The organism is Aeromonas sp. QDB39, from assembly GCF_027707585.1.
GTDB lineage: Bacteria > Pseudomonadota > Gammaproteobacteria > Enterobacterales > Aeromonadaceae > Aeromonas > Aeromonas hydrophila.
Map to the genome: position 1 here is coordinate 1 of NZ_JAPCIV010000020.1, position 100,151 is coordinate 100,151.

The 100,151-nt window shown below is 64.1% G+C and carries 93 protein-coding genes and 1 riboswitch; of the genes, 48 read left to right on the top strand and 45 right to left on the bottom strand.

Going from position 1 to position 100,151, the window contains the following annotated elements; all coding sequences use genetic code 11:
- Positions 1 to 150: 150 nt before the first annotated feature.
- On the bottom strand, positions 151 to 441 hold the full coding sequence (locus PG899_RS13020) for a YkgJ family cysteine cluster protein (protein WP_016349308.1): 291 nt from the start codon (positions 439 to 441) through the stop codon (positions 151 to 153).
- A gap of 72 nt (positions 442 to 513) precedes the next feature.
- A complete protein-coding gene (dbpA, locus tag PG899_RS13025) occupies positions 514 to 1,890 on the bottom strand; it encodes an ATP-dependent RNA helicase DbpA (protein WP_011704511.1) in 1,377 nt (458 codons plus the stop codon).
- Positions 1,891 to 2,454: 564 nt separating this feature from the next.
- Here dbpA and PG899_RS13030 point away from each other — a divergent pair.
- Positions 2,455 to 3,660 (top strand): NupC/NupG family nucleoside CNT transporter, encoded by a 1,206-nt coding sequence (locus PG899_RS13030; protein ID WP_016349310.1) that lies wholly within the window; start codon positions 2,455 to 2,457, stop codon positions 3,658 to 3,660.
- Positions 3,661 to 3,752: 92 nt separating this feature from the next.
- On the opposite strand, the gene PG899_RS13035 is transcribed toward PG899_RS13030, so the two are convergent.
- From PG899_RS13035 to PG899_RS13050, 4 genes are all read right to left on the bottom strand, one after another.
- A complete protein-coding gene (locus tag PG899_RS13035; protein ID WP_039215114.1) occupies positions 3,753 to 4,253 on the bottom strand; it encodes a metal-dependent hydrolase in 501 nt (166 codons plus the stop codon).
- 92 nt (positions 4,254 to 4,345) lie between these two features.
- Positions 4,346 to 4,903 carry a cytochrome b/b6 domain-containing protein gene (locus PG899_RS13040; protein WP_077096660.1) on the bottom strand — a complete coding sequence of 186 codons (558 nt, stop codon included), beginning with the start codon at positions 4,901 to 4,903 and terminating at the stop codon, positions 4,346 to 4,348.
- Positions 4,904 to 4,952: 49 nt separating this feature from the next.
- Positions 4,953 to 5,222 carry a PepSY domain-containing protein gene (locus PG899_RS13045; RefSeq protein ID WP_077096659.1) on the bottom strand — a complete coding sequence of 90 codons (270 nt, stop codon included), beginning with the start codon at positions 5,220 to 5,222 and terminating at the stop codon, positions 4,953 to 4,955.
- Between the two features lie 120 nt (positions 5,223 to 5,342).
- Positions 5,343 to 5,795: a YaiI/YqxD family protein gene (locus PG899_RS13050; protein WP_011704516.1), complete on the bottom strand. Its 453-nt coding sequence runs from the start codon at positions 5,793 to 5,795 to the stop codon at positions 5,343 to 5,345.
- Positions 5,796 to 5,900: 105 nt separating this feature from the next.
- Here PG899_RS13050 and zntB point away from each other — a divergent pair, with 105 nt between their 5' ends.
- Positions 5,901 to 6,893 carry a zinc transporter ZntB gene (gene zntB / locus PG899_RS13055; RefSeq protein WP_179101450.1) on the top strand — a complete coding sequence of 331 codons (993 nt, stop codon included), beginning with the start codon at positions 5,901 to 5,903 and terminating at the stop codon, positions 6,891 to 6,893.
- A gap of 9 nt (positions 6,894 to 6,902) precedes the next feature.
- The gene (locus tag PG899_RS13060; RefSeq protein WP_045790742.1) at positions 6,903 to 7,421 is read left to right on the top strand and encodes a mechanosensitive ion channel domain-containing protein; all 519 of its coding nucleotides are present in this window, start codon (positions 6,903 to 6,905) and stop codon (positions 7,419 to 7,421) included.
- Positions 7,422 to 7,463: 42 nt separating this feature from the next.
- On the opposite strand, the gene PG899_RS13065 is transcribed toward PG899_RS13060, so the two are convergent.
- The 11 genes from PG899_RS13065 to PG899_RS13115 all read right to left on the bottom strand — a co-directional run bounded on the left by PG899_RS13065 (position 7,464) and on the right by PG899_RS13115 (position 20,280).
- Complete coding sequence (locus PG899_RS13065) at positions 7,464 to 7,712, bottom strand: hypothetical protein (protein WP_011704519.1); 249 nt, start codon at positions 7,710 to 7,712, stop codon at positions 7,464 to 7,466.
- A 63-nt stretch (positions 7,713 to 7,775) separates the two neighbouring features.
- The gene (locus PG899_RS13070) at positions 7,776 to 8,351 is read right to left on the bottom strand and encodes a DNA-J related domain-containing protein (protein WP_077096658.1); all 576 of its coding nucleotides are present in this window, start codon (positions 8,349 to 8,351) and stop codon (positions 7,776 to 7,778) included.
- Positions 8,348 to 10,135 (bottom strand): cation:proton antiporter, encoded by a 1,788-nt coding sequence (locus tag PG899_RS13075; RefSeq protein ID WP_179101449.1) that lies wholly within the window; start codon positions 10,133 to 10,135, stop codon positions 8,348 to 8,350. Before PG899_RS13075 ends, PG899_RS13070 begins: the two co-directional genes overlap by 4 nt.
- A 182-nt stretch (positions 10,136 to 10,317) precedes the next feature.
- Positions 10,318 to 10,839 carry an MltR family transcriptional regulator gene (locus PG899_RS13080; protein ID WP_005308438.1) on the bottom strand — a complete coding sequence of 174 codons (522 nt, stop codon included), beginning with the start codon at positions 10,837 to 10,839 and terminating at the stop codon, positions 10,318 to 10,320.
- A gap of 114 nt (positions 10,840 to 10,953) precedes the next feature.
- On the bottom strand, positions 10,954 to 12,099 hold the full coding sequence (locus PG899_RS13085; RefSeq protein ID WP_016349320.1) for a mannitol-1-phosphate 5-dehydrogenase: 1,146 nt from the start codon (positions 12,097 to 12,099) through the stop codon (positions 10,954 to 10,956).
- Between the two features lie 37 nt (positions 12,100 to 12,136).
- Positions 12,137 to 14,059, bottom strand: a complete 1,923-nt coding sequence (locus PG899_RS13090; protein ID WP_016349321.1) for a PTS mannitol transporter subunit IICBA — start codon at positions 14,057 to 14,059, stop codon at positions 12,137 to 12,139.
- Between the two features lie 454 nt (positions 14,060 to 14,513).
- Positions 14,514 to 15,560 (bottom strand): DUF418 domain-containing protein, encoded by a 1,047-nt coding sequence (locus PG899_RS13095; RefSeq protein ID WP_077096656.1) that lies wholly within the window; start codon positions 15,558 to 15,560, stop codon positions 14,514 to 14,516.
- Positions 15,561 to 15,581: 21 nt separating this feature from the next.
- Positions 15,582 to 16,175 (bottom strand): TetR/AcrR family transcriptional regulator, encoded by a 594-nt coding sequence (locus tag PG899_RS13100; RefSeq protein WP_077096655.1) that lies wholly within the window; start codon positions 16,173 to 16,175, stop codon positions 15,582 to 15,584.
- Between the two features lie 192 nt (positions 16,176 to 16,367).
- Positions 16,368 to 18,389, bottom strand: a complete 2,022-nt coding sequence (locus tag PG899_RS13105) for an exoribonuclease II (RefSeq protein ID WP_077096654.1) — start codon at positions 18,387 to 18,389, stop codon at positions 16,368 to 16,370.
- Positions 18,390 to 18,489: 100 nt separating this feature from the next.
- The gene (locus tag PG899_RS13110; RefSeq protein WP_077096677.1) at positions 18,490 to 19,389 is read right to left on the bottom strand and encodes a LysR family transcriptional regulator ArgP; all 900 of its coding nucleotides are present in this window, start codon (positions 19,387 to 19,389) and stop codon (positions 18,490 to 18,492) included.
- 267 nt (positions 19,390 to 19,656) lie between these two features.
- On the bottom strand, positions 19,657 to 20,280 hold the full coding sequence (locus tag PG899_RS13115; RefSeq protein ID WP_043125540.1) for an acyl-homoserine-lactone synthase: 624 nt from the start codon (positions 20,278 to 20,280) through the stop codon (positions 19,657 to 19,659).
- A 62-nt stretch (positions 20,281 to 20,342) separates the two neighbouring features.
- On the opposite strand from PG899_RS13115, the gene PG899_RS13120 reads away from it, so the two are divergent.
- From PG899_RS13120 to PG899_RS13130, 3 genes are all read left to right on the top strand, one after another.
- Complete coding sequence (locus PG899_RS13120) at positions 20,343 to 21,125, top strand: LuxR family transcriptional regulator (protein ID WP_005315931.1); 783 nt, start codon at positions 20,343 to 20,345, stop codon at positions 21,123 to 21,125.
- Between the two features lie 213 nt (positions 21,126 to 21,338).
- Positions 21,339 to 21,959 (top strand): L-lysine exporter, encoded by a 621-nt coding sequence (gene lysE / locus PG899_RS13125; RefSeq protein WP_011704530.1) that lies wholly within the window; start codon positions 21,339 to 21,341, stop codon positions 21,957 to 21,959.
- 127 nt (positions 21,960 to 22,086) lie between these two features.
- Complete coding sequence (locus tag PG899_RS13130; RefSeq protein ID WP_179101452.1) at positions 22,087 to 24,066, top strand: bifunctional 2',3'-cyclic-nucleotide 2'-phosphodiesterase/3'-nucleotidase; 1,980 nt, start codon at positions 22,087 to 22,089, stop codon at positions 24,064 to 24,066.
- 65 nt (positions 24,067 to 24,131) lie between these two features.
- Here PG899_RS13130 and PG899_RS13135 read toward each other — a convergent pair whose 3' ends face one another.
- The 8 genes from PG899_RS13135 to hslR form a co-directional block, all read right to left on the bottom strand.
- On the bottom strand, positions 24,132 to 24,608 hold the full coding sequence (locus tag PG899_RS13135; RefSeq protein ID WP_005308463.1) for a glycine zipper 2TM domain-containing protein: 477 nt from the start codon (positions 24,606 to 24,608) through the stop codon (positions 24,132 to 24,134).
- A 137-nt stretch (positions 24,609 to 24,745) separates the two neighbouring features.
- Positions 24,746 to 25,198: a GNAT family N-acetyltransferase gene (locus tag PG899_RS13140; protein ID WP_039215349.1), complete on the bottom strand. Its 453-nt coding sequence runs from the start codon at positions 25,196 to 25,198 to the stop codon at positions 24,746 to 24,748.
- A gap of 120 nt (positions 25,199 to 25,318) precedes the next feature.
- Complete coding sequence (locus tag PG899_RS13145; RefSeq protein ID WP_026080215.1) at positions 25,319 to 25,714, bottom strand: nitrous oxide-stimulated promoter family protein; 396 nt, start codon at positions 25,712 to 25,714, stop codon at positions 25,319 to 25,321.
- Positions 25,715 to 25,826: 112 nt separating this feature from the next.
- Positions 25,827 to 27,629, bottom strand: coding sequence for an aminopeptidase P family protein (locus tag PG899_RS13150; RefSeq protein ID WP_077096420.1), 1,803 nt, complete (start codon positions 27,627 to 27,629; stop codon positions 25,827 to 25,829).
- Positions 27,630 to 27,662: 33 nt separating this feature from the next.
- Complete coding sequence (locus PG899_RS13155) at positions 27,663 to 28,328, bottom strand: GntR family transcriptional regulator (protein ID WP_011704535.1); 666 nt, start codon at positions 28,326 to 28,328, stop codon at positions 27,663 to 27,665.
- Positions 28,329 to 28,503: 175 nt separating this feature from the next.
- Positions 28,504 to 30,129 carry a phosphoenolpyruvate carboxykinase (ATP) gene (gene pckA, locus PG899_RS13160; protein ID WP_190283847.1) on the bottom strand — a complete coding sequence of 542 codons (1,626 nt, stop codon included), beginning with the start codon at positions 30,127 to 30,129 and terminating at the stop codon, positions 28,504 to 28,506.
- 149 nt (positions 30,130 to 30,278) lie between these two features.
- Complete coding sequence (hslO, locus tag PG899_RS13165; protein ID WP_024943636.1) at positions 30,279 to 31,163, bottom strand: Hsp33 family molecular chaperone HslO; 885 nt, start codon at positions 31,161 to 31,163, stop codon at positions 30,279 to 30,281.
- 108 nt (positions 31,164 to 31,271) lie between these two features.
- Positions 31,272 to 31,670, bottom strand: coding sequence for a ribosome-associated heat shock protein Hsp15 (hslR, locus tag PG899_RS13170; protein WP_016349333.1), 399 nt, complete (start codon positions 31,668 to 31,670; stop codon positions 31,272 to 31,274).
- Between the two features lie 214 nt (positions 31,671 to 31,884).
- Between hslR and exeC the strand changes: the two genes are divergently transcribed.
- The 13 genes from exeC (at position 31,885) to exeN (ending at position 43,544) form a co-directional block, all read left to right on the top strand.
- On the top strand, positions 31,885 to 32,733 hold the full coding sequence (gene exeC, locus PG899_RS13175; RefSeq protein WP_274460900.1) for a GspC family type II secretion system variant ExeC: 849 nt from the start codon (positions 31,885 to 31,887) through the stop codon (positions 32,731 to 32,733).
- A 21-nt stretch (positions 32,734 to 32,754) separates the two neighbouring features.
- The gene (gene exeD / locus PG899_RS13180; protein WP_024943634.1) at positions 32,755 to 34,788 is read left to right on the top strand and encodes a GspD family T2SS secretin variant ExeD; all 2,034 of its coding nucleotides are present in this window, start codon (positions 32,755 to 32,757) and stop codon (positions 34,786 to 34,788) included.
- The gene (gene exeE, locus PG899_RS13185; protein ID WP_016349336.1) at positions 34,788 to 36,293 is read left to right on the top strand and encodes a GspE family T2SS ATPase variant ExeE; all 1,506 of its coding nucleotides are present in this window, start codon (positions 34,788 to 34,790) and stop codon (positions 36,291 to 36,293) included. The genes exeD and exeE overlap by 1 nt, the downstream gene beginning before the upstream one ends.
- A 1-nt stretch (position 36,294) precedes the next feature.
- The gene (exeF, locus tag PG899_RS13190; RefSeq protein WP_077096415.1) at positions 36,295 to 37,515 is read left to right on the top strand and encodes a GspF family T2SS innner membrane protein variant ExeF; all 1,221 of its coding nucleotides are present in this window, start codon (positions 36,295 to 36,297) and stop codon (positions 37,513 to 37,515) included.
- Positions 37,516 to 37,631: 116 nt separating this feature from the next.
- A complete protein-coding gene (gene exeG, locus PG899_RS13195; protein ID WP_005308483.1) occupies positions 37,632 to 38,063 on the top strand; it encodes a GspG family T2SS major pseudopilin variant ExeG in 432 nt (143 codons plus the stop codon).
- Positions 38,064 to 38,110: 47 nt separating this feature from the next.
- A complete protein-coding gene (locus PG899_RS13200; RefSeq protein WP_017785800.1) occupies positions 38,111 to 38,230 on the top strand; it encodes a type II secretion system protein in 120 nt (39 codons plus the stop codon).
- A complete protein-coding gene (gene exeH / locus PG899_RS13205; RefSeq protein ID WP_029301893.1) occupies positions 38,227 to 38,778 on the top strand; it encodes a GspH family T2SS minor pseudopilin variant ExeH in 552 nt (183 codons plus the stop codon). Before PG899_RS13200 ends, exeH begins: the two co-directional genes overlap by 4 nt.
- Positions 38,775 to 39,134 (top strand): GspI family T2SS minor pseudopilin variant ExeI, encoded by a 360-nt coding sequence (exeI, locus tag PG899_RS13210; protein ID WP_005308487.1) that lies wholly within the window; start codon positions 38,775 to 38,777, stop codon positions 39,132 to 39,134. The genes exeH and exeI overlap by 4 nt, the downstream gene beginning before the upstream one ends.
- A 68-nt stretch (positions 39,135 to 39,202) precedes the next feature.
- Positions 39,203 to 39,832 carry a GspJ family T2SS minor pseudopilin variant ExeJ gene (gene exeJ, locus PG899_RS13215; RefSeq protein ID WP_077096414.1) on the top strand — a complete coding sequence of 210 codons (630 nt, stop codon included), beginning with the start codon at positions 39,203 to 39,205 and terminating at the stop codon, positions 39,830 to 39,832.
- A gap of 89 nt (positions 39,833 to 39,921) precedes the next feature.
- On the top strand, positions 39,922 to 40,935 hold the full coding sequence (exeK, locus tag PG899_RS13225; RefSeq protein WP_077096413.1) for a GspK family T2SS minor pseudopilin variant ExeK: 1,014 nt from the start codon (positions 39,922 to 39,924) through the stop codon (positions 40,933 to 40,935).
- A gap of 119 nt (positions 40,936 to 41,054) precedes the next feature.
- Complete coding sequence (gene exeL / locus PG899_RS13230) at positions 41,055 to 42,239, top strand: GspL family type II secretion system protein ExeL (RefSeq protein ID WP_029304526.1); 1,185 nt, start codon at positions 41,055 to 41,057, stop codon at positions 42,237 to 42,239.
- Positions 42,236 to 42,727: a GspM family type II secretion system protein ExeM gene (gene exeM / locus PG899_RS13235; RefSeq protein ID WP_016349344.1), complete on the top strand. Its 492-nt coding sequence runs from the start codon at positions 42,236 to 42,238 to the stop codon at positions 42,725 to 42,727. The genes exeL and exeM overlap by 4 nt, the downstream gene beginning before the upstream one ends.
- Before the next feature lie 61 nt (positions 42,728 to 42,788).
- Positions 42,789 to 43,544: a GspN family type II secretion system protein ExeN gene (gene exeN / locus PG899_RS13240; RefSeq protein ID WP_017408951.1), complete on the top strand. Its 756-nt coding sequence runs from the start codon at positions 42,789 to 42,791 to the stop codon at positions 43,542 to 43,544.
- Between the two features lie 60 nt (positions 43,545 to 43,604).
- Here exeN and PG899_RS13245 read toward each other — a convergent pair whose 3' ends face one another.
- Positions 43,605 to 44,420 (bottom strand): helix-turn-helix transcriptional regulator, encoded by an 816-nt coding sequence (locus PG899_RS13245; RefSeq protein WP_143238992.1) that lies wholly within the window; start codon positions 44,418 to 44,420, stop codon positions 43,605 to 43,607.
- A 180-nt stretch (positions 44,421 to 44,600) separates the two neighbouring features.
- Here PG899_RS13245 and tyrS point away from each other — a divergent pair, with 180 nt between their 5' ends.
- Positions 44,601 to 45,869 (top strand): tyrosine--tRNA ligase, encoded by a 1,269-nt coding sequence (gene tyrS, locus PG899_RS13250; protein ID WP_077096412.1) that lies wholly within the window; start codon positions 44,601 to 44,603, stop codon positions 45,867 to 45,869.
- 164 nt (positions 45,870 to 46,033) lie between these two features.
- On the opposite strand, the gene yrfG is transcribed toward tyrS, so the two are convergent.
- The gene (yrfG, locus tag PG899_RS13255; protein WP_077096411.1) at positions 46,034 to 46,702 is read right to left on the bottom strand and encodes a GMP/IMP nucleotidase; all 669 of its coding nucleotides are present in this window, start codon (positions 46,700 to 46,702) and stop codon (positions 46,034 to 46,036) included.
- A 138-nt stretch (positions 46,703 to 46,840) separates the two neighbouring features.
- Between yrfG and nudE the strand changes: the two genes are divergently transcribed.
- From nudE to PG899_RS13270, 3 genes are all read left to right on the top strand, one after another.
- Positions 46,841 to 47,449: an ADP compounds hydrolase NudE gene (gene nudE / locus PG899_RS13260; RefSeq protein WP_016349349.1), complete on the top strand. Its 609-nt coding sequence runs from the start codon at positions 46,841 to 46,843 to the stop codon at positions 47,447 to 47,449.
- A 35-nt stretch (positions 47,450 to 47,484) separates the two neighbouring features.
- Positions 47,485 to 48,297 (top strand): 3'(2'),5'-bisphosphate nucleotidase CysQ, encoded by an 813-nt coding sequence (cysQ, locus tag PG899_RS13265; RefSeq protein WP_011704554.1) that lies wholly within the window; start codon positions 47,485 to 47,487, stop codon positions 48,295 to 48,297.
- Between the two features lie 412 nt (positions 48,298 to 48,709).
- A complete protein-coding gene (locus tag PG899_RS13270; RefSeq protein ID WP_044799096.1) occupies positions 48,710 to 49,981 on the top strand; it encodes an aromatic amino acid transport family protein in 1,272 nt (423 codons plus the stop codon).
- Between the two features lie 72 nt (positions 49,982 to 50,053).
- Here the strand turns inward: PG899_RS13270 and PG899_RS13275 are convergent, their stop codons facing one another.
- From PG899_RS13275 to metJ, 3 genes are all read right to left on the bottom strand, one after another.
- Complete coding sequence (locus PG899_RS13275) at positions 50,054 to 50,392, bottom strand: tRNA-binding protein (protein ID WP_029301901.1); 339 nt, start codon at positions 50,390 to 50,392, stop codon at positions 50,054 to 50,056.
- Positions 50,393 to 50,476: 84 nt separating this feature from the next.
- A complete protein-coding gene (locus tag PG899_RS13280; protein WP_077096410.1) occupies positions 50,477 to 51,229 on the bottom strand; it encodes an AraC family transcriptional regulator in 753 nt (250 codons plus the stop codon).
- A gap of 35 nt (positions 51,230 to 51,264) precedes the next feature.
- Positions 51,265 to 51,588, bottom strand: coding sequence for a met regulon transcriptional regulator MetJ (gene metJ / locus PG899_RS13285; protein WP_005308521.1), 324 nt, complete (start codon positions 51,586 to 51,588; stop codon positions 51,265 to 51,267).
- A gap of 208 nt (positions 51,589 to 51,796) precedes the next feature.
- Between metJ and metB the strand changes: the two genes are divergently transcribed.
- Both metB and PG899_RS13295 read left to right on the top strand, forming a co-directional pair.
- Positions 51,797 to 52,960, top strand: a complete 1,164-nt coding sequence (gene metB / locus PG899_RS13290; RefSeq protein ID WP_077096409.1) for a cystathionine gamma-synthase — start codon at positions 51,797 to 51,799, stop codon at positions 52,958 to 52,960.
- Positions 52,960 to 55,428 carry a bifunctional aspartate kinase/homoserine dehydrogenase II gene (locus tag PG899_RS13295; protein WP_077096408.1) on the top strand — a complete coding sequence of 823 codons (2,469 nt, stop codon included), beginning with the start codon at positions 52,960 to 52,962 and terminating at the stop codon, positions 55,426 to 55,428. Before metB ends, PG899_RS13295 begins: the two co-directional genes overlap by 1 nt.
- 425 nt (positions 55,429 to 55,853) lie before the next feature.
- Here the strand turns inward: PG899_RS13295 and ppc are convergent, their stop codons facing one another.
- Together ppc and argE are read right to left on the bottom strand one after the other, a co-directional pair.
- Positions 55,854 to 58,487: a phosphoenolpyruvate carboxylase gene (gene ppc, locus PG899_RS13300; protein ID WP_077096407.1), complete on the bottom strand. Its 2,634-nt coding sequence runs from the start codon at positions 58,485 to 58,487 to the stop codon at positions 55,854 to 55,856.
- 215 nt (positions 58,488 to 58,702) lie between these two features.
- Positions 58,703 to 59,848, bottom strand: coding sequence for an acetylornithine deacetylase (gene argE, locus PG899_RS13305; protein WP_045529046.1), 1,146 nt, complete (start codon positions 59,846 to 59,848; stop codon positions 58,703 to 58,705).
- A gap of 268 nt (positions 59,849 to 60,116) precedes the next feature.
- Here argE and argC point away from each other — a divergent pair, with 268 nt between their 5' ends.
- From argC to PG899_RS13335, 6 genes are all read left to right on the top strand, one after another.
- On the top strand, positions 60,117 to 61,124 hold the full coding sequence (gene argC, locus PG899_RS13310) for an N-acetyl-gamma-glutamyl-phosphate reductase (RefSeq protein WP_077096406.1): 1,008 nt from the start codon (positions 60,117 to 60,119) through the stop codon (positions 61,122 to 61,124).
- Between the two features lie 23 nt (positions 61,125 to 61,147).
- The gene (argB, locus tag PG899_RS13315; RefSeq protein ID WP_077096405.1) at positions 61,148 to 61,951 is read left to right on the top strand and encodes an acetylglutamate kinase; all 804 of its coding nucleotides are present in this window, start codon (positions 61,148 to 61,150) and stop codon (positions 61,949 to 61,951) included.
- A 25-nt stretch (positions 61,952 to 61,976) separates the two neighbouring features.
- Positions 61,977 to 62,888 (top strand): ornithine carbamoyltransferase, encoded by a 912-nt coding sequence (locus PG899_RS13320; protein WP_179101431.1) that lies wholly within the window; start codon positions 61,977 to 61,979, stop codon positions 62,886 to 62,888.
- A gap of 54 nt (positions 62,889 to 62,942) precedes the next feature.
- Positions 62,943 to 64,178, top strand: coding sequence for an argininosuccinate synthase (locus PG899_RS13325; protein ID WP_016349361.1), 1,236 nt, complete (start codon positions 62,943 to 62,945; stop codon positions 64,176 to 64,178).
- A 423-nt stretch (positions 64,179 to 64,601) separates the two neighbouring features.
- The gene (argH, locus tag PG899_RS13330) at positions 64,602 to 65,984 is read left to right on the top strand and encodes an argininosuccinate lyase (RefSeq protein ID WP_077096403.1); all 1,383 of its coding nucleotides are present in this window, start codon (positions 64,602 to 64,604) and stop codon (positions 65,982 to 65,984) included.
- 127 nt (positions 65,985 to 66,111) lie between these two features.
- Positions 66,112 to 66,747, top strand: coding sequence for an FMN-binding negative transcriptional regulator (locus PG899_RS13335; protein ID WP_077096402.1), 636 nt, complete (start codon positions 66,112 to 66,114; stop codon positions 66,745 to 66,747).
- 73 nt (positions 66,748 to 66,820) lie between these two features.
- On the opposite strand, the gene PG899_RS13340 is transcribed toward PG899_RS13335, so the two are convergent.
- The 5 genes from PG899_RS13340 to PG899_RS13360 form a co-directional block, all read right to left on the bottom strand.
- Positions 66,821 to 67,282, bottom strand: a complete 462-nt coding sequence (locus PG899_RS13340) for a hypothetical protein (protein ID WP_077096401.1) — start codon at positions 67,280 to 67,282, stop codon at positions 66,821 to 66,823.
- A gap of 200 nt (positions 67,283 to 67,482) precedes the next feature.
- Complete coding sequence (locus PG899_RS13345) at positions 67,483 to 67,695, bottom strand: hypothetical protein (protein WP_016349365.1); 213 nt, start codon at positions 67,693 to 67,695, stop codon at positions 67,483 to 67,485.
- 108 nt (positions 67,696 to 67,803) lie between these two features.
- Entirely contained in the window at positions 67,804 to 68,145 is a 342-nt protein-coding gene (locus PG899_RS13350) for a DUF1294 domain-containing protein (protein WP_011704568.1), read from the bottom strand.
- A complete protein-coding gene (locus PG899_RS13355; protein WP_016349367.1) occupies positions 68,142 to 68,732 on the bottom strand; it encodes a sugar O-acetyltransferase in 591 nt (196 codons plus the stop codon). The genes PG899_RS13350 and PG899_RS13355 overlap by 4 nt, the downstream gene beginning before the upstream one ends.
- A gap of 80 nt (positions 68,733 to 68,812) precedes the next feature.
- Complete coding sequence (locus PG899_RS13360; RefSeq protein WP_016349368.1) at positions 68,813 to 70,075, bottom strand: MgtC/SapB family protein; 1,263 nt, start codon at positions 70,073 to 70,075, stop codon at positions 68,813 to 68,815.
- A gap of 209 nt (positions 70,076 to 70,284) precedes the next feature.
- Here PG899_RS13360 and PG899_RS13365 point away from each other — a divergent pair, with 209 nt between their 5' ends.
- From PG899_RS13365 to cbl, 6 genes are all read left to right on the top strand, one after another.
- Positions 70,285 to 71,286 carry a sulfate ABC transporter substrate-binding protein gene (locus PG899_RS13365; protein WP_077096400.1) on the top strand — a complete coding sequence of 334 codons (1,002 nt, stop codon included), beginning with the start codon at positions 70,285 to 70,287 and terminating at the stop codon, positions 71,284 to 71,286.
- Between the two features lie 56 nt (positions 71,287 to 71,342).
- Positions 71,343 to 71,918: an RBBP9/YdeN family alpha/beta hydrolase gene (locus tag PG899_RS13370; protein WP_077096399.1), complete on the top strand. Its 576-nt coding sequence runs from the start codon at positions 71,343 to 71,345 to the stop codon at positions 71,916 to 71,918.
- A gap of 279 nt (positions 71,919 to 72,197) precedes the next feature.
- Positions 72,198 to 73,037 (top strand): sulfate ABC transporter permease subunit CysT, encoded by an 840-nt coding sequence (gene cysT / locus PG899_RS13375; protein ID WP_005308571.1) that lies wholly within the window; start codon positions 72,198 to 72,200, stop codon positions 73,035 to 73,037.
- Complete coding sequence (cysW, locus tag PG899_RS13380) at positions 73,034 to 73,930, top strand: sulfate ABC transporter permease subunit CysW (RefSeq protein WP_077096398.1); 897 nt, start codon at positions 73,034 to 73,036, stop codon at positions 73,928 to 73,930. The genes cysT and cysW overlap by 4 nt, the downstream gene beginning before the upstream one ends.
- Positions 73,931 to 73,952: 22 nt before the next feature.
- On the top strand, positions 73,953 to 75,020 hold the full coding sequence (locus PG899_RS13385; protein ID WP_011704575.1) for a sulfate/molybdate ABC transporter ATP-binding protein: 1,068 nt from the start codon (positions 73,953 to 73,955) through the stop codon (positions 75,018 to 75,020).
- Between the two features lie 176 nt (positions 75,021 to 75,196).
- A complete protein-coding gene (cbl, locus tag PG899_RS13390) occupies positions 75,197 to 76,144 on the top strand; it encodes an HTH-type transcriptional regulator Cbl (protein ID WP_011704576.1) in 948 nt (315 codons plus the stop codon).
- A gap of 72 nt (positions 76,145 to 76,216) precedes the next feature.
- Here cbl and gbpA read toward each other — a convergent pair whose 3' ends face one another.
- Both gbpA and PG899_RS13400 read right to left on the bottom strand, forming a co-directional pair.
- The gene (gene gbpA / locus PG899_RS13395; protein WP_179101430.1) at positions 76,217 to 77,641 is read right to left on the bottom strand and encodes an N-acetylglucosamine-binding protein GbpA; all 1,425 of its coding nucleotides are present in this window, start codon (positions 77,639 to 77,641) and stop codon (positions 76,217 to 76,219) included.
- 62 nt (positions 77,642 to 77,703) lie between these two features.
- Positions 77,704 to 77,789: riboswitch (cyclic di-GMP riboswitch) on the bottom strand.
- 265 nt (positions 77,790 to 78,054) lie between these two features.
- Positions 78,055 to 79,752 carry a methyl-accepting chemotaxis protein gene (locus PG899_RS13400; RefSeq protein WP_077096396.1) on the bottom strand — a complete coding sequence of 566 codons (1,698 nt, stop codon included), beginning with the start codon at positions 79,750 to 79,752 and terminating at the stop codon, positions 78,055 to 78,057.
- A gap of 295 nt (positions 79,753 to 80,047) precedes the next feature.
- On the opposite strand from PG899_RS13400, the gene PG899_RS13405 reads away from it, so the two are divergent.
- A complete protein-coding gene (locus PG899_RS13405; protein WP_190283848.1) occupies positions 80,048 to 81,895 on the top strand; it encodes a M3 family metallopeptidase in 1,848 nt (615 codons plus the stop codon).
- A gap of 76 nt (positions 81,896 to 81,971) precedes the next feature.
- Positions 81,972 to 82,763 carry a substrate-binding periplasmic protein gene (locus PG899_RS13410; RefSeq protein WP_077096393.1) on the top strand — a complete coding sequence of 264 codons (792 nt, stop codon included), beginning with the start codon at positions 81,972 to 81,974 and terminating at the stop codon, positions 82,761 to 82,763.
- A 13-nt stretch (positions 82,764 to 82,776) separates the two neighbouring features.
- On the opposite strand, the gene PG899_RS13415 is transcribed toward PG899_RS13410, so the two are convergent.
- Positions 82,777 to 84,972 (bottom strand): glycoside hydrolase, encoded by a 2,196-nt coding sequence (locus PG899_RS13415; RefSeq protein WP_077096392.1) that lies wholly within the window; start codon positions 84,970 to 84,972, stop codon positions 82,777 to 82,779.
- A gap of 332 nt (positions 84,973 to 85,304) precedes the next feature.
- Here PG899_RS13415 and PG899_RS13420 point away from each other — a divergent pair, with 332 nt between their 5' ends.
- Both PG899_RS13420 and PG899_RS13425 read left to right on the top strand, forming a co-directional pair.
- Positions 85,305 to 85,967 (top strand): hypothetical protein, encoded by a 663-nt coding sequence (locus tag PG899_RS13420; RefSeq protein WP_179101429.1) that lies wholly within the window; start codon positions 85,305 to 85,307, stop codon positions 85,965 to 85,967.
- 20 nt (positions 85,968 to 85,987) lie between these two features.
- Positions 85,988 to 87,331 carry a zinc-dependent metalloprotease gene (locus PG899_RS13425; RefSeq protein WP_077096389.1) on the top strand — a complete coding sequence of 448 codons (1,344 nt, stop codon included), beginning with the start codon at positions 85,988 to 85,990 and terminating at the stop codon, positions 87,329 to 87,331.
- A 97-nt stretch (positions 87,332 to 87,428) separates the two neighbouring features.
- On the opposite strand, the gene PG899_RS13430 is transcribed toward PG899_RS13425, so the two are convergent.
- Positions 87,429 to 90,599: a S41 family peptidase gene (locus tag PG899_RS13430; protein ID WP_190283849.1), complete on the bottom strand. Its 3,171-nt coding sequence runs from the start codon at positions 90,597 to 90,599 to the stop codon at positions 87,429 to 87,431.
- Between the two features lie 260 nt (positions 90,600 to 90,859).
- On the opposite strand from PG899_RS13430, the gene PG899_RS13435 reads away from it, so the two are divergent.
- The 6 genes from PG899_RS13435 (at position 90,860) to PG899_RS13460 (ending at position 95,598) form a co-directional block, all read left to right on the top strand.
- Complete coding sequence (locus PG899_RS13435) at positions 90,860 to 91,336, top strand: L,D-transpeptidase family protein (RefSeq protein ID WP_024944607.1); 477 nt, start codon at positions 90,860 to 90,862, stop codon at positions 91,334 to 91,336.
- A 150-nt stretch (positions 91,337 to 91,486) separates the two neighbouring features.
- Positions 91,487 to 92,206 carry an AzlC family ABC transporter permease gene (locus tag PG899_RS13440; protein WP_011704586.1) on the top strand — a complete coding sequence of 240 codons (720 nt, stop codon included), beginning with the start codon at positions 91,487 to 91,489 and terminating at the stop codon, positions 92,204 to 92,206.
- 2 nt (positions 92,207 to 92,208) lie between these two features.
- Positions 92,209 to 92,550: an AzlD domain-containing protein gene (locus tag PG899_RS13445; RefSeq protein ID WP_010635181.1), complete on the top strand. Its 342-nt coding sequence runs from the start codon at positions 92,209 to 92,211 to the stop codon at positions 92,548 to 92,550.
- 116 nt (positions 92,551 to 92,666) lie between these two features.
- Positions 92,667 to 94,193: a YjjI family glycine radical enzyme gene (locus tag PG899_RS13450; protein ID WP_077098185.1), complete on the top strand. Its 1,527-nt coding sequence runs from the start codon at positions 92,667 to 92,669 to the stop codon at positions 94,191 to 94,193.
- Between the two features lie 37 nt (positions 94,194 to 94,230).
- The gene (locus tag PG899_RS13455) at positions 94,231 to 95,082 is read left to right on the top strand and encodes a YjjW family glycine radical enzyme activase (protein WP_077098187.1); all 852 of its coding nucleotides are present in this window, start codon (positions 94,231 to 94,233) and stop codon (positions 95,080 to 95,082) included.
- A gap of 192 nt (positions 95,083 to 95,274) precedes the next feature.
- Complete coding sequence (locus tag PG899_RS13460) at positions 95,275 to 95,598, top strand: DUF1820 family protein (RefSeq protein WP_011704589.1); 324 nt, start codon at positions 95,275 to 95,277, stop codon at positions 95,596 to 95,598.
- Between the two features lie 42 nt (positions 95,599 to 95,640).
- On the opposite strand, the gene PG899_RS13465 is transcribed toward PG899_RS13460, so the two are convergent.
- From PG899_RS13465 to PG899_RS13475, 3 genes are all read right to left on the bottom strand, one after another.
- Positions 95,641 to 96,564, bottom strand: a complete 924-nt coding sequence (locus PG899_RS13465; protein WP_077098189.1) for a LysR family transcriptional regulator — start codon at positions 96,562 to 96,564, stop codon at positions 95,641 to 95,643.
- A gap of 60 nt (positions 96,565 to 96,624) precedes the next feature.
- Positions 96,625 to 97,821 (bottom strand): amino acid aminotransferase, encoded by a 1,197-nt coding sequence (locus tag PG899_RS13470; RefSeq protein ID WP_077098191.1) that lies wholly within the window; start codon positions 97,819 to 97,821, stop codon positions 96,625 to 96,627.
- A gap of 168 nt (positions 97,822 to 97,989) precedes the next feature.
- A complete protein-coding gene (locus PG899_RS13475; RefSeq protein ID WP_005308614.1) occupies positions 97,990 to 98,265 on the bottom strand; it encodes a metal/formaldehyde-sensitive transcriptional repressor in 276 nt (91 codons plus the stop codon).
- 71 nt (positions 98,266 to 98,336) lie between these two features.
- Here PG899_RS13475 and dmeF point away from each other — a divergent pair, with 71 nt between their 5' ends.
- Entirely contained in the window at positions 98,337 to 99,296 is a 960-nt protein-coding gene (dmeF, locus tag PG899_RS13480; protein WP_190283850.1) for a CDF family Co(II)/Ni(II) efflux transporter DmeF, read from the top strand.
- Positions 99,297 to 99,359: 63 nt separating this feature from the next.
- Here dmeF and PG899_RS13485 read toward each other — a convergent pair whose 3' ends face one another.
- Positions 99,360 to 99,770, bottom strand: coding sequence for a hypothetical protein (locus PG899_RS13485; RefSeq protein ID WP_270697443.1), 411 nt, complete (start codon positions 99,768 to 99,770; stop codon positions 99,360 to 99,362).
- Positions 99,771 to 100,151: the final 381 nt, after the last annotated feature.

The following is a 100,151-nucleotide window of genomic DNA, read 5'->3' on the forward strand; positions in this document are numbered from 1 at the left end:
AACCAGATAATCCGATGAGATGCCGGTTTGCCTCACTCTCATGCAAAGGTAAGATCAACCATTTAATCCGCTTACCCTTCAAATTCACGGCATATCAGGGGACGGGCTTCATGGATGGGGCACATCATCGCGGGAGTGCTCGCCCATCGGTCAGTTGAGCTTGATAAACCACTTGTCCCGCTCGTCGACGCAGTCGGGCTCGCCCATTTCAAATTCACGGCATATCAAGGGGCGGACTTCGTAGATGCGGCACATCATGGTGTTGCGGTCGAGCGCCGCGCACCAGCCATCTTCCAGTCGGTGCATCACCGGCACTTCACCTTCCCGCTCTTCCACATAGCGATCCGGTACGCCGGTATCGGTAAACAGCATCACCTCGAGGCGGCAGCAGCAGGCTTCGCAGTTCTGGCAGCTCACTTCGGGTCGGGTTGTCTGGGTCATGGCATCTGCCTTGTTCTCATGGGCACGGATAAATATGAAACAGGCGCCGAACCGGCGCCTGTGTCGTGAACCTTAGCCCAGCTTGCGAGCGCGGTAGCTGCGCCCCTTGATCTTGCCTTCCTGCAGCCGCTTGAGGGCGGCGCTCGCCACCTGGCGCTTCACCGCCACGTAGGAGTACTGCTCGGAAATCTGGATCTTGCCCACATCGGCCCCGGCAATGCCGCCTTCGCCAGTCAGGGCGCCGAGGATGTCACCGGCGCGCACCTTGCTCTTGCGGCCCGCATCGATGGAGAGGGTCACCATCTGCGGTGCAATCGGCTTGATGTCGCGGCCGATCCCGGCCAGATCCCCTTGCGGAATGGGGGCCTGCTGGTACTCCTCGATGAAGTTGACGCGCTGGGCCTCGTTCGGCTGGTAGAGGCTCAGGGCCAGGCCTTGCTGGCCGGCGCGGCCGGTACGACCGATCCGGTGCACGTGCACCTCGGGGTCGTAGGTCAGCTCGTAGTTGATGACGGCGCCCAGCTCCTTGATGTCGAGGCCGCGGGCAGCCACGTCGGTGGCCACCAGGATGGTGGCGCTGCCGTTGGCGAAACGCACCAGTACCTGATCCCGCTCGCGCTGTTCCAGGTCGCCGTTCAGCGCCAGCGCCGAGAAGCCCTTGGCGGCCAGGTGGTCGGCCACGTCGTTGCAGGCGCGCTTGGTGTTGCAGAACACCACGCAGGAGCTCGGCTGATAGTGGCTGAGCAACCAGCCGAGGGCGTCGAGGCGCTGGCCGGCCGGCACTTCATACAGCTTCTGCTCGATGGCGCTGTCTTCGTGCAGGGACTCCACGCTCACCTCGACCGGGTTGCGCTGCACACCGCGGCTCATCTGGGCGATCCCCTCCGGATAGGTGGCGGAGAACAGCAGGGTCTGGCGGTCGCGCGGGGCGTGGCTGATGACCCGGTTGATGTCTTCGCCAAAGCCCATGTCCAGCATGCGATCCGCTTCGTCCAGCACCAGCGTCTTGAGGCCGTCCAGCTCGAGGGTGCCCTGCTCCAGGTGCTTGAGGATCCGGCCCGGGGTGCCGACGGCGATGTGGGCGCCAAAGCTCAGGGTGGCGGATTGCGGTGCGGTCGGGGTGCCGCCGCACAGGGTGACCAGCTTGACGTTGGGCAGGGTACGGGCAAGACGGCGGATCTCGGTGGCAACCTGATCGGCCAGCTCGCGGGTCGGACAGAGCACCAGCGCCTGCACCTCGAGCCGGTTGACATCGAGGTTGGCAAGCAGGCCGAGGCCGAAGGCGGCGGTCTTGCCGCTGCCGGTTTTTGCCTTGGCGATCAGGTCTTTGCCATCGAGTACCAGGGGCAGGCTCTGGGCCTGGATCGGGGTCATCTGCAGATAACCCAGGCTGGCGAGGTTGTCCTGCAGGGCGGGGGAGAGGTTCAGGCTGCTAAATTCGTTGTTCACAAAAAGACTCTATATCGGAGAAAACGGGCTGCGCCGTGCGCAAGGGCGCGCATTGTATCAGAAAGCGCTGCCGGGTGTGGCGGATTTTTGAACGACTGGACGGCGACGGTGGCGGGGCTGCGGCAGGGGAAAAACGGTGGCGGCATGTTGTCCGGCTCGTCTGAAAATACCCCACTGCCTTTCGGGAATTAGCTGAAAGAAGCCGGGCCATTCATCGCAAATAAGATAAACGTTTGTCATTTTGATTTGATTAAATAAATTCGCCGTAAATTTAACCTCACCGCTGTGACGCCATTCGCCAGGTTTTAAATAAATGTGAGAAAGCTGTGAAAATAGCCCTTTCAGACTGAGTGGTTTATTTTCAACTCTCTGTTTATTAATGATTTTTATGTTTATTGAACAATGATTAGATGCTTGCGTGAGCGTTTAATTAATTTAAAAACGTTTGTATTATCCAACATGCATATTTTTACCGCAGATTGTGATGGCTATCTGATTTTTAAATATGCAAATGTCTATGATGGCGCCGGTCAAAAAATTACAAATTACTCAGGTGCTACTGGTATGGAATACGTTCACTTTGTGCTCGGACTCGTGATGGTCCTCGCTCTTGCTTTGCTGGCCAACCGCCACAACTGGAAACAGATCAAACTGCGTTATATCGGTCAACTGCTGGTGGTCGAACTGGCGCTGGCCTGGTTCATGCTGAACTCCGAAGTGGGTCTGGCGGTGGTGGGTGGCTTCGCGGCCGGCTTCACCAAGTTGATGGAGTTTGCCAAACAGGGTACCGACTTCGTGTTCGGCGGCCTGGTCAATGAAGGGGCCTTCTCCTTCTTCCTGATGGTACTGATGCCCATCGTCTTCATCTCCGTGCTGATCGGTATCCTGCAGTACATTCGTCTGCTGCCGCTGGTGATCCGCGGCATCGGTACCGTGCTGGCCAAGATCAACGGCATGGGCAAGCTGGAGTCCTTCAACGCCATCAGCTCCATGATCGTCGGCCAGTCCGAGAACTTCATCGCGCTCAAGAACATCCTGCCGCACCTGAACGAGAAGCAGATGTACACCCTGGCCGCCACTGCCATGTCCACCGTCTCCATGTCCATCGTCGGTGCCTACATGCAGCTGATCGAGCCGCGCTACGTGGTGGCCGCGCTGGTGCTCAACATGTTCAGCACCTTCATCGTGCTGTCGCTGATCAACCCCTACGAGCCGGACAATACCGTGACCGACGCCAAGGCGCTGGCCGAAGGTGACGAGCACCACAGCCCGAAGAAAGAGAACTTCTTCGAGATGCTGGGCGAGTACATCATGGCCGGTTTCACCGTGGCGGTCATCGTGGGTGCCATGCTGGTCGGCTTCATCGCCCTGATTGCTCTCATCAACTACCTGTTCGAGATGGCATTCGGTGTCAACTTCCAGTTCGTCATGGGCTACCTCTTCTACCCGATCGCCTGGATCCTGGGCATCCCGAGTGGTGAAGCGCTGCAAGCCGGCTCCATCATGGCGACCAAGCTGGTGACCAACGAGTTCGTGGCCATGATGGACTTGGGCAAGATCGCGGCCCAGCTCTCTCCGCGCACCATCGGCATCCTCTCCATCTTCATGGTGTCGTTCGCCAACTTCAGCTCCATCGGCATCATCGCCGGTGCGGTGAAGGCGCTGAACGAAGAGAAGGGCAACATGGTCTCCCGCTTCGGTCTGAAGCTGGTGTACGGCTCCACCCTGGTGAGCCTGCTCTCCGCCGTGATTGCCGGTGTGATGCTGTAATACCGCCACCCGCTCTCACCATGACAAACCCCTGCCTCGGCAGGGGTTTGTTTTTTTGGGCAACAGCAGGCGCTAGCTGGCCTGACGGAGCGCTAGCCTGGCCAGTGGGCCCAGTAACCGGCGGCCAGCAGGGTGAGAGTGCAAAAGCCGGTCTCGACGGCGCCGCCGCTTTTGAGCGGCCAGCCCGGCAGCCGGTAGCGGCGCTTGCTGGGCCACAGCAGCGGAATGCCGGCCGGGGTGAGCCAGTCTCCCAGCAGGTGGCTGAGGTAGCCGATGATAAGGGCATCCTTGACGCCGGTGGGCAGCAGGGCGGGAGCCAGGCTCTGATCCAGTCCCCAGATGGCGGCGGCCACCGCCAGCAGGCTGTGGGTGAAGCCGCGATGGCCGAACAGCCGCGACAAGGGTTTGGAAATCCAGGGCAGGCGTTGCCCCAGCACCGACTTGGGGTGGTCGAGGTCCGGCAGCAGGGCGCTGGCCAGTGCGGCAGGAATGGTGTGCCACAGGCTGGCGTCGGCCAGGGCCGGCGTCAGCTGGAGTTTGTGGGCGAGCAGGGTGCAGGTAACGGAGAAGAGCAGGTGCCCTTGGGCGGTCATGATGGCTACGACATGGGGAAAATGGCGGCGCATCTTACCAGTGTCGCGGGCCATTGCAGCAAAAAACCGGGGCCCGAGGGGCAGCCCGGTCATTAACTGCGCGGATCTTCCACCTTGGCGTCGGCAGGCACCCGTTTTTTGCCCAGCACCATGGCGCGCACCAGGTCGCTGCGGGTGAGGCGATCGGTCAGGATCACCACGGCCGCATGGACGCCGACGGCGGCCATCAGGGTGTTGGCAATGATGCCGTGCAGCTCCTCCATCCAGTCCTCGCCCCAGAAGGCATCCCAGGTGGTGAGCCAGCCGGTGACGACGGTGCCGACCAGCGACAGCAGCAGCAGCCAGATCATCAGGGCGCCGACTGGGTTGTGGCCGAGGTAGTAGGGGTGACGCCTCTGGGCCAGTTGACGCAGGTAGTAGCGAACCCGGGCCGGGGTCGGCCACCACTGGCCGAAGCGGGCGTAATGGGGACCGACCAGCCCCCACAGCAGGCGGATGATCAGCAGGATGCCCACTGTGTAGCCGGCATATTTGTGGGGCCTGCTGCCCTCTTCCAGCACGAAGAAGTTGAGCAGGCAGAGGGTGACGGTGGCCCAGTGAAACACCCGGATGAGGGGATCCCAGACTTTCACTTCAGACGAGGTTGTCATGGCGTGGCTCCATTAGAAGGGGCCGGCAGGAGACCGGCCCATGGCCGGATTATTCGTCGATCTCTTCTTTGACTTTCTTCAGGTCGGTCGGGTTGAAGTAGATCTCGACCTTGCGCTTCTCCTTGTCCCAACCGTAAATCTCGTAGCAGTTGGTCTTGGTGACCTTGAACTTCTTGATGTCGTAGCCCATCGCCTTGATCTGCTGCTGGGCGTCGGCTTCGCTCATCCACTTGCTCTTGTCGGCCTGGGTACATTGGGGATCGGCCAGGGCTGCGCCGCTCAACAGGGGGATCAGTAACAACAGGGGGGTCAGTTTCATTGCTTGCTCCTTGCGGGTGGTTGGGTCAACAGCCACAAGGTTAGTTCACCTGCCTTAAGAAAGAATTAAGCGCAAAGGGAAATGAATGGGTCTCCCCGGCGGCCGGCCGGGGAGGGAGCATCAACTCAGCTTGCCCCGGATGAGCCACTTGTCGAGGGCGTTGGCGAAGCGCTGCTTGTCGGCCGCGTTGAGGGGGGCCGGGCCGCCGGTCTGCACCCCGGCCGAGCGCAGCTCCTCCATGAAGTTGCGCATGCCGAGCCGCGCCTTGATGGTCTCGCGGGTGTAGATCTCGCCGCGGGGATTGAGCGCCTCGCCGCCGGCATCGATCACCCAGGAGGCGAGCGGAATGTCGCCGGTGATCACCAGATCGCCGGGTTTGACCTGCTGGGCGATGACATGATCTGCCACATCGAAGCCCTTCTCCACCTGCTGGGTCTTGATGAAGGGGGAAGGGGGCACCCGCAGCCCCTGATTGGCCACTAGCGTGGTCACCACCTGGGCACGGTGGGCGGCGCGGTAAAGGATCTCCTTGACCGGAATGGGGCAGGCATCGGCATCGACCCAGATGGGCATGGCAGGGCTTCCTGTGTCTGAAACGAGTGGCGCATCTTAACACGGCCGGCGTGGGGCGGCTGCCCCGGGGCTGAGTCGGGCCCGGCTTTGGTGTAAGCTGGGCCGATGAACATGAGCGAAAAGGACGAGCAGATGGATCGGGTGCCCAGTGACGTAATTTATGGCCTGACCCTGGATGGCAGGGGTGGCATGCAGCCACTGGTGGCGGGCAGCGAGATACCGGCGCAGCAGCCGGGCTGGCTGCATCTGGACTACGGCAATCCGGAGGCAGCGCGCTGGCTGTTGCAGACCCCGCTGCTCAATGATGCGGCGCGCGAGTCGCTGCTCGGCCAGAGCAATCGCCCCAAGCTGGTCCGGATGGGCGAGACGGTGCTGCTGATCCTGCGCGGCATCAACCACAACAAGGACCACAGACCGGAAGAGATGGTGGCGCTGCGCATCTTCATCACCCCGGATCTCATCATCAGCAGCCGGCGCCGGCCGTTGCTGTCGGAGCAGGACGTGTTCAACCAGCTCAAGCTGGGGGGCGGCGCCGATACCCCGGCCGACTGGCTGGTGGAGATCTGCGACGCCCTGACCGACCGGGCCGGGGAGTTCGTCGAGGAGCTGCACGATCAGATCCTGGATCTGGAGGAGATGGTGCTGATGCGCGACCTGCCCGCCAACGGCCGGCTGGCGCTGATCCGCAAGCAGCTCATCATGATCCGCCGCTACCTCTCGCCGCAGCGGGATCTGGTGGCGCGCCTCGCCAACGAGAAGATCAGCTGGCTGGATGAAGATGACCGGCGGCGTCTGCTGGACATCGCCGACCGGCTGCGGCGCTGGCTGGACGATCTGGATGCCGGGGTGGCGCGTACCGCCGTGCTGGCGGACGAGATCAACAACCTGATGGCGGAGGCGACCAACCGCCGTGCCTACCAGATGTCGGTGATGGCGCTGCTGTTCCTGCCCGCCAGCTTCCTGACCGGCCTGTTCGGCATCAACCTGGGGGGCATTCCCGGGGCCGAGAGCCCGACCGCCTTCTGGATCTTCTGCGGCTCCCTGGTGGCGCTGGCGACCGGGCTGGCGGTCTGGCTCAAACATCGGCGCTGGTGGTAAGGAGCAGACATGACGACATGGGAATCTTTTGGCGTGACCCTGCTGTTGCTGCTGGGTCACACCCTCATTCGCGGGCTTATTCACAAGAGCCTGCTGGCGCTGGCCCAGACCCGGCAGGTGAGCGAGAACCGGGTGCTCTACGTGGAGCACGTGTTCCACTTCCTGCTCGGCTGCGCCACCCTGCTGATCCTGGCCGGGGTGTGGGGGCTCGACTTCTCGCGGCTGGTGGTGCTGGCCTCCTCCTTCTTCGCGGTGCTGGGCGTCGCCATGGTGGCGCAGTGGTCGATCCTCTCCAACATCACCGCCAGCATCACCATCTTCTTCGCCTTCCCCTACAAGATTGGCGACCGGATCCGGATCCTCGACAAGGATGACTCGGTCACCGGGGTCATCACCGAGATCGGCCTCTTCTACGTGCGGGTGCGCGATGACAACGGCGATCTGGTCACCTATCCGGCCAACCTGATCTTGCAAAAGCCGGTCAGGCGGCTGGAGGGCAAGGGGACTGAACCCCTGCAACCGGAATGAGAAAAGGCTCCCTTGGGAGCCTTTTTTGAGCCTGCCGATCCCTCAGCGTTCGAAGAAGCGATAGAGGTGCTCGACCTGGATCGGGCAATCCGCCACCAGGTGCACGTGCTGGCGGGCCTCCTCGACCGAGCCGAAGTAGCGGGGGCAGCCCAGGGTGTCGGTCATCTCGTACAGCTTGCCGTCCTGACCCCTGAACTCCACGATCCAGCCGGGCAGGATGGCGTCCTGCAGGATTTCGGCTTCCTTGAAGGCTTGCTGCTGATAGAGCTGGCGAAGTTCGCTGACTGTCATGACATCCTCCCGTGACGCTTGATGCCACTTCAAGTCTAGTGGTTGCAGTCGGGGTCGGCCGGCTCATTTGGCCGATTTGAGGTGCTCCCAGGCCCAGCGCAGGCGGATGAAGGTGTCGGCATCGCCCCCGCGATCCGGGTGGTGTTGCAGCGCCAGCTGCCGCCAGCGGCGGCGGATGACATCGGGCTGTGCCCCGGCCGGCAGGGCGAACAGGGTCAGCGCCTCTGCCCTGTGTTCATCCCGCTCACAGGCCCGCCAGAAACTGCCGAGCAGCGCCTCCACCTCCTCCCGGTCGGTCTGCCAGAACACCTGCCAGTCGAGGTAGTAACTGCGCAGCGCCTCGCCCTGGGCGAGGGCGCTTGCTGCCTCGCGGGTGGCGAGCGGTTCGAGCCGGATATCCAGGGTGCTGATCACCAGCCACCACCCCTCGCCATGAAGCTCGGCCTGCAGCTGGTAGAGGGCGTTCATGATGAGGAAGTTGAGCCGAAACAGCTGCAGCTGCTCATCCCCCGGCAGAGGCGGGATGACCTCCTGGCGGCGCAGCTCGGCCAGCAGTTCGTGCACCTTGTAGCTGCCGCTTGCCTGCCGCAGCAGTGTCAGCAGTGGGGCCAGCAGCGGGTTGGGCCGGGTCTCGCTCATGGGGCGGCCGTCTCCTTCGGTGGCTGCAGGGCGATCAGCAGCTCCCCGGCCTGCGGCTCGACGGGGCCGGTGACGATGCGGGTCCGCCCCTTGCCGTCCAGCACAAACAGCGGGATGGCGCCCGGGTTGGCCTCCTGGTACTGAGCCCAGTCGAACGCCTCGCTCAGCCGGGTCGCCTTGATCTGGCCGCCCCGGCTCAGCAGGCCGCTCAACCGGGCGTAGTTGATGTCGGGACCGAACAGGTTCTGGCGGGCGCGGAAGGTGGCGCTCTCCCGATTGGCCTTGCCGTGCTGCTCGCTGGAGCGCAGGGAGTAGACCTGCTCCTCGCCGTAGAGGTGGGCGAAGTGCAGCACGCCGAGGGCGTTGTTGTGGCGGTTGGGGGAGAGCGCCAGCACTGTGCTGATGCTGGTGAGCGGCAGGTGCAGCTCGGCGTGTTCGGATTGCGGATTGCCGAAGTAGCAGGGCAGGTTGCTCATCCGTGCCTGACGGCAGAACTCCCAGGCCGGATCGCAGAGCTGGACCGGCACCCCCTGATCCGCCAGTGCCCGGCCGATGGCCCGCGCCACCGAGTTGGCCCCGATGATGAGCCAGGTATTGGGTGCACTCTGGCGCATCTTGAGCAGACCGGCCAGCGGCGCCGAGGTGAGGCTCTGCAGCACCACGGTGGAGATGATCACCGCAAACACCAGCGGCACCAGCTTGTCGGCATCGGGAATGCCGGCCTGGTGCAGGCTGATGGCGAAGGAGGCGCTGACCGCCGCCGCCACTATGCCGCGCGGTGCAATCCAGCCGAGCAGGGCGCGGGCCTGCCAGGAGAGATCCGATCCCCAGGTGGAGACCAGGATGCAGAGCGGGCGCGCCACGAACTGCACCACGCACAGCAGCGCCAGCACCATGGGGCCGAGCTGCCAGAGCTGGGCCAGATCGAGGCGGGCCGCCAGCAGGATGAACAGGGAGGAGATGAGGATGACGGCGAGATCCTCCTTGAAGGCCAGCACCTCCTCCAGATCCAGCCCCTCCTGATTGGCGAGCCAGATGCCGAACACGGTGACCGCCAGCAGGCCGGATTCGTGGCTGAGCCAGTTGGAGAGGCTGAAGGTGACCAGCACCAGCGCCAGCACGCCGAACTTGTGCAGGCTGACCGGCAGCCAGTCCTTGCGGATCAGCAGAGTGGTGAGCCAGCCGGCACCGACCCCGATGAGCGAGCCCACCCCCACCGTCTTGGCCAGCGCCAGCAGGGTGTGGCCGATGAGATCACCCTGGCTGCCGAGGCGCACCGCCTCGAACACCAGCACCGCAAACAGGGCGCCGATGGGATCGATGACGATCCCTTCCCAGCGCAGGATGCGGTCTACCTCCCGGGTCGGGCGGATCACGTTGAGCATGGGAGCGACCACGGTGGGGCCCGTCACCACCAGCACGGCGCCGAGCACCATGGCGACCCGCCAGTCCAGTCCCAGCAGGAAGTAACCGGCGCTGCCGATGACGGCGAAACTGGCTAGCATGCCCACCGAGCAGAGGTTGCGCACCACCTTGCCGATCCCCTTGAGCTCGGCCAGGTGCAGGGTGAGCGCCCCCTCGAACAGGATGATGGCGACCGACAGGGAGACCAGCGGAAACAGCAGGTCGCCGAGCAGGGCGTCGGGGTCGAGCAGGCCGCTGACCGGGCCCAGCAGCAGGCCGGTGAGCAGCAGAAACAGGATGGCGGGCACCCGCAGCGACCAGGCCAGCCACTGGGCCAGCACTGAGACCAGGGCGATCCCGGCCAGGGAGAGAGCAATCATGCAGACCTCGATTAAGGCGATGAACCTGGAGGAAGTGTAGTGGGGAAGATGGTCAGATTGACACCAGCCGGCGGCGGGAACAAGGGGGGGAGCGGATCGCGCGACAGCGGTCGTCACGGGGGCATGGCCGCGGGAGAGGGGCAGGGGCAGGGTGTGGCCGCTGGCTGCGGCCACCAGCCGGATTAGATGGGACTCTCTTTGTGGAGTTCGGTGACGCAGTCGGCCACCGCCAGCACCAGCGCCGAGCGCACCACCTGATCGAGCCGGTTCAGCTGCATCTGGTAGAAGGGCCAGTCCTCCTCGTTGGCGGGGGCCTCCTGCGGCATCATGCCGCCCTGGCTGACGCCGTGCAGGCGTGCCAGCAGATCGCGGATGGGCTTGTCGCTGAAACGGTAATCCTTGGGGTCGCGCACCAGAAAATCGCGGATCTTCAAGTAAGCCTCGAGATCCTGATAGCGTTCGAGAGAGATGAGGCCGAGGGCGAAGATGAGCTTGAGGCGCACCTCCAGCTGGCCGAGAGGGCCGCTCTGGTTGAGCAGGGGTTCGATGGCGTATTTGACGGCATACTCCTCCTGACGAAACGCGCGTCGCATCAGAGAGTCGACCGCCTCTTCCAGGATGGTCACGACCTCGAGAAAGAAGCCGCGAGGGCCATCCTGCTCGTTCAATCGCTCCAGTACTTCATCTTCCTGGTGTGTGGTCATAAGTGCATTGGGTCCAGCTGACAGGGAGAGAGTGGGCCTCTCTCCCGGTTTTTATCGTGTGAGGCGCTTTGGTGGCCGGCCCGGGTGGGCCGGCGGCGACGGCGCCTCATCAGGTCACTTCAAATTGCCATAACGGGTGACGATGGCGCTGACGATGTCGCTGTCGGCAGCCAGGCCGGTGATGCGAGCCAGAGCCTGGGCCGGGCCCAGCTCCGCCAGCAGCTGTTGCAGCTCCACCGCCTGCGGGTCATCGGCGTTGCGATAGTGCAGCGCCGCGGCGATCCCCTCCTGCAGGTGATCGCTGGGCAGGCCGTACTCCAGGGTGCCGAGCAGCGGCTTCACCAGCCGATCCCCCGCCGCCAGCTTGCGCAGCGGCTGACGGCCGACCCGGTCAATTTCATCCACCAGATAAGGGTTGGCGAAGCGGGCCAGGATCTTCTCGATATAGGCGGCGTGCAGACGCGGGTCGAAACCGTAGCGTTGTACCAGCACGGCGCCGCTCTCCTCCATGGCGCGGCGCACCTTGCTGCGGATCAGCGGATCCTCGATCGCCTCGCGGATGGTGCGATAGCCCCTCAGCTTGCCGAGGTAGGCGGTGACGATATGGCCGGTGTTGAGGGTGAACAGCTTGCGCTCGACGAAGGCCATCAGGTTGTCGGTGGGCTCCATGCCCGCCACCTGCGGCAGCTCGCCCTTGAACTGGGTCTGGTCGACGATCCACTCGCTGAAGCTCTCCACCGTCACTTCCAGCGGATCATCGTTGGCCGCCGCCGGCGGAACGATGCGATCCACCGCCGAGTCGACGAAGCCGATGCAGGCGTCGAGGGTGGCATGATACGCGACCGGCAGGTACTTGAGTACCTCCTGCTTGAGATGGCTGGTGCCGCGCACCATGTTCTCGCAGGCGATGACGTTGAGCGGTGTCAGGTTGCCGGCATCGAAGCGGGCCTGCAGCCCCTTGGCCAGGGTGCTGGCAATCTTGTCCAGGATGTTGGGGCCGACCGCGGTGGTGACCAGATCGGCGGTGATGATGCGGGCGATCACCTCGTGACCGGCGGAGCTCACCGCCGCCACGTTGCGCACCACGTCCAGCTTCTGATCCGCTCCCACCACGTGCACCTTGTACTCCTGGCGGTGGTTGAGCTGGTCGATCAGGGTCTCGTTGACGTCGGCGAAAGTGACCTGGTGGCTGGCGTCAGCCAGCAGTTTTCCAATGAAGCCGCGACCGATGTTGCCAGCACCAAAATGCAATGTTTTCATGATATTAACCTCTTGAACCAAAGACGATGAAGGACGATCAGGCAGCCTGTTCGGCACCCAGCAAATCCAGGAACTCCTGGGGATCCTGGGTGCTGGCCAGCCGGTCGATGAGGCCGGGTTCGTCCAGTGCATTGGTCAGGCGGGTTATCACCTGCATGTGTTCGTCGTTGCGGGCGGCGATGCCGATCACCAGCCGCGCCACTTCATCGGCCGCCTCGCCGAAGGCGACCCCGGCCGGGTATTGGCAGATGACGATGCCGGTGCGCTTCACAAACTCCTTGGCGGCGATGGTGCCGTGCGGCACGGCGATGGATTCGCCGAGGTAGGTGGAGACCAGCTGTTCGCGCTCCAGCATGGCGTTGACGTAGTCGGGCGCCACGTAACCCCGCTCTGCCAGCAGCTTGCCGGCAGCCCGGATGGCGGCCTCCTTGTTGTCGGCCTTGAGCCCCAGATGCACGTCATGACGGCTCAGGGTGAACACTTCGGCGGCCTGCGGCTCGTAGCTGTCGTCGTTGGCGGCCACCAGCAGCTGCGGGTTGGCTACGTCATCGTTGGCGGCCTGGGTCAGGCTCTGTACCAGCTCCTGATAGAGACCGTTGTCGAGGAAGTTGGTGAGCGAGATGTGGTGGGCGTGCGGCGCGTGGCGACGGGCCCGCTCGGTCAGATCCTTGTGGGTGATGACCCAGTCCACCTGATCGTCGAGCTGATCGATGGCGCGGTTGGTGACGCTGATGTCGAGGCCGGCGGCCTGCACCCGCTTGCGCAGCAGGCCAGCGCCCATGGCGCTGGAGCCCATGCCCGCATCGCAGGCGACCACGATGTTGCGCACTGCCATCAGTTCACCGCCCGGCTTCTTGGCCGCAGCGGTCTCGGGCTTGGCACCCTTCATGGCTTTCATCTTGCGGGTGGCTTCACCGAGGGCATCGGCCTCGTCGGCTTCCGGCTGCTGGGCACGCACGAACACGGCGGCGACCAGGAAGGAGACGGTGGTGGAAGCGACGATGGAGAGCAGCACCCCGATGAGGGAGGCTTTCGGCGTCATCAACAGCACGGCGAAGATGGAACCCGGTGAGGCGGGGGAGACCAGACCTGCGTTGAACAGGGTCAGGGTGAACACCCCGGTCATGCCGCCGGCGATCACCGCCAGGATGAGGCGCGGGTTCATCAGCACGTACGGGAAGTAGATCTCGTGGATGCCGCCGAAGAAGTGAATGATGGAGGCACCGGCAGCGGACTGCTTGGCGGCGCCGCGACCGAACACCATGTAGGCCAGCAGCACGCCCATGCCCGGGCCCGGGTTCGCTTCGATCAGGAAGAAGATGGAGCGGCCGTGCTCGGTGGCCTGCTGGATCCCCAGCGGCGAGAAGATGCCGTGGTTGATGGCGTTGTTGAGGAACAGGATCTTGGCCGGCTCGACGAAGATGGAGGTGAGCGGCAGCAGGTTATTGTCCACCAGGAAGCCGACGCCACCGGCCAGTACGCCGGAGAGCACCTTGACGAAGGGGCCGATCACGAAGAAGGCGAGGATCGCCAGCAGCATGCCGATGAGGCCCGCGGAGAAGTTGTTGACCAGCATCTCGAAGCCGCTCTTGACGCGACCTTCCATCGCCTTGTCGAAACGCTTGATGGCCCAGCCACCGAGCGGGCCGACCATCATGGCGCCCATGAACATGGGAATGTCGGTGCCCACGATGACGCCCATGGTGGTGATGGCACCGACCACGCCGCCGCGCTCACCGCCCATCAGCTTGCCGCCGGTGTAGCCAATCAGCAGCGGCAGCAGGTAGGTGATCATGGGACCGACCAGCTTGGCCAAGGTTTCGCTCGGCAGCCAGCCGGTGGGGATGAAGAGGGCGGTAATAAAGCCCCAGGCGATGAAGGCGCCTATGTTGGGCATGACCATATTGGACAGGAAGCGTCCAAAATTCTGTATCTTGACTTTGGTATCCGGTGATAACATGTCGGGACCCCGTTTTAAGCCTGTTTGATTAAAAGTGGTAGTCGGGCTGGCCGGTTTTGCCGAACCGCCATCCCTGTCGTCTAAGCAACTTCAATCTACCAGCTTGTGATCAAATTAGGCTGAAAACGGGGTGTCTTGTGACGCAGCTCTCAAATACCCCGACCTCCCCCCTCCCTTCATAGTGATATTGATCACATTCACTCTCTGTATTTCGGCTACATTTCGATCTTTGCTGCCGCCAGCATCGTTTTTATGTGACACAAATCACCATTTGCTGTTTGCGCAAACCTGATGTCAATGTGATCCATTTCTCATTTCTATTATTTGTATTCAATTGGAGCAATTTTCCTGACCTGAAAACTGAGGGTATTGACGATGGATTGCTTGAATCCACATTCAAATAACCAATGAATCAATTATTTTGTAACCCACTTTCAGTTTTTCATGATCTCCTTCAGCCGCAGAGCCGACGCATCAGCCACTCCAGCGGGCCTCGCTCGAAGCGCTGACTCCAGAGATTGGCAAACAGCAGCGCCGCCAGGGCGAAGAGGCTGGCGGCCAGCACCACCTCGGGCAGATCCTGCCCCTGCAGCCAGCCGATGGCCTCCAGTACCCCCATGCCGAGCATGATGTGGGCCAGATAGAGGGTCAGGGTCTGCCGGCCGACCGGCAGCCACACTCGCCACCAGCTGGCCTCGGGCAGGGCGCGTCCCAGCCAGAGGCAGAGGGCGATCAGGGTGCTGGCCGCGCCCATGCCGAACAGCAGGTAGAGCGGCGCCGGGGGAATGGGCTGGGTCGCCAGCAGTGGCGCCAGCTCGGGGTTCGGCAAGAGGGTCGGCAACCAGAGCGACAGCCCCTTGGCCAGCGCCATGGCACTCACCCCGCCGGCCAGCAGCCAGCGCTGGGTGACCGGATTGGCCAGAGACTGACGGCTCAGCCAGAGGCCGTAGAGCAGAAAGCCCAGCCAGGGCACCACCGGGTGCCAGCCGTTGAACAGCAGATTGCGGATGAAGCCGGCCAGGGTCCAGAACTCGGGATAGCTGAAGCTGTGCCACTGCCAACCCCGATCGTAATCGAGCAGGAACAGCAGGCCGACGAAGCTTGCCGCCAGCAGCGGGATCAGGGCCAGCAGCCAGGGGGAGGGAAGCCGGAGACAGCAGGCTCCCAGCAGGAAGTAGACGGCGTAGTAGTGGATGATGTCGGCCGGAAACACCAGGTAGTTGAGCAGCCCCACGATCAGCAGGAACAGGGCCCGCCTGGCGGTGTGGCTCATGGCCGCCGACCACGCCAGCTTGCGGGTCGACAGCCCCAGCCCGATGCCGGCCAGCACCACGAAGCTGGCGGCGGAGCGCCCTTCCAGTGCGTCCAGCAGGGGCTTGAGCCAGGTCGGCCCGCCTGCCAACACCCCCATGGCGATGCGAAAATTCACCAGCACCATGCCGAGCAGGGCCATGGCACGGGCCAGATCCAGTCCTTCCAGTCGATTGTGCGGGGTCGTCATGGTGGTGACTCCTTGGAGTGATCAGCAGGCCGGACCCAACAACTGGTCCAGCAGGGACGGCAACCTTTGTTCCACCGGTGCCTGCTCTGGATGCAGGGCCAGGGCGTGGCGCACCGCCTGTCCCTCCAGTGCGTCCAGCAACAGCTGGGCCGTGAGATCCGGTTGCAGGTGTGCAGCCAGCTCCCCCGCCTGCTGGCCACGGCGCACCGTCGCCGCCAGGGCATCGCACAGCTGGCGCTGGTTGCTGGCGAAGGTGGCGGCCATCTCGGGGTGGCGGGTCAGCTCGGCCAGGATCTCGGTGCCGAGCAGCAGGTTCTCCGGGGTCAGCGACCAGGCGAGGTAGCCGGCGGCGAAGCGGGCCAGCGCCGCCCGGGCCGGCCCCTGGACCAGCTCATCCAGCAGGGGTTGCAGCTCGGCCGCCTCCAGCGAGGCGATCAGGGCGATCAGCTCCTCCTTGCGGGCGAAGTGGTTGTAGAGGTTGCCGAGGCTCACCCCGGCGGCGGCGGCGATGTCGCGCATGCCGGTCTGGTGGAAGCCTTGCTCGATGAAGCAGCCGAGCGCCGCCTGGATGATCTGTTCGCGTCGCTGCTCCAGCCGCAGGTTGTTGGTGGTCATGGGGATGCCTCTTGCCTGAAAATTTACCATGAGCGAACGTTCGTTCATTAATTTGTGGGTTCACTCTATGCCCGTAACGAGCAACTGGCAAGCTCGGCGCGTACAAAAAATGATCGGCGGACTCAGCGGGTGGCATGGTCCAATAAAAAAGCCCGCAGAGTGCGGGCTTTTTACAAGGTGGGTAGGCCTGGCTTATTCGGCCTTGGGGGCCTCGTCGGCAGGCGCGGCATCGGCCTCGCTGGTGGGGGCGACCGGCGCCGGGCCGGGCACCAGCTCCACCGCCGGCTTGGCGATGAGGGAGCGGGTCTCTTCCACCGCTTCGGTCAGCTTGACCTCGATGATCTGGCCGAGCTCGTAGACCACCTCGGTCTTGTCCAGATAGACGCGGCCGTTGTCCCAGTTGCACTCCAGCCGATCCTTGTTGTCGAGGATATGGCGGGCGGGCATGAACACCACGGCACCGTTCTCGCGCAGACGCAGCTTGAGGCCGGCGCGCATCACGTCGATGATCTCGGCGTTGAACACCTTGTCGGTGCCGGCATCGGCCTTGAGGTAACGGACATAGAGCCAGTCGCCGATGTCGCGCTCCACCATGCGGTGCAGACGACGGCAGGCGGTCAGGTGCTCGGTGAGCTCTAGGTTCGGGCGCTCACCCGGGGTCTTGCCGGCGATGACGGCTTTGAGCAGGCGATGGTTGACCATGTCGCCGTACTTCCGAATAGGTGACGTCCAGGTGGCGTAAGCATCCAGCCCCAGGCCGTAGTGGGCGCCCGGCTCGGCGGACATCAGCGCATAGCTCTGGAAGCGGCGGATCTTGCCGTCCAGCCAGCGGGTGTCCAGGTTGTCGATCCAGCGGCGCAGGGCGCAGAAGCCGGACAGGCTGGCAATCTCTTCCTTCTCGAACGGGGCCTCAGCGCTTTTCAGCAGATCGATGGCGCCGTCGAGGGACTCTTCGTCAAAGCCGGTGTGGACGTTGAAGATGCCGTAGCCGACTTGCTTGCCCAGCACGCGGCCGGCACAGATGTTGGCGGCGATCATCGACTCTTCCACCATGCGGTTGGCGATGCGGCGCGGCTCGACGTGAATGGCCAGCACTTCGCCGTTCTCGCCCAGCTCGAAGTCGTAGTCGGGACGATCCGGGAACACCAGGGCATGCTCGGTACGCCAGGCAATGCGTGCCTCGGTCATCGCCTTCATCAGCGGCAGCTGGGCCAGCACGCCGGCATCGATATCCAGCTGTTTGCCGTGTTCGGCCCAGTCGGAGACGTCGTCATAGGTGAGACGGGCGTGGGAGCTGATGCGGGCGGCGAAGAACTCGGTCTCCTCCAGCAGCAGGCCATCCTCGGCGATGAGCAGACGGGCGCACAGGGTGTTGCGCTCCTCGCCCTCTTTCAGGGAGCAGAGCTCGTCGGAGAGGGTGCGCGGGATCATCGGCACGTTGCGGCCCGGCATGTAGACGGTGAAGGCGCGCTGGGCAGCTTCCTTGTCCAGCTCGCTGCCTTCGGCCACGTAGGCAGTCGGGTCGGCGATGGCCACCAGCAGCTCCCAGCCGTTGTCCAGCTTGCGGATGGCCAGGGCATCGTCCATGTCCTTGGTCTTGGCACCGTCGATGGTGAAGAAGGGGGTCGCGGTCAGATCGGTGCGCGGCAGCTCTTCCTCTTCGATCACCTTCCACTCCGGCAGATCCGCCGGCTCGACCTGGGCCAGGTTGTGGCGCGCCAGCACCACCCACCAGGGCACGTTGTGATCTTCCTGCGAGGCGATCTTCTGAGTGATCTCGGCAGAGAAGTTGCCGTCCACCAGGGCGTGACGCTTGAGGGTGGCAACCACCCAGTCCCCTTCCTTGAACTCTTTCTCGTCCAGCCCCTTCTTGACGCGGGCCTTGATGGCGTCCTTGATCAGCGGGTGATCGGCGACCACGTTGAGGCGGTCGCGGAACATCTTGACGCGGGCCACGAAGCGAGTCACCGCCTGCTCCAGCAGGGCATCCGGCTCGGCCACTTCCTTCTCTTTTTCGGTACGGATCAGGGCGCTCACCCGGTCACCGTGCATCACCTTCTTCATGTAGGGAGGCGGCACGAAATAGCTGGTCTTCTCATCGACCTCCAGGAAGCCGAAGCCCCGATCGGAGGCGCGGATAACACCCTCTTTCTTGGGGATGTTTTCGCGGATTTGTTGCTTGAGCTGGGCCAGCAGCGGATTGTCTTGGAACATAAGTGAGGAACCTGAAGTGGAAAACCTGGGTGGAGACCTGATGACGGATCGCCCAGCACTATACGTTTTTACCCCTCCAAAGCCAAGGTGAATGGCCGGTTCAGCCGGCTTGCAGTACCCGGCGACCCTGCTCGATCAGGCGCTGGGATATCTGTTTGTGCAGCCCCCGTTCCAGCACCCAGCGGTGCCAGTAGAGCCGCTCGACCAGGTGCTGGTCCGGGCTGAGATCGAGCAGGCTGCCCTCCGCCAGCTGGCGGCGGATCTGCAATTCCGGGATCAGGCAGCAGGCCAGCCCCTGTTCGGCCATGGCGACGAAGGCCTCGGACGAGCGCACCGTGTGGCAGGGGTAGCCGCCGGGTTCCAGCCCGAAGTGGCGGGCCATGTAGCTGACGTGCATGTCGTCGCGCTGATCGAAGGCCACCGCCGGTGCCTTGGCCAGCGCCGCCAGAGTCAGCCCCTGCGGGAAGTGGCGGGTGACGAAGGCGGGGCTGGCGGTGAGCAGATAGCGCATCTCGCCGAGCTCGTCGACGCAGCAGCCGGCCAGCGGCTGGCCGTGCAGGCTGACGGCGCCGAACGCCTGCCCCTCGCGCACCCGATCCAGGGTGCGGCTCTCATCATCCACCAGCAAATTCAGCTCGATGGGGTGCTGCTCCAGCAGCGGGGCCAGGGCCGGCAGAAACCAGGTAGCCAGGCTGTCGGCGTTGACGGCGATGCTGACCCGGATCGGCGCCTGCGGCTCGGCGGGGGAGAGTTCGCCGGCCAGCTCCAGCTCCAGCTGGCGCACCTGACGGTAGTGGGCCAGCAGCTTCTGCCCGAGCGCGGTGGCCTGCAGCGGCTGGCCGCGGATCAGCAGCGGCTCGGCAAACTGCTGCTCCAGCTGCTTGATGCGCTGGGAGATGGCGGACTGGGTAATGTGCAGACGCTGGGCGGCCCGCTCGAAGTTCTGCTCCTGCATCACCGCATCCAGCGCCAGCAGCAGCTTGTAATCCAACGCCTTCATCAGCATGCCTTATCAACAGAGGGAATTGAGAAGGGATGCTACTCAAGTGGTGGCGCGAGAACAACCGGGGATCGCTGAAAATGTCGGCAGACCAGGCGTGACAAGGGCTGTGGGGTCAAAGCGGATTTGTCACTGTGAGATGTGACAGTGGTGGTCAAAAGGTATTCAAGAGATACTCTTTTGCGTCCGTTTTTGCATGGGGTGGAAACGGGCCATAGCGAGAACTTTTAATCCCGGGTCTTACCCCGGGATTTTTTTGCGTTGTCTCTATTCGGTGACCAGTTCGCGCGCTTCGTCATAGGCGCCCTGCAGGGGCTGGCCGACGGCACGGGCGAAACGCTCATCCAGATGGAAGCGGATCCCGACCCCGCGCACGGCGCCCAGATCCACCGCCTGGCGGTGACCGAGCCGTTCGATGGGCAGGCCGAGACGGCGGAAGATCCGCTCCACCGGCAGGCTGACCACGGCAACCAGCTCGCGGATCCCCTGCGCCTTGGCGAAGGCATAGACCTCGCGGAAGATGATGCAGGTCAGTTCGCTGATGCCGTTGCCGAGCCGGGGAGCCCGTTCGGCATCTATGGCGAGGCGGGTCAGCTCCCACACGTCGTTGCTGCGTGGCGGGGCTTCACCGGCGAGGGCGGTGGGGAAGATGCTGGGCAGCATGTAATCCTTGGCACAGCTGAGCAGACGGATGCAGCCGCACAGGCCTTCCTCGTCTTCGATCAGCACCCAGTGGGTATCAGGGGTATCGAAACTGTCCTGCTCCAGACCACGGTGGGATTCCACATCCCAGCCGAGGCGATCGGAGAAGACGCGATTGCGAAAGCGATAAAGCTCGTTTTCTACCTCCCATCTGGGGTGTTCTTTTAATTTTCCTTTGAAAACAAGCATTCAGATGTCTCCATTTCAGTGTTCGGCGCTATAATCGAGGCCCTGGCCAGGGGGGCTAGCATATGAAACAAGACCAACTGCTTGAGTACCTCGAACATTTCACTTCGGTAACGGACGGGGATCGTTTGGCCGAGTTGATCGGTCGGTTCACGCTCGGTATGGGTTACGACTACTACCGGTTTGCGCTGATCATTCCCATGTCGATGCAAAGACCCAAGGTGGTGCTGTTCAACCAGTGCCCAGACTCCTGGGTGCAGGCCTACACGGCCAACCATATGCTGGCCTGTGATCCCATCATTCAATTGGCCCGCAAGCAGACCTTGCCCATTTACTGGAACCGGCTGGATGAGCGGGCGCGTTTTCTGCAAGAGGGCAGTCTTGACGTGATGGGGTTGGCGGCGGAGTTCGGGCTGCGCAACGGAATTTCGTTCCCGTTGCACGGTGCGGCAGGGGAGAACGGCATACTGTCGTTCATCACCGCCGAGCGGGCATCGAGCGATCTGCTGCTGGAGTCCTCGCCCATCCTCTCCTGGATGTCCAACTACATCTTCGAGGCGGCGATCCGGATTGTGCGGGTCAGTCTGCGGGAAGATGACCCTCAGGAGGCCCTGACTGACCGGGAGACCGAATGCCTGTTCTGGGCCAGTGAAGGGAAAACGTCGGGTGAAATCGCCTGCATCCTGGGGATCACGGAGCGAACCGTGAACTACCACCTCAATCAGGTCACCCGTAAAACGGGGTCGATGAATCGCTACCAGGCCATCGCCAAGGGGGTGAGCAGTGGCATTTTGCTGCCCAATCTCGAGCAGGTCGTGGTCACCAACTTCCCCAAGCTGATGCAATAAAACCCGATGATTCTCGGGGCAGAGTGATTGGCTAACAATTGTCAGATCCTGCAATTGACAGTCATGGCCGAATGGCGGCCCTTCTGCCCCGAAGGGGTTATGCCTGCTGCACGGCCATTAGCAAAACCAATGGCTCAGCAGATCAATGAATTTCTCTAAATAGAACTGCCCCCCTTATAGTGCCGTCCAATCACTCTGCTGGACGGTTCATCCATGTTTGCTACCACCCTGCAAGGCTTCACCCTCGGCCTTGCCATGATCATTCCCATCGGTGCCCAGAATGCCTTCGTGCTGAGCCGGGGCATCCACCGCAACCACCATCTGCTGACGGCGACCCTCTGCTGCCTGTGCGATCTCGTGCTGATCGGCATCGGGGTGTTTGGCGGGGCCAACCTGCTGGCGGCCAGCCCGATCGGCCTGGCCCTGCTGACCTGGGGCGGCGTGCTGTTTCTCGGCTGGTTCGGCATCCGTTCCCTGCGCAGTGCCTGGCGCGGGCAGGGAGCCAAGCTGGCGGACTCGCCCCAGTTGATGGGGGTCAAGAGCGTGCTGGCCATGACCCTCGGGGTGACCCTGCTCAACCCCCACGTCTACCTGGACACCCTGATGCTGCTCGGCTCTTTCGGCAGCCAGTTTGCCGAAGAGTTGCGGCCGGCCTTTGCGGCGGGGGCCATGCTGGCCTCGCTGGTCTGGTTCTACAGCCTGGCGTTCGGGGCGGCCGCCCTCTCGCCCTGGCTCGCTCGCGGCAGGGTTCAGCAAGCTATTGATACTATTGTTGGTTTCATCATGCTGGGGCTGGCGTTGCAGCTGGCGAGCGGGGCTCTGCTGGCGTCATAAGGCTATTTTTGTGCCGCACCTCATAAAAATTAATCCCGGCTTCATGCGCTGACATATTCGTCTGTTAAATTCCCGTCGCTGGTAAAGCGACACTCATAATAAAAGGGACAAGACAGTGAATAAAACCATGAAGCTGGGGGCTATTGCAGCCATCGTGCTGTTATCTGCCTGTAGCAATGAAAACGACAGCAAGGCGCAACCGGGTGAGGTTGCCCTGCGTCTGATCCAGACCTCCGATATCCACTCCAACGTGCTGGGCTACGACTACTACCAGAACAAGGAAGATCGCAAGTTTGGCCTCTCCCGCACCGCGCTGCTGATCCGCGCGGCCCGCGCCGAAAACCCCAACAACCTGCTGCTCGACAACGGCGACCTGATCCAGGGCACGCCGCTGGCTGACTACATCTTCGAGCAGTCCGGTGCCGGTTACCTCGACAAGCAGGCCCACCCGGTGTTCAAGGCGATGAACGAGCTCGGCTACGATGCCGGCAACCTGGGCAACCACGAATTCAACTACGGGCTGGATTACCTCACCAAGACCCTGCAGGGAGCCAAGTTCCCCTATGTGAACGCCAACGTGTTCGAGGCGGGCGCCTTCAAGCGTGATGCCAAGGGGCAAATAGACTGGAGCGGCAACAAGTTCACCCCCTACCTGCTGCTGGAGCGCAAGGTGAAGGATGACAAGGGCCAGCTGCAGACCGTCAAGGTCGGTATCCTGGGGCTGACCCCGCCGCAGGTGCTGCAGTGGGACAAGCGTCATCTGGAAGGCAAGGTGGTGGTGGCCGACATGGTCGAGACCGCCAACCACTATGTGCCCGAGCTGCGCGCCAAGGGCGCCGATATCGTGGTGGTGGTGGCCCATACCGGCATCAACGCCAGCAGCTACGAGGCCATGATGGAGAACTCCGCCTGGCACCTGGCCAAGGTGAAGGGGGTGGACGCCCTGATGCTGGGCCACGCCCACAAGAACTTCCCGGGTGACTTCCCGGATCTGCCGGAGGTGGACAACAAGGCCGGCACCCTGAGCGGCATTCCGACCGTGATGCCGGGTTACTGGGGCAACCACCTCGGCATCATCGACCTCAAGCTGGAGCAGGTGGACGGCAAGTGGCAGGTGAAACAGAGCCAGGCCAGCCTGCGCAAGATCGACTCCAGCGAGGGCAGCGCGGTGGATCAACGGGTGGTAGACCTGGTGCAGGCCGACCACGACGCCACCAACCAGTGGCTGGACGAGCCGCTCGGCAAGATCACCTCCTCCATCCACAGCTTCTTCGCCCTGGTGCAGGACGACCCTTCGGTGCAACTGGTGAGCGATGCCCAGCGCAAGCATGCCGAACAGCTGCAAAAAGACGGTCTGCTCAAGGAGTCCTACCCCATCCTGTCGGTGGCGGCGCCGTTCCGTGGCGGCCGCAACGGCATCAATGACTTCACCTACGTGGCCCAGGGCGACATCTCCCTGCGCAACGTCTCCGACCTCTACATCTATCCGAACACCCTGCAGGTGGTCGAGGTGAACGGGGCCACCGTCAAGGAGTGGCTGGAGATGAGTGCCGGCCAGTTCAACCAGATAGACACCGGCAAGACCGAGGTGCAGTGGCTGGTGAACGAGAAGTTCCCCACCTACAACTTCGACGTGATCGACGGGGTCAACTACGAGGTGGATATCACCCAGCCGGCCCGTTACAACAAGGAAGGGGCCAAGGTCAGCGACGGCCAGCGCATCAGCGGCCTCACCTTCAACGGCCAGCCCATCGATCCGGCCCAGAAGTTCTACGTGGTGACCAACAACTACCGCGCCAGCGGCGGCGGCCACTTCCCGGGCATCGACGGCAGCAACATAGTGCATGAAGACCCCTTCGAGACGCGCGAGATCATCGCCCAGTACCTGAAGGCCCAGTCTGCCGACAACCCGGCTGGCTTCAGCCCGGCGGCCAACAACAACTGGCACATGAAGGCCCTGCCGGCCAACGTGGACGTGCGGCTCTACTCCTCGCCCCGCGAGGAGGCCAAGCAGCTGGCCGGTGCGGATCTGGAGTACAAGTCCACCCTGCCGATGGATGACGCCCAGCACCCTGGCTACGCCATCTTCCGGCTGATCCGTCAGTAATTCCCGGCCGACATGGCAATAAAAAAAGCCCTCGCACTGCGAGGGCTTTTTCATGGGCGGAGGGCTTAGTTGACCACGGCCACGTTGATGGTGCCGTTGCCCTGGGTCATGCGGACCCGGGCGCCCGGCACGAAGGTGGGGCTGGCCTTTTGCACCACCACGATGGATTCGCCGTTCTCTTTCTTGATCTCGAGTTCGACGCCGTCCACCTGGTTGAGCTTGTCACCGGCCGCCTTGCCGGCTGCCGCACCCGCGATGGCGCCACCGGCTGCGGCGATGTCGCTGCCGCGCCCGCCGCCAATGGTGCTGCCGAGCAGGCCGCCGACCACGGCGCCGCCGATGGTGCCGATCAGCGAGTTCTCATCGGCCTGGATCTTGACCGGGCGAGTGGAGAGGATGGTGCCGTAGCTGACGGTCTGCACCTGCTTGGCGCGATCCTTGGTGTAGACGTCGCCGGAGTAGACGTCGCTGTTGGCACAGCCGCTGAGGGTGGTGGCGGTGGTGGTGGCCAACAGGGCGATGAGGGTAATGCGTTTCAACATGATGGGCCTCCTGGGCTGGCATCTAATCTGGTTTGTTCGGTCAGTGATTCAACTCTACGCCAACCGGATTGAGCATGAAACCAGCAAAGTGTAACCAATTATAAGGCCCGGGCCCGGCAAACCCCGTCACCGCCGGCTCAGTCGAGCCGTTTTTCCAGCAGCAGGCGATCCTCGCCCGGGCCGAAATAGTCGCGCTCCTCGGCCAGTTGCTGATAACCGAGTCGAAAGTAGAGGCGCTGGGCCGGATTGGCCGGATCCACCGTCAGTCTGACCCGCTCGATCCCCAGTGTCAGCAGTGACTGCTCCACCTGCAGCATCATGCGTTCGGCCAGGCCGAAGCCGCGCGCCTCCGGCAGCACCGCCAAGGAGAGCAGCCAGCCCTGCGACCGATCCTGTCCCAGTCCGCCCAGGGCATAGCCCAGCAGCTTGCCGTCCAGCTCGGCCACCAGCAGCAGCTCGGGCCACAGATCCATGGCCTGGCGGAAGAAGAAGCCGGGATAGACATCCTCCCCGAATACATTGACGTCGATCTGCCAGATGGCGTGCATGTCGGTGTGGCGCGCCACTCTCAAAACGGGGGGCTGGTGCATCCGGGCTCCTGTGGTGTCGTACGTGCTGCCGGGCGGCAGTCAAAAAGGAGCCACAGGGTAGTGGGCCCGCCGGACTGATGCAAGCGGGTCTGGGGCAGTGGGCAGCAGGGCAGCCCCGGCTCAGGGCGGTAGAGGACGGCTGCCCGGTCGTTTGGGGGCCTTGCGGCGGCTGTCCAGCAGGTGGCGCAGGGCCAGCCAGGGGTGATGCCACAGCATGCGCGGGCCGCTCCACTTCATCACCAGCTGGATCTGCTTGCGCATGGCCGGGGCATAGCAGTGGATGTGGCAGTTGGCACAGGTGGGCTTGTGGCCGTGACCATAGCGGCAGCGGCGCAGCCGCTGGTGGGCGAACTCCTGCAACTGCTGGCAGTGCCGGCAGGCGGGATCCTGATGATGGTGGTCGCAGTAGAGGCGGATCATGGCGCTGACCGTCTGCTGCTCCCGCTTGAGCCTGGGATGCACGGGCGCCTTGTCGGCACGGGCCGGGCGTGCGGGGTGGGAGTGATGGGTCGTCATGCAGGGCATTGTCCGGACCTGGGGCGGTGGGGTCTTGATACAGGTCAAACCAGCGGGCAAAAAAACAGGGCCCGTGGGCCCTGTTTCATCAGACAAGCAGCGTTGTCTGCGCTTAGATGAGGCTGGTTGCCTGCTCCAGCCAGGCGAGATCCTCGCCTTCCAGCAGCGGGCTCAGGCGGCGGTAGACCTCGGCGTGGTACTCGTTGATCCAGCGGAACTCGGCCGGGCTCAGCAGGCTGCGATCGATGAGGCGGGTATCGAACGGTACATAGGTCAGCCGCTCGAAGCCCAGCATCGGCAGCTCGCCGATCTGCTCCTTCTCGGTGACCACCACCAGGTTCTCGCAACGGATGCCGAAGGCATCTTCCCGGTAGTAGCCAGGTTCGTTGGAGAGCACCATGCCCGGCTGCAGGGCCACCAGGCTGCCCTTGGGGGCGATGCGCTGCGGGCCTTCGTGCACGCTGAGGAAGTGGCCGACACCGTGGCCGGTGCCGTGGTCGTAGTTGTAACCGGCTTGCCACAGCGGCTGGCGGGCCAGCACGTCGAGCTGGATGCCGGCGGTGCCGCGCGGGAAGCGGGCCTGATCCAGCGCGATGTGACCCTGCAGTACCCGGGTGAACATTGCCTTGTGCTCGTCGGTCAGCTCACCCACCTTGAGGGTGCGGGTGATGTCGGTGGTGCCGTCCAGATACTGGGCGCCGGAGTCCACCAGATAGATGCTGTCCTGGCCAAAGGTGCGCGGGGTGCCGTTGGTGTGGCGGTAGTGGCACATGGCGGCGTTGGGGCCGAGCGCCGAGATGGTGTCGAAGCTCGGCTCGACATAGTGCTCCTGCTCGCGGCGGAAGGCTTCCAGCTGGTCAGCCAGGGTGCCTTCATCCACCCCGTCGAACTCGCCGCTGGCGATCAGCCGATCCAGCCAGGCCAGGAAGCGGGTGACGGCGACGCCGTCGCGCAGATGGGCGGCGCGCATGCCGGCCAGCTCCACCTCGTTCTTGCACGCTTTGGGCAGCATGGTCGGGTCCTGACCGGCCACCAGGATGGCGCCCGCCTCTTCCATGACCAGTTGAGTCCAGGCGTTGGCGGTGTTGGGATCGGCCAGCACCTTCTGCTGGTCTTCACCGATGCGCTGCAGCACGTCACCCAGCTTGTCGATGGGGTAGACGGAGACATCCTGCCCCACGTGCTGGCTGAAGGCGAAGCAGTCGATCTTGTCGGTGTCGACGAAGAAATCCATGGTGGCGTTGGCGTAGAGCACCGCAAAGCCGAGCACCACCGGCAGCCGCTCCACGTCGCGACCGCGCAGGTTGAGCAGCCAGTTGATGGGCTCGGCCTGGGTCAGCAGCACCGCATCCAGCCCGCGCTTGCGCAGATCGCTGGCCAGCACCTCGCGCTTGGCCTGGCTGGACTGGCCCGCCAGCGCTTCGCTGTAGAGGATGGCCGGATTCTTGGTGGGGGCGGGGCGATCGCTCCAGTGCAGATCGATGGGGTTCTGCTCGACCCGCACCAGCTCGATGCCACGCTCGGTCAGCACCGCCTTGGCATTGTGATACCAGGCCAGGCTGTGCAGGCGGGCGTCGAAGCCGACCCGGGAGCCGGACGGCAGCTGATCCGCCAGCCACTGCACATGGGGATCTTCCACCAGATGGAGAAACTCGAAGAGCTCGGCCGGTGCCTGCATGCGGGCCTGCACCGTGTAACGACCGTCGATGAACAGGGCCGCCCGCTGCGCCAGTATGATGGCGAGGCCGGCGGAGCCGTTGAAACCCGTGATCCAGTCCAGTCGCTCGGCGTAGGCGGGAATGTACTCCCCCAGATGCTCGTCGTCGTGGGGGACGATGAAGGCGTCCAGCTCCATCATGGCCAGTTCGGCCCTGACCTGGGCGACGCGGGTTTCAATAATCTCGAAATGATTCATGTCGTTAATGCCAGATTGTTGTGATGTGAGTGTTCAGTGGTTGTGGCCGCTGTCCAGGATCCGCTTGATGGACTGGCCGGCCGCCTCGATATGTTGCTTGAGCAGTACCACCGCCTCGTGCTTGCGGCGGGCGCGGCACAGCTCCAGCAGCTGGGCGTGCTCGCGCTCTGCCTTGTCGACGCCATCGCTGGCGAACAGCAGCTCGAAGCGCACATAGCGGTCACAGCTCAGATTGATCTGGGCGATCAGCTCCAGTGCCTGGGGGCGGCCGGCGGCCTGATAGAGGGTGGCGTGAAAACTGTGGTTCAGTTCGGCCCAGCGTTCGATCTGGGTGCCCGACTCGAGGGCCTGGTCGAACTGGGCGAGGATCGCCTGCGCCCGAGCGAAGGTCTCCTCCGTCATCAGGTCGACGGCGTGGAACAGGGTATCGGCTTCCAGCAGGGCTCGCAAATAAAAGAGCTCTTCGATGGCCGCGGCGTCCAGCATGGTGACCACGGCGCCGCGGTGGGCCTCGAACTTCACCAGCCCCTGCGCTTCCAGCTGCATCAGGGCCTCCCGCACCGGAATGCGGCTCACCGCCAGCTCCTTGGCGATGGCGTCCTGGCGCAGGGGGGCGCCGGCGGGAAACTCACCGCGCAGGATCCGGCCACGGAGGTTTTCCATCACCATTTGGGTACGGGTCTTGTAGGGTGGGGTCATGATCGGGTCACAGGGGAATCGTTACAAAATTGTATATTGTATAAAGTTGGGCTGAATCTAACGCGCAAGGGCCCACAAGGCAAGGTTTGGCGGGAGTCAAACGCCGCGCTCTGCTCAAAAAAATACCGGCCAGCTGGGCTGACCGGTATGAGATTGGTTGTGAACGGGGTCGCTGTTACAGCTGCGGACCCGCCGCGACCAGACGCTTGCCTTCGTCGTTGTCGGTGAAGCGCTCGAAGTTCTTGATAAAGCGTCCTGCCAGGTCAACCGCCTTGGCATCCCACTCGGCCTTGTTGGCGTAAGTGTCGCGCGGGTCGAGGATCGCCGGGTTCACATCGTGCAGGGCGGTCGGTACTTCCAGATTGAAGATCGGCAGCACCTTGGTCTCGGCCTTCTCGATGGACCCATCCAGGATGGCGTCGATGATGGCGCGGGTGTCCTTGATGGAGATGCGCTTGCCGGTACCGTTCCAGCCGGTGTTGACCAGGTAGGCTTCCGCGCCGGCGGCTTCCATCCGTTTCACCAGCTCCTGACCGTACTTGGTCGGGTGCAGGGAGAGGAAGGCTGCGCCGAAGCAGGAGGAGAAGGTCGGGGTCGGCTCTGTGATGCCGCGCTCGGTACCGGCCAGCTTGGCGGTGAAGCCAGACAGGAAGTGGTACTTGGTCTGCTCCTTGGTCAGCTTGGAAACCGGGGGCAGCACGCCGAAGGCGTCGGCAGTCAGGAAGATCACCTTGTTGGCGTGACCCGCCTTGGAGACCGGCTTGACGATGTTCTCGATGTGATAGATGGGGTAGGAGACCCGGGTGTTCTCGGTCTTGGAGCCATCGTCGAAGTCGATGGTGCCGTCGGCCGCCACGGTCACGTTCTCCAGCAGCGCATCGCGACGGATGGCGTTGTAGATGTCCGGCTCGGCTTCCTTGGAGAGCTTGATGGTCTTGGCGTAGCAGCCGCCTTCGAAGTTGAACACGCCGTCGTCGTCCCAGCCGTGCTCGTCATCGCCGATCAGCTGACGCTTGGGATCGGTGGAGAGGGTGGTCTTGCCGGTACCGGACAGGCCGAAGAAGATGGCCACGTCACCGTCCTGACCCACGTTGGCGGAGCAGTGCATGGAGGCAATGCCGCGCAGGGGCAGGAAGTAGTTCATCATGGAGAACATCCCCTTCTTCATCTCGCCACCGTACCAGGTGCCGCCGATGAGCTGGATCTTCTCGGTCAGGTTGAAGGCGACGAAGTTCTCGGAGTTGAGACCCTGCTCCTTCCAGTTCGGGTTGGTGCACTTGGCACCGTTCATTACCACGAAGTCCGGTTTGAAGGTTTTCAGCTCTTCATCGCTCGGGCGAATGAACATGTTTTTCACGAAGTGAGCCTGCCAGGCCACCTCGGTGATGATGCGCACGGCCAGGCGGGTATCCGGGTTGGCACCGCAGAAGCCGTCGACTACGAACAGGCGCTTGCCGGAGAGCTGTTTGGTCACCAGGGATTTCAGATGTGACCACACTTCCGGGCTGATGGCTTTGTTATCGTTTTTGCCCTGGTCAGACCACCACACAGTATTCTGGGTAGTTGCGTCTTTGACGATATATTTATCTTTAGGGGAGCGGCCGGTGAAGATGCCGGTATTGACATTGACGGCGCCCAGTTCGGTCACCACGCCGCGCTCGAACCCTTCCAGGTCGGCACGTGTCTCTTCCGCGAACAGCTGGTCGTAGGAAGGGTTGCGCAGGATTTCAGTGGAGTTCTTGATACCGTACTGGTCCAGTCCTAATTGCTTGGCCAGGGTGGGTTCTGCCACGATTGTCATTGTATTCTCCTGGGTTCAGAGGTTGGTAGGGTTCTATCTGGCGTTCATCCTATCACTTAGGTGGTAGAGTTTAGCGATCGCCATCAAACTTTATAAAATAGGGTATTTTTTTGTTATTTAAGTTAAAGGCGGGTTTTGCCCGCCTTCAATTAGTGTAACTTGTTTGCATCATTACCGGGAGCCCTGCTGAACAGGGTTTCGACGTCGATCCCATCAAATTGGTACTGGGCGCCGCAATAATCACAGTGCATGTCGATCTTGCCGAGCTCCTGCACCATCTCCATCACCTCTTCTTTCTCTATCTGCAGCAGAGCCCCCTCACAACGGGCGCGGGAGCAGGTGCAGCGGAACTCGACCGCCTGCGGATCGAACACCCGTACCTTGTCCTGGTGGTAGAGGCGGTAGAGGATCTCTTCCGCTTCCAGACCGAACAGCTCTTCATCCTTGATGGTGCTGGTGAGCTGGGTCAGATGCTCGAAATCGTCGCTGTGATCCTCGCTCTGGGCGGGCAGCTCCTGCAGCAGGATGCCGGCGGCGCGCGGCTCACCCTGGTGGTAGCCGGTGCGGATCCACAGCTTGGTCGCCAGCTGTTCGGACTGGGCGAAGTAGTGCTCCAGGCAGCCGGCCAGGGTGTCGGCGTCCAGCGCTATGATGCCCTGATAGCGTTCACCCTGCTCCGGGGTGATGGTGATGACCAGCTGGCCTTCTCCGATCAGGCTCTGCAGCTTGTCGTCGCTCGGCAGTTCCCCTTCATAGCGGGCCACGCCACGCAGCTGCTGGTTGTTGTCGCCGTTGATGACGGCCAGCCGTACCGGGCCGTTGCCCTGCAGCTGCACCGTGATGGAGCCTTCGAACTTGAGGGTGGCGGTCAGCAGGCTGGTGGCGACCAGCAGTTCACCCAGCAGTTTTTGCACCTGTACCGGGTAGTTCTGGGCCTCAACCACGTGGCGGTAGGTGTGGTCCAGCTGGACCAGCTCGCCCCGGACTTCGTACTCTTCGAACAGATAGCGATACAGGAGATCTTGGTTACTCATCATGCATTCCTGGGTTCTTCGGTGGGGTAAATAGATAAAAACATTAATAAACAGCTGGTTAGGAACTTATTCCGGCAACTGTCGTCATAAAAGGGCCATCTTGGCGGGTCAATATTGCTTGACCTTGATCAGCTGGCGCCGCTCCTGCTTGTCGGGGCGACGCTCGGGGCTTGGCGCAAATTGGCTGTTGAAGCGGCGTGCCTCGCTGTTTTCGGCCCGCTTTTTCAGGCTGGCCTCGGTCTCTTCATAGAGCTGCTGGGCCAGCGGGGCGGATTTGCGCTGCTCGCTCACCTCGAGCACCCGCACTTCCCGTTCGTCCTGGCCCTGCCAGCAGCGAATGAGGGCGCCGACCTCGACATGCTTGCCCGGTTTGCTGCGCTGGCCGTTGTAATGCACCTTGCCCCCTTCAATCTGGTCGCGTGCCAGGCTGCGGGTCTTGTAAAAACGTGCCGCCCACAACCACTTGTCGAGACGGACCAGGGCTGGGGTTTCTGCGGGGTTCGGCATGAATCGACTCCGGAATGGCTGAAAGGGGTGCCTGATTATACCAGAGGCGGGCCCCGGGATAGAAACAGGGGGGCTGATGGTGTGACGGAATGTCAATTTTCGCAGCTTCATCCCATCCGGTCGGTTGTCTCTGGGTCCATTGCCGTACACAATAGCCAACCGATTTGGATGCCAGAAAATATTGATAAACATGACGCTACCGTTCAGGGATGACTTGTTGAGCTCCCTTCTGGCCCGTTGTAAAACCGTGCCACTCTCCCGATTCAGCCAGCCTCTGTTCTGGCTTCTGCTGCTGTTGCTGGCCCACCAGTGTGCCGGTCTCACCTGGCGTCTGCTGGATCTCGGCAGCCGGCCCGTCAGCCAGTCCTGGCAACCGTCGGTGGTCGCCAATCAGAGCCAGGGTGCAAACCGGCTCGACCTGAGCAGCGTCAGCCGGCTGGCGCTGTTCGGCAAGGCCAAACAGCAGGCCCAGGCGGCCGATGTTGTCGCAGCCGATGCTCCCAAGACCCAGCTCAACGCCCAGCTCAACGGCGTGCTGGCCAGTTCCGATCCCGCCAAATCCATTGCCATCATCGCCCACAACGGGCTGCAGAACTCCTACGGTATCGGTGATCTCATCGATGGTACCCAGGCCAAGATCCGCCAGGTGTTCCCGGATCGGGTCATCATCGAGCGGGACGGCCGCGACGAGACCCTGATGCTGGACGGGGAAGAGTACGGCAAGCCGCTGCCCAAGCCGGGCAACCAGGACGGCAAGCTCTCCTCGGTGCGCAACGAACTGATGGGCAACCCCGGCAAGATCACCGATTACCTCAATATTTCCCCGGTCCGGGTCGATGGCCGTATGGTCGGCTATCGCCTCAATCCGGGCAGCAATCCGGAACTGTTCAATCAACTGGGGCTGGTCGCCAACGACATGGCGGTCAGCATCAATGGGCTGGATCTGCGGGATAACGCTCAGGCCATGCAGGCGATGCAGCAGGTGGCTGGCGCAACGGAAATGACCGTCACCGTCGAGCGGCAAGGACAGCTCTACGACGTTTATGTCGGCTTGTCAGAATAATGATTTGGAGTAGCACCAAGAATGATAAATAAAGGGAAGGGCTGGCGTCTGGCCACCGTGGCTGCGGCGCTGATGATGGCAGGTTCTGCCTGGGCCACCGAATATTCCGCCAGCTTCAAGAATGCCGACATCGAAGAGTTCATCAACACGGTCGGCAAGAACCTGAACAAGACCATCATCATCGAGCCTTCGGTGCGCGGCAAGATCAACGTCCGCAGCTATGACCTGCTCAACGAAGACCAGTACTACCAGTTCTTCCTGAGCGTGCTCGATGTCTATGGCTTCGCCGTGGTCCCGATGGACAACGGGGTGCTCAAGGTGGTGCGCTCCAAGGATGCCAAGACCTCCGCCATCCCGGTGGTGGACGAGAGCAACCCCGGCAGCGGTGACGAGATGGTGACCCGGGTTGTGCCGGTGCGCAACGTCTCGGTACGCGAACTGGCGCCGCTGCTGCGCCAGCTCAACGACAACGCCGGTGGCGGCAACGTGGTCCATTACGACCCTTCCAACGTGCTGCTGATCACCGGCCGTGCTGCCGTGGTCAACCGGCTGGTGGAAGTGGTGCGCCGGGTCGACAAGGCGGGCGACCAGGAAGTGGATATCGTCAAGCTCAAGTACGCCTCCGCCGGCGAGATGGTGCGGCTGGTGACCAACCTCAACAAGGACGGCAACAACCAGGGCGGCAACACCTCCCTGCTGCTGGCCCCCAAGGTGGTGGCCGATGAGCGCACCAACTCGGTGGTGGTGAGCGGCGAGCCCAAGGCGCGCGCCCGCATCATCCAGATGGTGCACCAGCTTGACCGTGACCTGCAGAGCCAGGGCAACACCCGGGTCTTCTATCTGAAATACGGCAAGGCCAAGGATCTGGTGGAGGTGCTCAAGGGCGTCAGCTCCAGCATCGAGGCGGACAAGAAGGGCGGCGCGGCCACCACCACAGGGGGTGGCGGTGCCAGCATCGGCGGCGGCAAGCTGGCCATCTCCGCCGACGAGACCACCAATGCGCTGGTGATCACCGCCCAGCCGGACGTGATGGCCGAGCTGGAGCAGGTGGTCGCCAAGCTCGATATCCGCCGTGCCCAGGTACTGGTGGAGGCGATCATCGTCGAGATCGCCGATGGCGACGGCCTCAACCTCGGGGTGCAGTGGGCCAACACCAATGGCGGTGGCACCCAGTTTACCGATACCGGTCTGCCCATCGGTTCGGTGGCCATCGCGGCCAAGGATTACCAGAAGAACGGCACCACCACCGGCCTGGCCTCGCTGGCCAAGGATTTCAACGGTATGGCGGCCGGCTTCTACAAGGGCAACTGGGCCGCGCTGGTGACGGCGCTTTCCACCGATACCAAGAACGATATTCTCTCCACGCCGAGTATCGTCACCATGGACAACAAGGAAGCATCCTTCAACGTCGGCCAGGAAGTGCCGGTGCAGAGTGGCTCCCAGAGCTCCACCACCAGCGATCAGGTGTTCAACACCATCGAGCGCAAGACGGTGGGTACCAAGCTGGTGGTGACGCCGCAGATCAACGAAGGGGATTCCGTGCTGCTCAACATCGAGCAGGAGGTCTCCAGCGTGGCGCAGACCCAGGCACCCGGTACCAGCACGCTGGGCCCGACCTTCGATACCCGTACCATCAAGAACGCTGTGCTGGTGAAGAGTGGCGAGACAGTAGTGCTGGGTGGTTTGATGGACGAGAAGACCCAGGAGAAGGTCTCCAAGGTACCGCTGCTCGGCGACATCCCGGTGCTGGGTTATCTGTTCCGCTCGACCTCCAACTCGACCTCCAAGCGCAATCTGATGGTCTTTATCCGACCGACCATTTTGCGTGATGCCGATGTCTACAGCGGTATCTCCAGCAACAAGTACTCCCAGTTCCGCTCCGAGCAGCAGGAGGCGGCGGCGCAGGAGGGCTACCTCACCTCGCCCAAGCGCCAGGTGCTGCCCGAGTACGGCCAGGGCGTGACCATGTCGCCCGAGGTGCAGAAGCAGCTCCAGCAGACACAGTCAGCCCCGCAGACGAGCGGCGGGTCCCAGCCATTCGTGGGTAACAAGTAATGGCAGCATACCAGCTGGATGGCGTCGACATGCCGGCAGCCCTGCCCGAGCTGCCGTTTGCCTTCGCCCGCAACTTCGGGGTGATCCTGACCGAGCGGCAGGGGGCCCCGGTGCTGCTCTGCCGCCAGGGCGTGACGCCGCAAACCCTGCTGGAAGTGCGGCGGGTGGCGGGCTGCGCCTTCACGGTGGAGCAGATGGACGGCGAGGCCTTCGAAGAGCTGCTGATGGCCCACTACCAGCGCGACTCCTCCGAGGCGCGCCAGCTGATGGAGGATCTCGGCAACGAGATGGACTTCTTCGCGCTGGCCGAAGAGCTGCCCCAGAGTGAAGACCTGCTGGATGCCGACGACGACGCCCCCATCATCCGCCTCATCAACGCCATGCTGAGCGAGGCGATAAAAGAAGAGGCGTCCGACATCCACATCGAGACCTTCGAGCGGGCCCTGGTGATCCGTTTTCGCATCGACGGGGTGCTGCGGGAGATCCTGCGTCCCCATCGCAAGCTCGCCTCCTTGCTGGTGTCGCGCATCAAGGTCATGTCGCGGATGGACATCGCCGAGAAGCGGGTACCGCAGGATGGCCGCATCTCACTGCGCATCGGCGGTCGGGCGGTGGACGTGCGGGTTTCCACCATGCCGTCCAGCTACGGTGAGCGAGTGGTGCTGCGACTCTTGGACAAGAACAACGTGCGGCTCGAGCTCAAGCAGCTCGGCATGACGCTGGCCAACCGCAACATCATCAGCGAACTCATTCGCAAGCCCCACGGCATCATTCTGGTGACGGGTCCGACCGGTTCGGGCAAGTCGACCACCCTCTACGCGGCCCTCTCCGAGATCAACTCGCGGGATCGCAACATCCTGACCGTCGAAGACCCCATCGAATATGACCTCGAAGGGGTGGGCCAGACCCAGGTCAACAGCAAGGTTGACATGACTTTCGCCCGCGGCCTGCGCGCCATTCTGCGCCAGGATCCGGACGTGGTGATGGTGGGGGAGATTCGTGACCTCGAGACCGCCCAGATCGCGGTGCAGGCGTCGCTGACCGGTCACCTGGTGATGTCGACCCTGCACACCAACACCGCCATCGGTGCCATCACCCGGATGCGGGACATGGGCATCGAGCCCTTCCTGCTCTCCTCCTCACTGCTGGCGGTACTGGCCCAGCGGCTGGTGCGCACCCTCTGCCCCGATTGCCGCGCGCCGCGCCCCATCACCGAGCAGGAGCGCATTGCCATGGGCATCGAGCTGGCGCCGGATCAGCAGGTGTGGCGGCCGGTGGGCTGCGAGCAGTGCAACCACACCGGCTATCGCGGCCGGACCGGCATCCACGAGCTGGTGGTGATCGACGAAGCGGTGCGCGAGGCGATCCACAGCGCCAGCGGCGAGCTGGCCATCGAGCGGCTGATCCGGGGTCACACTCCCAGCATTCGCCGCGACGGCATCGACAAGGTACTCAAGGGGCAGACCAGCCTCGAAGAGGTGCTGCGCGTGACCCGGGAAGACTGAGATGGCAGCATTCGAATACAAGGCCCTCGACGGCAAGGGACGCAACAAGAGCGGCGTGCTGGAGGGGGATTCCGCCCGCCAGGTACGCCAGCTGTTGCGCGAGCAGGGGTTGACCCCGCTCGAGGTGAACGAGACCACCGAGAAGGCCAAGCGCGAGGCTAACCGCTTCGTGTTGTTCCGCCGTGGTGCCAGCACCGCCGAGCTTGCGATGATCACCCGCCAGCTGGCTACCCTGGTGGGGGCCGGCCTTACCATCGAAGAGGCGCTCAAGGCCGTCGCCGAGCAGTGCGAGAAGGCTCACCTGCGCAGCATGGTAGCCACGGTGCGCAGCAAGGTGGTGGAGGGCTATTCGCTGGCCGATTCGCTGGCGGCCTTCCCCCATGTGTTCGATCAGCTGTTCCGCTCCATGGTGGCGGCCGGCGAGAAGTCCGGTCACCTGGAGAAGGTGCTCAACCGGCTCGCCGACTACACCGAGCAGCGTCAGCACATGCGCACCAAGCTGCTGCAGGCGATGATCTACCCCATCGTATTGACCTGCGTCGCCATCGGCGTCATCTCCGTCCTGCTCACCGCCGTGGTGCCCAAGGTGGTGGCCCAGTTCGAACACATGGGCCAGCAACTGCCGGCCACCACCCGCTTCCTCATCGGTACCAGCGAGCTGATGCAGCACTACGGCCTCTGGTTCCTGTTGCTGCTGCTGGTGGGCGGCTTTGTCTGGCGCTGGTGGCTGACCGACGACAAGCGTCGCCGTCACTGGCACCAGCTGATCCTGCGCCTGCCGGTGATCGGTCGGGTCAGCCGCGGTCTCAACACCGCCCGCTTCGCACGTACCCTGAGCATCCTCAACGCCAGCGCCGTGCCGCTGCTGGAGGGGATGAAGATCTCCGGCGAAGTGCTCTCCAACGACTTTGCCCGCATGCGCATCGGTGAAGCCACCGAGCGGGTGCGGGAGGGGACCAGCCTGCGCAAGTCGCTGGATGAAACCAAAATTTTTCCGCCCATGATGCTGCACATGATCGCCTCCGGCGAGCAGAGCGGCGAGCTCGACAACATGCTGGAGCGGGCGGCAGACAACCAGGATCGGGAGTTCGAAACCCAGGTGAACATCGCCCTCGGGGTGTTCGAACCCATGCTGGTGGTCTCCATGGCCGGGGTGGTGCTGTTTATCGTGATGTCGATCCTGCAGCCGATCCTGGAGCTCAACAATATGGTGAATTTGTAAGGTTCGGACGTTCGAATACGCTTCGCTATTCGAACCTACCCATCCAATCGAGCGATCGTGGTTTAACAGTTAATCGTTGATGGTTCATGCCATCTCATTTCGTGAGGGAGTAAGTCATGCAAAAGCGTCGTCAATCGGGTTTTACCCTGCTGGAAGTGATGGTGGTCATCGTGATCCTGGGGATCCTGGCCAGCCTGGTGGTGCCCAACCTGATGGGCAACAAGGAGAAGGCGGACCAGCAGAAAGCGGTCTCCGACATAGTGGCGCTGGAAAACGCCCTCGACATGTACAAGCTGGACAACAACCGCTACCCGACCACGGAGCAGGGGCTGGACGCGCTGGTCAACAAACCGACCGCCGCACCTGAGCCGCGCAGCTACCGCGAAGGGGGCTACATCAAGCGCCTGCCGCAGGATCCCTGGGGCAACCCGTACCAGATGCTGAGCCCGGGCCAGTTCGGCAAGATCGACATCTTCTCCATGGGGCTGGATGGCGAAGCCGGTACCGATGACGACATCGGCAACTGGAACCTGAAGGATTTCCAATAAGTGATCCCGCCGCGTCGCGCTCACCGAGTCATGCCGGGGCTGCCTGAATGAAGGTGGCCTCTTCTGCCCGTCGCCAGGCCGGTTTTACTCTGCTGGAGGTGTTGCTGGTCGCCATGTTGATGGGTCGGCTCGAGGCCACTGCCATGCAGTTGAGGCTGGCGCCATGAAACATAGTCGCCAGGCCGGTTTTACTCTGCTGGAAGTGTTGCTGGTCGCCATGTTGATGGGGCTGGTTGCCACTGCCGTCACCCTCAGCATGGGCGGCGCCAGGGGGGATAGAGAGCTCGACAAGCAGGCGCGCCGCTTCATGGCAGTGCTGCAGCAGGCGCAGGAGTATTCGGTGATGGATGGCCGGCTGGTGGGCCTGCGTGTCGAGGACAACAGCTGGCAGTTCATGCAGCGCGCGGCCAAGGATCGCAAGTGGCAGGTGATGAGCGGCGACAAGCTGCTGGATCGGGTCGAGTTGCCAGACAACATGCGGCTGGCCATCGAGCTTGAGGGCTTCAGCTGGCGGACCGACTCCGACGAGAAGTACGAGAAGGGGCGCGACGAGAAGGAGCGCACGCCGCAGGTGTTCATCTTTCCCGGTGGCGAGCTGACCCCCTTCGTGCTGACCCTGACCCAGCAGGACGACGATCTGCGCTATGTGCGCACGGTCAAGGCGGACGAGTTCGGCCGTCTGCGTCTGCTGCAGGACGAGGAGGAAGAGGAATGAACGCCCGCGGCATGACCCTGCTGGAAGTCATGGTGGCGCTGGCGGTGTTTGCCATCGCCGGGCTGGCGGTGATGAAGACCGCCAGCGAGCACCTCTCCGGCCTCAACTATCTGGAACAGAAGACCCTGGCGACCTGGGTGGTGGAGAACCAGCTGGTGCAGCAGAAGCTCGAAGCCAAGTGGCCCGGTGACAGCTGGGTGGAAGGGGACGAGCAGATGGCGGGCCAGACCTGGTACTGGCGCTATCGCGGCGTCGCTACCGCCGACAGCAACTTCAAGGCGCTGGACATGGAAGTGCGTACCGCGCCCAAGGCCGACAGCCCGGTGGCCATGATCCGGACCTATATCAGCCGATGAACCTGCATCAAGGTGTCTCCATAAGCCGGAGCCGGCATCAGCCGACGAACATTCACCAACGAGTCTCCATGCTCCGGAGCCAGCGTCAGGCGGGGTTTACCCTGCTGGAGATGCTGGTGGCCATCGCCATCTTCGCCGGCCTGAGCATGGGCGCCTATCAGGTGCTGCAAGGGGTGCTCACCAGCGACGAGGTGGCCAAGCGCAAGGAGGCGCGTCTCTCCGAGCTGCAACTGGCCTTCTCCGTGCTGGAGCGGGACGTCACCCAGATGGTGCCGCGCAGCGGCCGCATCGACGGTGAGAACAACAAAGTGCTGCTGGCGGCCTCCCGCTTCGGCCAGCAGAGCGACGACTGGGGTATGGCCTTCATGCGCGGCGGCTGGCTCAACCCGGACGGCATGCTGCCGCGCTCCGGCTTGCAGCGGGTTGGCTGGCGGCTCAAGGATCACAAGCTGGAGCGGCTGAGCTACCTCTACCCGGATCCGGTGATCGGCACCGAGCCGCGCATCCAGCCGATGCTGGAGCGGGTGACGGCGCTACGGCTCTACTTCTACGACAAGGGGGCCTGGAAAGAGGAGTGGACCCAGCGCAACGTGCTGCCCTACGGGCTGGCGGTGGAGCTGGATCTGGAAGACTACGGCACCATCCGCCGCCAGTTCCTGATCGGGGCCGGTGGACAGAGGGCAGAGAATGGTAACTGATCGTCATTTTCCCCTGTCCGTCACGGAGGATGACGGCACTATTCGATGTCGCCAGTTCCTGATCGGCGCTGGTGGCCAGAGGGCTGAAAATGGCAGCTGATCGTCGTTTTTCCCGCCCAGGCCGTCAGGGGGGCATGGCCCTGCTGGTGGTGCTGCTCATCCTGTCGGTGATGGTGATCATCGCCAGCAACATGAGCGGTCGCCTGCAGCTGGAGCTGCGTCGCACCGCCAACCTCACCGCCGGTAAGCAGGCCTGGTGGTATGCCATGTCGGCGGAGGCGCTGGTGAGCAAGGTGCTGGCCCAGGATTTCAAGGACGACCCCAACGTGGTCAGCCTGGGGCAGAACTGGGCACGCCAGGATGCGGTCTTCCCGGTGGATGACGGCAAGCTCACCGGCCGGGTGCGGGATCTGCAATCCTGCTTCAACCTCAACAGCCTGAGCGTGCCGTTGAAAGACGGGATCAGCGGCGACGATCTGGAGAAGCAGCCCTATCCGGTCAAGGTGTTCAAGGCGCTGCTCAAGCAGCTTGAGGTGGAAGATTACGAGGCGGTGCAGCTGACCGATGCCATCCGGGACTGGACCGACAAGGATACCGTGCTGGTGTCGAGCTACGGCGCCGAGGATGCCTATTACGAAGGGCTCAACCCCCCTTATCTGACCGCCAACCAGTGGATGCTCGGCACCGACGAGCTGCGGGCGGTGCGCGGGGTGAGCGCCAAACTGTACGCCCGGCTGGCGCCCTATGTGTGCGCCCTGCCCAACGACAAGCTGGTGGTGAACGTCAACACCATCCGGCCGGAGCAGTCGGCCCTGCTGGTGGCGCTCTATCTGGACAAGGTGGGGCTTGACGATGCCAAGCGGGTGCTGACCAGCCGTCCCCAGAAGGGGTGGAAGAACAAGAAGGAGATGACGGACCAGATGCCGGTACAGGTGAGCAACATCCAGGGGCTGGATGCGGCGCTGGACGTCAAGAGCAGCTATTTCGAGGCCAGGCTGATTGCCGAGGTGGGTGACACCCGCGCCCGGCTGGAGAGCGTCTTCGTGCGCGGCAAGGACAACAAGCTGGTGATGCTGCGCCGTCTGAACGGCGGCGCCGAATAACAAGGGAGGCGGGTGACGGCCGTTGGCCGGCCCGCGCCATCCCCCGATTGGACTGCAGCCCATGGCTGCGCGCCCGACCATCCCGAGGGATGCGAGCGGGCATGGCAGGAGAGACATTAGTGAGCGAGAGTCTGGTCATCCGTCTGGGGACCAATGCGCAGCAGCCGGTCGAGTGGCTGGTGTGGTCGGGCGGGGAAGAGGAGGTGATCGCCTCCGGTACCCTGGCCTCGGCCCATGCCCTTGGCGAGCTGCAGGAGCGGGCCGGTGGCCGTCCGGCGGTGGTGCTGGTGCCCGGCAGCGATCTTATCTTCCGGCGGGTGAGCCTGCCGGGCAAATACAGCCGCCAGAGTGCGGCCGCCTTGCCCTATCTGCTGGAGGAGCAAATCGCCTCCGACGTGGATGAGTTGCACCTGGTGGTGCTGGGTCATCAGGGTCACGAGGTGGACCTGATGGCGGTCGACAAGGAGAAGATGCAGACCTGGCTCGGTTGGTTGGAGCAGGCTGGTCTCAAGAGCCGGCAACTGCTGCCGGACGTGCTGGCGCTGCCGCAGGCGAGCGAGGGCTGGTCGGCGCTGCAACTGGGCAAGGAGTGGTTGCTGCGCCAGGGGCCCTGCCAGGGCATCGTCGCCGACGAGCCGCTGCTGGCCATGCTGCTGGCGGCGGAGCCGGCGCCGGTGACCATTCACTGCCATACCCCGCCGCCGGCCATTGCGGCGGCCAGCTGGCAGGCGGCCGATCCCGAGCTGCCCATGCTGCTGCTGGCCCGGGGTGCACTCGCCAGTCAGGCCAACCTGCTGCAGGGGCCCTACCGGCCGCAGACCGAATACTCCCGCTACTGGCAACAGTGGCGCAAGGTGGCGGTGGTGGCCGGGGCGCTGCTGGTGGTGGCGTTCGCCCAGCGCGGCGTGCAGCTCTATCAGCTGGCGGAGCAGGACAAGGCGCTCAAGGCGGAGATCCGGCAGGTCTACACCCGGATCTTCCCGGGGGAGAGCCGCATCGTCAACGTGCGCAGCCAGATGACCCAGCACCTCCAGCAACTGGGGCAGACGCCGCAGGACGGGGTGTTGATGGTGCTGACCGAGCTGGCGCCCACCTTCGCCGAAGTGCCCGGCCTCAAGCCCGAGGTGCTGCGTTTCGACGCGGCTCGCGGCGAGCTCAGGTTGCAGGTGACGGCCCCCGGTTTTGCCGAGATCGAGCGTTTTCGCGAGCTGGCCGGCAAGCGCTTCGACGTGCAACAGGGGGAGGTGCGCAGCACCGAAGGCAAGGTTGAAGGGGCACTGGTGCTGAAGGGTAAATCATCATGATGGACAAACTACAAGGCTGGTGGCGCGGCATCAGCGCCCGCGAGCAGCGGCTGGTGGCGGTGGGCGGCAGCGTGCTGTTGATCGGCTTCTGCTACTGGGTTATCTGGCAGCCCATCGGCAATCGCATCGACGAGCGCGAGCGGCAGGTATTGAGCCAGCAGCAGACCCTCGCCTGGCTGAAAGAGAAGGGTGAAGAGGTGCTGGCGCTGCAGGGTGGCCAGGGCCGCCAGCTCGATACCAGCGGCACCCTGGAAGGGGTGGTCAACCGCACTGCCTTCAACCAGAAGATCAAGATTGCCCGCTTGCAGCCCCAGGGTCAGGAGTTGCAGGTGTGGATCGACACGGTGGCGTTCGATGACCTGCTGATCTGGCTGGCGACCCTGGCAGATCGCCATGGCGTGCAGGTGCAGGTGATCGAGGTGGCCCGCGAGAATCTGGCGCCCGGCCTGGTCAAGGTACGCCGCTTGCAGCTGAGCCGTCCCCAATGAAACAACGCGTCCCGAGCAGGGCCATATGCCTGAGCGGGCGTTTGCAGTCGAGTCGTTTTCTATGAAGCAAAGAGTGCTGATTGCCGTGCTGTTTCTGGCGGCCTATCTGGTTTTCCTGCTGGCCAAGCTGCCGGCGTCTCTGGTGGTGCGCTACCTGCCGCTGCCGCCCCTGGTACAGCTGGAAGGGGTGAGCGGCACCCTCTGGAGCGGCCAGGTTGCCCGCCTGCAATACGCCAGCGAGTCGCTGACCCAGCTGCGCTGGGAGCTCAACGGCTGGTCGCTGCTGCGTTTTGCCCCTGAGGTGTCCCTGCGCTTTGGCGAGCGCAGCGGCCTCAACGGGCAGGGGGTGGTTGGCTGGAGCGGCGCCGCCTTTGGCCGCGACATCACCCTCAACGTGCCGGCCCCCTGGCTGCTGGCGCGGGTGCCGATGCAGTTGCCCGTGCCGGTGACGGTGGCTGGCCAGCTGCAGCTCAAGCTCGATCAGGTTGCCCAGGGCAACCCCTGGTGCGACAACCTCTACGGCAACCTCTACTGGTACGGGGCCGATGCCGATACCCCGGCCGGCAAGCTGGTGCTGGGGGATCCCGAGATCAAGCTGACCTGCATCGACTCCCGGCTGGTGGCCGAGCTCAAGCAGGGCTCGGAGGCGGTGCAGGTGCAGGGCAAGCTGGAGCTGCAGGCCAATCGCCAGTACCTGTTCCAGGGCACCCTCAAACCCGGGCCCGAGCTGCCGGAGCAGATGAAGCAGGGGCTGCCCTTCCTTGGCCAGCCCGACGGTCAGGGGCGCTTCCCGCTACGCTACCAGGGCCGCATCTGACGGCCTTGCTGTCTGATCTGGCATGCATGAACACCACCCCGCCCCGGCGGGGTGGTGTCGTTATGGGGTGGTGCCGGCCGGCGCCGTGATGAGGTGATTGAGGAAGAAGCGGAACAGCTCGGCCCGCGAGCGCAGGTGCAGCTTGGCGTAGAGGTGCTTGCGGTGATTCTTCACCGTGCCGCTGCCGATGCCGAGCGCACCGGCAATGGCCTCGGTATCCAACCCCTGCAACAGCAATCCCGCCACCTGGCGTTCACGGCGGGTGAGGCTCGCGCCCCCCACGCTGGCGATGGCCTGCTCCACCGTCGCCTTGAGATCGGTGCCACCCGGCAGTACCGGACTCTGTGCCAGCAACGCGGCTCCCTCCCGCCAGTGCTGGCGGCACAGCGAATGTACCAGCGGAAACAGTACCTCCAGCCTGGCCAGCTCGTCACGACTGAGGGTGCTGCGCTTGTCGAGCCGCCCCAGAAACAGCATCAGGGTGAGGCCGCCGCGCACCGGCAGGATCAATCCAACCTCCTCCTGCCAGCCAGTGGCCTGATAGAAGTGGTGGCGATACTCGGGATCTAGCCGCCCCCGCGACACCTGCGCCAGCGTCCAGACCCCGGCCTCCAGACCCTGTTCCAGCGCCTGCATAAAGGGATCCTGACTGAAGTGGCGGGTGAGGTAGCGATCGAACAGCAGCGCCCGCTGGTGGTGCAGGTTGTCATAGAGGTAAACGGGGCGCTGCCCCACCCCGAGCAGCAGGGCACAGTCGAACGCCACCTGCTGCTGGATAAGACGCACCAGTGCCGCCGGAAAGGCGCTGCCGTGCAGGGCATCGACCACCTCGGTCATGCTGCGGGTCCGGGCATCTGTGGCAAGAGTCTGGATCATGGGCGCTGGTTCATGGCGATGGCTTCCGGGTGGCGGGCAGGCTTCCCGCTATGGTTGTGCGATGGTCACACGATAGCCGGATGCTAGCACGAGAGTGGCAAAACTGTCCCCTGGGGGACATATTCGGCGCAGGCCGGAGCGGCGAGGATGTGGGCTTTTCCCCTTGCTATTGGAGAACCCATGATCAACCCCCACCTGCTCGATGAGCTGACCCGACGCGGCCTGGTGGCCCAGAACTCCGACCCGGCGGCGCTGGCCGACCATCTTGCGACCCCGCGCACCGTCTACTGCGGGTTCGATCCCACTGCCGGCAGCCTGCACATCGGCCATCTGGTGCCACTGCTGATGCTGCGCCGCTTCCAGCTGGCGGGTCACACTCCGGTGGCACTGGTGGGCGGTGCCACCGGACTTATCGGCGATCCCAGCTTCAAGGCGACCGAGCGTAACCTCAACAGCGCCGAGACGGTGCAGGGCTGGGTAGCAAGTCTGTCGGCCCAGATAAAAGCGCTGCTGCCAGCGAGCGAAGGGCTGGCGGCGCCGCAACTGGTCAACAACGCCGACTGGATGGGGCAGATGTCCGCCCTCGATTTTCTGCGCGACATCGGCAAGCACTTCTCGGTCAACGCCATGCTGGCCCGCGAATCGGTGCGCCAGCGGCTGGCCCGCCCGGATCAGGGCATCTCGTTCACCGAGTTCTCCTACGCCCTGCTGCAATCCCAAGACTTCGCGGTGCTCAACCAGCGCCTCGGCTGCACCCTGCAGATCGGCGGCAACGACCAGTGGGGCAACATCACCAGCGGCATGGATCTCACCCGCCGCCTCAATCAGGCCCAGGTGTATGGCATGACGCTGCCGCTCATCACCAAGGCTGACGGCACCAAGTTTGGCAAGACCGAAGGCGGCGCTATCTGGCTCGACCCGGCCCTCACCTCTCCCTACGCCTTCTACCAGTTCTGGCTCGGCACGGCGGACGAGGATGTCTACCGCTTCCTGCGCTACTACAGCTTTATGCAGCTGACCGAGCTTGAGGTGCTAGAGGCTGAGGATGCGAAGCGGCAAGGGCGCAAACTGGCCCAGCAGGTGCTGGCCGAGGAGCTGACCGAGCTGGTGCACGGCAAGGGGGCGCTGGCAGCGGCGCAGCGCATCAGCGAACTGCTGTTCAGTGGCGAGGTGGCCCGCCTTGGCGAGAGCGATCTGGCCCAGCTGGCGCAGGATGGCATGCCAAGCTGCCGAATCGAGGGGGAAACCGATCTGGTGACCCTGCTGGTGGAGAGCCGTCTGGCCAACTCGAAGCGGATCGCCCGCGAGCTGCTGGCGGCAGGCGCCATCAGCCTCAACGGCGAGATCCGCCGGGATGAGCAGCTCACCACCGACTATCGGCTGTTCGGCCGCTACCTGCTGCTGCGCCGGGGCAAGAAGCAGTACCGGCTGGTGACGTGGCTGGGGTGAGTCGCCCCTTGATGGACAAGGGCTGCCTGGGCAGCCCTTGTCCATCAGTTCGAGAGCCTTGTAGCCCTGTTGGCTTACATGGCCAGCGGCAATAACTCGGCGCAGTCGCGGAAGGGATGGGGGAGGCGGTGTCTGGTTGCCCAGATGCTCCCCTGCATTTCGGCTTACCCGGCCAGCGGCAATAGCTCGGCGTAATCCCGGATCGCCGGGAAGGCGGTGATGTGCTGCTCGGGCTGGCAACTGTCCGGGTTCTGGATGGCGAGCTGATAGCCGATGCCGTAGTCGGCGGCGGCACGCAAGATCCGCTCGCTGTCATCCACGAACAGGGTGCGGGTCGGGTCGAACGCCAGCCGCTCGCCCAGTGCCTGCCAGCAGTGCTGGCTCTCCTTCGACCAGCCCAGCTCGTGGGTGCTCACCATCAGATCGAGGTGGCCGGCCAGCCCCAGCTGCGCATCCTTCACCGACAGGCTGGCGGGGTGGGCATTGGTGAAGAGCACCAGCTGCTTGCCCGCGGCCCGCAGCGCGGCCAGGAAGGGGATGACGTGGGGCCGCCACTGGATCTTGGCCAGGATCTCCTGCTTGAGGGCTCGGATGTCGAGCCCCAGCGTTTCGCTCCAGTAATCCACGCAGTACCAGTTGAGGGTGCCGCTGACGGCCTGGTAGTGCGCCTCGATCTGCACTCTGGCCTCGGCCAGCGGCAGGCCGAGCCGCTCGGCATAGCGCTCGGGTACCAGCTGTTGCCAGAGGTGGTTGTCAAAATGGAGATCGATCAGGGTGCCATCCATATCGAGCAGGACAGTGTCTATCTGGTGCCAGGGCAGTGGGGTCGGCATGGGGCCTCGGTGGTCGGGTCGAAATGGGCGGGCATTATAACGGATTTTTCCCGCCGCTTTCCCACCCTTGCCCCGTGGTGTTCGAGAGGGGAGTCGTTTACTCTTGAAACACGATTTTTTAACGAGCAGCCAGCCCCGATGAGTGACCTCCACCAACGCAAACCCGTCCACCTCAGCGTCGACACCATGGCGCACGACAAGAGCAAGCCGGAGATCCTCAAGGCCGAGATCGTGGCCGAGAGCCGGCTGTTCAAGGTGGAGTCGCTCCACCTCAAGTTTTCCAACGGCGAGGAGCGGGTCTACGAGCGGATGCGCGGCGGCAACCGGGGCGCCGTCATGGTGGTACCGCTGTTCGATGCCCACACCCTGCTGCTGGTGCGCGAGTACGCGGCGGGCACTCACTCCTACGAGCTGGGCTTCCCCAAGGGGCTGATCGACCCGGGCGAAGATGCCTTCGAGGCGGGCAACCGGGAGTTGATGGAGGAGGCGGGCTTCGGCGCCAACAGCCTGACCTTGCTCAAGCAGGTGTCGCTGGCGCCGGGGTACTTCTCCAGCCGGATGGACATCTTGCTGGCGCGGGATCTCTTCCCCGAGCAGCGGGTGGGCGACGAGCCCGAGCCCCTCGAGGTGATCCCCTGGCCGCTGAACCGGATCGACGAATTGCTGGCGCGACCCGACTTCACCGAGTCGCGCAGCATCAGTGCGCTGCTGCTGGCCCAACGCTGGCTGGCGGAGCAGGCAGAGTAGCCCGCAGGGGCAGTTTGAATACAGAGGATAACAAGATGCAGGAGTTGTTGGCCTGGGTGCCGGGGGTCAAGGAGATCGCGCGCGAAGCGGGCAGGATCCTTCACGAAATCTATCACGGCGGTCAGTTCGAGCGTCAGCTGAAGGAGGATGCGACCCCGGTCACCAGTGCCGATCTTGCTGCCGATGCCTACCTCAAACAGGCGCTGTCGGCGCTCACTCCCCATGTTCCCGTGCTGACCGAAGAGGCGGCCGACATCCCCTTCAGCCAGCGCGCCAACTGGCGTCAGTACTGGCTGGTGGATCCCCTCGACGGCACCGGCGAGTTTATCGCCGGCAGCGGTGACTTCGCCACTCTGATCGCCCTGGTGCAGGACAATGTGCCGGTGCTCGGCGTCATCTATGCCCCCGAGTCGAACGTGCTCTACTGGGCGGTGCGCGGTCATGGCGCCTTCAAGGAGGCGAACGGCGAGGTGCATCCCATCAGCGCCATGCACCACGAGCACGATCAACCCGATTCGCTGGTGGTGGCCATCAGCCGTCGCCAGAAGCTGGAGAACCTGACCCGCCGCCTCAACCCGGCCATCAACTACGAGCTGATCCCGCTCGGCTCCAGCTCACTCAAGTCCTGTCTGGTGGCGGAAGGGGCGGCCGACTGCTACGTGCGGCTCGGCCCCACCGGCGAGTGGGACACCGCCGCCGCCCAGTGCATCGTCGAGGCGGCCGGTGGCCGCATCCTCAGCCTGGCGCTGCAGCCGCTGCGCTACAACGAGACGGAGTCGCTGGAGAACCCGGACTTCATCGTGATGGGGGATCCGGATCTCGCCTGGGGCAGCATTCTGGCGCACTGAGCGGGTGAACAGGTCATCATTGACGACAATCAGGCGGCTCCATGGCCGCCTGATTGCATGGTGTGATCCGCTGGTTTTATCGGGGATGAACAGAAATATCCGCTGGCAAAGCGCGGGAATGACAGTGAATCATCACAAGAGAGGGCGACGGAATGGCACGATTTTTCAGGTAATTCTGCAAACGATCATTTGGCCAAAATAAAAAATTGACCAATAGTGAAAATTTGGTTTTAAATTTCGTTAATTTAACGGAATTTAGTTTTACTCATTTATGTGATCCCGATTCCATTCCCAATCTCACTGGCTGAAGCCCGTAATGGTAGTGATATGTTTCAGGGGGGACTTTTGAGAATTAAATCCCGATAAACCACAATTAACTCAGATTAAAACACTAACAAAAAGTGAATTAGTAATGAGTTTATCTGTAGACGTCACCAAGGAGCTGTCCGGTTCCTGCTCCACCACCGTCAGCGCCACCCCCTGGCGCCGCCACGACACCCACTGGGTCATCAGCCTGTTTGGTACCGCCGTCGGCGCCGGCATCCTGTTCCTGCCCATCAACCTGGGTCTGGGCGGGATCTGGCCCCTCATCATCGTCTCCGTGCTGGCCGGCCCCATGACCTTCCTGGCCCACCGTGGGCTGGCGCGCTTCGTGCTTTCCTCATCGCGCCCCCACGCCGACTTCACCGAGGTGGCCCAGGAGCACTTCGGCAAGATGGCCGGCCGCCTCATCTCGGCGCTCTACTTCCTCTCCATCTTCCCGATCCTGCTCATCTACGGGGTCGGGCTGACCAACACGGTGGAGAGCTTCATGATCAATCAGCTCGGCATGGATGCCCCGAACCGGGTGATGCTCTCCGGCCTGCTGGTGTTTGCCATGATCGCCGTGATGCTGGCCGGTGAGAAGGCGATGCTGCGCGCCTTTGCCGTCATGGTCTATCCGCTGGCGGCCATCCTGGCGGCGCTCTCCTGCTATCTGATCCCCCAGTGGCAGTGGCCGCAGCTGGGTAGCCTGGAGGGCGGCAGCTTCCTCAATACCGTCTGGCTGGCGCTGCCGGTCACCGTGTTCGCCTTCAGCCACGCCGCCGCCATCTCGGGCTTTGCCAACGTGCAGCGCCGGGAGTACGGCGAGCAGGCGGAAGCCAAGAGCAGCCTGATCCTGCGCAACACCACCGTCATGCTGGTGGGCTTCGTGCTGTTCTTCGTCTTCTCCTGCGTGCTGAGTCTCTCGCCAGCCCAGCTGGCCGAGGCCAAGGCCCAGAACGTCTCGGTGCTCTCCTATCTCGCCAACATCACCGACAACCCGGTGATCGTGACCCTGGGGCCGCTCATCGCCTTCATCGCCATCAGCTCCTCTTTCCTCGGCCACTTCCTCGGTGCCCGTGAGAGCCTGAAAAGCCTGATCGCCAAGCCCACCGGCCTGTCGCTGGCCAAGGCGGACCGGCTCGGCATCGCCCTGATGTTCTTCTCCATCTGGGGCGCCGCCATCATCAACCCTGGGATCCTGGGACTGATGGAGACCCTCTCCGGCCCGGTGATCGCCATGATCCTGTTCATCATGCCGGTGGTGGCCATCTACAAGGTGGAGGCGCTGGCCCGCTTCCGCCACCGCTGGGCCAACGGCTTCATCCTGCTGACCGGCTCATTGGCGGTGTCGGCGCTGATCTTCAGCCTGCTGAAGTAACGGCGAGCAACCCGCAGCAAAAAAGAGAGGCGACCCCAGGGTCGCCTCTCTTGTATCGGTTCGGTTGCGGCCTCAGCCCAGCTTGGCGCCGTTCTCCACCGCCTGCTCGGGGATGGCGATCACCACGGCGCCGTCCGGCCGGTAGAAACCGGTCAGCAGAAACTCCGACTGGATCGGGCCTATCTGTTTGGGGGGGAAGTTCACCACGGCGACGATCTGGCGGCCCACCAGCTCCTGCGGTTGGTAGAGGTCGGTGATCTGGGCGCTGCTCTTGCGCACCCCGAGCTCGGGGCCGAAATCCGCCCACACCTTGTAGGCCGGGCGGCGCGCCTCGGGGAAGGGCTCGACCCGCACCAGGGTGCCCACCCTGAGCTCCACCATCTCGAAATCCTGCCAGCTTATGGTCTGCATCTTGGCTCCTCGTTGCCCATACCTTGCATGAGCCTCAGCATGCCTCGAAACGACCTGCGCCGTCTTCGGCAAACGGCCGCCCGGTTACGGCAAGCGGCCGTTTTGTTGGCGCCAGAGGGAAGGGGTCAGTCCGGTTTCGGCCAGGAAGCGCTCGGCGAAGGCCCCCTGATTCTGGTAACCGCAGCGGCTGGCTATTTCGCCGACGGGCAGAGCGGTGTGGGCGAGCAGGGTACGCGCCAGCGCCATGCGTCGCGTCCGGATGTAGTGGGAGACGCTCATCCCCACCTGCTGCTGGAAGGCGTGCTTGAACTGGCTCTGGCCGAGGCAGGCGATGGCGGCCAGCTGCTCGTTGCTGAGGGGCTCGGCGAGATGTGCCTCGATATGGCGCTGCACCTTGCCGATGCGCGGGGCGAGGCGGGCACGGCCGCGCGAGCCTGCCTGCTGCGCCTCTGCCAGCAGACCCAGCCACACCTGCTCCATGCCGGCCACATGGCGCCCCTCGGCCACCATGCGGTGCAGGAAGGCGAGGTAGTGGCGCTGGGCCTGGTCCAGCTCGATGAAGGGGCGCTCGCCCAGCTCGCCGGGCAGCCAGTGACTCTCCTGCACCAGAAACGAGAGCGCCGGATCGGCGGCGTAGTCGTGCCGCTCACCGGGGGCGATGATGCAGGCAAAGCCGGGCGCGAGCCGCCGCCCCTGGCCTTGTACCTCGATCTCGATGGGACCCTCGAGGGGGATCACCAGCTGGGCATGGTCGTGGCTGTGGCTGCAGACGTCGCTCTGGTAGCGACGCAGGCTGAAAGGGGCGGATAGCGATGACGCGGCCTGGGGCCGCGTCATCGAAGGGGGTTTGCTGTTTGGCATCTGCTGCAGGATTACTCGGCGTCGAAATCTTCGATCTCTTTGCCCAGAGCTTCCATGATGGCACGCGCCTCGGCGGGGACGCTGTCCGGATGATCCTTGCGCAGATCTTCGTCGCAGGGCAGCGGCTGACCGGTGAAGGCGTGCAGGAAGGCTTCGCAGAGCAGCTCGCTGTTGGTCGCATGACGCAGGTTGTTCACCTGACGGCGGGTGCGTTCATCGGTCAACACCTTCAGCACCTTGAGCGGGATCGAGACGGTAATCTTCTTGACCTGTTCGCTCTTTTTACCGTGTTCCGCGTAGGGGCTGACGTAGTCGCCGTTCCACTCTGTACCCATGATCCACCTGTTCTCATTTAGCCGTGAGCGCGGATTTTAACCCTTAAGGAATTTAATGGCAATCCAACAGCAAAGCCATTTAGACGTCTAGAAGTGTTGACGGCCTTTTTAAGCTGGCGTAGTGTGGTTCACCATGAGCCTGCAATGGCGGGATGGCGCGTGGCAGAAACAGCATGCCAGCGTGTGAAGAGACATCAAGGAGAGTGACATGACCCACAAGGCCACCCAAGCAGTGCGCACCGGGATTGAGACTGACCAGCAACACGGTGCCGTGGTGCCGCCCATCTACCTCTCCAGTAACTACACCTTTGCCGACTTTGGCGAGCCCCGTCAATACGATTATGCCCGCTCCGGCAACCCGACCCGCACCAATCTGGCGGACGCCCTGGCGGCGCTGGAAGGGGGGGCCGGCGCCGTGGTGACCGGCACCGGCATGGGGGCCGTCCATCTGGTCACCACCGCCCTGCTCAAGGCGGGGGATCTGCTGATCGCTCCCCACGACTGCTATGGCGGCACCTGGCGCCTGTTCGAGTACCTGGCGGCCAAGGGCCACTACCGGGTGCAGTTCGTCGATCAGGGGGATGCGGCGGCACTGGCCGAAGCGCTGGCCCAGCAGCCGGCGCTGGTGTGGGTGGAGACCCCCTCCAACCCGCTGCTGCGGGTGGTGGACATTGCCGCCATCGCCGAGGCGTCCCACGCGGCGGGAGCCAAGGTGGCGGTGGACAACACCTTCCTCTCGCCGCTGCTGCAACAGCCGCTGGCGCTGGGGGCGGACCTGGTGGTGCACTCCACCACCAAGTACATCAACGGCCACTCCGATGTGGTGGGCGGGGTGGCGATCGCCAAGGAATCCGAGCTGGCCGACTCCCTGGTGTGGTGGGCCAACTGTCTGGGACTCACCTCCGGGGCGTTCGACTCCTACCTCACCCTGCGCGGCCTGCGCACCCTGGCTCCCAGATTGCGCGCCCATCAGGAGAACACCGACCGCATCCTCGCCTTCCTGCAGCAGCAACCGCTGGTCAAGCGCATCTATCACCCCAGCCTGCCGAGCCATCCGGGCCACGATATTGCGCGCCGTCAACAGTCCGGCTTCGGCGCCATGCTAAGTTTTGAGCTCGATTGCAATGAGGCGGGCATTCGCGCCTTCCTGGCGGCCCTCACCCTCTTCTCGGTGGCCGAATCCCTTGGCGGGGTGGAGAGTCTGGTGGCCCATCCGGCCAGCATGACCCACAGGGCCATGACCCCGGCCGCCCAGCAGGCGGCAGGCATCAGCAGCCAGCTGCTGCGTCTGTCGGTCGGTATCGAGCACGGTGAGGATCTGGTGGCCGATCTGGCCGCGGCGTTTGCACAGGCACAGCAGGTGGCGAAGTAATGGAACAGCAGCAACAAGGAGAGATCGCGGTGGCAACAGAAGCAGGCTTGAAGCGACGTCACGTCCACAAATTCGGTGGCAGCAGTCTGGCGGATCCGGTCTGTTATCGCCGGGTCGCCAGCATTCTCGAACAGCAAGCCGAGCAGCAGGGGGGCGGGCGAGAGCTGGTGGTGGTCTCCGCCGCCGGCAAGACCACCAACCGGCTGATCCAGCTGGTGGAGCTGGCCGAAGCAGGCGATGAAGCCGCCGGCGAGGCCATCTCGGCCCTGCAGGCCTATCAGCAGAGCCTGATCGACGGCCTGCTGGAAGGGGAGCTTCAGCTCGAGCTGAGCCAGCAGCTGGCCGACGACATGCAGCTGATCGCCAAGACCCTGGAGGGGCAGTTTGACCGCTTCGAGCGCAACGGCCTGCTCGCCTTTGGCGAGGTGTGGTCGGCGCGCCTGTTGGCGGCCTTGCTCACCAGTCGCGGCGACAAGGCCATCTGGCTCGATGCCCGCAGCTTCCTGCGCGCCGAGGATGGTGCCCTGGTCAAGGTGGATACCGCGCTGTCCAGCGAACTGCTCAAGGCGCGGCTGGCGGAACACGCCGGGCGCATCGTGGTGACCGGCTTTATCGCCGCCGACATGGAGGGACGCTCCCTGCTGCTCGGTCGCAACGGCTCCGACTACAGCGCCAGCCTGTTGGCCCTGCTGGCGGACGGCGAATCCACCACCATCTGGAGCGACGTGGCCGGGGTCTACAGCGCCGACCCGCGTCGGGTGAAGGAGGCGCGTCTGCTGGAGCGCCTGAGCCTCGCCGAAGCCAACGAGCTGGCCCGCCTCGGCTCCTCGGTATTGCACTCGCGCACCCTGCAGCCGGTGGCCGACAGCCGCCAGCGGCTCACCCTGCGCTGCAGCTACAACCCGGACGAGGGTTGCACCCACATCCTGCGCCGTGCACCCCGCTCCGGCGGCGCCCGCATCGTCTCCTCGGTGGATCAGATCGCTCTCATCGAGCTGAAGGTACTGCCGCAGACAAACTATGAGCAGACGGTGGCCACCATCGAGGCCCATCTGGCCCGCCATCGCCTCAACCCGCTTACCCTGCAGCGCCAGCCAGATCGCCGGATCCTGCGCCTCGCCTACACCCTCGAGGTGGCGCAAGGGGCGTTCGAGCTGCTGCGCGACTTCCAGCTGCAGGGCAGCTTCACCGGTCTTATCCAGCGCGAAGGCTACAGCCTGGTGGCGCTGGTGGGGGCCGGCGTCACCGACAACGCCGAGCAGTGTCACCGTTTCTACCAGCTGCTGGCGGATCAGCCGCTGGAGTTCGTGCAGGTGGCCAAAGATGGCCTGAGCCTGGTGGCCGTGCTGCGCCAGGTGGTGCTGGAGCCGCTGCTGATCGCCCTGCACAGCGCCCTGTTCAGCCGCCCGAACCGGGTCGGGCTGGTGGTGTTCGGCAAGGGCAATATCGGCGGCCACTGGCTGAATCTCTATGCCCGCGAAAAGGCGCGGCTCGAGCATGAACTGAACCTGGCGCTCACCCTCTACGGGGTGTTCAGCTCGGAAGGGGGCCTGCTCGATGAAGAGGGGCTGGATCCGCTCAAGGTGCAGGACAACTTCAATCCCAAGCCGCTGATCTGGCCCGAGCTGCTGGCCCAGCTGGAGCAGCACGGATTCGATACCCTGATTGCGCTGGACATGACCGCCAGCGAGACGGTGAGCCGCTACTACCCGGACTTTGCCCAGCTCGGCATTCACATCATCGCCGCCAACAAATTTGCCGGCGCCGCCGACAGCGAGTTCTACCAGCGCATCAAGCAGACCTGCCGCGACCATCAGGTGCAGTGGCGCTACAACGCCACTGTCGGTGCCGGGCTGCCTATCCAGTCCAGCATCCAGATGCTGCGCCAGAGCGGCGATCGCATTCAGGGGGTTTCCGGCATCTTCTCCGGCACCCTCTCCTGGCTGTTCCAGCAGTATGACGGCAGCCGCCCCTTCTCCGAGCTGGTGGACGAGGCGTGGCAGCACGGCCTGACCGAGCCGGATCCCCGCGAGGATCTCTCCGGCCAGGATGTGCGCCGCAAGCTGCTCATTCTGGCGCGGGAGGCGGGCTTCGAGCTCGACTCCGCCGATATCGAGCTGGAGAACCTGGTGCCTGTCTCCCTGCGCAAGGTGAGCACGGATCAGTTCATGGACAGGCTGAAAGAGCTGGATGACCCGATCCAGACCGCTTTCGAGGGGGCGCGCCGGGTCGGCAAGGTGCTGCGCTACGTCGCTCGCTTCGAGCACGACGGCAAGGCGCGAGTGGGGCTGGAGGCGCTGGAGCCCCACCACCCGTTTGCCAACCTGCTGCCGTGCGACAATATCTTCGCCATCGAGAGCGACAGCTATCGCACCAACCCGCTGGTGATTCAGGGGCCGGGCGCCGGCCGGGAAGTGACGGCCGCCGCCATCCAGTACGACCTCTGGCAGATCTGTGCCAGCCTGTAACAGCAAACAAACCATTCAGTCAAAGAGGTGCCAGTGGCGCCTCTTTTTATTGTTTAGCGGCAGGTTTTTAGGTCTGCCGGCTGATTTCCCTATCCCGTAAGCGGCCCGTTTTTTAGCTTCTTCAACAGGTTGCAGGCAAGAGTCAGGTAATAACCGGACTTGCACAGGTAGCATGAACGAGCACGGTATTGGTTCCCCCTCTTATTCGCTGAGGCGAGCCCGCTTGTCCAGGCGGTGGCTTCGCGCCCAGCACGGCGACACCGTGTCATCCCCCTTCCTCTCAAGCGGGCAATTGCCCTGACGGCCAATCGCCCCTGCGAATTCGAGGCAACACCTGACGATCAAGGTTCCTGCGGGTCCTGTAGATATGACAAAGGGCGCCGAGGCGCCCTTTGTCATTGAGAGGAGCTTGATAGCCCCGACTATCAACCCGTGTTACGCATACCGGCTGCGATGCCGGCGATGGTGACCATCAGCGCCTGATCCAGCTCGGGATGCAGGGTCTCCGGGTGGTTGCGCGAGCGGCCCAGCAGTTCGACCTGCAGTACGTTGAGCGGGTCTGTGTAGGGGTTGCGCAGCTTGATGGACTCCTTGATCCAGGGCTGGTCGTCGAGCAAGTCGCCCTGCGGGCGCAGCTCCAGCACCACCTGGATGGAGTCGGCAAGCTCCTGACGCAGCTGTTTGCCCAGGCCCCACAGCTCCTTGGGCACCAGCCGGGTGTCGTAGTATTCAGCCAGCCAGACGTCCGCCTTGAGGAACACCATCTCCAGCATCTCGAGGCGGGTGCGGAAGAAGGGCCACTGACGGCTCATCTCTTCCAGCACGCCTTTCTGACCGTCGGCGATGGCTTGCTGCAGCCCCTTGTGGGCACCGAGCCAGGCCGGCAGCATCAGCCGGTTCTGGGTCCAGGCGAAGATCCAGGGGATGGCGCGCAGGCTCTCGACCCCGCCGTTGGGCTTGCGCTTGGAGGGGCGCGAGCCGAGCGGCAGCTTGCCGAGCTCCATCTCGGGGGTGGCGGCGCGGAAGTAGGGCACGAAGTCCGGATGACCGCGCACGATACTGCGGTAGTGATCGCAGGAGACAGACGCCAGCTGCTCCATCACGGCGCGCCAGCACTCCTTGGGCTTGGGCGGTGGCAGCAGGTTCCCCTCCAGCACGGCGCTGGTGTAGAGGTTGAGGCTCTGGATGGCCACCTTCGGCAGGCCGAACTTGAAGCGGATCATCTCGCCCTGTTCGGTCACCCGCAGGCCACCGCGCAGGGATCCTGGCGGTTGCGACAGGATCGCCTGATGGGCAGGGGCGCCACCGCGGCCGACGGTACCGCCACGGCCATGGAACAGGGTGAGGCGCAGGTTGTTGGCCTCGGCCAGCGCCACCAGGGATTCCATGGCGGCGTACTGGGCCCAGCCGGCGGCCATCATGCCCGCGTCCTTGGCGGAGTCAGAGTAGCCGATCATCACGTACTGACGGCCCTGGATGTAGCCGCGATACCAGTCCACCGACAGCAGGCGCTCCATCACGGCGGTACCCGCCATCAGGTCTTCCTGGGTCTCGAACAGCGGGGCGACCGGCATGCGGAACTTGCAGCCGGCCTCTTTGAGCAACAGCTGCACCGCCAGCACGTCGGACGGTGCGCCGGCCATGGAGATGATGTAGATGCCGAACGCATCGGGATCGTGCTGGGCGATGACCTTGCAGGTGTCCAGGGTCTCGCGGGTCTCGTCGCTCGGCTCCCAGTCGGTCGGGATGAGCGGGCGGCGGGAGTTGAGTTCGTTGAGCAGGAAGGCTTGCTTGTCGTCCTCGCTCCATTCGGCGTAGTCACCCATGCCGAGGTAGCGGGTCAGCTCGGAGAAGACCTGGCCGTGGCGCTCGCCATCCTGACGGATGTCCAGCTTGACCAGGTGGATACCGAAGCAGGCCAGCTTGCGCAGCACGTCCAGCAGCATGCCATCGGCGATGTTGCCCATGCCGCAGGCGTGCAGGGAGTGGTAGCAGAGCTCCAGCGGCTCGCGCAGCTGGGCGGTGGTCTTGACCAGATCCCGGCTCTCGCTCGCCTGGCCCTGCACCTTGGCGGTGAGGAACTCCTGGGTTTCGCGCAGCTGTTCGCGCAGCTCGCGTACCAGGGCGCGGTAAGGCTCGGGGTGATCGCCGACCCGCTCGCGCACGGCGTCGGTGCAGTCGGACATGGAGAGCTCGGAGGTGAGCTCCTTGATGTCCTTGTAGAACAGGCTCACCGCCATCCAGCGGCCCAGCTCCAGCACTTCGGCGGTCACCTTGGCGGTGACGAAGGGATTGCCGTCGCGGTCACCGCCCATCCAGGAGGTGAACTTGACCGGCGCGGCATCCAGCGGCAGCCGCACACCCAGGTGGTGTTGCAGCCGCTCGTCCAGATTGCGCATGAATTCGGGGATGGCCGGCCACAGGCTGTTTTCCACCACGGCGAAGCCCCACTTGGCCTCGTCCACCGGGGTCGGGCGCTGTTCGCGGATCTCGTTGGTGTGCCAGGCCTGGTTGACCAGCTGTTCGATGCGATTGAGGATCTTGTCCCGCTCGCGGGGCAGCAGATCGGACAGCTCCAGCGCCTCGAGGCAGTCGTTGAGCTGTACGTGCTTGTGGATCAGGGTGCGACGGGTCACCTCGGTGGGGTGAGCGGTCAGCACCAGATCGATGTCCAGCTCGCGCACGGCCTGGATGATGGCCTCCTGCGACAGGTTGGAGGCTTTCAGCTTGTCGAACATCTGCTCGAGCGGATCCGGGGTGCAGACCTGCTCTTCGCAGCGACGGGAGATGGTGTGGAACTGTTCGGCCACGTTGGCCAGGTTGAGAAACTGGCTGAAGGCGCGGGCCACCGGCAGCAGCTCGTCATCGCTCAGGTTGCGCAGGGTATCGAGCAGACGTTCCCGGTCTGTCTCATTGCCTTTGCGGGAGGATTTGGCCAGCTGGCGAATGGTTTCGATCTTGTCGAGGAAGGCCTGTCCCTGATGATCCTTGATGGACTTGCCCAGCAGTTGACCCAGCATGCCTACGTTGGCGCGTAGTGCGGCGTACTTTTCGTTCATTCCACATCCTTATCTTGTTGGTGCCTGACACCCATCCGGGGTGAGAGACGACCTCACTTATTGTTGTGCGATTACAACATATGCTCCGTCATCTTAGGGTGACAATCTACCCAGATTGTCTGCGCAAGGTCAAATAACAGGCCGATTCAGAACATGTATTTCCATCACCAGTCCCGAGGTGCGATGTCATGTAACTTACTTACATTCCCGTCAATTCAGAGACAGAAACGGCGGATCAGGTGCTGCAATACGCGGGTGGTCGGTTTGACGAACGACAGATCCAGATATTCGTCCGGCTGGTGGGCCTGGGCGATGTGGCCGGGGCCCAGCACTATGGTTTCACAACCGAGCTGCTGGATGAAGGGGGCCTCGGTGCAATAGTTCACGGATTCGGCGGCCCGGCCGCTTGCCCGCTCGGCCTCGCGCACCAGCTCGGAGTCATCGGCGCAGGCGTAGGCGGGGATCGGCTCGTGCAGGTGCTGCAGGTGCAGGCAGCCTGGCTGGTGGATCTCGATGGGGGAGAGCGCCTCTTTGAGCATGCCCATCAGCTCGTCGGGGCCCACCTGCGGGGTGGGGCGCATGTCGATGTGCAGTTCGCAGCAACCGCAGATGCGGTTCGGGCTGTCACCCCCCTGGATGTAGCCGAGGTTCAGGGTCGGCTGCGGCACGGCGAATCTGTGGTCGGCGTACTTCTCCTTCAGGCTGTGCTGCAGCTTGAGCACCTGGCCCATGGCCTGGTGCATGATCTCCAGCGCGTTGACGCCGTTGGCGGGATCCGAGCTGTGACCGCTCTTGCCGGTAATGCGGATGGCTTCCGACATGTGCCCCTTGTGGGCCACCACCGGTACCAGCCCGGTCGGCTCGCCGATCACCGCGTAGTCGGGTTTTAGTTCGGCTGCGGCAGCGATGGCGCGGGCCCCCGCCATGGTGGTCTCTTCATCGGCGGTAGCCAGAATGCGCAGCGGCTTGTTGAGCGTCTTGAGATCGATCTCCTTGAGCGCCTCGACGATAAAGGCGAAGAAGCCCTTCATATCGATGGTACCGAGGCCATAGAGGCGGTTGCCCTCTTCGGTCACCTTGAAGGGATCCTTGCGCCAGGCGCCCTCGTCGAACGGCACCGTATCGGTGTGGCCCGCCAGCAGCAGCCCCCCTTCGCCGTGACCTATCGTCGCCACCAGATTGAACTTGCCCGGCAGATCGGGCAGGGCGGTCACCTCGCACTGAAAACCGAGCTGACCGAACCAGTCGGCCAGCAGCCGGATCACCGCCTCATTGCTCTGATCCCAGCGGGGATCCGTGCTGCTGATGGACGGAATCGCAATAATATTCTTGTAGAGTGAAAAAAAATCCAGATTGGCCACCTGCTCCTCCTTGCTTCCCCGGAATGTTTCTGTTAGAAAATACAAATGCAAAGTGAGTGCATGAATATTCTGTAAGTTTGCCTGAATACGTGGCTCATCGACAAGGCTTCTAGTTGTAAGGGAAAGTTAATGTTCTGTCACCTGATCTATAACCGACGACACACACCCGCCTGAATTGCCCCTCCGCACTTGTGCATGGGGCATCGAACCCCCTTGTGCACCGCAGCACCATGCTGTGAATCTCGAACTCTGACTTGGAATACTCAACATGCTTAACACCGTTATCGTCGGTGCCAGTGGCTACGCGGGAGCCGAGCTGGCCGCCCTGGTCCAGAACCATCCACAACTCAAGTTGTTCGGCCTCTATGTTTCCGCCGGCAGCCAAGACGCCCACAAGCGTTTCTCTTCTCTGCATCCCCAGTGGGTCGGCGCGCTGGATCAGCCGCTGCTGCCGCTGGACGAAGATGGCATGACCCGGATCCTGACCCAGGCCGATCTGGTGCTGCTGGCCACCGCCCACGAGGTGAGCGCCGAGCTTGCACCCAAGTTCCTGGCCAAGGGGCTGCCGGTGTTCGATCTCTCCGGCGCCTTCCGGGTCAAGGATCAGAACTTTTACGACAGCTTCTACGGCTTTACCCACGAGAGCGAACAGTGGCTGGATCAGGCCGCCTACGGCCTGGCGGAGTGGAATGCCGAAGCGGTCAAGGCGGCCCAGCTGATTGCCGTGCCTGGTTGCTACCCGACCGCCTCCCTTTGCGCCCTCAAGCCGTTGCAGCAAGCCGGACTGATTGCCAAGGGGTGGCAGCCCATCATCAACGCCGTCTCCGGGGTCTCCGGGGCAGGTCGCAAAGCGGCCATCAACACCAGCTTCTGCGAGGTGAGCCTCAACCCCTACGGCACCTTCAATCACAGACATCAGCCGGAGATCAGCCACCACCTCGGCAAGGAGGTGCTGTTCCAGCCTCACCTTGGCAACTATGTGCGCGGCATTCTGGCCACCATCTATGTGCAACTGGCGGACGGCGTGACACAGACCCAGGTGGATCAGGCCTACCTCAAGGCCTACGAGGGCAAGCCGCTGGTGCGCCTCACCGGCCAGATGCCCTCCATCCGTGGTGTTGCGGGCACCCCGTACTGCGACCTCGCCTGGCAACAGCAGGGCAACATGCTGGTGGTGGTCTCCGCCATCGACAACCTGCTCAAGGGCGCCGCCTCCCAGGCCATGCAGTGCATAAATATCAAATTTGGATTTGAACCGGCCACCGGCCTGATTTAAGGACTCAAGGAAGGATCGCAACGATGGACAAGCAGACTCTGGTAATCAAGTTGGGTGGCGCACTGATCGAAAACGACGAGGCGCTGACCGCCCTGTTCGCCACCCTCAAGACCTTTCTGGACGAGCAGCACAGACCCCTGGTGCTGGTGCACGGCGGCGGCTGCCTGGTGGATGACCTGCTCAAGGGGCTGGGTCTCACCTCCACCAAGAAGAACGGTCTGCGGGTGACCCCGTTCGAGCAGATCCCCTTCATCGCCGGCGCGCTGGCCGGTACCGCCAACAAGATGATGATGGCCAAGGCCATCGCCACCGACATCCCGGCGGTGGGGCTCTGCCTGGCGGACGGCGGTCTGTGCCAGGTGACCCAGCTCGACCCGGCGCTCGGCGCCGTGGGTGACTGCCAGCCGGGCAACCCGGCGCTGGTGGCGGGGATCCTCGCTCAGGGCTTCCTGCCGGTGGTGAGCTCCATCGGCATCACGGCCCAGGGGCAGCTGATGAACGTCAACGCGGATCAGGCGGCCACCGCCATTGCCGAGGCGCTGGGCGCCGATTTGGTGATGCTCTCCGACGTGAGCGGCATCCTGGATGGCAAGGGCAAGCTGGTGCCCCAGCTCGACAAGGTGACCGCGCTGGATCTGATGGAGAAGGGGGTGATCAGCGACGGCATGGCGGTCAAGGTGAAAGCCGCCCTGCATGCCGCCGAGACCCTGGGCAAACCGGTCTGTGTCGCCAGCTGGCGCTACCCGGATCAGCTGCTCAAGCTGCTGGCTGGCGGCGCCGTCGGTACTATCGTCACGAGTGCCGTCGGCACTGGGGTCCCCCTCTGATCTCCACCGGAACAAGGAACATCCGATGCAACATCTTCTGAAAGACAGTGATCTGAACAAAGCCCAGATTGAAGCGCTGATCGCCCTGGGCAAAGCGGTCAAGGCCGACCCAAAGAAGTACGGCCAGGCGCTGGCCGGCAAGAGCGTGGTGACTCTGTTCGAGAAGCCCTCCCTGCGCACCCGGGTCACCTTCGACATTGGCATCGCCAAACTGGGCGGCCACAGCGTCTATCTGGATCAGCAGAACGGCGCGCTGGGCAAGCGGGAATCGGTGAAGGATTTCGCCGCCAACCTGTCGCGCTGGTGTGATGCCATCGTCGCCCGGGTGTTCGATCACCAGACCCTGGTCGAGCTGGCGGAGCACGGCACAGTGCCGGTGGTGAACAGCCTGTGCAACCTCTACCACCCCTGTCAGGGGCTGGCGGACTTTATGACCATTGCCGAGCACTATGACGACCTGTCGAAGGTGAAGCTGGCCTACCTCGGTGATGGCAACAACGTCAGCCACTCTCTGCTGCTGCTGGGAGCGACCCTGGGTACCGACGTGACCCTGGTCTGCCCGAAAGGCCACGGCCCGGATACCCAGATCTTCCTGCAGGCCCAGGCGCTGGCAGCCCAGTCCGGTGCGACCATCCACATCAGCGACGACGTGGCGGCCATCGAAGGGTTTGACGTGGCCTACACGGATACCTGGGTCTCCATGGGTGACAACACGCCAATGGAGCAGGTAAAAGATATCTTTATGCCTTATCAGATCAACCAGGCCCTGCTCGACCGTACCGGAATCCAGCATGTGCTGCACTGCCAGCCGGCGCACCGGGAGCTGGAGATCACCTCTCAGGTCATGGACGGGCCTGGCTCCCTCATCATGGACGAGGCAGAAAACCGGATGCATATCCAGAACGCCGTACTGCTGACCCTGCTTGGGCACAAATAACGGCAACCGACCCCAAATAACACCCTTTTATCGAATCATCATGGAGAGAAGTAAATGAGCGGAATCAACAAGATCGTACTGGCTTACTCGGGCGGACTGGATACCTCGGCCATCATTCCCTGGCTGAAGGAAAACTATGATGCGGAGATCATCGCCTTCGTCGCCGACGTCGGTCAGGAGCGTGACGATCTGGAAGGGATCGAGCAAAAAGCCATCGCCTCCGGTGCCACCAAGTGCATCGTCAAGGATCTGCGGGAAGAGTTCGTCAAAGAGTACGTCTACCCGACCCTGAAGACCGGCGCCGTCTATGAGGGCACCTATCTGCTGGGGACCTCCATGGCCCGTCCGGTGATCGCCAAGGCCATGGTCGAGGCCGCGCTGGCGGAAGGGGCCGATGCCATCTCCCACGGTTGCACCGGCAAGGGCAACGATCAGGTGCGTTTCGAAGGTGCGGTCGCCGCGCTGGCGCCCCAGCTGAAAGTGATCGCCCCCTGGCGTCTGTGGGACATGCGCTCCCGGGAGGATCTGCTGGCCTACCTGGAGACCCGCAACATCCCCTGCAAGGCGACCCTGAAGAAGATCTACAGCCGCGATGCCAACGCCTGGCACATCTCCACCGAGGGTGGCGAGCTGGAGAGCACCTGGAACGAGCCGTCCGAAGCGGTCTGGCAGTGGACCGTGCCCGCCGAGCAGGCACCGGATCAGCCGGAGTACGTCAAGCTGACCGTGGCCCAGGGTGAAGTGGTGGCCGTTGACGACCAGCCGCTCAGCCCGCACCAGATCCTGATGACCCTGAACGAGCGTGCCGGCAAGCACGGCGTAGGCCGCATCGACATCACCGAAAACCGGATGGTGGGCATGAAGTCCCGCGGCTGCTACGAGACCCCGGGTGGTACCGTGATGGTCGCCGCGCTGCGCGCAGTGGAAGAGCTGGTACTGGATCGCCCGACCCGCGCCTGGCGGGAAAAGCTGGGGGCCGAGTTCTCCCACCTGGTCTATGACGGTCGCTGGTTCACCCCGCTGTGCAAGGCCATCGTCGCCTCCGCCAATGCCATTGCCGAAGATCTCGACGGTGAAGTGGTGCTGAAGATGTACAAGGGTCAGGTCACCGCGGTGCAGAAGAAGTCGCCGAACAGCCTCTACTCCGAAGACTTCGCCACTTTCGGCGCCGACGAAGTGTACGACCAGAGCCATGCCGAAGGCTTCATCCGTCTCTACACCCTGGCCAGCCGGATCCGCGCCATGAAGGAGCAGCACCAGGCCATCGGTGGCGATCACACCCACGGCTAAGCAAGCGCGATAACCCGTTGATTCCGTTGAGGGGGCATGGCCCCCTCTTCTGTAGGTTGAGGGCATGGCTCCTGAGCCATCATCGGCGGTGTGACAAGAGCGGCAGCGCCCCGGCCGCTTCTGTGAGATAACAGGGGAGGTTTTCGAATTATTTGGTGTGCTTTGCCCCCTTCTCCCCTTGCGGGAGAAGGGTTGGGGATGAGGGGGAGGTCATTGGCCATTCCCCTCACCCTAGCCCTCTCCCAGAGGGAGAGGGGACCGGTTCGTAGTTGCTGGATGTGACGTGTTTAACGGCAACAGCGTCGCTCACTACCGCACTGTTATGCAGAAAAATACAGGGCAAGATTTTTGCGCGCAGGCCAAGGGGCTGCGCCAGTACGGCAGGCACAAAGCGCCGCCGACAACGCATTCAAGGAGAGCAGTATGGCACTTTGGGGTGGACGCTTCCGTCAGGGAGCCGATAGCCGGTTCAAGCAGTTCAACGATTCGCTGCGGTTCGATTACCGGCTGGCAGAGCAGGATATTCAGGGCTCCATGGCCTGGGCCAAAGCGCTGGTCAAGGTGGGCGTGTTGACCGAGGGTGAACAGGCCAAGTTACAGCAGGCGATGGAAGTGCTGCTCGCCTCGGTGCAGCAGGATCCCCAGCAGATCCTCAGCTCGGACGCCGAAGATATCCACTCCTGGGTCGAGAGCCAGCTCATCGCCGCCGTCGGCGACCTTGGCAAAAAGCTGCACACCGGCCGCTCGCGCAACGATCAGGTCGCCACCGACCTGAAACTCTGGTGCAAGGCCCAGGGCGAGCTGCTGCTTGGCTCCATCACCGCCCTGCAACAAGGGCTGGTCGCCTCCGCTCGCGCCAATCAGGCCGCTGTGCTGCCGGGTTACACCCACCTGCAGCGGGCCCAACCGGTCACCTACGCCCACTGGGCGCTGGCCTATGTGGAGATGCTGGAGCGGGACTACTCCCGCCTGCAGGATGCCCTCAAGCGCCTCGACACCAGCCCGCTCGGCTGTGGCGCACTGGCGGGCACCGCCTACGCCATCGACCGCGAAGCCCTGGCGCTCGACATGGGCTTTGCCGGCGCCACCCGCAACAGCCTGGATTCGGTCTCCGACCGGGATCACGTGGTGGAGCTGATGCACGTGGCATCCCTCTCCATGACCCACCTGTCGCGCTTTGCCGAAGATCTTATCTTCTACAACACTGGCGAGGCGGGCTTTGTCGAGCTGTCCGATGCGGTCACCTCAGGTTCGTCGCTGATGCCGCAGAAGAAGAACCCGGATGCGCTGGAGCTGATCCGCGGCAAGACCGGTCGGGTGGTCGGCGCCCAGATGGGCATGCTGATGAGCCTGAAGGCGCTGCCGCTGGCCTACAACAAGGACATGCAGGAAGACAAAGAGGGGCTGTTCGATGCCCTCGACACCTGGCACGACTGCCTCGACATGGCGGCGCTGGTGCTGATCGATCTGAAGGTCAATGGCGAACGCACCATGGCGGCGGCCCAGGGCGGCTACGCCAATGCCACTGAGCTGGCGGACTATCTGGTGGCCAAGGGAATTCCGTTCCGTGAGGCGCACCATATCGTCGGCGAGACCGTGGTCTACGCGATCCAGGTGAAGAAGCCGCTGGAGGAGCTGACCATCGGCGAGTTCCAGCGCTTCAGCCCGGTGATCGAGTTCGACGTCTACCCCAATCTGGAGCTGGAAGCGACCCTCGCCAAGCGGGTTGCCAAAGGCGGCGTCGCCCGTGAGCAGGTTGAGGCAGCCCTGACTGCCGCCGAAGCTTGGCTGGCCAAGCGCGGCTGATTGCCAAGCCGAATGAAACGAAGAGGGCTCAGGCCCTCTTTTTTATGTCTATGCCATCGCCTGCCACTACCGATTGCGCAAGAATGGGCTGCTGCATGGACGTCAATGCCTCGCTCAAGGAGCCCTTATGTATCAACCACCCCATTTCGCCGTTACCGACTCCGAGACCCTGCACCAGCTGATCCGGGCCTATCCGCTGGGGGCCCTGATCACCCATGGTGAAGGAGGACTGGATGCCAACCATCTGCCATTCGAGCTGGATTCAGGGGAAGGGGCCCATGGCGTCCTGCGTGCCCACGTTGCTCGCAACAACCCGCTCTGGCAGGATGTGAAAGACGGTGACGAGGTATTGGTGATCTTCAGGGCCGCCGACGGCTACATCTCCCCCAGCTGGTATCCGGGTAAGCATGAGCATCACCAGCAGGTGCCGACCTGGAACTATGCCGTGGTGCACGCCCATGGCCGTATCCGGGTGAGGGACGATGCCCGCTTCGTGCGTCGCTTGCTCGCGACCCTGACCCGTACCCACGAGGCAGGAGAGTCCATTCCTTGGAAGATGGCGGATGCGCCGCGAGACTATCTCGAGGCCAAAGTGGCTGCTGTGGTGGGAATCGAAATCGAGATAACCGGGCTGGTCGGCAAGTTCAAACTGGGTCAGAACAAGGAGGCGGCGGATCGCCTGGGAGCGGCCAATACCTTGCAGGATCGCGGGCAGACCGCGCTGGCTGAGGCAATGCTGAGTCCACCTTGCTCACTACCCTAGCGTGGCAGCATGAGATCCGGCCCGACAAAAACGGCAACCTCCAGGTTGCCGTTTTTCATGGTTCCACTCCCGCTCACGCGCTGGCATTGAGCAGCTTGCCGACCCCTTCCCCCTTGCCGTTGGGCAGGGTTTGCTTGAAGGCGTAGAGCAGCTGATCGAGGTTGAGGTCGCTGTTGCCAAGGGAGCCCTTGAGGGTGTCGAGCTCGCTCTGCAGTGCGTCGAGGCGGGTGCTCTGGGTGCCGTCGGCCAGCTGGGTGCGGGCGGCGTCGATGGCCTGGGGCAGCGACTGGCCTGAGAACTCCTGACCCAGGGTCTGCATCAGCGCCCCCATGAAATGGTTGATGGCGGGGCGGTTCTGCTCGCTGTTGGCATCCTTGATGCCGAGCCGCTGGAACAGGCTCTGCACCGTGGGGGCGAGCCGCTCTTCCTGCACGGGGGTCTCGGCCTTGGCTTGTGGCGTACCATCGCCGAGCAGCTTGCTGCCGAGCTTGAGGGCAAGGGAGGCGAGGGGAAGCAGGGTGCTGATGGCGATCATGATGTCACTCTCCGTACGACTGATGTCATGACGGAGCAGGGAATGGGCCAGTTTGGCGAAAATTCAGCCTGAAAATGGCAGGGGACTGATCCTGCTGTGAATTTAGTTTTTGCCTGGCAGGAGGCGGGTGAGTGCGGGAGGGGGCGGCGGCAAACCCTTGCAGCCCGGGGGCTGGCCGGTTTGCCGCCCGGCTTGCCGGATCAGAGCTCCTTGAACGGGCGGCGCTTCTCCTCCTCGATGACGATGGCCTCCAGATTGGCGATGCGCTCCTGCAGCTGGTTGATGAGCACATCCTGTTTGCCTAGGCGGTCGGTGATACGAATATCCCCCAGCTGGTAGCGGGCCCGCTTGCTGAGAAAGCCGAACAGTGCGCTGATGAAGACGATCAGCACGATACCGGTCCACATGGTCATGAGTGACTCCTTGCCGATGAACAAACGAGAAAACAGCCTGCTTGCCTTCTGTTGTCTCATACCCGATTGCCGGCTGCAATGGCCGACAATCGAGCATTGCGACCCACGTCAGATCGTCTGCCAGAGCGGACGGCCGAGCCAGAGTCCCCACAGGGTGAGGTGCAGCAGCACGATGAACCAGAACACCCTGCGGTAGCTCCCCTTCTGGGTCTTGTGACGCAACCAGTGGCGGGCCACCAGGGCGCCTGGCCAGCCACCGAACAGCTCCAGCAGGTGGAGCCGGGATTCGGGGATGCGCCAGCCACCGCGAATGGCCTGGCGCTTGTCGTGGGCGTAGGCCAGCACCGTCAGCAGGCTCATGGTGGTGACGATGGCGAGCGGCCACCAGTTGGCGTCGGCCAGGCCGAGCCAGGCGGTCCACAGCAGGGGAAGCAGGGCGAGCCAGATCACAGGGCCAGCTCCCAGCCACGGGGGGCGTCCGGGCTCAGGCTGCGGATCACGCGCGCCGGGTTGCCCACCGCCACCGAGTCGGCCGGGATGTCGCGGGTGACCACTGCGCCGGCACCTATGATGGAGCGCGGCCCTATGGTGACGCCGGGGCAGATGATGGCGCCGCCGCCAATCCAGCAGTCATCGCCGATCCGCACCGGCTTGTTGTAGGCGGTCCAGTTGCGTCGCTCCAGATAGTCCATGGTGTGGGTGGCGGTGTAGATCTGCACGTTGGGGGCCAGCAGCACATGGCTGCCTATATGCACCTCGCCCACGTCGAGAATGGTGATGTTGAAGTTGAAGAAGGTCTTCTCGCCGATGTGGATGTTGCGGCCGAATTCGCAGGTGAAGGGAGTGCTGATCCAGCAGGAGTCGGGGCAGTGGCCGAACAGCTCGCCGCACAGGCGCTGGCGCAGGGCTTCGTCACCGGCCGGAGAGGCGTTGAGTTGTGCCAGCAGCGCCTGACCGCGGATCCGGTCGTTCGCTATCTCCTCGCTCTGGCTGTCCAGGGCGCCGCCCGCCAGTACCTTGTCCCAATCGCTTGCCATGCTACAGCTCCTCTCATGTGCCAAGAGGAGCCAGTATACGCGAGCACTTTGGTGGCGTCAGGCTGTCACTTGCTGCAACCTCAGGCGCCGGGCCAGATCAGCGGCAGGATCAGCAGGGCCGAGACGAAGTAGGGCAGCAGCACCCGCAGCCCCAGCCGGCGGCCACCGATCCCCAGGGCCAGCAGCCCCTTCACCAGCGAGTTGACCAGCCCGGCCAGCAGGATGCCGCGGGCCGCCACCTCCAGCGCCAGCTCCTTGTGGGAGAGCTGGGAGAGCGACAAGGTGATGGCGTCCACGTCGGTGATGCCGGAGACCAGCGACAGCAGGTAGACCCCTGAGTTGCCTACCTTGCTCTGCAGCAGGGTGGCCATGAAGCCGATCAGTGCCAGCAGCAGGCCGAACTTGATGGCGGTGGCCAGATCGAGCGGGTTGCTGGTCTGGGGCTGCACCGGGCCGTCGGTCAGCTCCTCGCGCTGGCGCCAGAACCAGAAGGCGAAGCCGTAGACGGTGGCCGCCAGCAGCAGCAGGGGCGCCGCCAGACGCATCGCCAGCTCGCTGTGAATGAGCAGTACCAGCACCAGCAGCCGCAGCCACATGGTGGCCCCCGCCAGCAGGATGCCGGTGGCCAGCAGCCGCTCCAGCCCCCCCTGCTCCTTGTTGAGGCGGGCAAACTGCAGGGTGAGGGCGGTGGAGGAGGCGAGCCCCGCCAGTATGCTGGTGAGCACCAGCCCGGCGCGGGTGCCGAGCAGGCGCACCGCGAAGTGGCCGCAGAACGAGATGCCGGCGATCACCACCACCATCAGCCAGATCTTGAAGGGGTTGAAGGCATCGAGCGGTCCCATCTCCTCGTTGGGCAGCACCGGTAGCAGCACCAGCGAGATGAGCAGAAAGCGCAGGGTGGCGTGAAATTCGGTTTCGCTGAGAAACAGCATCCCCTGCTGGATCTTGCCCTTGAGCCCCATCAGCAGGGCCGCCAGCACGGCGCAGGCCACCGCCTCGCTCGGGCTCAGCAGCACCGACATCAGCCCCAGCAGATAGGTGAGCAGCATGGCCACCGAACTGGTGAGGCCGAACTCCCCCTGCCAGCGCTGGGCCAGCCAGACCGAGAGGCCGCAGCCCGTCACCACCGCCAGCAGACCGAGCAGCGGCAGCCAGGGGCCGAGGGTGGGCAGCAGCAGGGCGCAGACCCCGCCGAGCAGGCCGATGAGGCCATAGGTGCGCATCCCGGCGATGCGCTGGTTGTCCCCCAGCTGGCGCACCTGCCAGCCCCGCTCCAGACCGATGATGAGGCCGATGGCCAGCGACACCAGGGCGCCATTGACGGGTTCTGCATTGATCCACATAACGACTTCCTTTTCGTCATCTGCCTGCCTTGTTTCCATGATGGCACAGCCGGCACCGGGCCAGCGCGGCCTGGCTCACAGAGTGCGCGAATGGCGCCTGCGGCCTCCTGATATGAGCAAATGAGATAAGCAAAGCGTTATTTCTTGGTTCTCGGCATAACAAGCCCACGGCATGCTGCATTCAACCCAACGAGATATGGAGTATCCCCATGAAACTGCGAATGACCGCCCTGACCCTGCTCTCCCTGCTGGCCCTCGGTCAGGCCAATGCCGCCGAGATCCGTTTGCTCAACGTCTCCTACGATCCGACCCGCGAACTGTTCCAGGAGTACAACGGCGCCTTCGCCAAGGAGTGGAAGGCGAAGACCGGCGACGACGTGGTAGTCAGCCAGTCCCATGGCGGCTCCGGCAAGCAGGCGCGCGCCGTGGTGGACGGGCTGGAGGCGGACGTGGTGTCGCTGGCGCTGGCCTATGACGTCAATGCCGTGGCCAAGCAGGGGCTGATTGCCGCCGACTGGCAGAGCCGGCTGGCCAACAATGCGGCGCCCTACACCTCCACCATCGTGTTCCTGGTGAGAAAGGACAATCCCAAGCAGATCAAGGACTGGGATGACCTGGTACGCAAGGACGTGGCCATTGTCACCCCCAACCCCAAAACCTCCGGCGGGGCGCGCTGGAACTACCTGGCTGCTTGGGGCTATGCCCTGAAGAAGAGCGGCAGCGAGGAGGGGGCCAAGCAGTTCGTCGGTGATCTCTACAAGAACGTGAAGGTGCTGGACTCCGGCGCCCGCGGTGCCACCACCAGCTTCATCGAGCGCGGCCTCGGCGACGTGTTGCTGGCCTGGGAGAACGAAGCCCTGCTGGTGCTGGGTCAGCCCGGCAATAGCGACAAGTTCGAGCTGGTGGTGCCGTCGGTCTCCATCCTGGCCGAGCCGCCGGTGGCGGTGGTGGACAAGGTAGCCAAGAAGCACGGCACGGAAGCGGTCGCCAAGGCTTACCTCGATTATCTCTACTCCGACGAGGGGCAGCGCATCATCGCCAAATATCACTACCGCCCCAGCAACCCGGCGATCCTGAAGGAGACTGCGGCCCAGTTCCCGCAACTGGCGCTGTTCACCGTCAAGGATCTGGAAGGGGATTGGGACAAGGCGCAGAAGAAGCACTTCGCCCAGGGCGCCCTGTTTGACCAGATCTACCAGCCGGGTCGCTAAGCGGCCGGTTATCGCCAACTTATCTGGCCCCTGTGCCAGCTGATAGGAGCACCAAGATGAACAAGATCCTCCTGGTTCCCGGTCTGCACAACAGTGGGCCGGATCACTGGCAGAGCCGCTGGCACCAATACTTCCCCCACTGGCAGCGGATGGTGGGGTTGCCGTGGGATCGGCCGGACCTCACGGTCTGGAGCGCCAAGCTGGCGAGCAAGCTGCGCAGCCGGCGCGGCCGGGCTCACCTGGTGGCCCACTCCTTCGGGGCGCTGGCGGCCATCACGGCGGCGCGCCAGCAGCCCGACAAGGTGGCCTCGCTGTTCATCGTGGCCCCGGCAGATCCGGCCCGCTTCGGCTTGCCAGACGAGCTGCTGGCAGGGTCGCTCAAGGTGTCGGCCCAGCTGGTGGTCAGCCGCAACGATCCCTGGATGAGCTTTGAGCGGGCCGAGTACTGGAGCCGCCAGTGGCAGGTGCCGCTGTTCGATGCCGGCGAGGTGGGCCACATCAATGCCCAGTCCGGCCACGGTGAGTGGAATCAGGGGCTCAACCTGCTCGGCACCCTCTATCGGCGGGCCGAGATGGTGGTGGAGCCGACGCCGGCGGTGTGGGAGCGGCGGGCAGCCTTGAGTTTTCGCTGAGCGGCGAGCGTTGATCACAGAGGTTTGGAATAGAGAAGGAGGGCAGGCACCCGACACCACGACAGTCTGATTTGGATAGCTTGGTACATTGCACGACGCTCCATTTTTAGGTCTTTTATTTATATAAAAGACCTTTTTTTCATTTTATGGCTCTAAAAGCCTTGTCCGCCGCTGTTAGACAAAAAAGTGCTTAGCAAAGGCGTTATTGGTGTTTGTTGCCCCAAACAGGAATGCGCAGAATCGCTGTATCTAATGTTTTTCATAACAAACGGATGCGTTATGCGATTTGGTTCTTACTCCGTGCTGCCGGGCTTCGGCCCGACCCTCGGCTTCAGCTTGCTCTATCTGGGCGTGCTGGTGCTGCTGCCGCTCTCGGCGCTGGTGCTGTTCGCGGTGAACAATCTGACCCTGGCCGAGTTCTGGCAGGTGATCGGTTCGCCGCGGGTGCTCGCCTCCTTTCGTCTGAGCTTCGGGGCCGCCCTGGTGGCGGCGCTGCTCAACGCCCTGTTCGGCCTGATCCTGGCCTGGGTGCTGGTGCGCTACACCTTCCCCGGCCGCCGACTGGTGGATGCCCTGATCGACCTGCCGTTCGCCATGCCCACCGCCGTCTCCGGCATCGCCCTGTGCGCCATCTTCGCCCCCAATGGCTGGATCGGGCAGTGGGTTGCCCCGTTTGGCATCGAGCTCGCCTACAACCCCATCGGTGTGGTGATTGCGCTCACCTTCATCGGGCTGCCGTTCGTGGTGCGCACCCTGCAGCCGGTGCTGCGGGAAGCCGAGACCGAGCAGGAGGAGGCCGCCGCCAGCCTAGGTGCCGATCGCTGGCAGACCTTCATCCGGGTGCTGTGGCCGACCCTGGTGCCTGCCCTGCTGACCGGCTTTGCCCTGGCCTTCGCGCGGGCGGTGGGGGAGTACGGCTCCGTCATCTTCATCGCCGGCAACCTGCCGATGGTGTCGGAGATTGCGCCGCTGATGATCATGAGCCACCTGGAGGAGTACGACTACGCCGGCGCCTCGGCCATCGCCGTGGTCATGCTGCTGATCTCTTTCATTTTGTTACTGCTTATCAACAAGTTGCAGGCCTGGAGCTGGGCCCGTATCGGAGGGAGCCGGATATGAACGCATCCAACGCAAGCCTGGCGCTGGCCACGGGCGAGGCGGCGCCGACCACCTCGGTGCGCCAACCTCCCGTCATCCGCGAGCCGGTCTGGGTCAAGTGGCTACTGATCACGGTCGGCCTCGGCTGGTTTGCCGCCCTGCTGCTGCTGCCGCTGGCCACCGTCTTCATCCAGGCGCTGAGCCCTGGCTTGGCCTTTTTCTGGCACGCCATCAGCGAGCCGGAGGCCCTCAGCGCCCTCGGCCTCACCGCCCTGGTGACCCTCTGCTCGGTGCCCCTCAACCTGCTGTTCGGGGTCGCCGCCGCCTGGGCCATCGCCCGTTTCCGTTTCCCGGGCCGGCAGCTGCTCATCACCATCATCGATCTGCCGTTCTCGGTGTCGCCGGTGATCGCGGGGCTGATGTTCGTGCTGATGTTCGGCAGCCGTGGCTGGTTCGGCGAATGGCTGAGCGAGCACGACATCAAGGTGATCTTCGCCACCCCCGGTATCATCCTGGCCACCACCTTCATCACGGTGCCCTTCGTGGTGCGCGAGCTGCTGCCCCAGATGGAGGCGCGCGGCCCGGAAGAGGAAGAGGCGGCCATCATGCTGGGGGCGAGCGGTCTGCAGATGTTCTGGCGGGTCACTCTGCCCGGCATCCGCTGGAGCCTGATGTACGGCCTGCTGCTCTGTACCGCCCGGGCGGTGGGGGAGTTCGGCGCCGTGTCGGTGGTCTCCGGCCACATTCGCGGCCAGACCAACACCCTGCCGCTGCACATCGAGATCCTCTACAACGAGTACCAGACCGGCGCCGCCTTCGCGGTAGCCAGCCTGTTGGCCCTGTTCGGGATCTTCACCCTGCTGGGGGAAACCCTGCTGGCCCGGCTGCGTGCCCAGCCCACTCACTCTCACTGATCACCGAATTCAAGAGGCTGCCATGAGCATTCAGGTACAAGGACTCAACAAGCATTTCAACCAGTACGCGGCGCTGGCCGACATCAACCTCGACTTTCACGACGGTGAGCTGGTGGCGCTGCTCGGCCCCTCCGGCTGCGGCAAGACCACGTTGCTGAGGATCATCGCCGGGCTGGAGCAGGCCGACAGCGGCAGCGTCATCATCCGCGGCGAGGATGCCTCGGATCTGCACGTGCGCGAGCGCAATGTCGGCTTCGTGTTCCAGCACTACGCCCTGTTTCGTCACATGACGGTGTTTGAGAACGTGGCGTTTGGCCTTAGGGTCAAGCCGCGCAGCGAGCGACCGGCCGAGGCGGCGATCCGCGCCCGGGTCAAGGAGCTGCTGGATCTGGTGCAGCTCAGCCACGTGGCCGCGCGCTACCCGACCCAGCTCTCCGGCGGCCAGCGTCAGCGGGTCGCGCTGGCCCGCGCGCTGGCGGTGCAGCCCAAGGTGCTGCTGCTGGACGAGCCCTTCGGCGCCCTCGACGCCCAGGTGCGCAAGGAGCTGCGCCGCTGGCTGCGGGAGTTGCACGACGAGCTGCACGTCACCAGCCTGTTCGTCACCCACGATCAGGAGGAGGCGCTGGAGGTGGCGGACCGGGTGGTGCTGATGAACGCCGGCAAGGTCGAGCAAATCGGCACCCCGGCCGAGGTCTACGACCAGCCCGCCAGCTCCTTCGTGCACAGCTTCCTCGGCAGCGTGAACCTGTTTCGCGGCCGGGTGGCCGGGCAGGGGCTCGGCATCGGCGAGCAGCTGCTGGGCGGGCCCATCAGCTCCCAGCTGGCGGAAGGCAGCGCCGCCGTCGCCTATGTGCGTCCCCACGAGCTGGAGATACTGCCGGCGGATGCACCGGGCGGCATCAGCGCCACCATCACTCGCCTGCTGCCCATGGGGCCGCGCATCCGGGTGGAACTGCGTGGCAATGGGGATACAAACGGTGCACACTTCGAAGCCGAGCTGAGCAAGGAGGCAGCCCGCGCCTTCAGCCCGGGCCAGGGGGTGCGGCTGGTGGCCAAACAGGCCCAGCTCTACCCGGATTACCAGATTTGAGTGGCAGGCCCTTGGCGGGCCGTGCAGGCAAGCAGCGTGACCATGGCGGGGTCTGCCCGCCAGGGATACAACAGGGTCAGTATGGCGCTCAGAGTTCAGGCTCGGGCGGCCAGACAAGATAACAACAAGGCGGCGGGGAAGGCCCCGACCGGCCGGTCAGCGCAGGAGGCGATGACGTGAATTTTCAGCAGTTGCGAATTATCCGGGAGGCGGCACGGCGGGATTACAACCTGACCGAGGTGGCCAATGCCCTGTTTACCTCCCAGTCCGGGGTCAGCCGCCATATCCGCGAGCTGGAAGAGGAGCTGGGGATCGAGTTGTTCATCCGCTACGGCAAGCGGCTGCTCGGCATGACCGAGCCGGGCAAGGAGCTGCTGGTGATCGCCGAGCGCATCCTCAACGACGCCAACAACATCCGCAAGCTGGCCAGCACCTTCGCCAACCGCGAGTCGGGCCGGCTGCTGGTGGCGACCACCCATACCCAGGCCCGTTATGCCTTGCCGCGGGTGGTGAAGGCGTTTCGCGAGCAGTTCCCGCTGGTGCAGCTGGAGCTGCGCCAGGGCAGCCCGGAGGAGATAGTGCGGCTGGTGCAGACCGGCGAGGTGGACATCGGTATCAGCAGCGAGCAGCTCGACAAGAGCGAAGGGGTGGTGGCGTTTCCCTACTACCGCTGGCACCACAACATAGTGGTGCCGGAGCAGCATCCGCTCACCGCCGAGCGGGAGCTGACCCTGGCGGCGCTGGCCCACTGGCCCATCATCACCTATCAGGCCGGCCTGACCGGGCGGGCGCGGGTGGACGAGGCGTTTGCCGAGGCCGGCATCGCCCCGCAGATCCTGCTGACCGCGCAGGACTCCGACGTCATCAAGACCTATGTCGAGCTGGAGATGGGGGTGGGCATACTGGCTGACATGGCGTTTGACACCCAGCGCGACAAGGGGCTGGTGCAGCTGGACGGCAGCCGGCTGTTTGCGCCCCACACCGCCTGGATCGGTCTCAAGCAGGGGCAGTTCCAGCACAACTTCGCCTGGCAGTTCATCCAGCTCTGCAACCCGGAGCTGGCGCTGGCGGACATTCAGGCCCGCGCCATGGGCAGCGAGGCGGCCATCGATTTCCAGATCTGAGGTGGTGCATCAGAAAAAACGGGGAGCCAGTGGCTCCCCGTTTTGTTGATGGCGTCATGCTGGGCCTGCGGCTCAGTTCACCTGGATCCAGGCATCCTGCCAATTGGTGCCGACCCCGGGTTCATACTGGGTGGCACTGGCCGACCACTGGCTGCACCAGCCGCGATAGGGGAAGGGCTTGCACTGGTAGACCTTGCCGTTCTTGGGCTGCAGCACCTTGGTACCGTCGGTGTAGGACTTGAGCCCGTCCGGGAAGGTGAACTGGTAGTCACCGCCGGCGGCCGGATCCTTGAGCATCAGATCCAGGGTCTGCTGCACCGCATCGCCACCGGCCTTGGGTTTGCCCTCGATCACCAGCTGGTGGTGACCGGCGCTGAGCCCGGTGAGCGGCATGGTGAAGCTGTGGGTGCTGTCCTTGATGTCGGCGCTGGTCTGCCCCTTGGCGGCCCCACCGTGATCATACAGGGTGTTGGTGACGGTCAGATCGCCCTCGGCGGCCACGGTAAAGTTGAGGGTGAGCTTGCCCTCGTCGAGCAGGTAGTCGCTCTCCAGGCCGCTCACGCTGACGCCGTTGCTCACTGGCGGCTGCTGTTGCTCGAGCTGGATCTCGACCCGCTCCAGTGCGCTGCCCGCCTTGAAGTAGACCGGGTTCTGGCCGTAGACGGGGTTGAACTGGCCTTCGCCGCTCTGCTGGCCGGCGCGGATCAGGCTCTGCTCTGCATTGATCTTGGTCGCCAGGGCGTGGGTCCAGTTGCTCTTCTGCCCTTGCTCCGGGCTGGCGATGGTCAGCTCGGTCTGCAGATCGGGGCGCACGCCGTTGGCGTCGAACACCAGGGTTCTGGCCTTGTCGCCGACCGCCAGCTCGGTGGAAGGATAGATGGTGCCGCCCTGGCTCCAGGCCAGCGGCGGCTGGGTGCCGCCCTTGAAGTTGGCATCGATCACGTTATAGAAACTGTTGCTGGTGTCCCCCACTTCCCACACCCCCAGGATCACCTGATAGCCGGTGCGCTGGGGCAGGTTGCACTGGTGGGTGACCTGCTTGGGCGGCTGGGTCATGTTGCCGTCCACCACGCAGAAGGGGGTGAGCTCGAAGGCGGCGCGGGTCAGCGGCTGGTTCGGGTTCCAGTCCTGCTTGGTGAGGTAGTAGCGCCAGTTGCGGGTGACGTGGTTGGCGGTGAAGGTCCAGCTGATGGCGAAGGGGCCGGCCTGCACCTCGCGGCGGGTCCAGCGGTCGCTGGTCTGGGCGTTCAGTTCGCGCCAGCTGGCACTGCCGGCCGAGGCGATCTGGCCATCGGGCGGGCCGGCCTGCGGGAAGCCGGAGGGGCCTTCCACGCTCTGGGGCTCCCATTGCACCGCGCCGCACTGGCTGTTGCCGCCGGTCTTGCACAGGTAGTTGCGCGATTCCGGCTGGCTGATATAGCCGTGGGCGAGCACGCTGCCACTGACCAGCAGGGCCAGGGTTGCAGCGACATGATTGAATTGGATTTTTGCTGCCATACATTCCTCTGTTCGACAGATGTGGGCAGTCAAGTTGGCAGGGGGAGTTCCCCGAAGCACGATGTGGCAACCCCGCTATCCTGGACGACATGTCTTTAGACCGGAGGCTTTGCGTCCTGGCCTTTCAACCAGTTTGCCAAATGACTACATAAAGGGTCATGGTGTCGCGTTTGGCGACAACCCATCATGGCTATTTTTGATTAAATAATTAAGTGTAAATCTTTACAGCTTGACCTCATCGGAGTAGAGCAAACACTTAACTGTTTGTTTTTAAATGACGGTTAACTGAACGCCGCCGCATCAATGTCGTCGAACAGGTCGACAAGATGCAAAAAATCCACATTTTTCATCAATGAAGAACGCCCCCGTCAGCCGGGCTGACGGGGGCGTGCGCTGCGACAGGGCAGGACGGATCAGTGGCGAGCGCGGGGGCGTTCGGCCGGGCTCACCTGCCGGTGCAGAGGGGCGAGCCGCTGCTCCAGCTGCTGGTCGATGGCGCTGTCGAGTTTGAATACCGCCAGCCGCTCGTCCAGGCTGCGGGAAAGTCCGGCCAGCAGTTCGCTCTCCTGGGCCAGCTGGGAGGCGGACTGTGACATCTCCAGCGCCGAGTCGTTGATGCCGCTGACGTTGCGGTTCATGTCCTCCGCCACCATGCTCTGCTGCTCCGCGGCGGTCGCTATCTGGGTCGCCATGTCGCTGACGTGCTGGATATGGTTGACGATGAGGGAGAGATCCTGGCCCGCCTTCTCCGACTGGCTGACGCTGCTCTCTGCCAGCTTGCGGCTGGCGTCCATGGCGCTGGCGGCGGTCACCGCCCGCTGTTGCAGCTGGCCGATGGTGCTCTGGATCTCCTCGGTGGACTGGCGGGTGCGACTGGCCAGCTGACGCACCTCGTCGGCCACCACGGCAAACCCGCGGCCCTGCTCGCCGGCGCGGGCTGCCTCGATGGCGGCGTTGAGGGCCAGCAGGTTGGTCTGCTCCGAGATGGCGCTGATGACCGCCGTCACCTCGCTTATCTGCATCACCCCCTCCTTGAGCTGGTTGACCTGCAGGGTGGCTTGCTCCACCTCGGTGGCCAGCGCCTGGATGCCGTGTACGCTGGCGTGCACGTCACGGTTGCCGAGGCCGGCTTCGCTGGTGGCGTCCTGGGTATCGCGGGCGGTGTTCTCGGCGTGGCCCGCCACGTCGGAGATGGTGGCACTCATCTCGTTCATGGCGGTGGCGAGCTGGGCCAGCTGATCCCGCTGGCTGTTGACCGCCTGGTTGGTCTGCTCGGCGGAGGCGGCGATGCGCAGGGCGGCATCCGCCACGTTGCGGGCCCCCTGGCTCGCCTCCAGCAGGGCGCGGCGAATGGCGTCGAGCCCCTGGTTGGTGCAACTGGCGACGGCCCCCAGCTCATCCTTGCCGTGTACCGGGATGCTCACCACCAGATCGCCGGCGGCCACCTGCTGCATGGCCCGGTTGATCTCAGCCAGCGGATTGACGATGGAGCGGCTGATGGCAAAGCCCAGCAGTCCCATCAGCAGGGTCACCAGCAAGGTGGCGCCCCCCATCAGCTGATACTGGGACCAGATGGTGGCCTGGATGTCCTGCAGCAGCACGCCGGAGCCGAGGATCCAGCCCCAGGGCTGATAACCGGCCACCAGCGACATCTTCTGGGCCGCCTCGCCGGAGGGGGAGATCCACTTGTATTCCAGCCGGCCGCTGTGGCCCCCCTTGCCGAGATCCACCATCTGCTGCCAGTGGACGCCGGCGGTGGCGGTGCCGCTCTCACCCATCTGCTGGCCGACCAGCTCGGGTCTGACGGGGTGCACCACCATCCGGCGGTTCTCGTCCAGCACGAACAGGTAGTTGTCGCCGTCAAAGCGCATGCTGTTGAGCATGGCCTTGGCTTCGGCCTGGGCCTGGGGGGCAGGCAGGGTGGCCGCCAGCGTATGGATCCGGCTCATGGCGAGATCCAGCACGGCCTGCAACCTGGCTTCCCGTTCACTCATCAGATTGCGATGCAGGGCACTGACCGAGATGAGCAGCAGTGCGATGAAACCGATCAGCGCCAGTGAGAGCAACAGCATCAGTTTGCGGCTCACGGCAATATCACCGAGCTTGAACATAGTCTCTTCCTTAACTTTCCCGTGCGGGTCTGGTGGTGGCCAGTCCGTTGGCTGGCCCTGATTATTTTGTTATTAACATTTAATTAACTTTCAATGGCTTGGGCCCATAAAACGCCAATTGAGCAATTTGACAATCAGTATAGCCAGCAGACAGAAACCCTCGCTTTTGATAGCGTGATGGCGCGCATCCCGGCGCACTATTTGTCTGCTCAATTTGCAGAAAATGTGAATGAGTTGGCATTTCACCAAAAAGGAGTGGGCGCCCTCGCGGCCGCCCCATAACAAGAGGGAAGTTATGAGTTCCATTGCCAGGAATTATCTCAACCAGCTCAACGCCGACTACCTGCAGGTACACAGGCGCAAGGAGGATCTGTTCTGGTCCACCTACATGGGCACCAGCGACGATCAGGCCGGCTTCACCGCCGCCGAGCAGGCCTACAAGGCGTTCTGCGCCGATCCGGCGCGCCTGCCGGTACTGCGGCAGATGCAGGCCCAGGCCGAGGAGACCGAGCTCAAGCGCGGTCTGGGGGGCTGGATCGCCTTCTTCGAGTGCAACGTCATCGAGGATCCTCAGGCTGCGGCCCTGATGGACGAGCTGGTGGCCGCCGAGGCGGCGCTGTTTGCCCGTCGCCGGGAGCTGAAGCTGACCTTGCTGGACGAGCAGGGCCGGCAGGTGGCCGGCAGCCTGCCCGCCGCCAGCACGGCGCTGGCCGCCAGCAGCGACGAGGCGGTGCGCCACAGCGCGCTCGCCATGTTCCACACCCTGGAGCAGTGGGTGGTCGACAACGGCTATCTGGCCATCGTCGCGCTGCGCAACCGCTTCGCCCGCGCCATGGGTTATCGCGACTACTTCGACTACAAGGTGCACAAGAACGAGCAGATGAGCCCGGCGCAGCTGTTCGCCATTCTCGACGACTTCATCGCCGGCACCGAGCAGCGGCTGCACCAGAGCCTGGCGGAGCTGAAAGCGGCCAAGGGGGAGGTGGCCCTGCTGCCTCACAACCTGCGCTACAGCGTGAGTGGTGACGTGACCCGCCAGCTCGACCCTTACGTGCCCTTCTCGCGGGCGCTGCAGGACTGGGTCGAGAGCTTTCGCCGGCTCGGCATCCAGTACCGCGGCGCCACCCTCACCCTGGATCTGCTGACCAGGGAGGGAAAATACGAGAACGGCTTCTGCCACGGCCCGGTGCCGAGCTTCTGGCAGGAGGGGGAGTGGGTGCCGGCGGTGGTCAACTTCACCAGCCTGGCCAACCCGGCCCAGGTGGGCAGCGGCTGGAGCGGACTCAATACCCTGTTCCACGAGGGTGGCCACGCGGCACACTTTGCCAATGTCACCGGCAACGCCCCCTGCTTCTCCCAGGAGTTCCCTCCCACCTCCATGGCCTACGCCGAGACCCAGTCGATGTTCTGCGACAGCCTGCTGGACGACGCGGACTGGCTCAAGCGCTACGCCAGAAACGCGGCGGGGGAGCCGATCCCCGATGCGCTGATCAAGGCGATGATCGAGGCGCGCCAGCCGTTTCGCGCCTTCAACGAGCGCCAGATTGCGCTGGTGGCCTACTTCGAGCGGGATCTCTACGCCATGGACGAGGCCGAGCGTACCCCGGCCGCCGTGCTGGCACTGGCCCGCCGCTGGGAGCGCCAGATCCTGGGGGTGGAGAGCCCGCGCCCGCTGCTGGCGATCCCGCACCTGCTCAACCAGGAGTCGGCCTGCGCCTATCACGGCTACCTGCTGGCGCTGATGGCGGTGGAGCAGACCCGCGCCTACTTCCTCAAACGCGACGGCTACCTCACCGACAACCCGCGCATCGGGCCGGATCTGGCCGCCCACTACTGGGGGCCGGGCAACGGCATGACCCATGACGAGACGCTGCAAAGCCTGACCGGCAAGGGCTTCAGTGCGGGGCCGCTGGCCCGGGCCTGCAACCAGAGCGTGGCCGAGGCGTGGCAGCAGGCAGAAGCCTGCATGGCGGCGGCCCGCCAGCGTCCTCCAGTTGGCGAGGGTGAGCCGCTCAATGCCCGCATCCGGGTGGTTCACGGCGACCAGCTTATCGCCGACAATAGCGGTTCCGAAGCGGCCATGCTGGCCGACTTCGAGCGCTGGATCCGCGACCACTATCAGGAGACGGTGACCAGCCACTGAGGCGCAAGCCGGTGAACATGCGTTATGTCAGACCCCTGCCGCGGCAGGGGTCTGTTTTCATGGGAAGGAGTCGAGGGTGGGAACAACAGCGCGGTGGCGGTGGCTTCTGGCCACGCTGCTGCTGACGGGAGGGCTGGCGCAGCCGGCCCGGGCACTGCAGGCGCTGACCGAGCAGATGCCCCCTTACAACTATCGGCTGGCCGGTCAGCCGGTGAGCGGTTTCTCGGTGGATCTGCTGCATGCCCTGCTGGCGCGCAGCGGCCTGACGCTGCGCGGTGACATCCAGCTGCAGCCCTGGGCACGGGCCTATCAGAATGCCCGCTATCAGGCGGGCAGCATCCTCTTCTCGGTGGCGCGCACCCCGGAGCGGGAGCAGCAGTTCCAGTGGGTGGGGCCGGTCGGGCCGCGCACCATCAGGGTGTGGCGGCTGAGCTCGCGCACCGACATCCAGCCCCGCAGCCTGCAGGAGGCGAGCCACTACCGGATCGCCGTGGTGCGCAATTCGGCCTCGGCCCAGCAGCTGATCCGCCAGGGGCTGGCGCCGGTCAGCGTCAACAGCGAGGAGGACAAGTTTCGCATGCTGCTGCGCGGCCGGGTGGATCTGGTGACGGCGCTGGATCTGGGGGCCGCCTTTCACATGCACCAGCTGGGCCACGGCCTCGAGGCGCTCACCCCGCTCTTCGTCTATGACGACGGCGAGCAGTACTACTTCGCCCTCAACCTGGCGACGGAGCCGGCCAAGGTGCAGGCCCTGCAGCGGGCCCTCGACCAGATGCGTCAGGATGGCTCGCTGGAGGCGCTGCGCCGGCGCTGGCTCAACCTCCATGCAGTGCCGCCCGCCCCGGCCAGCGGGGCGACCCCCTCCTGATGCCGGCCCGGGCTCAGCCCTGGATCTTCAGCACGCTGACCGGTTTGTCCTTGAGCGCCACCAGCAGCTGGCGGCCCGGCAGCTTGTGGCCGTCGATCATGATGGAGCTGTGGCCGAAGTTGGCCACCAGCCGGCTGCCGTCGGAGAAGCGGGTCTCCTGCACTCGGCCCACCCCGTCACGCCAGCGAAAGCCCACCAGTGCCTTGTCCCACAGCGCCTCGTGCAGCGGGCCGAACTGGCTGTCTAGCCTCACCAGCTCCGGCAGCCGGCTCGCCAGCGTGCTGCGACTCAGGTTGACCAGCGGCGGCGTGTTGTAGAGCAGGCCGAGCAGGGCGCGCTCCTCCTTGATGCCCGGGAATTTCAGATTGTCCAGCAGCCAGTGGTGGCTGTTGAGCACGGAGTCGTGGAACACCGCCTGATAGAGGGGCAGCCGATCCGCCGGGTTGAACACCGTCTTCAGGTAGCGCGGCTTGAGCCGGGCGGGCTGGAAGAAGACCTGCGGCGCCTCGTCCGGCCACCACTTGCCAAGGTAGTAGGGGGACTTGGCCTGCTTGCGCATGGCGGCATCGGTCCAGCCAAAGCCCCAGCTCTGGATGCCGTGGGCAAACAGCAGCGGCTTGCTGGTGAGGGCGTTGCCATCCTCCGAGCCCAGCACTAGCCCGAGTCGCTCACCCACCCAGCTCATGCGGGCGTTGCGGTCGGCGACCATCGCCTGGCTGCCCTGCTGGTGGGCCGGGTTGTAATCGTTGGAGGCCATGGCGGTGCCGTCCACGTCGAGGAACAGGCTGTTGATGCCGCTGGCCTTGGCCAGCTCGCTCATGCGGCTCTTGGCAAACGGCAGGGTGCAGCCGGGGTTGAGATAGACCCCCTCGCCACCAAAGCCCGGCTTGGGCTTGCCGTTGGCCTCGACGATGGCGCAGCGCTTGCCGATCTCCGGCGGCAGCTGGGCGGTGAGCCAGCTGTCGTTGGTGCCGGGCGCGATGGCGGTATCGTAAGAGTCATAGCTGCCCACCAGATAGCCCTGACGCTGGGCGGCGGTGAGGGCATAGCCCTGCTGCAGGGCCGCCGTCCATTGTGGGGTGCCGAGCCACAGCTTGCGCAGTCCCGCCTGCTGCAGCGCCTCGATCACCGGCAGCGACAGCCCCTGGCCCCAGCGCTCCTGCGCCACCAGTTGTTCACCGAACTGGCTCTTGACCCACTGCTGGCGCAGGGCCAGCACCTTGCTCTGGGCCTGCGGGCCCTGCTGGGCAGGCAGCGGCAGCTGGTCGGCAATCAGCCGGTTGAGACCCGCCATGATCAGCGCCTGCTGCCAGGGCTCTGGAGCCTTGGCGGCCAACGCCTCTTGCTCCTCGCTGTTGAAGCCTTGCAGCCACTCCGGCTTTTGCCGGAGCTTGGCCTGCAGCGCGGGCCACGCCCTCACATCTTGCCGATCGAGCAGGGCATCGCCCCACAGGTAGACATGGCTGGCGCCGATCAGCCGCCGCCCGGCGGGGATGCGGGCGACCTTGTCAGCCAGAGACTGCCAGGCCCCCTCGCTCTGCAACCACGCCCGGTAGCGGCGGGCGCCGGCCAGCCAGTCATCCCCCACGCTCAACCGCACCACCATAGGCACCTGCTGGTTGAAGCTGCTGAATTCATGGCTGGCGCTCAGTTGCAGCCGGCCTCCCTGGCGGCTGAAGCGAAGCCGGTTGTCGTAGGGGGTCTGCAGGATCCAGCTGTAGGTCTGCTTGCCGGCATCCTGGCTCCAGAGCGGCAGCTTGAGGTCGTAGTGGGTGTTGAGCTCGGCCAGCTCGTCGCCGACATAGCCGAGCCAGTCGCTGTCGCGCACCGAGAAGCGGCTGCCCTCGCCGAAGGCCAGGGAGAGGTGGGTCTGGTTTTTCGGCAGGCTGAACCAGGCCAGCTGACGGGGACTGTCGCTGACCAGCGTCAACAAGAGGTCGTCACCATCCAGCTTGACCTCCACCCTGGCGTCCTGGGCGGGCCAGTGCCAGCTGGCCTGCTGCTCCCCTTGTTGCAACTGATCGACCTGGCGGGCGGGCTGGCCCGCGCTGACCGGGATCTGGTTGACCGAGATGGCCAGGGTATCGGGATCGATGCGGTAATGCTGGGTCTCGCCCTGCAGTGTCAGGGGGGCGGCGGCCAGCGGCGCCGCCAGCAGTGAAATCAACAGCCAGCCCAGTGCTGGCGCCCGTATCGGCAAACCGTTCATGCAACATCCTTGACCTGATTGATGCCATCAGGGTACGCCGACGCCCGCCCCCCGGTACAGCCAAATCTGCTTAACCCATATGGGGTGAATGGCCTCATTCCAGCCCTTTTTGGAGCCATTTTCATGCGGCAAAAAAGCATCATTCGAACCCTCTCTCAGCCCCCGCCAGCACTGACTTGCGCGACTCATCCTGCGGGTGTGAACCTCCCGCACCCATTTTTTCGACGCCCCATATAGGGGGGTGCCAGCCTGCTCGGCGGTTTCTAGCATGCCTGCTCACTTTGAACGCAATTCATTGTTTTATAAGGATTGTTTTTGACTGGAGTATCAGTATGAAGAGAGCGAAATGGAAGCCTTGGCTGGGGTTGTGCGCCCTCTTGGCCGGGGTGATCGGCTGGTACCTGTGGCCGCACGCGGTGGCGCCCGGTCAGGCGGCGGCAGGGGATGAGGAGCGCGCGGCGGATAGCGGCCCGCTGGCGGAGCTCACGCCACTCGCCGCCATGCCTGCGCCTGTGCTCAAGCCAGCGCCGGTCGCGGCCCCCGCCAAGCCGGATCGGCTGCGGGAAGATGGCTGCCAGCAGCTGGAGACCCCCTGGCAGGCGGCCGAGGTGGATGCCGACTTTCCGCTGGCGGAGCCCGGCGATGCGGTCGAGCAGCCCCAGCCGATCGCCCTGCAGGGCAGCGATCTGGAGCGGGCCCAGGTGGGTGACAGCGTGGCCCTGCCGCTACCGGACGGCAGCACCCTGCAGGCCAGGGTGACCAAGGTTGAGCTGCAGCGGGGCGGGGAGCGCAACTGGCAAGGGGAAATTCGGGTCGACGGTGACAGCTATCCGGTCAATTTCACCGTCGGCAAGCAAGCGACTTTCGGGTTCATCGGCACGCCGCAAGGCAGTTACTCCGTCGAGACCCTGGGAGGCAAGGGTTGGGTTTACAAGAACCCGCCGCTGGATCTGGGTCATGGCGGCGATGACGCCCTGATCCCGACTCACCAATAACAACAGAAAAGGAAGATCACATGCAGAAAACCACCTTGGGGATCATGATTGCGGGATTGCTCGGGGCGACCCCGGTGCTGGCGGAAACCATCGACCTGATGGTGTTGCACAGTCCGGGGCTGGCGGCCCGCTATCAGGGGGACGCCCAGACCCGGATCCAGCACATGATCAACGTCACCAACCAGATCTATGCTGCCAGCGGCCTGGATCTGACGGTGCGGGCCGTGCACGACCAGCAGGTCAATTACCCGGATGGCGGCACCGACAAATCTGCACTCAACGCGGTGACCTACCAGCAGGATCCGGCTTTCAAGCAGGTACCGACCCTGCGCACCCGCTATGGCGCCGACATGGTGGTGCTGATGCGGCCCCAGACCGGTGACCACGGCAGCTGCGGGCTGGCCTGGGTTGGCGGTTCCGCGACCTATACCGATGGCAGCAAGGCGTATGCCGACGGGGATGTCTCCCAGGATGCCGGCAGCATGTTCAGCCATGTCACGGCCACCGGCTGTGGTGACGTGGTGCTGGCGCACGAGCTGGGTCACAACATGGGGCTCAACCACTCCCGCCTGCAGGATGGCACGGGGGGCACTTATCACTATGCGCTGGGACACGGGGTGCGGGGTTCCTTCGCCACCGTGATGGCTTATCCCTCCAGCTTCGGGGTCTACAGCCACGAGTACAAGTTCTCCAGCCCGGACCTGATCTGCAAGGGGCAGCCGTGTGGCGTGGATTATCGGGATCAGGCCAACGGTGCCGATGCGGTGCGGGCGCTGAAGGTGACAACGCCACAGATCGCCGCTTTCTATCCCACCATGGTGTCGGAAGAGCTGCCGGATCTGGGCGAGCTGGAGCGCTCCCTCGAGACCCGGCGCCAGGACCTGGCGGCGGCTCAGGAGCACTACAGCCAGCAGGTGGCGGCCAGAACCGCCCTGCAGGATCGCCAGCAGACGCTCAAGGGCAACTTTGATCGCTACCAGCGCGAGCTGAGCCAGCTGAACCAGCGCAACCGCCAGACGGTGCAGGAGATCAACCGGCTGGTGCGCGAGCACAACAGCTACAACGGCAGCTACGGCCCGCAAGAGTATCGCCGGATCCGCGCCATCCAGGCGGGCCTGAGCGCCCGCATCGATCAGCTGCACGATGAGAACAACGCCATCATTCGCCAGTCCAACGAGATCAGCCTGCGCTACCAGGCCGAGGTGAACGAGTACAACGGCAGCTGGGATCGCTACAACCAGCTGGTGGCAGCGGTGAAGAGTGCCGACGGCAAGGTGGACGAGGCGCGCCGCGAGCTGGAGCTGGCCGAGCACAGGTATCAGCTGGCGCTGGCCCGCCAGCCGGCCGAGACGCAGCCGGCCTGATGCAACAAGGGCGCCTCGCAACAGGCGGGGCGCCCTTGATGTCTGTCAGAGGAGCCGACCGGGCAAGCCCGGCCGGCTCCTCTTTTGCTGGTTGGCGTCAGTCAGCCCGTTTGGCTGCGGGTTTCGCATTCGTCGACAGCTGGGCGAGGGCGGCCTGCACTGCGGCTGCCAGCTGGGGATCGCGTCCCGCCAGCATGTCGGCCGGAGTCAGCGCCACCTGCACGTCCGGGATCAGCTCCTGATTCTCGTACAGGCTGCCGTCGGGGTTGCGCAGTCCCAGGGTCGGGATGCCGTAGGCGAGGCCCGGGATCAGCCTGGAGGTGTGGGCATACACCATGGTGCCGGTGCCCGGCACCGGCTCACCGACGATGGGGCCCACCTTGAGGGTGCGGTAGTACTGGGGAAAGGCCGATCCTTCCGAGTAGCTGCCCGCATTGACCAGCACCACCGAGGGCTTGGTCCACTGGCGGGTGGCGGCGTCCGTCTCCCCCTTGCCAAGGCGTGGCCAGCTGCGGGCCATGCCCTGGGCGCTGCCGCTGCCGGTCAGGAACTCCACCAGGGTGTTGGCCAGATAGCCCCCCTTGTTGAAGCGCACGTCGACGATCAGCGCCTCGCGGTTGCGTTGGCGACCGAGGGCGTCGGCCACCACCTCCTCATAGACGGCGCTGCTCATCTCCGGCAGATAGACGTAGCCGACCCGCCCCTGGCTCAACTGCTCCACCTGGCTGCGGCGCTTGGCGATCCAGCCGTCGAGCTGCAACTGATACTCCTGCTGCAGGTCGATGGCGGTGACCTCCAGCTGGCTGGGCTCCTTGGCCCCCTTGGGCTGCACAGTGAGCGCCAGCCGCTGGCCGGCCTGGTGGTTGAGCAGGGCATCCAGCTCGTTGAGGCTGTGCAGTTCGGTGCCGTTGACGGCCAGCAGGCGGGCTCCCGGCGCGAGATCCGTCTCCTGCTCCAGCGGGCCGCCGGCCAGCAGGGCGTCGAGCTCGACCGCCCCCTGTCGCTCGCGCCAGTAACCACCGAGGCTGGCGGTCTCGTCCGGCATGCGCAGGGAGGGGGCCGGACCGCTGCCCCAGGTGTGGGAGACATTGAGTTCGCCGGCCAGCTCCGCCAGCAGGTTGCCGAAGTCACGATCGTTGCTGATGCCGGGCAACAGGCGGCGATAGGCGGCCACATAGCCGTCCCAGTCCACCCCGTTCATGTCGGCCCGGTAGAACTCGTCCCGGGTGAGGCGGGTGATCTGGTCGAAGGCGGCGCTCATCCGATCCTGCCAGCTGGCGGTGATCAGCAGATTGAAGGGGTGGCTGCTGGCCTCGCCGGAGCGGGTATCGATGAGGGCGATTTCCCCCTCCCGCACCAGGGTGGCGAGGCTGGCATCCTGGTTGAGGCTGGCCTGCGCCGGCCCCGGCTGCTCGGCAAACAGCAGCTTGGTTTCCCCCTTGCGCAGATCCTGGGCGTAGCCCTTGATCTCGCTCTCGCCGTTGGCGCCCATCACCTCCACCAGATAGATCAGATGATCGTCGACGATGCGACTGGCGAGGATGGGGCCCTCTGGCTGCAGCTGGAGTGCCTCCCGGTGGGCCAGGCGGTCAGCTTCGAAGCCGTAACCGGCCTTGGGCGGCGCCTGTTCGGCGATGAAGTCGCTCTTGGCGGCGCGACTGCTGTAGAGACCGAGCAGACTGCCACCGAGGGGCTCGCCATCGGCACCCAGTACCCCGTACTTGGTGGATTGCCAGTAGAGGATGCCGCCGTCCTGACTCCAGGCAGGCTCGCCATCCCGATAGCCGTTGAGGCTGACGTTGACCGGCTTGGCCTTGGCATCCCGGGTATCGATGACGGCGATCTCCTGCTGGGCGGAGTCGGGCTGGATGGTCAGCGCCAGGTGACACGAATCGGGGGCAAAGGCCAGCTCCACCGCGTGACGGGAGGGATTGAACTCGGCGGCGACCAGCTGGCGCTGCTTGCCGCTGGCCAGATCCAGCAGATGGACGGCCTGGCCGTCCACCACGAAGGCGAGCTGTTTGCCGTCGGGGGAGAGGGTCGGCACGCTGATGGCGGCGCCCGGAATGGCCAGCAGTTTCTCCTCGGTCAGGGGGCCGGGGTCGCTGAACAGCTTGTCCGGCTGCCCCTTCTTGAGGCGGTACAGCGCCGCCGGCCCCTCCTGTTCGGAGAGGTAGATGAGCTCCTGCTCTTTATCCAGATAGCGCGGTGCCGACTGCTCGCTGGGGTGGCGGGTGAGCTGGCGTACCCGCTCGCGCCGGGTATCGACCGCGTAGAGATCCCCCTGGCTGACCAGGATCACCTCTTCCCCATCCTGGCGGGCGATGGCCTCGTCGACGGGGCCGGGCTGCCAGCTCTGCTCGGCCGGTACCTTGGCGAACAGCGGCTGGATGACGAGCTTGCGCGGGGTGTCGCTGCCGGCATCGAGGCGGTAGAGCTCCCCCTGCCAGGACCAGACCAGATCCCCCTGGCGGGAGGCAGAGAGGCCGCGCACCGGATGGCCCTTGAAGTGGGTGAGCTGGCGATCCTGGCCGCTGGCCAGATCCCGTTGCCAGACGTTGAAATCGCCGCTGCGCTCGCTCAGGTAGTAGAGCTGCTTGCCCTGCTCGTCCCAGACCGGATCGCTGGCGGCCACCCTGTCTTCAGTCAGCTGGCGATGCTGTTTGCCGTCGAACAGCCACAGACGGGAGACCGCGAACGAGTGCTGGTGCTTGCGAAACGGCTGATCCATGCCCGGCATCTGGTAGGCCAGCTGGTTGCCGTGGGGGCGGGCCAGGGTGGCGGGCAGGGGCTGGGCCGGGGTCAGCGGGCCGCCGGCAACCGGCGTCCAGTAGAGGTTGCCGGCCTGATAGCCTTCTGCCACGAAGTGATCGGCGTCGGGGTCGGTGAGGCGCTGGCTGCTCAGCAGCAGCTGCGTGCCGTCGGCGCTGAAGGCCTGGGGCAGGTCGGGGCGCGAATCCCGGGTCAGCCGCACCATCTCGCCACCGTGGCTCGGCACCACGAACACGTCCTCGTTGCCGTAGATATTGGCGGCAAAGGCTATGAGCTTGCCATCCGGCGACCAGAGCGGGCGCTGGCTCAGGTAGTTACCATCGGTGAGGGGCACGGCGGGGCCGCCATCCCCCGCGCTCAGGTAGACGCGGCCCTGCCAGGTGAAGGCAAGCTGCTTGCCGTCGGGGGAGAGGGCGGGCTCGCGCAGCCAGAGCGGCTCGGCCGCCTTCAGGGAGGAGCAGAGCAGCAGGAGCAGCAGGGAGAGTCGGTATCGCATCGTGAGGTTCCTGAGAGGTGAAAAGCGCCTTATCTTCCCCCAATGTCCCGCCCGGGACTATCCCGAGATAGGGGGGTTATCCCGTTGTTTTGGCAGTTAATTGTAACAATCTATAAAAGATGGTGCGGGATATGTTTCTCTGGATATATTGAGTATTGATGGCGATCCAATATGATGGCGCTCGCCCGCCACACGAGGCGGTGCAGTTCAGATGATTTGGTAACAGAAAAGCCCTTACCAGAGGCTTGCCGAGGGATGGAATGAGAGCCGTATTACTGTGTTTGCTGGGGCTGTGGCCCGCATTGAGTTTTGCCACCCTGTCCGCCGATATGGTGGTGGTGAAGAAATCGAGTTATAGCCTGACCCTGATGAAGGATGGCAAGGAGGTCAAACGCTACTGGATCGCTCTGGGTCCGGCTCCCAAGGGGCACAAGCAGCGGGAAGGGGATCAGCGCACGCCGGAAGGCCGTTACATCCTCGACTACAAGAAGACCAACTCCAACTATTACAAGGCCATCCACATCAACTACCCGAATCTGGACGACATCAAGGCGGCCAACGAGATGGGTGTGCGACCGGGTGGCATGATCATGATCCACGGTCAGCGCAACAGCATAGGCAACACCCGCCTGCAGCCGTCCAACTGGACCAATGGCTGCATCGCCATGCTCAACAAGGATCTGGACGAAGTGTGGAACGCCATCGAACCCGGCACCCCCATCGTCATTCAGCCCTGACTCTCTGCAGTGCGCCACCTCCGGGTGGCGTTCTGTTTTTTGGCTCCCCCTGTTCTGACTCCACCCTCTCTTTACCCGCAGCCTCTTGGTATCCGTCCTCGTGCTCTGCTAGTTTTTCCGGCTCGCCGTGGACGCAACAAGGATGATCCCATGCCATCAGCAACCTGCTCCCGGCCCGTCGGGGCCGAGAGTACCCGCGCGCTCTGGTGGCGCGCTTCCATCGATATTCTGCCGCTCTCCGTCTCGGTGATCCCCTGGGGGATCCTGTGCGGCGCCCTGGCGCTGCAGGTGGGGCTGAGCCCGCTGCAGGCCCAGCTGATGTCGCTGCTGGTCTATGCCGGCGCCGCCCAGCTCTCGGCCACCACCCTGTTCGGGGCGGGGACGCCACTGCTGCCGATCATGGGTTCCACCTTCGTCATCACCTCCCAGCACCTGCTCTACGGCTTCACCTTTCGCCGCGACGTGCTGCCGCTCTCCCTGCGCTGGCGCGCCAGTCTGGCCTTCTTCCTGACCGACGAGATGTTCGCGGTGGCGCTCAAAGACCGGGAGCGCAGCGGCCGTTTCGATCCGGCCTATGCGCTCATCGCCGGCTTCGTCTTCTATCTGTTCTGGAATGCGGCGACCCTGCTCGGCATCGCCGCCGGCCAGTACATCGACGGACTGGATCAGATGGGGCTGGACTTCGCTATCGCCGCCACCTTCATCGCCATGACCATTCCCGCCATGAAGAACCTGCCCATGGTGGCGGCCACCCTGGTGAGCGGTGCCATGGCGCTGCTCACCAAGCCGCTGCTGGCGGAGGTCTACATCATCATCTCGGCGCTCTCCGGCATGCTGGTGGGTTATGTGCTGCACCGGATGAGGAGGTAATCATGAGCTGGCTGATGATAGGCCTGCTGGCCCTGATCACCTTCTTCAACCGCTTCGCCTTCTTCTCGCGGCTGACCCGCTATCAGCCGGGCGCCGAGATGGGAGCCTTCCTCAGCTTCTCGGCCCAGTCGGTGCTGACCGCCATCTGGCTGCCCATCGTCTTCAGCTATCAGCCTGGCACTGGGCTGAGCTGGGATCCGGACTACCTGGTCGCCACCCTGCTGGTGACGGCGCTGACCCTGCTGCGGCTGCCGACCCTGCTGGTGGTGGTGGTCGGCATGGGGGGCTTCTTCCTGCTGCGCTGGCAGGGGGGCGTGGCACAACTGCTGCCCTGGCTGGGCTAGGCCCGTGATCTTGCATGGCGGATGTCTTTATCGGATATCCGCCATGTTGTGAATGTCACTTCAAAAAACACCTCTCAAGTGTGAGGATTTAGCTCCCATCTGTCGAGGAGCGAGCCATGTCCTTCACCGAAACCTGCCAGCGCATCGTGCGCGATCCCCTGCTGTCACCGGCCCAGAAGAGCCATGCCCTGGCGCTGGCCGCCGAAAATGCGCTGCCCTATCCCGAGCTGCCCGCCGAGGTGAGCGAGGCGATGGCCAAGGGCTTTGTCTGCGACATGTTCGAGGGGCACGCCCCCTACAAGCCGCGCTATGTGCTGCCGGATTACGAGAAGTTTCTGCGTCAGGGCTCGGCCTGGCTGGAGCTGGCACCGCCGCAGGATTTCGACGAGGCGCTCGATGCCCTGCGCATCCTCTACCACCACGTGCCCTCCGTCACCGGCATGCCGGTCTGGCTGGGCCGGCTCGATCACCTGCTGCTGCCCTTCGTCGGTGAGCTGGATGACGAGGCCCTCTATCGCAAGCTGAAGGGGTTCTGGATCTACCTGGACCGGGTGCTGCCGGATGCCTTCATGCACGTCAACATAGGCCCGGATGACAACCGGCTCTGCCGCCTGATCCTGCGCATCGACGGCGATCTCAAGCAGGTGGCCCCCAACCTCACCCTGTTCCACGATCCGGCACAGACCCCGGACAGCCTGCTGCTGCTGGGGGTGAAGAACATCGCGGCCTGCAGCAAGCCCCACATCGCCAACTACCCGCTGCATCGCAACACCTTCGATGAGCGCGGCTTCGGCATCGTCAGCTGCTACAACGCCCTGCCCCAGGCGGGTGGCGCCAACACCCTGGTGCGGGTCTCCCTCAAGCGGGTGGCCGAGCAGGCCCACGGTATCGACGACTTCCTGGGCTGCCTGCTGCCCCACTACTGCCGCCTCGCCTCCCGCCTGATCGAGGCGCGTGCCGCCTTCCTGCACCAGGAGTCCGGCTTCTTCGACAGTTTCCTGGTGCAGGAGGGGCTGCTGGAAGAGGATCGCTTTGTGCCCATGTTCGGCATCTACGGCATGGCCGAGGCGGTCAACCTTCTGATGGACAAGGAGAATCTGCCGGAGCGCTACGGCCGTGATGAAGAGGCGAACCAGCTGGGCTACCGTATCTCGGCCCAGCTTGCTCGCCACGTGAGCGAAACGCCGCAATGCCACGCCTGGGGCGGCCGCGCCCTGCTCCACTCCCAGGGCGGGCTCAGCGTGGATCGCGAGGTGACCCCCGGGGTGCGCATCCCCTATGGCGAGGAGCCGGATCCCGCCAGCCACATGCTGGCGCTGGCGCCCCACCACGGCTTCTATCACTCCGGGATCAGCGAGATCCTCACCCTGGATCCCACCATCCGCCAGAACCCGCAGGCGCTGCTGCAGCTCTGCAAGGGGGCGCTCGCCATCGGCATGCGCGAGTTCACCGCCAATGTGGCGGACAGCGATCTGGTGCGGGTGACCGGCTACATGATCCGCAAGAGCGACGTGGCCCGTTTCGCGGCCGAGGGCTCGCGGCTGCAGACTACCTGCCTTGGCGCCGAGGCGAGCGAACTGACCGGGATCCGCCAACGGGCACCGCGGGTGGTGGGGCGCGAGGCGACCCTGTGTGACTACTGAGTGCGGCAGGCGGGCAGGGGCGGCGCGCACCGCGACGGTGAGCCGCTGGCTGCCCTTCTCCTGCGTGGACGGCCCCGGCAACCGGCTGGTGCTGTTTCTGCAGGGCTGCAACTTCGCCTGTCCCGGCTGTCATAACCCGCACACCATCGGCCTCTGCGATCACTGCGGTGACTGCGTGCCCGGCTGCCCGAGCGGGGCGCTGACCCTGCACGAGGGGCGGGTGAGCTGGCAGGCGGCGCGCTGCACCGACTGCGATGCCTGTCTCGATGTCTGCCCCCGCAGCGCGAGCCCCAAGACCGCCACCATGACGGTGGCCGAGGTGCTGGCCCTGCTGCGCCGCTACGGCCCGCTGCTGACCGGCATTACCGTCTCCGGCGGTGAGGCCACCACCCAGCTGCCGTTCGTGATTGCGCTGTTCACGGCCATCAAGGGGGCACCGGATCTGGCCCATCTCGGCTGCCTGCTCGACAGCAACGGTTCGCTCGCCGAGGCCGGCTGGCAACGGCTGCTGCCGGTGCTGGACGGCGCCATGATCGATCTCAAGGGGTGGGGCGACTCTGTGCATCACACGCTGACCGGCTATGGCCGTGAGCGGGTGCTGGCCTCGCTCACCCTGCTGGCGCAGGCGGGCAAGCTGGCGGAGGTACGCCTGCTGCAGGTGCCGGGGCAGAGCGATTATCTCGCTGCCGACGGCACGCTGGAGGGCGGGCTCGCCGCCTTCTTGCGCGCCCTCGGGCCCGTGCCCATCCGCCTCAACGGCTTTCGCCATCACGGGGTGCGCGGGGCAGCGCAGGACTGGCCAGAGGCGACGCGAGAGGAGCTGGAGCAGCTGGCCGCTGCGCTGGCGGTAGCCGGGCTCGGCCCGGTCAGCCTGCCGCCACTACTCTGAATAGCCGGATGCTAATCAGCTGATCGCAAAGGGATTTACTACTACAAGGCAAGATTGGACGGCGAACCGAGCGGTTTGGCGTGGCTTTTTTGCTGCCTGAGTCTTGAGATGACGTAACTGTGATTGCTGTCTATTTGAGCTCTGCGAGGTGGCGGCTAGAATGGGTCAATCGCCCACCATCAACAGACGAACATGAGTGAATCCAACGCCTTATATCGAGTGCAGTTCATTTGTCACAACGAGCGTTACGAAGTCTATGTCAGGGAAGTGAGCCAGGGTCAGCTGTTCGGCTTCATCGAGATCGCCAACTTCGTGTGGGACAACCACACGGCGCTCATCGTCGACCCCAGCCACGAGAAGTTGAAGAGTGAATTTGCCGACGTCAATCGCACCATGATCCCCATGCACCACGTGCTGCGGGTCGATCAGGTGCGCAAGCAGGGGGCCGCCCGCATCACCGAACTGGGCAACAACGTCTCTCCCTTCCCCAGCCCCATCTACACCAAGAAACCCTGACACCCGCCATGCCCGGCCGGCGTGTGCCGGGCAGGGTCGTCCTTATCTCAGCTCGCGGGCCAGTTGCAGGATGCGCTGGCGGAACCAGCGCCGGGCCGGCTCTTCTCCGGCCGGGCCGTACCACACCAGGCTGTGGGTGACGGCACCGTAATCGAAGGGAACCGGCCTGCTCACCAGAGCGTGGGGGGCCGCCTGCTCGGCCCAGCCACCGATGGCGGTGAGGATCAGATCGCTCTGGCGCAGCAGGGCTGCCGCACTGCCAAAATCCGGCAGGATGGCGGCAATCTGCCGGCGCACCTGCAACTGGGCCAGGCTCTGTTCGAAGAAGGGGTTGGCCAGCTCCTGATCGCGAATGGCGATATGGCGCCAGCTCAGGTAGGCATCGAGATCCCAGGATCGCGCCAGCGCCGGGTGATCCGCGCGCAGCAGGCAGACCAGCTTGTCCTCGCGCAGGGTCTCCCACACCAGCCCTTGCTGGCGGGGCAGGGGCTGGCTCTGATCGTGGGGCAGGATCACGAAGTCCAGCTTGCCCGCCGCCAGCGCCGCCAGCCCCTGTTCATCCTTGTTGCGAATGTCGGGCACCAGGCCCGGCACCTCGCGCATCAGCTGCGCCAGGATGGGCCCCATGGGCCAGACCATGCCGCTCTCGCGCAGGGCAAATTTCAGCTGCCCCTGCCAGCTGGCGGGATCGAACCCGCCCTGGCCGGTGAGGCCGTTCAGCTCGCTCAGCAGCCGGTGCAGGGTGGGGCCGAGCCGCTCGGCGAACGGGGTCAGCAGCAGCTGGTTGCCCTGGCGGTAGAGCAGTTGATCGCCGAGCAGATCCCGCAACTGGTTGAGGGTCTTGCTGACGGTGGAGGGGGTGGTGCAGAGCCGCTCGGCGGTGCGGGTGACGCTCTGGCTGTCGAGCAGCAGGTGCAGGGTAACCAGATGACGACCGCCGAGGCGGGAGAGGGCAATGAGATCCATAACGGTTCCACGAGCAAACGGGACAAACAAAAAGCCCCGCCTGAGCGGGGCTTGCGGGGATCAGCCCTTGAGCACGGCGGCCATGGCGTCGGCCACGTAGTCGACGTTGCGGCTGTTGAGGCCCGCCACGCACATGCGGCCGGAGCGCACCAGGTAGACGGCGAACTCCTCGCGCAGGCGGTCCACCTGCTCCGGGGTGAAGCCGGTGTAGCTGAACATGCCGCGCTGGTTGATGAAGTAGCTGAAGTCGCGGCCCGGCACCTTGGCGCTCAGCACCTCGAACAGCTTCTCGCGCATCGCCTTGATGCGGGTGCGCATCTCGGTCACCTCACCGACCCACATGGCGTGCAGCTCGGGTTGGCTCATCACCGCCGCAGTGATCTGGCCGCCGTGGGTGGGGGGGCTGGAGTAGTTGCGGCGCACGGTGGCCTTCATCTGGCCCAGCACCCGGCTCGCCTCTTCGGCATCCTGGCAGATGACCGACAGGCCGCCACAGCGCTCGCCGTAGAAGGAGAGGTTCTTGGAGAAGGAGTTGCTGACGAAGAAGCTGACGCCGGCGGCCACCATGGCGCGAATGGCGTAGGCATCCTCTTCCAGCCCGTCGCCGAAGCCCTGATAGGCGATGTCCATAAAGGGGATCAGGTTCTTCTCGACCACCAGCGCGATCACCTGGTCCCACTGGGCACGGGAGAGATCCACTCCGGTCGGGTTGTGGCAGCAGGGGTGCAGCAGCACGATGCTTTTCGCCGGCAGGCTGCTCAGGCAGTCGATCATGGCGTCAAACTGCACGCCGCCGGTGGCTGCATCGTAGTAGGGGTAGTCGTGCACCTTGATGCCTGCGCCCTCGAACATCGCCTTGTGGTTGTCCCAGGTGGGATTGCTGACCCACACCTCGGAGGTCGGGAAGTAGCGCTTGAGCAGATCGGCGCCGATCTTCAGGGCGCCCGAGCCGCCGATGGTCTGGATGGTGGCGATGCGACCCGCCTTGACCGCTTCGTGGTCGGCGCCAAACAGCAGGTGCTGCACCGCGGTGCGGTAGTTGGCGGCGCCTTCCATCGGCTGGTAGGGGCGCGGGGCCGGGGCGGCGGCGCGCTGGGCTTCGGCCTGCTGTACCGAGGCCAGCAGCGGAATGCGGCCCTGCTCGTCGTAATAGAGGCCGATCCCCAGGTTCACCTTCTGCTCGCGGGTGTCTTTGTGGAAGGTCTCGACCAGGGTCAGGATGGGGTCGCCAGCATAGGCATCGACGTGTTCAAACATGGGGGGTCCTTGCGAAATGGAATCCAGGGTATGGCGATCAATGATCGGCGGTCATCATGGCGTAAAGCCGGCGAGGGCTCAAGTCTGAAAGGGGTGGGGCCGTGGGGCCGACGCCGCCCAGCCGTAAACGGGATGATGTGGGGTTACGCATGGTCCCATCCACCGGCCCTACTTCAGATAGGATCGCAATACCCGCACCACCTGATCCAGATCCTCCAGCCGCTCGGCCGGGGTCGCCTCTTCGGCGCCGAGATGCTCGCGCATGTGGCCCTCCAGCACTTCCAGCATCAGGCCGTTGACGGCGCCGCGAATGGCCGCGATCTGCTGCAAGATGGCGGCGCAGTCGCTCTCCTGCTCCAGCGCGCTCTCCAGTGCCCCTGCCTGTCCCTTGATGCGGCGCACCCGCGCCAGCAGCTTCTTCTTGCCGTGAATGGTGTGTGACATGCAAGATCCTCTCGATCAATAAAACTATACTGGGGTATAGTATATTGCATTGTCGTCCTCAGGAGAAATCCATGTCATCCCTCGCCTCATCCCACTGCCACCAACCCGTCGTCCACGAAGGGAATCCGCTGGCCGAACAGAAGACCCGCTGGGCCGTGCTGCTGACCGTCATCATGATGGTGGCGGAGATCGGCGGCGGCTGGTTCTACAACTCCATGGCGCTGCTGGCCGACGGCTGGCACATGAGCTCTCATGCGCTGGCGCTCGGCCTGTCGGTGCTGGCCTACCGCGCCGCCCGCCACTTCGCCCGTGACCACAGATTCAGCTTCGGCACCTGGAAGATCGAGGTGCTGGGTGGCTTTACCAGCGCCCTCTTGCTGGTGGGGGTGGCCGGCATGATGCTGTTCGAATCGGTGTTCCGGCTGCTGGATCCCAGCCCGATCCACTACCAGCAGGCCATCGTCATCGCCATCGTCGGCCTGCTGGTGAACCTGGCCTGCGCCTGGCTGCTCAAGGATGATCACGGTCATCACCATGGGCACGGTCACGACCACCATCATGATCATCACGACCACGCTCACCCGCACGATCATGGCCAGCATCACGGCCATCAGGATCTCAACCTGCGCGCCGCCTACATTCACGTGCTGGCGGATGCGGCCACCTCGGTGCTGGCCATTCTGGCGCTGGTGGGGGGCATGCTGTGGGGGGCCGACTGGCTGGATCCCCTGATGGGCATAGTGGGGGCCGGGCTGGTGGCGGTGTGGGCCTGGGGCCTGCTGCGCGACTCCGGCCGGGTGCTGCTGGATGCCGAGATGGACGCGCCGCTGGTGGCGGAGATCCGTGAGGTGATCGCCGAGTTGCCGGACGCCGAAGTGCGCGATCTGCACGTCTGGCGGGTGGGCCAGCAGCAGTATGCCTGCGTGCTCTCCCTGTTGATGGAGGCGCCGGTTGCCGCCAGCGAGATCCGCGCGCGGCTCGCCATCCACGAGGAGCTGGTGCACGTCACCATCGAGGTGAGCGCGTCCTGATCCTGGCCGGTTGGCCGCACGCAACAGCAGGAAGGGGCCAAGGCCCCTTCCTGTTTTTCTGGCTCAGTGCGGCTGGCCCTGCACATCCTCCGGTTTGTGCTGCCAGATGGCGCCGAGCAGCAGCTTGAGCAGCAGCTCGGGCGGGTTGTCCAGCAGCCGGCCCGACTCCAGCAGCAGGTGGCCATCGGCCCGAAAGCCGAGGCTGGCGTGGATGGTGCCCTCCTCGCCGCACACCTGGATCAGCCCGCTCAAGCTGCCGCGCTCTCCCGGCTGGCAGCGCAGCCGCAGCTCGCGTGGCTCCCCCAGCAGGGTGAAGGCTCGGGCGAGGGGCGGGGTATCCTCATAATCCGGCCAGTTGAAGAAGTGGTACTGCTCGGCGAGCGTCCCCGCCTGCTGACAAAATTGGTCAAACAATTGGGCAATCTCTTGATACTCCTGGTCCAGCCGTCTGGCCTGCTTTTCAATCCGCTTCATCTGTCGTGGCTCCCTCTCTCTTGCCGTATCCACTTATCCATTTGATCGGAAATCAATTTTTCCAGACATCATGGCTCTGCCCGCAGGTATGTGCCGAATCGGGCGGCAGGTCTGTGAGCCCGATCCGATTTTCGTTATGAAAACGTTATCTTGTTGAAAGCGGTTAACTTTTTTGCCCCCCTGCTCACATTTGAAACGATTTCTGCTGATTAATATGGCACCGCTCGGCAATGACCGGGTACTCGGATATCGAGACTAACTACAGCGGGAATTAGGCGTTGTTTCCCAAATCGATACCGCCTGAGGCGTTGTTGCCCAAATAAGCCATTAGGCCACAACTTCCCCAGCCCCAGGTGATAGTTACACTTGGGGCTTTCTAAC

What these genes read in the sequence shown, in the direction of transcription:
- PG899_RS13020 (WP_016349308.1), bottom strand. Translation starts at nt 441, where the DNA reads ATGACCCAGACAACCCGACCCGAAGTGAGCTGCCAGAACTGCGAAGCC.
- PG899_RS13030 (WP_016349310.1), top strand. Translation starts at nt 2,455, where the DNA reads ATGGAATACGTTCACTTTGTGCTCGGACTCGTGATGGTCCTCGCTCTT.
- PG899_RS13035 (WP_039215114.1), bottom strand. Translation starts at nt 4,253, where the DNA reads ATGACCGCCCAAGGGCACCTGCTCTTCTCCGTTACCTGCACCCTGCTC.
- PG899_RS13040 (WP_077096660.1), bottom strand. Translation starts at nt 4,903, where the DNA reads ATGACAACCTCGTCTGAAGTGAAAGTCTGGGATCCCCTCATCCGGGTG.
- PG899_RS13045 (WP_077096659.1), bottom strand. Translation starts at nt 5,222, where the DNA reads ATGAAACTGACCCCCCTGTTGTTACTGATCCCCCTGTTGAGCGGCGCA.
- PG899_RS13050 (WP_011704516.1), bottom strand. Translation starts at nt 5,795, where the DNA reads ATGCCCATCTGGGTCGATGCCGATGCCTGCCCCATTCCGGTCAAGGAG.
- zntB (WP_179101450.1), top strand. Translation starts at nt 5,901, where the DNA reads ATGAACATGAGCGAAAAGGACGAGCAGATGGATCGGGTGCCCAGTGAC.
- PG899_RS13060 (WP_045790742.1), top strand. Translation starts at nt 6,903, where the DNA reads ATGACGACATGGGAATCTTTTGGCGTGACCCTGCTGTTGCTGCTGGGT.
- PG899_RS13065 (WP_011704519.1), bottom strand. Translation starts at nt 7,712, where the DNA reads ATGACAGTCAGCGAACTTCGCCAGCTCTATCAGCAGCAAGCCTTCAAG.
- PG899_RS13070 (WP_077096658.1), bottom strand. Translation starts at nt 8,351, where the DNA reads ATGAGCGAGACCCGGCCCAACCCGCTGCTGGCCCCACTGCTGACACTG.
- PG899_RS13075 (WP_179101449.1), bottom strand. Translation starts at nt 10,135, where the DNA reads ATGATTGCTCTCTCCCTGGCCGGGATCGCCCTGGTCTCAGTGCTGGCC.
- PG899_RS13080 (WP_005308438.1), bottom strand. Translation starts at nt 10,839, where the DNA reads ATGACCACACACCAGGAAGATGAAGTACTGGAGCGATTGAACGAGCAG.
- PG899_RS13085 (WP_016349320.1), bottom strand. Translation starts at nt 12,099, where the DNA reads ATGAAAACATTGCATTTTGGTGCTGGCAACATCGGTCGCGGCTTCATT.
- PG899_RS13090 (WP_016349321.1), bottom strand. Translation starts at nt 14,059, where the DNA reads ATGTTATCACCGGATACCAAAGTCAAGATACAGAATTTTGGACGCTTC.
- PG899_RS13095 (WP_077096656.1), bottom strand. Translation starts at nt 15,560, where the DNA reads ATGACGACCCCGCACAATCGACTGGAAGGACTGGATCTGGCCCGTGCC.
- PG899_RS13100 (WP_077096655.1), bottom strand. Translation starts at nt 16,175, where the DNA reads ATGACCACCAACAACCTGCGGCTGGAGCAGCGACGCGAACAGATCATC.
- PG899_RS13105 (WP_077096654.1), bottom strand. Translation starts at nt 18,389, where the DNA reads ATGTTCCAAGACAATCCGCTGCTGGCCCAGCTCAAGCAACAAATCCGC.
- PG899_RS13110 (WP_077096677.1), bottom strand. Translation starts at nt 19,389, where the DNA reads ATGAAGGCGTTGGATTACAAGCTGCTGCTGGCGCTGGATGCGGTGATG.
- PG899_RS13115 (WP_043125540.1), bottom strand. Translation starts at nt 20,280, where the DNA reads ATGCTTGTTTTCAAAGGAAAATTAAAAGAACACCCCAGATGGGAGGTA.
- PG899_RS13120 (WP_005315931.1), top strand. Translation starts at nt 20,343, where the DNA reads ATGAAACAAGACCAACTGCTTGAGTACCTCGAACATTTCACTTCGGTA.
- lysE (WP_011704530.1), top strand. Translation starts at nt 21,339, where the DNA reads ATGTTTGCTACCACCCTGCAAGGCTTCACCCTCGGCCTTGCCATGATC.
- PG899_RS13130 (WP_179101452.1), top strand. Translation starts at nt 22,087, where the DNA reads ATGAAGCTGGGGGCTATTGCAGCCATCGTGCTGTTATCTGCCTGTAGC.
- PG899_RS13135 (WP_005308463.1), bottom strand. Translation starts at nt 24,608, where the DNA reads ATGTTGAAACGCATTACCCTCATCGCCCTGTTGGCCACCACCACCGCC.
- PG899_RS13140 (WP_039215349.1), bottom strand. Translation starts at nt 25,198, where the DNA reads ATGCACCAGCCCCCCGTTTTGAGAGTGGCGCGCCACACCGACATGCAC.
- PG899_RS13145 (WP_026080215.1), bottom strand. Translation starts at nt 25,714, where the DNA reads ATGACGACCCATCACTCCCACCCCGCACGCCCGGCCCGTGCCGACAAG.
- PG899_RS13150 (WP_077096420.1), bottom strand. Translation starts at nt 27,629, where the DNA reads ATGAATCATTTCGAGATTATTGAAACCCGCGTCGCCCAGGTCAGGGCC.
- PG899_RS13155 (WP_011704535.1), bottom strand. Translation starts at nt 28,328, where the DNA reads ATGACCCCACCCTACAAGACCCGTACCCAAATGGTGATGGAAAACCTC.
- pckA (WP_190283847.1), bottom strand. Translation starts at nt 30,129, where the DNA reads ATGACAATCGTGGCAGAACCCACCCTGGCCAAGCAATTAGGACTGGAC.
- hslO (WP_024943636.1), bottom strand. Translation starts at nt 31,163, where the DNA reads ATGAGTAACCAAGATCTCCTGTATCGCTATCTGTTCGAAGAGTACGAA.
- hslR (WP_016349333.1), bottom strand. Translation starts at nt 31,670, where the DNA reads ATGCCGAACCCCGCAGAAACCCCAGCCCTGGTCCGTCTCGACAAGTGG.
- exeD (WP_024943634.1), top strand. Translation starts at nt 32,755, where the DNA reads ATGATAAATAAAGGGAAGGGCTGGCGTCTGGCCACCGTGGCTGCGGCG.
- exeE (WP_016349336.1), top strand. Translation starts at nt 34,788, where the DNA reads ATGGCAGCATACCAGCTGGATGGCGTCGACATGCCGGCAGCCCTGCCC.
- exeF (WP_077096415.1), top strand. Translation starts at nt 36,295, where the DNA reads ATGGCAGCATTCGAATACAAGGCCCTCGACGGCAAGGGACGCAACAAG.
- exeG (WP_005308483.1), top strand. Translation starts at nt 37,632, where the DNA reads ATGCAAAAGCGTCGTCAATCGGGTTTTACCCTGCTGGAAGTGATGGTG.
- PG899_RS13200 (WP_017785800.1), top strand. Translation starts at nt 38,111, where the DNA reads ATGAAGGTGGCCTCTTCTGCCCGTCGCCAGGCCGGTTTTACTCTGCTG.
- exeH (WP_029301893.1), top strand. Translation starts at nt 38,227, where the DNA reads ATGAAACATAGTCGCCAGGCCGGTTTTACTCTGCTGGAAGTGTTGCTG.
- exeI (WP_005308487.1), top strand. Translation starts at nt 38,775, where the DNA reads ATGAACGCCCGCGGCATGACCCTGCTGGAAGTCATGGTGGCGCTGGCG.
- exeJ (WP_077096414.1), top strand. Translation starts at nt 39,203, where the DNA reads ATGCTCCGGAGCCAGCGTCAGGCGGGGTTTACCCTGCTGGAGATGCTG.
- exeK (WP_077096413.1), top strand. Translation starts at nt 39,922, where the DNA reads ATGGCAGCTGATCGTCGTTTTTCCCGCCCAGGCCGTCAGGGGGGCATG.
- exeM (WP_016349344.1), top strand. Translation starts at nt 42,236, where the DNA reads ATGATGGACAAACTACAAGGCTGGTGGCGCGGCATCAGCGCCCGCGAG.
- exeN (WP_017408951.1), top strand. Translation starts at nt 42,789, where the DNA reads ATGAAGCAAAGAGTGCTGATTGCCGTGCTGTTTCTGGCGGCCTATCTG.
- PG899_RS13245 (WP_143238992.1), bottom strand. Translation starts at nt 44,420, where the DNA reads ATGATCCAGACTCTTGCCACAGATGCCCGGACCCGCAGCATGACCGAG.
- tyrS (WP_077096412.1), top strand. Translation starts at nt 44,601, where the DNA reads ATGATCAACCCCCACCTGCTCGATGAGCTGACCCGACGCGGCCTGGTG.
- yrfG (WP_077096411.1), bottom strand. Translation starts at nt 46,702, where the DNA reads ATGCCGACCCCACTGCCCTGGCACCAGATAGACACTGTCCTGCTCGAT.
- nudE (WP_016349349.1), top strand. Translation starts at nt 46,841, where the DNA reads ATGAGTGACCTCCACCAACGCAAACCCGTCCACCTCAGCGTCGACACC.
- cysQ (WP_011704554.1), top strand. Translation starts at nt 47,485, where the DNA reads ATGCAGGAGTTGTTGGCCTGGGTGCCGGGGGTCAAGGAGATCGCGCGC.
- PG899_RS13270 (WP_044799096.1), top strand. Translation starts at nt 48,710, where the DNA reads ATGAGTTTATCTGTAGACGTCACCAAGGAGCTGTCCGGTTCCTGCTCC.
- PG899_RS13275 (WP_029301901.1), bottom strand. Translation starts at nt 50,392, where the DNA reads ATGCAGACCATAAGCTGGCAGGATTTCGAGATGGTGGAGCTCAGGGTG.
- PG899_RS13280 (WP_077096410.1), bottom strand. Translation starts at nt 51,229, where the DNA reads ATGACGCGGCCCCAGGCCGCGTCATCGCTATCCGCCCCTTTCAGCCTG.
- metJ (WP_005308521.1), bottom strand. Translation starts at nt 51,588, where the DNA reads ATGGGTACAGAGTGGAACGGCGACTACGTCAGCCCCTACGCGGAACAC.
- metB (WP_077096409.1), top strand. Translation starts at nt 51,797, where the DNA reads ATGACCCACAAGGCCACCCAAGCAGTGCGCACCGGGATTGAGACTGAC.
- PG899_RS13295 (WP_077096408.1), top strand. Translation starts at nt 52,960, where the DNA reads ATGGAACAGCAGCAACAAGGAGAGATCGCGGTGGCAACAGAAGCAGGC.
- ppc (WP_077096407.1), bottom strand. Translation starts at nt 58,487, where the DNA reads ATGAACGAAAAGTACGCCGCACTACGCGCCAACGTAGGCATGCTGGGT.
- argC (WP_077096406.1), top strand. Translation starts at nt 60,117, where the DNA reads ATGCTTAACACCGTTATCGTCGGTGCCAGTGGCTACGCGGGAGCCGAG.
- argB (WP_077096405.1), top strand. Translation starts at nt 61,148, where the DNA reads ATGGACAAGCAGACTCTGGTAATCAAGTTGGGTGGCGCACTGATCGAA.
- PG899_RS13320 (WP_179101431.1), top strand. Translation starts at nt 61,977, where the DNA reads ATGCAACATCTTCTGAAAGACAGTGATCTGAACAAAGCCCAGATTGAA.
- PG899_RS13325 (WP_016349361.1), top strand. Translation starts at nt 62,943, where the DNA reads ATGAGCGGAATCAACAAGATCGTACTGGCTTACTCGGGCGGACTGGAT.
- argH (WP_077096403.1), top strand. Translation starts at nt 64,602, where the DNA reads ATGGCACTTTGGGGTGGACGCTTCCGTCAGGGAGCCGATAGCCGGTTC.
- PG899_RS13335 (WP_077096402.1), top strand. Translation starts at nt 66,112, where the DNA reads ATGTATCAACCACCCCATTTCGCCGTTACCGACTCCGAGACCCTGCAC.
- PG899_RS13340 (WP_077096401.1), bottom strand. Translation starts at nt 67,282, where the DNA reads ATGATCGCCATCAGCACCCTGCTTCCCCTCGCCTCCCTTGCCCTCAAG.
- PG899_RS13345 (WP_016349365.1), bottom strand. Translation starts at nt 67,695, where the DNA reads ATGACCATGTGGACCGGTATCGTGCTGATCGTCTTCATCAGCGCACTG.
- PG899_RS13355 (WP_016349367.1), bottom strand. Translation starts at nt 68,732, where the DNA reads ATGGCAAGCGATTGGGACAAGGTACTGGCGGGCGGCGCCCTGGACAGC.
- PG899_RS13360 (WP_016349368.1), bottom strand. Translation starts at nt 70,075, where the DNA reads ATGTGGATCAATGCAGAACCCGTCAATGGCGCCCTGGTGTCGCTGGCC.
- PG899_RS13365 (WP_077096400.1), top strand. Translation starts at nt 70,285, where the DNA reads ATGAAACTGCGAATGACCGCCCTGACCCTGCTCTCCCTGCTGGCCCTC.
- PG899_RS13370 (WP_077096399.1), top strand. Translation starts at nt 71,343, where the DNA reads ATGAACAAGATCCTCCTGGTTCCCGGTCTGCACAACAGTGGGCCGGAT.
- cysT (WP_005308571.1), top strand. Translation starts at nt 72,198, where the DNA reads ATGCGATTTGGTTCTTACTCCGTGCTGCCGGGCTTCGGCCCGACCCTC.
- cysW (WP_077096398.1), top strand. Translation starts at nt 73,034, where the DNA reads ATGAACGCATCCAACGCAAGCCTGGCGCTGGCCACGGGCGAGGCGGCG.
- PG899_RS13385 (WP_011704575.1), top strand. Translation starts at nt 73,953, where the DNA reads ATGAGCATTCAGGTACAAGGACTCAACAAGCATTTCAACCAGTACGCG.
- gbpA (WP_179101430.1), bottom strand. Translation starts at nt 77,641, where the DNA reads ATGGCAGCAAAAATCCAATTCAATCATGTCGCTGCAACCCTGGCCCTG.
- PG899_RS13400 (WP_077096396.1), bottom strand. Translation starts at nt 79,752, where the DNA reads ATGTTCAAGCTCGGTGATATTGCCGTGAGCCGCAAACTGATGCTGTTG.
- PG899_RS13405 (WP_190283848.1), top strand. Translation starts at nt 80,048, where the DNA reads ATGAGTTCCATTGCCAGGAATTATCTCAACCAGCTCAACGCCGACTAC.
- PG899_RS13415 (WP_077096392.1), bottom strand. Translation starts at nt 84,972, where the DNA reads ATGAACGGTTTGCCGATACGGGCGCCAGCACTGGGCTGGCTGTTGATT.
- PG899_RS13420 (WP_179101429.1), top strand. Translation starts at nt 85,305, where the DNA reads ATGAAGAGAGCGAAATGGAAGCCTTGGCTGGGGTTGTGCGCCCTCTTG.
- PG899_RS13425 (WP_077096389.1), top strand. Translation starts at nt 85,988, where the DNA reads ATGCAGAAAACCACCTTGGGGATCATGATTGCGGGATTGCTCGGGGCG.
- PG899_RS13430 (WP_190283849.1), bottom strand. Translation starts at nt 90,599, where the DNA reads ATGCGATACCGACTCTCCCTGCTGCTCCTGCTGCTCTGCTCCTCCCTG.
- PG899_RS13435 (WP_024944607.1), top strand. Translation starts at nt 90,860, where the DNA reads ATGAGAGCCGTATTACTGTGTTTGCTGGGGCTGTGGCCCGCATTGAGT.
- PG899_RS13440 (WP_011704586.1), top strand. Translation starts at nt 91,487, where the DNA reads ATGCCATCAGCAACCTGCTCCCGGCCCGTCGGGGCCGAGAGTACCCGC.
- PG899_RS13445 (WP_010635181.1), top strand. Translation starts at nt 92,209, where the DNA reads ATGAGCTGGCTGATGATAGGCCTGCTGGCCCTGATCACCTTCTTCAAC.
- PG899_RS13450 (WP_077098185.1), top strand. Translation starts at nt 92,667, where the DNA reads ATGTCCTTCACCGAAACCTGCCAGCGCATCGTGCGCGATCCCCTGCTG.
- PG899_RS13460 (WP_011704589.1), top strand. Translation starts at nt 95,275, where the DNA reads ATGAGTGAATCCAACGCCTTATATCGAGTGCAGTTCATTTGTCACAAC.
- PG899_RS13465 (WP_077098189.1), bottom strand. Translation starts at nt 96,564, where the DNA reads ATGGATCTCATTGCCCTCTCCCGCCTCGGCGGTCGTCATCTGGTTACC.
- PG899_RS13470 (WP_077098191.1), bottom strand. Translation starts at nt 97,821, where the DNA reads ATGTTTGAACACGTCGATGCCTATGCTGGCGACCCCATCCTGACCCTG.
- PG899_RS13475 (WP_005308614.1), bottom strand. Translation starts at nt 98,265, where the DNA reads ATGTCACACACCATTCACGGCAAGAAGAAGCTGCTGGCGCGGGTGCGC.
- dmeF (WP_190283850.1), top strand. Translation starts at nt 98,337, where the DNA reads ATGTCATCCCTCGCCTCATCCCACTGCCACCAACCCGTCGTCCACGAA.
- PG899_RS13485 (WP_270697443.1), bottom strand. Translation starts at nt 99,770, where the DNA reads ATGAAGCGGATTGAAAAGCAGGCCAGACGGCTGGACCAGGAGTATCAA.